The organism is Dyella subtropica (genome assembly GCF_026283965.1).
Taxonomy (GTDB): Bacteria; Pseudomonadota; Gammaproteobacteria; order Xanthomonadales; family Rhodanobacteraceae; genus Dyella_D; species Dyella_D subtropica.
In genome coordinates this window covers 1-115343 of sequence record NZ_JAPDPD010000004.1, presented here as the reverse complement: position 1 = coordinate 115343, position 115343 = coordinate 1, and the positions used below count along the sequence as shown (strand labels likewise).

Annotated in this window: 59 protein-coding genes (1 of these 59 running past the window's edge); 42 read left to right on the top strand and 17 right to left on the bottom strand. The window is 62.9% G+C overall.

Annotation, left to right across the window (positions count from 1 at the left end; translation table 11 throughout):
* Positions 1-810, top strand: the 3' portion of a protein-coding gene (locus OUZ45_RS05100; RefSeq protein WP_266168853.1) for an efflux RND transporter periplasmic adaptor subunit. Its footprint begins 60 nt before the window's first position; 810 of the gene's 870 nt are visible here — the last part of the coding sequence; the start codon falls outside the window, past its left edge; it ends in the stop codon at positions 808-810.
* 145 nt (positions 811-955) lie between these two features.
* Positions 956-38566: a tandem-95 repeat protein gene (locus tag OUZ45_RS05095; protein ID WP_266168852.1), complete on the top strand. Its 37611-nt coding sequence runs from the start codon at positions 956-958 to the stop codon at positions 38564-38566.
* Positions 38567-38835: 269 nt separating this feature from the next.
* Here the strand turns inward: OUZ45_RS05095 and OUZ45_RS05090 are convergent, their stop codons facing one another.
* A complete protein-coding gene (locus OUZ45_RS05090; protein ID WP_266168851.1) occupies positions 38836-40212 on the bottom strand; it encodes a hypothetical protein in 1377 nt (458 codons plus the stop codon).
* Between the two features lie 27 nt (positions 40213-40239).
* Positions 40240-40554 (bottom strand): outer membrane protein assembly factor BamE domain-containing protein, encoded by a 315-nt coding sequence (gene bamE / locus OUZ45_RS05085; RefSeq protein ID WP_266168850.1) that lies wholly within the window; start codon positions 40552-40554, stop codon positions 40240-40242.
* Positions 40555-40942: 388 nt separating this feature from the next.
* Here bamE and OUZ45_RS05080 point away from each other — a divergent pair, with 388 nt between their 5' ends.
* The 5 genes from OUZ45_RS05080 to OUZ45_RS05060 all read left to right on the top strand — a co-directional run bounded on the left by OUZ45_RS05080 (position 40943) and on the right by OUZ45_RS05060 (position 49297).
* A complete protein-coding gene (locus tag OUZ45_RS05080) occupies positions 40943-42358 on the top strand; it encodes a TolC family outer membrane protein (RefSeq protein WP_266168849.1) in 1416 nt (471 codons plus the stop codon).
* Positions 42355-44253, top strand: coding sequence for a GAF domain-containing protein (locus tag OUZ45_RS05075; protein WP_266168848.1), 1899 nt, complete (start codon positions 42355-42357; stop codon positions 44251-44253). Before OUZ45_RS05080 ends, OUZ45_RS05075 begins: the two co-directional genes overlap by 4 nt.
* A 75-nt stretch (positions 44254-44328) precedes the next feature.
* Positions 44329-46473 carry a hypothetical protein gene (locus OUZ45_RS05070; RefSeq protein ID WP_266168847.1) on the top strand — a complete coding sequence of 715 codons (2145 nt, stop codon included), beginning with the start codon at positions 44329-44331 and terminating at the stop codon, positions 46471-46473.
* A complete protein-coding gene (locus OUZ45_RS05065) occupies positions 46466-48454 on the top strand; it encodes a preprotein translocase subunit SecA (RefSeq protein ID WP_266168846.1) in 1989 nt (662 codons plus the stop codon). The genes OUZ45_RS05070 and OUZ45_RS05065 overlap by 8 nt, the downstream gene beginning before the upstream one ends.
* 303 nt (positions 48455-48757) lie before the next feature.
* Positions 48758-49297: a hypothetical protein gene (locus OUZ45_RS05060; RefSeq protein WP_266168845.1), complete on the top strand. Its 540-nt coding sequence runs from the start codon at positions 48758-48760 to the stop codon at positions 49295-49297.
* Between the two features lie 783 nt (positions 49298-50080).
* On the opposite strand, the gene OUZ45_RS05055 is transcribed toward OUZ45_RS05060, so the two are convergent.
* Both OUZ45_RS05055 and OUZ45_RS05050 read right to left on the bottom strand, forming a co-directional pair.
* The gene (locus OUZ45_RS05055) at positions 50081-50857 is read right to left on the bottom strand and encodes a ferredoxin--NADP reductase (RefSeq protein ID WP_266168844.1); all 777 of its coding nucleotides are present in this window, start codon (positions 50855-50857) and stop codon (positions 50081-50083) included.
* 135 nt (positions 50858-50992) lie between these two features.
* Positions 50993-51568 (bottom strand): TetR/AcrR family transcriptional regulator, encoded by a 576-nt coding sequence (locus OUZ45_RS05050; protein ID WP_266168843.1) that lies wholly within the window; start codon positions 51566-51568, stop codon positions 50993-50995.
* A 238-nt stretch (positions 51569-51806) separates the two neighbouring features.
* Here OUZ45_RS05050 and OUZ45_RS05045 point away from each other — a divergent pair, with 238 nt between their 5' ends.
* The 7 genes from OUZ45_RS05045 to OUZ45_RS05015 all read left to right on the top strand — a co-directional run bounded on the left by OUZ45_RS05045 (position 51807) and on the right by OUZ45_RS05015 (position 66065).
* Positions 51807-60074 (top strand): type I polyketide synthase, encoded by an 8268-nt coding sequence (locus tag OUZ45_RS05045; RefSeq protein ID WP_266168842.1) that lies wholly within the window; start codon positions 51807-51809, stop codon positions 60072-60074.
* Positions 60075-60103: 29 nt separating this feature from the next.
* Positions 60104-60637, top strand: coding sequence for a DUF4188 domain-containing protein (locus OUZ45_RS05040; RefSeq protein ID WP_266168841.1), 534 nt, complete (start codon positions 60104-60106; stop codon positions 60635-60637).
* Positions 60600-62024 (top strand): NAD(P)/FAD-dependent oxidoreductase, encoded by a 1425-nt coding sequence (locus OUZ45_RS05035; RefSeq protein ID WP_266168840.1) that lies wholly within the window; start codon positions 60600-60602, stop codon positions 62022-62024. The genes OUZ45_RS05040 and OUZ45_RS05035 overlap by 38 nt, the downstream gene beginning before the upstream one ends.
* 64 nt (positions 62025-62088) lie before the next feature.
* Entirely contained in the window at positions 62089-63207 is a 1119-nt protein-coding gene (locus OUZ45_RS05030; RefSeq protein ID WP_266168839.1) for a nuclear transport factor 2 family protein, read from the top strand.
* A gap of 24 nt (positions 63208-63231) precedes the next feature.
* Positions 63232-64407, top strand: coding sequence for a DUF4331 family protein (locus OUZ45_RS05025; protein WP_266168838.1), 1176 nt, complete (start codon positions 63232-63234; stop codon positions 64405-64407).
* 124 nt (positions 64408-64531) lie between these two features.
* The gene (locus OUZ45_RS05020) at positions 64532-65587 is read left to right on the top strand and encodes a DUF4331 family protein (protein WP_266168837.1); all 1056 of its coding nucleotides are present in this window, start codon (positions 64532-64534) and stop codon (positions 65585-65587) included.
* 127 nt (positions 65588-65714) lie between these two features.
* On the top strand, positions 65715-66065 hold the full coding sequence (locus tag OUZ45_RS05015) for a TfoX/Sxy family protein (protein WP_266168836.1): 351 nt from the start codon (positions 65715-65717) through the stop codon (positions 66063-66065).
* A 120-nt stretch (positions 66066-66185) separates the two neighbouring features.
* On the opposite strand, the gene OUZ45_RS05010 is transcribed toward OUZ45_RS05015, so the two are convergent.
* From OUZ45_RS05010 to OUZ45_RS04965, 10 genes are all read right to left on the bottom strand, one after another.
* A complete protein-coding gene (locus tag OUZ45_RS05010) occupies positions 66186-67394 on the bottom strand; it encodes a hypothetical protein (protein WP_266168835.1) in 1209 nt (402 codons plus the stop codon).
* A 174-nt stretch (positions 67395-67568) separates the two neighbouring features.
* Complete coding sequence (locus tag OUZ45_RS05005; RefSeq protein ID WP_323137523.1) at positions 67569-68270, bottom strand: MIP/aquaporin family protein; 702 nt, start codon at positions 68268-68270, stop codon at positions 67569-67571.
* On the bottom strand, positions 68270-68653 hold the full coding sequence (locus OUZ45_RS05000) for an arsenate reductase ArsC (RefSeq protein WP_266168834.1): 384 nt from the start codon (positions 68651-68653) through the stop codon (positions 68270-68272). The genes OUZ45_RS05005 and OUZ45_RS05000 overlap by 1 nt, the downstream gene beginning before the upstream one ends.
* 16 nt (positions 68654-68669) lie before the next feature.
* Entirely contained in the window at positions 68670-69155 is a 486-nt protein-coding gene (locus OUZ45_RS04995; RefSeq protein WP_266168833.1) for an arsenate reductase ArsC, read from the bottom strand.
* A complete protein-coding gene (locus OUZ45_RS04990) occupies positions 69152-69493 on the bottom strand; it encodes an ArsR/SmtB family transcription factor (RefSeq protein WP_266168832.1) in 342 nt (113 codons plus the stop codon). The genes OUZ45_RS04995 and OUZ45_RS04990 overlap by 4 nt, the downstream gene beginning before the upstream one ends.
* 66 nt (positions 69494-69559) lie before the next feature.
* Positions 69560-70717 (bottom strand): MFS transporter, encoded by a 1158-nt coding sequence (locus OUZ45_RS04985; protein ID WP_266168831.1) that lies wholly within the window; start codon positions 70715-70717, stop codon positions 69560-69562.
* Between the two features lie 16 nt (positions 70718-70733).
* Entirely contained in the window at positions 70734-72155 is a 1422-nt protein-coding gene (locus tag OUZ45_RS04980) for an FAD-dependent oxidoreductase (RefSeq protein ID WP_266168830.1), read from the bottom strand.
* 15 nt (positions 72156-72170) lie between these two features.
* The gene (locus OUZ45_RS04975) at positions 72171-72698 is read right to left on the bottom strand and encodes an arsinothricin resistance N-acetyltransferase ArsN1 family A (protein ID WP_266168829.1); all 528 of its coding nucleotides are present in this window, start codon (positions 72696-72698) and stop codon (positions 72171-72173) included.
* A 46-nt stretch (positions 72699-72744) separates the two neighbouring features.
* A complete protein-coding gene (locus OUZ45_RS04970; protein WP_266168828.1) occupies positions 72745-73290 on the bottom strand; it encodes a MarR family winged helix-turn-helix transcriptional regulator in 546 nt (181 codons plus the stop codon).
* A gap of 285 nt (positions 73291-73575) precedes the next feature.
* Positions 73576-73947 (bottom strand): nuclear transport factor 2 family protein, encoded by a 372-nt coding sequence (locus OUZ45_RS04965; protein WP_266168827.1) that lies wholly within the window; start codon positions 73945-73947, stop codon positions 73576-73578.
* Between the two features lie 280 nt (positions 73948-74227).
* On the opposite strand from OUZ45_RS04965, the gene OUZ45_RS04960 reads away from it, so the two are divergent.
* Both OUZ45_RS04960 and OUZ45_RS04955 read left to right on the top strand, forming a co-directional pair.
* Entirely contained in the window at positions 74228-75337 is a 1110-nt protein-coding gene (locus OUZ45_RS04960) for a tetratricopeptide repeat protein (protein ID WP_266168826.1), read from the top strand.
* On the top strand, positions 75324-76475 hold the full coding sequence (locus OUZ45_RS04955; RefSeq protein ID WP_266168825.1) for a HupE/UreJ family protein: 1152 nt from the start codon (positions 75324-75326) through the stop codon (positions 76473-76475). Before OUZ45_RS04960 ends, OUZ45_RS04955 begins: the two co-directional genes overlap by 14 nt.
* A 224-nt stretch (positions 76476-76699) precedes the next feature.
* Here the strand turns inward: OUZ45_RS04955 and OUZ45_RS04950 are convergent, their stop codons facing one another.
* The gene (locus OUZ45_RS04950; RefSeq protein ID WP_266168824.1) at positions 76700-77191 is read right to left on the bottom strand and encodes a hypothetical protein; all 492 of its coding nucleotides are present in this window, start codon (positions 77189-77191) and stop codon (positions 76700-76702) included.
* An 11-nt stretch (positions 77192-77202) separates the two neighbouring features.
* A complete protein-coding gene (locus OUZ45_RS04945) occupies positions 77203-77499 on the bottom strand; it encodes a hypothetical protein (protein WP_266168823.1) in 297 nt (98 codons plus the stop codon).
* Positions 77500-77788: 289 nt separating this feature from the next.
* Between OUZ45_RS04945 and OUZ45_RS04940 the strand changes: the two genes are divergently transcribed.
* The 22 genes from OUZ45_RS04940 to OUZ45_RS04835 all read left to right on the top strand — a co-directional run bounded on the left by OUZ45_RS04940 (position 77789) and on the right by OUZ45_RS04835 (position 108613).
* Positions 77789-78061 (top strand): hypothetical protein, encoded by a 273-nt coding sequence (locus OUZ45_RS04940; RefSeq protein ID WP_266168822.1) that lies wholly within the window; start codon positions 77789-77791, stop codon positions 78059-78061.
* Between the two features lie 64 nt (positions 78062-78125).
* Positions 78126-80384 (top strand): phage tail sheath family protein, encoded by a 2259-nt coding sequence (locus OUZ45_RS04935; RefSeq protein ID WP_266168821.1) that lies wholly within the window; start codon positions 78126-78128, stop codon positions 80382-80384.
* A gap of 66 nt (positions 80385-80450) precedes the next feature.
* On the top strand, positions 80451-80978 hold the full coding sequence (locus OUZ45_RS04930) for a phage tail protein (RefSeq protein ID WP_266168820.1): 528 nt from the start codon (positions 80451-80453) through the stop codon (positions 80976-80978).
* A gap of 44 nt (positions 80979-81022) precedes the next feature.
* Complete coding sequence (locus OUZ45_RS04925) at positions 81023-81745, top strand: T4 family baseplate hub assembly chaperone (RefSeq protein ID WP_266168819.1); 723 nt, start codon at positions 81023-81025, stop codon at positions 81743-81745.
* A complete protein-coding gene (locus tag OUZ45_RS04920) occupies positions 81742-82536 on the top strand; it encodes a hypothetical protein (protein ID WP_266168818.1) in 795 nt (264 codons plus the stop codon). Before OUZ45_RS04925 ends, OUZ45_RS04920 begins: the two co-directional genes overlap by 4 nt.
* Positions 82533-83780 carry a Pvc16 family protein gene (locus OUZ45_RS04915; RefSeq protein WP_266168817.1) on the top strand — a complete coding sequence of 416 codons (1248 nt, stop codon included), beginning with the start codon at positions 82533-82535 and terminating at the stop codon, positions 83778-83780. The genes OUZ45_RS04920 and OUZ45_RS04915 overlap by 4 nt, the downstream gene beginning before the upstream one ends.
* On the top strand, positions 83777-85753 hold the full coding sequence (locus OUZ45_RS04910; RefSeq protein ID WP_266168816.1) for an ATP-binding protein: 1977 nt from the start codon (positions 83777-83779) through the stop codon (positions 85751-85753). Before OUZ45_RS04915 ends, OUZ45_RS04910 begins: the two co-directional genes overlap by 4 nt.
* Before the next feature lie 53 nt (positions 85754-85806).
* Positions 85807-86130, top strand: a complete 324-nt coding sequence (locus tag OUZ45_RS04905; protein ID WP_266168815.1) for a hypothetical protein — start codon at positions 85807-85809, stop codon at positions 86128-86130.
* Entirely contained in the window at positions 86123-86725 is a 603-nt protein-coding gene (locus OUZ45_RS04900; RefSeq protein ID WP_266168814.1) for a hypothetical protein, read from the top strand. Before OUZ45_RS04905 ends, OUZ45_RS04900 begins: the two co-directional genes overlap by 8 nt.
* Before the next feature lie 9 nt (positions 86726-86734).
* Positions 86735-87100 carry a LysM peptidoglycan-binding domain-containing protein gene (locus OUZ45_RS04895; protein WP_266168813.1) on the top strand — a complete coding sequence of 122 codons (366 nt, stop codon included), beginning with the start codon at positions 86735-86737 and terminating at the stop codon, positions 87098-87100.
* Complete coding sequence (locus OUZ45_RS04890) at positions 87093-88229, top strand: hypothetical protein (RefSeq protein WP_266168812.1); 1137 nt, start codon at positions 87093-87095, stop codon at positions 88227-88229. The genes OUZ45_RS04895 and OUZ45_RS04890 overlap by 8 nt, the downstream gene beginning before the upstream one ends.
* A gap of 26 nt (positions 88230-88255) precedes the next feature.
* Entirely contained in the window at positions 88256-88762 is a 507-nt protein-coding gene (locus tag OUZ45_RS04885; RefSeq protein ID WP_266168811.1) for a phage baseplate assembly protein V, read from the top strand.
* Positions 88762-89079 carry a hypothetical protein gene (locus OUZ45_RS04880; RefSeq protein ID WP_266168810.1) on the top strand — a complete coding sequence of 106 codons (318 nt, stop codon included), beginning with the start codon at positions 88762-88764 and terminating at the stop codon, positions 89077-89079. The genes OUZ45_RS04885 and OUZ45_RS04880 overlap by 1 nt, the downstream gene beginning before the upstream one ends.
* A 7-nt stretch (positions 89080-89086) precedes the next feature.
* Positions 89087-89464, top strand: a complete 378-nt coding sequence (locus OUZ45_RS04875; RefSeq protein ID WP_266168809.1) for a GPW/gp25 family protein — start codon at positions 89087-89089, stop codon at positions 89462-89464.
* Positions 89461-91914: a baseplate J/gp47 family protein gene (locus tag OUZ45_RS04870; protein ID WP_266168808.1), complete on the top strand. Its 2454-nt coding sequence runs from the start codon at positions 89461-89463 to the stop codon at positions 91912-91914. The genes OUZ45_RS04875 and OUZ45_RS04870 overlap by 4 nt, the downstream gene beginning before the upstream one ends.
* The gene (locus OUZ45_RS04865; RefSeq protein WP_266168807.1) at positions 91911-94694 is read left to right on the top strand and encodes a putative baseplate assembly protein; all 2784 of its coding nucleotides are present in this window, start codon (positions 91911-91913) and stop codon (positions 94692-94694) included. The genes OUZ45_RS04870 and OUZ45_RS04865 overlap by 4 nt, the downstream gene beginning before the upstream one ends.
* Entirely contained in the window at positions 94691-96985 is a 2295-nt protein-coding gene (locus tag OUZ45_RS04860) for a hypothetical protein (RefSeq protein WP_266168806.1), read from the top strand. The genes OUZ45_RS04865 and OUZ45_RS04860 overlap by 4 nt, the downstream gene beginning before the upstream one ends.
* A gap of 56 nt (positions 96986-97041) precedes the next feature.
* Positions 97042-99462: a DUF6519 domain-containing protein gene (locus OUZ45_RS04855; protein ID WP_266168805.1), complete on the top strand. Its 2421-nt coding sequence runs from the start codon at positions 97042-97044 to the stop codon at positions 99460-99462.
* 10 nt (positions 99463-99472) lie between these two features.
* Positions 99473-100363 carry a DUF6734 family protein gene (locus OUZ45_RS04850; protein WP_266168804.1) on the top strand — a complete coding sequence of 297 codons (891 nt, stop codon included), beginning with the start codon at positions 99473-99475 and terminating at the stop codon, positions 100361-100363.
* Between the two features lie 21 nt (positions 100364-100384).
* Positions 100385-102298, top strand: coding sequence for an eCIS core domain-containing protein (locus OUZ45_RS04845; protein WP_266168803.1), 1914 nt, complete (start codon positions 100385-100387; stop codon positions 102296-102298).
* 122 nt (positions 102299-102420) lie between these two features.
* Complete coding sequence (locus OUZ45_RS04840; RefSeq protein WP_266168802.1) at positions 102421-103338, top strand: eCIS core domain-containing protein; 918 nt, start codon at positions 102421-102423, stop codon at positions 103336-103338.
* 394 nt (positions 103339-103732) lie between these two features.
* Positions 103733-108613, top strand: a complete 4881-nt coding sequence (locus OUZ45_RS04835; protein ID WP_266168801.1) for an eCIS core domain-containing protein — start codon at positions 103733-103735, stop codon at positions 108611-108613.
* Positions 108614-108630: 17 nt separating this feature from the next.
* On the opposite strand, the gene OUZ45_RS04830 is transcribed toward OUZ45_RS04835, so the two are convergent.
* Positions 108631-109902: a sigma-54 interaction domain-containing protein gene (locus OUZ45_RS04830; protein ID WP_266168800.1), complete on the bottom strand. Its 1272-nt coding sequence runs from the start codon at positions 109900-109902 to the stop codon at positions 108631-108633.
* Between the two features lie 723 nt (positions 109903-110625).
* Here OUZ45_RS04830 and OUZ45_RS04825 point away from each other — a divergent pair.
* The 4 genes from OUZ45_RS04825 (at position 110626) to OUZ45_RS04810 (ending at position 115019) form a co-directional block, all read left to right on the top strand.
* Positions 110626-110970, top strand: a complete 345-nt coding sequence (locus tag OUZ45_RS04825; RefSeq protein WP_266168799.1) for a hypothetical protein — start codon at positions 110626-110628, stop codon at positions 110968-110970.
* A gap of 153 nt (positions 110971-111123) precedes the next feature.
* A complete protein-coding gene (locus OUZ45_RS04820) occupies positions 111124-111840 on the top strand; it encodes an HAD family hydrolase (protein WP_266168798.1) in 717 nt (238 codons plus the stop codon).
* 391 nt (positions 111841-112231) lie between these two features.
* Positions 112232-113140 carry a CHAD domain-containing protein gene (locus OUZ45_RS04815; protein WP_266168797.1) on the top strand — a complete coding sequence of 303 codons (909 nt, stop codon included), beginning with the start codon at positions 112232-112234 and terminating at the stop codon, positions 113138-113140.
* Between the two features lie 508 nt (positions 113141-113648).
* Positions 113649-115019: a GH39 family glycosyl hydrolase gene (locus OUZ45_RS04810; RefSeq protein WP_266168796.1), complete on the top strand. Its 1371-nt coding sequence runs from the start codon at positions 113649-113651 to the stop codon at positions 115017-115019.
* The last annotated feature ends 324 nt before the right edge of the window (positions 115020-115343 follow it).

Below are 115343 nucleotides of genomic sequence, written 5' to 3'. Positions count from 1 at the left end.
GCCGCAACTCTCGGTGCCACCTTTTCTCCGCTGCTACTGGCCTCCACCGCGCTTCATGCCGGTGTCGCCTACGACTGCCTGATCGAACCGATGCAGACGGTGGAGCTGGGCGCTCCGGTCAGTGGTGTGCTCGATCATGTGTTGGTCAAACGCGGCGACCGGGTCGGTCGCAACCAGGTGCTCGCCTCGCTGGAGTCGCACGCCGAACAGGCCGCGGCTGACCTTGCTCACTACAAATCGCAGCTCGCCGGACCGACCCAACTGGCCGCGAGCAAGATCGAATTCTCCCAGCGCAAATTCACTCGCCGCCGCGACATGGCGGCCGAGAAGCTGATGTCGCATCAGGACAGCGATGACGCCGAGGCCGAATTCAAACAGGCGCAGGCCGAGCTGGTGGTCGCGAAGGAAAATCGCGAGCAGGCGCGCCTCGAATACGTGCAGCAGTCCAGCCAGCTCAATCTGCGCACCATCCGCAGTCCGTTCGACGGCGTGGTGGTGGATCAGATGATGTGGCCGGGCGAAATCTTCGAGCCCAACGCCACCAAGCACGCTGTATTGAAAGTCGCGCAACTCAATCCGTTGCACGTGCGCGTGGTGATGCCGATGCGCGCCTTTGGCGTGCCCAAGCTCGGCATGGCCGCCACGGTCGTATCCGAGATTCAACCCGAGCAGCCTTACGCCGCGAAGATCACCAGCGTCGACCGCATCGTCGATGCGGCCAGCGGCACCTTTGTCGTTTTCATGGATTTGCCCAACCCGAAGCTTGACCTGCCCTCGGGCGTCAAGTGCAAGGCAACGCTAGGCCCATAAACAAGATGGCAGGGATCGCCTTTCAAGCAACAACGAAGGCGATCCCGCACTGGCCGCAATAACGGCCAGGCACCTTTTCGCATTCACCACATTCTCTATGCCGCACCAATCCGCCCGACCGGCGGACAAACACTGGGAGCAACACATGGAACAGTTGAACGGCAACGTCGACGGCACCACCACCAACGACACGCTCGCGCAGAAGCAGGAGAACCGGCACGAAACATCCACGCCGGCGGTTCGCTTCGAGGCGCTGGAGCCGCGTGTACTGCTGTCCGGCGACGTCAACCCGGCCGCACTGTCCATTACCGGTTCGCTGGATAACCCTGGCCAGGCCAACCATTACCAGTTCACGGTGCAAGGCGAGAAGCGCGTCGTTTTCGACAGCCTGACCAATCGGGGCGATATCAACTGGACCTTGACTGGCCCCAATGGCCAAGTCGCCTCGCACTCGTTCTCCGATGACAGCCAGCCCTTTCTCGACCTGGGTGCAGGCACTTACACGTTGTCAGTCAACGGCCATAACGATGCGACCGGCAGCTACGCCATGCGCATCGTGGATGCCAGCGCTGCAGCCGCACTCACGCCCGGCAACAAGGTTTCCGACACGCTCGTGCAGGGCAACGAAATCAGCGTGTACCGCTTCGATGCCAGCGCGGGGCAGAAATACTTCTTCAGCGCAGGCGGCATTCAATCCACGGCCAATTACCAGAACGTCAGTTGGCGACTGATCGATCCGTACGGGCGTCAGGAAGGCTATACCCACGATCTCAGCGCCAACCAGGGGCCCCTCACTACGCAGTGCAGCGGCGAATACCTGCTATTGGTCGAGGGCGCGCAGGGCAATACGGCGCCAGTCAATTACAGCTTCACGCTCGGCCCGGTCACCGATACGCAGAATGCGTTGACGCTGGACCAGGCCACCACGGCGGCGATCGCGCAGCCTGGTCAGACCGCCAATTACAACTTCACGCTCAACGCGGCCACCTCGGTCATGTTCGACCGGCTGACCAATACCGACTTCGACTGGTCATTGACCGGCCCGAACGGCCAGATCGTCCAGACTCGACACCAGTGGCAGGAACAGCCCGGCGCGCTCAATCTCGTTGCCGGCGCGTACACCTTGTCAGTCAACGTCGATAACGGCGTCACCGGCAGTTTCCCCTTCCGCCTGCTCACTGCCGCGTCGGCCAGCAGCTTGACGCCCAATGCGGCCATCAACGACAGCCTCGATTACGCCAATGGCTCGCGCCTTTACAAGGTGTCGCTCACTCAGGGCCAGAAACTCTATTTGAATGGCCAGGCACCCACCGGCGGCTCGATGACGTGGCATCTGCTCGATCCCTACGGCGTGCAGGTCACCCATGGCACGCTGGGACAGAACATCGATCCGTTTACCGTCAATGCCTCCGGCGACTACTGGCTGGTGATGCAGGGCGCGAGCAATAACGCGCCCACGGCAACGGTGAGCTATGGCTTCCAGCTCAACAGCGTTTCGGACCTTGCCGCGCCACTGACGCTTGGCAGCGCCGTTTCCAGCGCCATCGCGCTGGCTGGCCAGTCGACCGTCTATAGCTTCCATCTTGCCGCTGCCACGCAACTGGCCTTTGATCCGCAGAGTGCGCGCAATGACATCCTGTGGTCGCTGACCGGCCCTAGTGGGCAACTGGTGCAGCAGCGTGCGCTCGGCAGCAGCGACGGCAGCAGCAACTACAGCGTGATCAATGCGCCGGCTGGCGATTACACCCTCACGGTGCAGGGCAACGGCAATGCCACCGGCGCGTACGCGTTCGCTCTGAACGACCTGGCTGCGGCGAGCGCGCTTACCCAGGGCACGCCCGTCAGCGGAACGCTCAGTCCCGGCAACGGCTCGGCCGCTTACCGTTTCACGGCGGTGGCCGGCGACAGCGTCAAGCTGCACAGCGTGAGCGTTACCGGTGGTAGCGCGACTTGGCGCCTCGTTGATGCTTATGGCCATGACGTCGCAGGTGCGAACAATCTCGCCAGCGACAGCAGCCCGATCAGTCTTGCCGCCGGCGGCACCTACACGCTGCTGATCGAAGGTGCGGTGGGCAATACCTCCAACGTCGCCTACCAGGTGGAACTGGACACCACCGGCAATGTCGCACCGTCGCCGCTGCCGGCGGGCGACGCCTTGTCGCTGGGCGCGATGACCGCAGGCGCCCTGGCGACGTGGGATGCCACCAAGACCTACCGTTTCACGCTGAGCAGCGCCGCATCGCTGCTGTTCGATACGCCGACCAGCAACAACGTCCTATGGACCCTGGTCGGCCCACGTGGCACCGAATTCAGCCAGCAGGCGCTCTCGAACCAGGACACGGTGCGGTTGCTGCCGCCTGGCGACTACGCGCTGACGTTGCAAGGCTCGCAATACTCATGGAACTACGCGGGCGGCGGCGCCTATGCTTTCAGCGTCAAGGATATTTCCACCCTGCCCTTGCTGCAGCTGGGCCAGGCCACCACGGTAACGCGCTCGCCTGCCAGCAGTGCCGTGGGTTATCGCGTGCAAGCGAGCGCCGGCAGCAAGCTGGTGCTCAATTCGAATTGGAACTACTACAACAGCTGGCAACTGGTCGATGCCTACGGCAACGTCCTGCCCTCGCTTTCGGACGATACGCCAGGCAGCGTCTTCGCCATTCCCGCCGACGGCGTTTATACCCTGCTTGACCTCGGTTACAAGTACGACGGCACCGCCTCGCGCACCGACACGTTCACACTCAGCAAGCAGGATGTCACCACCGCGCCGCTGAGCTTCAACAACCTCGTCAGCGGCAGCCTTACCGGACGCCAGAGCCTGGCCGAATACAGCTTTACGCTCAACCAGGCCGGCACGCTGCTTTTCGATCCCAGCCAAAGCACCAGCACCCAGACAAACTATCTGCAATGGGTGATCCGCTCCAGCAGCGGTGCTCAATATGGCTGGAACGGCTTCGGCAGCGAACGCCTCTCCCTGCCGGCGGGCAACTACACGCTTATTCTGCGCAATATGCAGGATACGCCGGCTTCCTTCGGCTTCCGCCTGGGCAACCGTGACGCAGCGCAGGCAATCAGCCTCGATACACCCACGCAGGGCACGCTGACCAGCGATCAATCGACCAGCTACCGCTTCAGCGCCAATGCCGGCGATCACTATTACTTCCAGGGCAATTTCAGCGGTGCCGCTTTCAATACGCAGTGGAGCGTGATCGCGCCGAACGGCAACACCATCGCCATCGGCAATTCCAACTACAACAGTTTCCAGCCGGATATAGCGCTGCCCGGCACCGGTGAATACCTGCTGGTGTTTTCGCCCACGTCGGTCAATGGCACTACGGCCACAACGAGCTCCTTCAGCTTTACCCTGGGACATCGCGTCACCACGCCTGCTGCGCTGACGCTGGGCACCGATACCGCCGGCAGCATCACCCAGCCCGGCCAGACCATCCAGTACAGCTTCACGCTGACCGCGCCGGGCACGCTCCTGATGAGCCCGGTGGCGAACAACCGTTTGCAATGGAGCCTCAGCGGCCCGCGCGGCTCGGAGGGCTCGCTGCACAGCTTCAACGGTGCTCCCGCCCCGCTGACCTTGCCTGCCGGCACGTATGTGCTGACGGTGGGCTATAACGATCTATCCACCGGCCCGTTCCATTTCACGCTGGGCGACATCACGGCACAGCCCGTCGTCGCTGTCGATCAGCAGATCGCCGCAACCTTCGCTGCGAACGGCCAATCGCCAGCCTACGTCTTTACCGCCCCGGCGGATGGCGACTATCGCATGGACGTCGCCACCAGCAGCCAGAGCGTGCAGTGGCAGCTTTTGAATATGCAAGGCCAGTACGTGCAGTCCGGCACGCTCAATGGCAACAACAGCAACCCGTTCCATCTCGGTTCGGGCCAGTATGTGCTGACCCTCGCATCGGGCGCGACAACGGCGAATTTCACGCTGCACCAGATCGTTACTGTCACCCAGCCGCTCGCGCTGAGCAGCGCCATCAATGGCAGCATCGCCTCGGTCGCCCAACAGCAGGAATACGATTTCAGCCTCGCGGCACCCACACGCGTGCTGTTCACGAGCCTGAGTGCTCGCACCGACATCATCTGGCGCCTGCTCGGCCCGACCGGAACCGTTGTTTCAGACACCGCGCTGGCAGCGGTCAACGATACGGTGGCGCTCAATGCCATCGGCGCCTACCGGCTGCAACTGGTGCCGATCGGCCAGGCCACCGGCAACTTCGCCTTCAATCTGCTCGACCTTGGCGCGGCTGCGGCCTTGCCCACCGGCACGGCACAGTCGATCAAACTCGTTCCAGGCAATGCGACGGCGGCCTATGCGATCGACGCGCAAGCAGGCGATTACCTCACGCTGCATGTGAGCGGCCTCAGCGGCGGCAAGGCCACGGTTTGGCTGGTGGATGCAGCGGGCAACAAGGTGCTCGCGTCCACGGCGCTCACCGGCGCCGACAACTTCAAACTGGTGCTGCCGCACGCTGGCCGCTATCAGCTGATCGTGGCGGGCGACATCGCCAATACCGCTGAAACCGACATCACCTATGACGCTGCGCAAACCACACCGCAGCGTGGCGTACTGAGCCTGGGCAGCGATATCCAGGGCAAGACCGCCACGATTGGCGTGCCCGACATTTATCGCATCGCCATCGCTGCGCCTACGGCCGTCATCGTCAACGGCCTCAGCGGACTCAACCAGCATTGGACCCTGCGCGCCAGCGACGGCAGCGTCGTGGCACACGGTCAGCTGGGTACGATCACGCCGAGCGTGCTTGCCGCGGATGTCTACACGCTGGAAGTGCAAGCCGACAGCGTCGATGCACTGGGCAGCTACGGCCTGCGCGTGACGGACCTCGCCACCGCTACCAACCTTCCGTTGGCGCAAGCCACGCAAGGCAGCATCGCGGATGGCCATGCGCTGGTCTATCGCGTCAGTGCCACCGCCGATCAATCCGCCTTGCAGCTTCAGATCGATGCATCAGTCAGTGCGGGCGCATCCATCCGCGTATTCGATGCCGCCGGCAACCTGGTTGCTTCAGGTACCAACTCGCTTGCTTCCAGCACCATCGCCAGTGGCATTGCGACCGGCATGGCGCGCTACGTGGTCATCGACGGCGGTACGGCCGCCACTTACACGCTCACTGCGACACAAAGCGCAGCGCCTGCGGCAACGGGGCTCGCGTTGGGCGCTTCGTTCAACGGCACGCTTGCGTCGTCGGGCGACAGCAAGACCTATCGCCTCACGGTCGACTACGGACAGACCTTGCCCATCGCGCAGTTGTTGCGCGACGTGGGCTCCAAGTCGATCCATTGGCGCCTGACCACCGCCGGCGCGAACAGCGTTGCGCCGTGGCAGGACCAGAACGCCGCGTATTACCAGGCCCTCCTCGCGCCAGGCGACTACGACCTGACCATCGCCGCCACCGCCGACAACGCCAGTTACGCGTTGCAAACCATCGACGGCGCGCAGGCGCCGGTAGCTGGCAACGCACCGGTCAACGGCAGCCTCGCCATCGGGCAACAGGCTGTGGCATATCGCTACAGCCAGGACATCCCAGGCGCACTCGCCATCAGCCTGACGGGCGCCGACACCTGGACCGTGTTCGACGCACAAGGCAATCAGCTCGCCACAGGCAGCGCCGGCTCGGCGAGCAATACGCCACAGCTGGACCGTGGCAATTACGTCGTGCTGATCACCCGCGCCACGTCGACGGCCACGGCGGCGTACACGCTCAGCGTGCAGCGTCAGGCCCTGCCGGCCGCCACATTCAGCACGCTGTTCACTGGCGCTCTTGCGGTCAACGGCAACCTGGCGGCCTATCGTTTCGACGTGCCTGTGGGCACGCTGCTGCAGCTGCATAACGCCGGCTCCGATCCAGGATTGCGCGCGAGCATTGCGGCCTTGGGCGACGCACCGAGCTGGAGCAGCCTGGACGGCGGCGACCCGCAAACGCAGTACGTTACCGCAGGCAGCTACGTGCTTTGGATCGCGGGTAACGGCGCGGCGGCGAACTTTGCGCTGCAATTGCTCAACCTCACCAAGGCGACGCCGATCACCAGCACGCCGACGAACGGTACGCTCTCGGGCGGGCACACGGCCGCGGCCTATGCCGTCGTGCTCAACCAGACCTCCGCCCTGCATCTGAATTTCGGCGTCAGCAATGCAGCGAACATCAACTGGCAGCTGCTCGATAGCAACGGCAACCTGGTGATCTCCGGCGCGAACGGCGCCAATGTCGACACCACGCCGCTGGCCAGCGGCACCTATACCCTCATGCTCGACGGCCTGGCCGCCGCAGGTACGTCCGCCGATATTGCCTACGCGGTGAGCGCGACGCCGTTCATTCCTCCCATGGCCAGTCTGGGGCAAACGGTCAGCGGCACACTCGACAGCAATACCATGCAAACCGGCTACCACCTCAGTCTGCCCAGTGGCGGCCAGGTGATGCTGTACAACGCCAACGGCGACAACAGTCTCAGCGCACAGATTTTCCAGTACGGGCAATCCGTCGGCACCGGCAATATCACCAGCCTCGCCCCCGGCGAGTACGACGTCGTCATCAATGGCGCGGCGAATCATCTGCAATACCAATTCGCCTTGCTCGATGCGGGCAGCGCTCCCGCCCTGCCCGCCGGTTCCGCCAGCCCCGCGCAATTGGCGGCGGGACAAGCGGCCACTTTTTACCGCATCACCAGCGATGGTGTGACGCCGTTGCAATTTGGCGCTGCCGCGCAAACCGGCAGCAGCATCGGCTGGACGCTTTACAACACCATCGACGGCGGCATGTGGACCGACAGCAGCCAAGGCAGCCTGGCCGCCAGAGTGCTGCCCGCAGGCGCGTACTACCTGCTGGTCCATCGCACCGATAACAGCAGTGCCGCGCTGCCCTACACCACCACCCTGGCGCCGGTAAGCATCCCTACCACCGCCTTGACCATTGGCAGCACCCAGGCGCTTACGCTCGATCCTGCCTCCGTGTCACTGGCCAACTTCACGTTCACGCTCGCCGCGCCGCATCGCCTGCTGATGGTGGCGCCCAATGCATCCGCGGGCGATGCGCGCTACACCATCGTCGATGCGCGTGGCGTGACCTGCGGCCAGGGTTATCTGAGCAATGCCAACGGCAGCCCGATCTTGCTGCCGGCCGGCAGCTACACCGTCAAGTTCGACGGCAATGGCAACGCCGTCAGCAATCAGTTCCGGCTGATCGATATCGACGCCGGCCCGTCACTCACGGCAGGCACGCCCGCATCGGTGACGCTGGCCTCCAACTCGGATTCGCAGGTGCTGCGCATCGCGGCCAGTGTTGGCGATACGTTGAACATCAGTTGCGCGCTCACCAACAACAACAATGACGGCATAGGCGCGTATTGGAACGTGATCGGCCCGGACGGCAACGCCATCGCCTCCGGCTACGGCAGCCGCTGGACGAATACCGGCACAGTCACGCTCGATCGTGCCGGCAACTACGCCCTGATCGTGTACGGCGCCAACGAGCCACTCACGGCCACGCTCACCGCCACGCTGCAAAGCCACACTAATGTTCCGCCCATTGCCACAGCACCGCTGACGCTCGGCCAGGATACGAAGCTGAGCTTGAATGCGGGCGGCAGCACGGTTTACGCCTTCAGCCTGAGCAGCGCCACGCTGGTCGCGATCAGCGGCACTGCCTCGGTGTCCAGCGCCCAGTGGCAGTTGCGTGACGCCAACGGTCTGATCGTCTCCGACAACTTCAATGCTACGGCCATGGGAACGGTCAGGTTGCTGGCGGCGGGCGACTACACCCTCGCCGTCAACTACGGCAGCCAGAACGCCAGCGCGACCAATATCGACTTCACCCTCACCACCCAGGCGCAGGCCAGCGTGGCCGCGCCGGGGCCGCTCGACCTGAGTGCCAATCCGGGTATTTACGCGATCCCGGTGACCGCCGGACAGGATTATTTCGTCAGCGGCTCGGTAAGCTATGACGTCTACCGCCAGGATCTCAGCCAGGTATTTTCGGGCTACGGCAACACCGTGCAGCCAATGCACGCCGATGCCAGCGGCACCTGGTACGTGGTCGTTCCCAATCACAACTACGGCTCGAGCTATCTGCACGTCACCTCGCCCAGCGCACTCAGCATGGGCCAGTCGGTCAGCGGATCGATCGCCCACGGCGGCACGGACGTCTATTCGCTTTCGTTGAGCGGCGACCAGCTGTTCGCGATCTCGCTGCCACCCGCATCGTCGACCGTTACGTTGCAGATCCAGGGCCAGGGCATGACGCCCTTGATCGTGCACAGCGGCGATGCGCCCATGCTGGTTCACCTGCACCCGGGCAGCTATATCGTCGAGGTCAGCCCCGGCTTCGGCGGCGGTGGCGGCAGTTTCGCGCGAACGAACATGATCATCCCCGGAGGCGGTGGATCGCAGGCCGTCAACTACAGCTTCGTCCTCGAACCGCTCGATGCCACCACGCCGCAACTGGCGCTGGACACAGCCACTACCGTGGCCTTCGACAGCACCGGCGTGGCGACCTTCCATATCAAGGGCACGGCCGGACAGCAGCTGTATTTCGCGCCACAGGACGGCACGGATGGCCGGGCCCGTTGGAGCCTGTGCGACGCCCAAGGCAACATTCTCTTCGGCGATGCTTCCAATGCGAACGACCCGCTGCCGCCGCTGCCCGCCGACGGCGACTACTACCTGCTGTGGAGCATCAATCCGTCCGGCGCTACCAGCGGCTACGGTTTCCGCCTCAACAGCACGCCGGCACAGGCGCTCGCACCGATCACGCTCGGCACACCCGTTACGGTCACCGCAGGCAGCACCGCCACCACGTCGGTGTATAGCTTCACCTTGAATGCGCCGACGCGCGTCCTGCTCAGCGGGACGGGCAGCGGCGTCGCCTTCCGCTGGCAATTGAGCGGATCAGGGCTGGCGATCAACGGCGGCTGGCCTGCAAGCGGCAGCGTGCAACGGCTGATTGAATTGCAGGCCGGCACCTATCAGTTCAGCGTTCGCCCCGGCGGCAATATCAGCGGTTCGCTGTCCTTCCAGTTGGCCGACGCGGCCAGTGCGACAGCCATCGGCATCGATGCGCCGATCAGCGACAGCATCGCCCCGGGCAGCATCCGGGCCTACAGCTTCGACGGCGTCAGCGGGCAATCGCTGCACTTCGCCCCGGGCAACATGGGTTCACTGGCCGGCAACTGGACGCTGCTCAATCCCATCGGTGCCGTCGTCGTCAATGGCGCCATGACCAGCGCCGCTGATTTCACGCTATCGATGAGCGGGCACTACGTCTGGGTTTGGACGGCGAATGCCTCCGCCGATGCGACACCGGTGGCCGTGCAGTTTGCGCTCAACACGCAGACGATGGCTCCAGGTACCTGGATCACTCCGCAAGGCCAGCAGAGTTACAGCTTCAATCTGCCCAATGCCACGCATGTACTGATCGATATCGGGCAGTACGCCTATGGCAATGCACCCTGGTCGATAACCAGCCATGGCCAGGTGGTTGCCAGCGATTCGATCTATTCCCAGCAAAGCAGCGTGATCACGCTGCCCGCGGGCGATTACAAATTCACCATAGCAGCCAGCTGGTTCAGCGCCACATTGCGCCTGCTCGATTTCGCCAGCGCCACCGCCCTGACCTCGGGCTCGCCGGTCAGCGGCAGTGATACCTCGGGCAGCGCCGAGACGTACACCTTCAACGCCAATGCCGGCGATTCGATCAGCCTCGCCAGCAACGACACCAACTTCACCTGGTCGCTGTACAACGAATTCGGCAACCTCGTGCAACTGGTGCAGAACGCAGGCAGCGTGGCCAACTTGCCGCGCACGGGCGTCTATTACCTGGTACGCGATACGGCAGGCAACGGCAGCACCACGGCCGTTCCGTTCGCGTTTACCGCCACGATGTCGCACAGCCTGCCGCCAGCCGCGATCGGCCAGGCCATCACGGCCACGCTATCCAATGGCAGCGTCGGCTACAGCATCACGGTGCAGCAAGGCGCCAAGCTGTGGCTCAACATGCTCAGCAGCAACGCCAGCGTGCGCGCAAACGTGTACGACGCGCAGGGCGTGCTGATCTACACCGCCGATCCGTCCAACGACGGCAAGGCCATCATTTTGCCCGGCGCGGGCACCTATACGCTTCAGCTTACTGATCTCTACGGCAACACTTATTCGCGTTCCATCAGCTTCATGCTCGCCGATCTCGCCGGCGTCACGACGCTGGCCCAGGACACGGCGATCAATGGCAACGTCGATCCCAGCAAGGGCGTAGCAGCGTACCAGTTCAATCTGGCGAAGGCCGGCAGTTTCGCCTTCAACGGGCTGGGCTACATCGGCAACTACTATGGGATGAGCTGGCGACTGGTCTCCGCTTACGGCAAGACCATCGCGTACAACGATATGAACAGCAGTACCGGTGCGCTCAATCTCGACGCCGGCAACTACTACCTGCTGATCGAATCCAGGGTTGGCGCACGGAACTACAGCTTCTCGGTCGATACCGCCGCCACCGCCATCGCGCTGAATACCGTCATCAGCGGCAACCTGCCCACTGGCGGCCTGCCGATGCGTTACACCTTGCACCTCGACAATCAGAGCGTGCTGGCCTTCCACAACCTGGGAACGAACCAATCGACGCAATGGCGGCTCGAGGGCCCCAACGGCACCGTCTTCAACCATCAGATGTACGACACCTACTGGTGGAGCAGCGCTTATAGCGACTTCGGCGGTTTGCTGCCGGCCGGCGACTATGTGCTGACGTTGTGGAGCAACAGCAACACCGCTGACGCGTACAGCTTTACCGCGTTCGATCAGACCACCGCCACACCGCTGACCATCAATACGCCGGTCACCACCAGCGTGACCGATGCCCGCGGCGTGCAGCTGTATACGTTCGACGCCCAGGCCGGCGCGCACTACTTCCTCGATGCACTGCCGGGCGCCCTGAGCGCAGGGTTCAACAGCGTACCCACCTGGATGCTGCTCGATCCGCTGGGCCGCGTCGTGGTGAGCCAGCAATTGATGGGCAATGAGAACTGGCAGGGCAACGGCCAGTACCAGTTCAACGGCTACGGCGGCGTCAACCTCGGCGCATTGGCCGTCGGCGGTCGCTACACGCTCGCGCTGATCAATCCGAACAACAGCACAGGCACGCCGGCAAGCGTCGCGTTCAGTGTGACCCAGGTGCAGGATCCGCCGACTGTCATCCTGAACTCCCTGGTTGCCACGCCTTCGCCCGCACTCGCTGCCAGCGCGGTGAATGTCACGCCGAACACCGGTCTGCAGACCGGCCAGACCATCGACGTGCAATGGGTGGACACTAACAAGGGCACGCTGGCATCCAGCGGCAATTGGAACGACCGCATCATCGTGCGCAATACCGCCACGGGCGCGATCTTGCTCGACCTCACGGTGCCGTACAACGAAAGCGACGCGGGCAATGGCCCGCTCGCCATAAACGATGCGCGCAACCGCCATCAGTCGATCCGCATTCCCGATGGCAACCTCGCCGCCGGCACGCTCAGCGTCACGGTGATCGCGGACTCCGACAACGTCTTCAAGGAAACCGCGAGCACGGCCGCAAGCACCAGTGTCAGCGTTGCGCTGGCACCGTACGCCGACCTGGTGGTGCAGAACTTCACGCTGCAGCCGGCCAGCAATTTCCAGCCGGGCCAGAGCATCACCGCCACGTGGACCACACTCAACCAGGGCACCGCCGCGGTCGCGAACCCGTGGAGCGAAACGCTGGAGGTGCGCAACCTCTCCACCGGCAAGCTGGTCGCCACCGTCACCCTGCGCGATACGCAAGGCGCGCTGGCGATCAGCGGCAATCGTTCGCGCACCGCCAGCTTCACTTGGCCGGACGGCGTCGACGCTTCCGGCAACTTCACGATCAAGGTGATCGCCGACAGCCTCAATGAAGTGCCCGAGGCCAACACGGTCAAGACCGACAACACCGCCGAAATCGATCAGGCGGTGGGACCTGATCTGCAGATGAAGAACCTGCAGGTCGCCAGCACGGCCATTCAGGCCGGTGGCATGGTCACCATCACCTGGGAAGACTGGAACATGGGCGGCAGCGCCACCGGCGCCGCGTTCAGCGATCGCATCCAGGTCACTCGCGCAGACACCGGGCTGTCGCTGATCAACACCAGCCTAGCCTACGATCCCACGGCGATCACCAACGGCCAGGCCAATGGCGCGATCCTGCCGAACGATCATCGCCTGCGCACGTTTACCTTCCGCCTGCCCGATGGCTTGGCCGGTGCCGGCAATCTCGGCATCACCGTCACCGCCAACCGCAATGCGGCGGGCGTGGCCACGCTGTTCGAAACCGACCTGCAGAACGGCAACGACAGCAACAACATCGGCACCGCGTCCATCGTGTCGGCTGTTACGCCGTACGCGGATCTGAAGATCGGCAACGTCAACGTGCCCCCTCAGGGCGTGGGCGGCCAGCCGGTCACCATTAGCTGGACCGTCACCAACAACGGTCAGGCGCCCACCAGCGGCGCCTGGAACGATGTGATCGTGCTCAGTACCCGCTCCACCTTGGGCAGCGTCAGCGACATCATCATCGGCACCGTGCGTCACAACGGCGTGCTCGCCGTTGGCCAGAACTACGCCCAGACGGCCATCGTGAATCTGCCGATGCTGGCCGACGGCACCTATTACATCGCGGTGCGCAGCGACGCCAACAACGAGGTGCTGGAACCGGATACCCGCGCCGACAGCACCAGCGCGACCAGCCCGATCGCGGTGGCCGCGGCGTATTCCGATCTCAACATTACGGCGGTCACGGCACCGGTCACCGCGCAGAGCGGCGACAGCATCAATGTCAGCTGGACGGTGAAGAACACCGGCAACGCGCCGACCAGCACAGCGCTGTGGAACGACCGCATCGTGCTGTCCAAGACCGGCACGCCGTCGGCGGACGACATCGTGCTGGCCGGCTCCATCACGCATGCGGGCATCGTGGCCAATGGCGACAGCTATACCGGCACGGCCACGCTCAGCCTGCCGCGCGATTTCACGGGCGACTATTACATTCTGGTCGAGAGCAACAGCGACAGCGCCGTGATCGAGAACGGCCACACGGCGGACAACGCGCGCGCCAGCAGCCAGCCGCTGCACATCGCACTGTCGCCGGTGGCGAACCTCACCGTGAGCAGCGTGAGCGGACCCGCCACAGTGCGTCCGGGCGATACGGTGGCCGTGACCTACACCGCCAACAACACCGGCAACGCCGCCACCGGCGGCGCGTGGCGCGACCGCATCTATCTCGATGCGGGCAATGGCAACCTGATCGAAGTCGCCAACGCGCTGTACACCGATGGCATCGCCGCGGGCGCCAGCGTGCAGCGCACGGTGAACGTCACCCTGCCCTTCGGCTTTGCCGAAGGCACTTACACCTGGATGGTGCGCGCCAATGCCGACGGCAGCATCTACGAGCGCGGCGGTACCGACCACAACGTCGGCCGCGCCAGCAGCACCATGGCGGTGGCGCGCCCGTATCTCGCCGTCACCAACGTCGGCGGCCCGCCCACCTTGCAGTCGGGCAGCAACCTGCACGTGCAGTGGAGCGTGACCAACAACGGCGCGATCGCCACCGGCAACTGGGTGGATCAGGTGTTCCTGGTGCACAACGGCCAGACCACCAAGATCGCCGACGTTGCGCAAACCGGCCCGCTGGCTTCGGGCGCCAAGTACGACGCCTCGGTCGACTATCAGCTGCCGCTGGGCTCCAGCGGCGAATACGACGTGCTGGTGATCGCCGATGCCACGCATGCGCTGGACGAACATGCGTTCGACAAGAACAGCTCGCAGGCCGTCACCCAAGTCACGATGGCGCCGTACGCGGATCTCGCCGTCAGCGCAGTCACCGCGCCCCCGCAGTTGATCGCCGATCCCGCCAGCATGGACGTGAGCTGGACGGTGACCAACACCGGCACCGGCGCGGGCAACAGCACGCATTGGGTGGATCGCGTGATCCTCACCACCCACGACGCGCCCGGCAACAACGACGACCTCGTGCTCGGCGACGTCGCCCACGACGGCGCGCTCGCGCAGGGTGCCTACTACACCGGCCAGCTGCACGTGATGCTGCCCCCGGGCATGAGCGGTCGCTACAAGCTGTTCGTGATCAGCGATGCGACCCAGCAGGTGTTCCAGAACGGCCTGACCGCCGTCAACACCGCGCAGGCCGCGCACCCGGTCGATGTGATGCCCAAGCCCTATGCCGACCTGCAAGTGCAGTCGGTGACCACGCAAGGCACGGCGACCAGCGGCCAGCCGCTGACAGTGAACTGGAGTGTCATCAATAACGGCATCGGCATTACCGACGGCGCTCAGTGGTCCGATGCCGTCTGGCTGAGCAGCGATGCCGCCGGCAACAACGTGATCGCCCAGTTCGGCAGTGCCGACCATATCGGCCAGCTGCCGGTGGGCGGCACCTATGCGCGCAGCATGACGGTGACCGTGCCCGACGGCATTCAAGGCACGTATTACGTCAACGTGCGCACCGCCGCCTACGGCCTGCCGTACGAGTTCATCTATGGCAGCGACAACGTAGGCCACAGTGCGGCCGTGCCGGTCACGCTGTCGCCCTCTCCCGATCTGTTCGTGCAGACGGCGAGCCTGCCGGCAACGGCGACGGAAGGCTCGTTGATCGACGCCTCATGGACCGTCATCAACCAGGGCCAGGCCGATGCGGTCGGCCCATGGGTGGACGCGCTGAAGCTGGTGCCGGCCGATGGCAACGGCCCATCCATCGATCTGGGTGTCTTCACCTACGATCAGCATCTCGCGCCCGGCATCACTTACACGCATACCAAGCAGGTGCGCCTGCCCACCCGGCTGCAGGGCGTTTACCGCCTGCAGGTGACCACCAATGCCAACCTCGGCGGCTACGGCGACCAGGTCTATGAATACGGCGGCGCTCGCAACAACGACGTCACGCTAAGCACCGGCACCTGCACGGTCTCGCTCACGCCACGTCCGGACCTGATCGTCAGCGCGACCACCGTGCCCGATCATGTCAAGGCCGGCACCAGTGTCGGCATTCAATACACCGTGCAGAACACCGGCAGCGTCGCCGCCACGGGTCACTGGCGCGACAAGGTGTACCTGTCGCTGAGCCCCCAGCTCGATGCCACCTCGCAGCTCGTCGGCACCTACGACAACGGCAGTGCGCTCAACAGCACCGAGAGCTACAGCAACACCAGCGCCACCATTGACGTGCCGATCACCTTCCGCGGCGATTGCTACCTGATCGTGGTGGCGAACGCGGATAGCACGGTCGATACCTATCCGAACCAGGCCAACAACGTCAAAGTCGCGCATTTCTACGTGGATCCGGTGCCGTTCGCGGACCTGTTCACCAGCAATGTCAACGCGCCGGATCAAGCCGTACACGGCGCCAGCATCAACGTCAGCTACAAGGTCACCAACAAGGGCAGCGCCACCACCAGTGGCCTGACCGCCGACGTCAACAGCTGGACCGACACCGTGTGGCTGGCCAAGGACCCGCGTCGCCCGGGCGCCAACAAGGGCGACGTGCTGCTGGGCTCCACTGTGCACACCGGCAATCTCGCGGTGGGCGACAGCTACCTCGGCAATCTGCAAGTCACGATTCCCGACAACACGCTCAGCGGCCAGTACTTCCTCACCGTCTGGACAAACCCCTACGGCACCATCCTGCAGGATGAGCTGGCCAGTAACACGAATACGGACGACCCGACCCAGATCAACAACGACAACTACAAGGCACGCGCGATCAGCGTGCTCGGCATCACGCCGCCCGACCTGGAAGTGACGCAGGTGACCGCGCCGGCGAACGTCGATGCCGGCGGGAATCTCAACTTCAGCTACACCGTGCAGAACCAGGGCGATCTGTATAGCGGCGGCTGGACCGATACCGTCTACGTGGCCGACAACGCCGACCTGAGCAAGGCCACCAAGGTTTGGACCATAGCCAGCTACACGCAAGACCGCGCGCTCAATAACGGCGAGACCTACACCGTCAACCAGACCGTGCAGCTCGCGCCATCGATCACCGGCCGCTACGTGATCGTGCGGACCGATGCACTGGGCCAGGTGCCCGAAGCCGCCAAGCTTCGAATCAATGACGTTGCCAGCGCCGTGACCACGCATCCGGCCAGCCTGCAGGTCACCGCGGTGCAAGTGCCGCCGCAGAACTACTCCGGCGAACTCACACCGATCACCTGGACCGTCACCAACCAGGGTGAAACCGTGTGGCCGGGTACCGCCGGCTGGGTGGATTCGGTGTACATCAGCACCGATCCCACCTTCATCCCCTCTCGTGCCACCGCGCTGGGCGTGTTCACGCACTACAACACGGCTGGTCTCGCCGCAGGCGCAAAATATACCGCCACGGCGAATGTGCAGCTGCCGCCGGGTACCAGCGGGCAGTACTACATCTATGTGATTGCCGACAGCCAGAACAGCGGTGACGGCCTGGCCTCCCCGGGGCCCGACTACCGGCCGCACCGCGACAACATGGGTGGCGGCAGGAACGACTCGGATCTGAACTACTACGGCCAGCATGCCTACGAGGGCGACAACCTCAGCAACCGCATAGGCACCGGCCCGATCGCGATCATCTATCGCGAACCGGATCTACAGATCCAGAACCTGAGCATCTCCAACCCCGCGCCCAATTCGGGCGATCTGGTCACCGTCACCTGGACCGTGCAGAACAACGGCAATCGCGCCACCCGCGTCAGTGGGTGGAACGACGGCCTTTATCTGTCGCGCGATGGCTCGCTGGAAGCGGGCGACTATCCGCTGGTCGAAGGCTCGCTGTACGACAACCCGGCGCGCGTGCAGCACATCAGCATCACCGACGCCAACGGCCTTCCCCGCTTCCTGCAGCCGGGCGAGACCTACACGCAGAGCGCCACGTTCCACATTCCGCAATCGATCGGCGGCCCGTTCTATGTCGTGCTCAAGACCGACACCACCACGGTGAAGGATTGGTACTTCAGCTCGCCCAGTTCGATCCGCGAAGGCCTGGATGTCGTGACCGGCAACCTGCCCGGCGCCGTACCGGCCTATCAGGGCGGCGCCCATCGCGTCACCTCGATCCCGATCAACGTGACCCAGGTGGCGCCGCCGTATCTGCAGGTGGCTAACGTCCACGCACCCACCGCGGTCACGGCCGGACAGAGTTTCACCGTCAACTACCACGTCGACAATAACGGCGGCGCCACGCCGGGCGACCAGAGCCAGTGGTACGACATGGTGTACCTGTCGCGCGATCGCACGCTGGACCTGCAGCACGATCGTTATCTGGGTTACTTGAGCCACACCGGCGGCCTCGCTGCCAATGCGGGTTACGACGGCCAGTTCAATGTCACGGCGCCAAAGGATCTGGACGGCGCGTATTACGTGTTCGTGGTGACCGATCCGGCCAACGTGTTCGGCAGCGGGCCGAACGGCCAGGTGCTGGAATTCCGCCAGAACAAGAACAACGAAACCGCCGCTGCGCAGCCGATGCTGATCAACGCGCCACCGCCGGCGGACCTGGTGGTGGGCAACGTCAGCGCGCCGGCCACGGCGATGGTGGGCGATCCGGTCACCATTACCTACAACGTCACCAACAACTCGACCAACCCCGCCACCGGCAGCTGGACCGATGCGATCTACCTGAGCCAGGACAACACCTGGAACCTGGGCGCCATCTTGCTGGGCAAGGTGGCGCACAACGGGGATGTCGCAGCCAGTGCCGGCTACACCGGCACGCTCACCGCGAAACTGCCGCCGCTCAAGGACGGCAGCTGGCGCGTTATCGTGCGCCCGGACATCTACGAAGAAACCGGTTCGCCGGAGACGTTCACGCCTTCGGCCGCCACCATCAATACGCAGGTGCCGCCGCTGGCCCTGGCCAGCCCGCTGCAGACCACGCTCTCCAACGGGGATGTGCAGCTGTACAAGGTGACGGTGAGCGCCGGCCAGACCTTGCGCCTGCTACTCAACGCGCAGGCCTCCTCCGGCGACAACGAGCTGTACATCCGCTTCGGCGACATACCCACCACGTTTGCCTACGACGCCGCATACACCAATGCCGCATCGGCCAACCAGCAGGCGGTCATCCCCACCACGCAGGCGGGCGACTACTACGTGCTGGTGCGCTCGCGCAGTGGCCAGAACGTGCCCGTCACCCTGCGCGCGGACCTGTTGCCGCTGTCGATCACGCAAGTGACGCCCGACACCGGCGGCGTCAGCGACGATGCGCATCGCTGGGTCACGCTGGACATCTACGGTGCCAGCTTCCAGGCAGGCGCCATCGTCAAGCTCTCGCGTCCCGGCGTGTACGAAGCCGAACCTGCGCGCTGGCAGGTGCTGGACGCCACGCATATCCGCGCGGTGTTCGATACGCGCCAGTTCCCGCTCGGCCTGTACGACGTCACGGTGATCAACCCGAACGGCCAGAGCGTGACCGAGGCCGATCGCTATCTCGTGCAGCGTGGCATCGAGGACGATGTCACCATCGGCGTCGGCGGCCCGCGCAATCTCAATCCCGGCGACAGCGCGACTTATAGTGTTTCGCTGCAAAGCCTCACCAATGTCGATACGCCGTACGTGCGCTTCGACATCGGCGCGGTGGAGATGGGTTACAACCAGTACCTGCTGGATGCACTCAACCTGCCGTATGCGATCTTCGGCGCCAACGTGGGTGGTTCGCCGTACGGCAACATCGACGGTGCGCCGGCCAATACGCAAGGCTACGGTCAGACGCCGAGCACGCAGCCGCGCACGGATATTCCGTGGGCCTCGCTGGACGGCACCGAAAACACCAACGGCTACAACCTCGCGCCCGGCTACGCCTTCGACGTCGCCGCCAAGGGTTTCGTGGGCATGGACTTCCGCCTGCAGACCTATCCGGGTCTCACGGCGTGGCTCAACCATGACTTCGATGGCTTGCGCGACGCGCTGTACGCCACGCATCCGGATTGGAAGGCGCAGGGCTTGCTCGACAGTGGCGTGAACAGCCTGGACAAGATCGCGAAAGGATTGACGGCGACCTTCCTGTCCACCGATGCCGACACGCATTTCACCAAGCTGGAGCGGCTTGCCGAGTCGTTCCAGATGAACGTGGTGGCCTCTGCCACCGCGCTCACGCGTGACGAGTTCGTTGCCGAGCAAACGGCGTACGCGATGCGTCTGCGCGCGGCGATCCTGGCCGATGCCAAGGCACCCAGCAGTCTCGCCGTGCTGGCCACCGATGCCTCGCAATGGGTGAACGGCTGGCTGGCCGCGCTGGAGAAGTCCGGCATGTTGTTGCCGGCCGACCAGGCCCCGCCGATCGCCACGAATCCGCAGGTGGTCAGCCTCAACGCCACGCTGGCGGCTGGCATCCTGATGTCCAACGGCGGTGATACGTATCGCACGCAGGCGGACCTCCTCGGCTTCTTCGCCAAGGTGCGGCAGTGGTACGGCAATACCGCCAGTTTCGCGGGCGATCCGAACGCGGCCAAGGGCGCGATCGATCACATCGAAACGCGCCAGGACGACGAGGGCAACGAGGTCGACATTCCGGTGCCCAAGCTGGCCAATGAGGCCGACTATGACCAACACGCCGGACGCACGCTGCAGTTCGAAAACTTCCAGATTTTCGTCGGCGGTCAGGCCGAGCTGGAATACCTGCGCGCGCAAGGCCTGCTCGATCAGAAGTTCAATCCGCTGCCGGGCAAGAGCCTGAACCTTGCGCAGTACCTGCAGTTGATCGCGCAACAAAAGGGCGCAACGCAAGCCGCGATCAGCGCACAAGGGCCGCAAGGCAATGCGGTCGCAAGCGACGGCAGCGTCTATGTACCAGCAGCGACGCCCCTGCCCTACAGCTTTGCTTTCAATAATCCGGGCACGCAGGGCATCGGGCAGATCCGCATCGTCACGCAGCTCGACGCCAACCTCGACCCGCGCAGCCTGCGCCTGGGCGATCTGAAGATCGGCGACATCAACATCCATGTGCCAGCCGATCACACCAACTTCCAGGGCGACTTCGACTTCACCGCCAGCAAGGGATACATCCTGCGCGTGAGCGCAGGTGTCGACGCGGATGCGCATATCGCCACCTGGCTGATCCAGGCGATCGACCCCAATACCGGCGAAGTGATGCAGAACCTCAGCAAGGCTTTGCTGGCTCCGGCGCAGGACGGCAGCAGCAAGGCCCTGGGTGGCTTTGTGAGCTTTACGGTAGCCGCCAGCGCCACGGCCGCCACCGGCGCAAAGATCAAGGCGCAAGCGCGCATCCTCTTTGACGGCGCTCCGCCGATCGACAGCAATGTCGTCACCACCACACTCGATGCCAAGGCGCCGACCACCACGGTCACGGTGACCTCGTTGGGCAACAACGCCCAAGGTGCGCCCGCGTTCGACGTGAAGTGGAACGCGCAGAGCGATGCCAGCGGCATTCGCTTCGTCACCGTGTACGTCGCCACCGATGGCGGCGACTTCAAGATCTGGCAGCGCCAGGTCGATCCCAGCGTGAGCGAGGCGGTGTTCACCGGCGCCACCGGTCACACGTACGAATTCCTGGCCGTCGCCACCGACAACGCCGGCAACCGCGAAGCGGCCAACGTGACCAACGCCGTACTGCCCGATGACGGCGCCCGCCAGAAGGTGCTCGACGGCCTCGGCGTCACGCCGAGCCTGGATTCGACCGCGCAAACGCCGCAGGCACCGCAGGATCGCACCTACCCGACGAACGCCTTGTTCCAGCAGGCGACGCAGTTGCTGCCGGGCAATGTCGCCACCAACAACGCGGGCGATCTCACCGGCGTGCTCGCCCCGTTCAATGCGCGCGGCTTCGCCGACGGCTTCAGCACCGGCGCCGCCGATATCGGCGCGATGGCTATGGTGCAGTTGCCGGATGGCTCGATCCTGGTCAGCGGCGGTACGGAACGAAACGCTGTCTACCACTACGCCAAGGACGGCGGCCACAACGTCACGCCACTCTTCACACTGGCCGAGCCAGTGCTGGACATGGCCGTCGACGCGCTGGGCCAGCTGTGGGTGATGACCGGCAATGAATTGCTGCAGGTCGATGCGAACAGCGGCGCCGTGCTGCGCCATCTGCAAGGCCCCAGCGGCCAGCCATTGACGCATGCCCTGGCGATCCAGCCGGGCACCGGCGACATCTACGTGTCCGACGGCAGCGGCATCGAGGTGTTCCACCCGAACCAGACCGATGCGACGCAGGCGTGGCAGCACTTCAGCAACACACGGGTCGGTGCGTTGGCGTTCGGCCCGGATGGACGCCTGTGGGGCGTGAAGTGGAGCGGCAGCGACATCACCGCCGCCGATCCCAACGGAACCACCGACATCGTCAGCTTCCCGATGAGCGGCCCGACGCTGGGTCGTGCGGAGTTGGAATACCGCCTCAACGGTGTGGTCGACCACCTCGCCTTCGGCCAGGCCGACTCGCTGCTCGATGGCGTGTTGATCGCCACCGGCGGCCTCAACCAGCACGTCGAGGTCAACGGCGTCGCCGACACCACGCACGGCTCCGCCGTGTGGATGATCGAGCTGCAGTCGCGCCGCGTGCTGCAGGTCGCCAGCGGCGGTACGCAGAGCGAAGGCGTGATCACCACGGCCGACGGCCGCATCCTGGTCGCGCAGACCAACCATGTGGATGAGATTGCCGCGGCGCGCGCGCCCAAGGTGCTCGCCACCAGCGTGCCCGATGGTTCACTGGTGCCGCTGCCGCTCAACCAGATCGCCGTGCAGTTCGATCAGGACATGTGGCTCGGCAGCAATGCGCAAGCCGCGCTCAGCGACGGTTCCAGCGTCTTGAATGCATCCAACTACGTGCTGCAATCCAGCGACACCGGCGCCACGCCGATTTCGCCGAAGAGCGTGCGCTGGGATGCGGCCACGCATACCGCCTATCTGGATGTCAGCGGCCTGCCCGCCGGTCACTACCAGCTCACCATCAGCGGCAATCTGCGCAGTGCGTTCCAGCTGCGCATCGGCCAGGACAGCGTCACCGGCTTTACTGCCTTGCTCGATCTCAGCAGCCGCGTGCAGCTGCATTTCAGCAACACCCGTGCCGATCAAAGCACCGGCGCGGTGAGCTACGACGTCAGCGTCACCAATACCGGCACCGACGATCTGCACGGCCCGCTGATGCTGCTGCTCGATCCGGGCACCTATTTTGGCGACACCATTACCGGCGCCACGCAAGGCAGCGGCGATCAAGCCGGTCTGTGGGTGCTGGATCTCACCAACAGCCTGCCAAACGGCAAGCTCGTTGCGGGAACCACGCTGCAGAACCAGACGATTACCGTGGTGCCCGCCAGTCATTTCGGTGCCGGCAACCTCGCGGATCTGGCCAAGTTCAACCTGGGTCACGGCATCTATGCCGTACCGACGCCGGATCTGCCGCCCGCGATCGCAGCCGTCAATGCCAATACCGACACGTCGTATGCCTTTACGCAGACAGCCACCATCGGCCAGGCATGGACGTCGCAGGTCGAGGCCATCGACAACAACAGCAACGCGATCTATTGGCAGATCGTGCAAGCGCCGGCAGGCTTTACGCTGACGCCGCCGAGCAGTGTCACCGTCGATGCCAACGGTAAACACCACGCGATCGCTACGCTGAGCTGGACACCTGGAACGAACGCCGACGCCGACACCATCGTCGTGCTGCGCATCGTCAATGCCAGCGGCAGTGCCACCTTGCAGACCCTGCATATCGCGGTGACCAACGGCAACCATGCACCGACCATCGCACCACAAAACACGGTGATGATGGTCGAAGGCCAGCCGCTGTCCTTGCCGGTGGTCGCCTCGGATACCGACGGGGATCCGCTGACCATCAGCATCACCAACCTGCCACCCGGCGCATCGTTCGATGCGCGCAGCGGTACGCTCAACTGGACTCCCACGTACGAGCAGGCCGGCACCTACAACGGCGTCACCATCAACGTCAGCGACGGCAGGGTGACAACGCGCGAAAGCTTCGACATCGTGGTCATCCCGGCCTGGCCGCAGCCCGTGCTCGCACCGGTCGCACAGCAGACGCTGCGCGAAGGCGATGCGTTCGGCCTGCAGCTTGCCGGCAGCATGCCGGGTGGTTTGAAGCATGCCGACGGCACTACGGTGAAGTTGAGCTACAGCGCCCCGAACCTCCCCGGCGGCATGTCGATCAATGGCGATACGGGCTGGTTGAGCTGGACGCCGGACTATGCGCAGGAAGGGAATGTCTCGGTGCTGGTGAACCTCACGGCCACCTTCACCCTGCCGAACGGCGATGTCAAAACCAGCAGGGTGCAGCAAACGCTGCAGCTCACCGTGTTGCACGCCAATGGCGCCCTGCAATTCGACGGCGATCTGAGCAAGCCATGGACCACGCTGGAAGGTCAGCCGCTGAATATCAGCGTGTTCGCCTTCGATCCGAATAATCCGCAGTTCGAACCCAAGCTGCGCCCGGTGCCTGGTGGGCAGGCGGGTGATCCGAACGAAGGCAACGTCAGCGCTACGGTCAGCTATCAAGTCACTGGCCTGCCGCAAGGCGCCACCTTCGACCCGGATACCTTGCAGATCAATTGGACGCCCGGCTACAACCAGGCCGGCCAGTACAACGTCACGGTGGTCGCCAGCAAGGCCGGCGATACGGCCAGCACGCCGATCACCAGTACGGTGGTGATTCCCATCACCGTGGTGAATGTGAATCTCGCCCCCACCATTGCGCCGATCGCAAGCGCAAGCGTGGACAAGGGCAGCACCCTGGATATTCCGGTCGATGTCGCGGCCAATATCGGCGATGCGGTGACAGTCACCATCGACGGCCTGCCGCGCTTTGCCACCTTCACGCAAAGCGCGCCCGATGCGAATGGACACATCAAGGGCACCCTGCATTTCGCACCAGGCGACAACGATCGCGGCGATTACACGATCACGCTCACCGCACAGAACACCGCCACCGGCATGGCGGCATCGCAGCGCTTCGTGCTGACCGCGAAGAGCTTCACCGAACCGCCGGTGTTCACACTGCCGCAGCAGTTCGTGGCGATTGCCGGTCAAGCACTGAGCCTGCCCATCAGCATTACCGATGCCGATCAGGATGCATTGCACCTGTCCAGCAATGGTTTGCCGATCGGCGCACAGCTGACCATGCAGACGCAGTACGGCCAGGCGCTGCTGACGTGGACACCGACCACCGACGACCTCGGTCCGCACGACATCACCATCACCGTGACCGACAGCGGCCTGCCGCCGCAGAACCAGGGTTATGTCAATCCGGCCAATCCGGTGCCGAACGTCACCACCCATACGATCCATGTGATCGTGGTGGCCGCCGATACGCCGCCGCAGCTACTCGCACTGCAAGTCAACGGCACGGCCGTCAACGACACGGGCAACGCGAGCACACCGGTGGTGATCAACACCAGCGAAGGCGCACCGCTGACGCTGAACCTCTTTGGCACCGACCCGGCCGCGCACCTGATCAACTGGACCGCCGCCGGCCTGCCGCAAGGCATGGCGCTCAACGTGCCGAGCGGCGCGAACGGCAACCAGGCCACGCTGAGTTGGACGCCGAACCTGTTCGCGTCGACGGGTGGCGATAACGGTGTTTATCGCTTCACTGTCACCGGCAGCGATGGCGCCATGAGCTTCATGCGGAGCTTCGAGGTACACGTCGCGCACATCGCGCAGGCACCGAAGATCGTGCCGCTGCCGATGCAGCTGGTCGACGAAGGCAGCACCCTGTCCTTCAGCCTGAACAGCGTCGATCTCGACAACAAGCCGGTGCACCTGAGCGTGCTCTACGACGCCAATACACCACAGGGCATCAACTTCGACGGCACCACCGGCTACTTCGAATGGACGCCGGGTTTCGACGTCGTCGACAAGTCCAAGATGGAGAGCAAGGACTTTACCTTCACCTTCCAGGCCACGGACGGCGCACTCACCAGCACGCAGACAGTGCAAGTGCGCGTTCTGGGTGTGCATCGCACACCGGTGCTCGATGTGAGCAGCCACGCCGTGGTGGTCGGCCAGTCGCTAAGCCTGCCCGTGCAGCTCGGCGGCACCGACACGCGGCAAGGCATCTACGCCAACGACCCGGATGGCGACGCGATCACGCAGGCCATGGCGGTGAGCTTTACCAACCTGCCGCAAGGCGCCAGCTACGACGCCGCCAACAAGCGTCTGAACTGGACGCCGGGTCCGGGCCAGGTAGGCGATTTCGTGATCACCGCCAACGTGGATGACAACCACGGCAATACCGTGCAGCGGACTTTCACGGTTCGCGTGGTGGCCGACGCATCGGCGAATGCACCCAGCATTCTCATCGATAGCGTTCCAAGCATGCCTGCCCTGCCCGGCCAGTCCGTGCAGGTGACCGTGCGCGCGAGCAGTTTCAGCCCCATTGCGAGCATGACGGTGCAAGTACGCGGTACCGGTCTGGGCACCGCTCAGTGGCAGACCGTCGCGCTCGACAGCAGCGGCCGCTTCCAGCTGCAGGCGACTCAACCGGGCACCATCGATGTGCGTGTCACCGCCATCGATGCGGATGGCTTCAGCGACACCACGGACGGCCAGGTGTTGGTCAAGGATCCGTCCGCGGTGGCTCCCGCACCGGCGTGGAGCGGCGCACTGGCCGGTGCAACGCTGGACAGCCAGCCACTGACGATCCATGCGCTCACCGCGCTGCAAGCCAATCTGCAGGAACTGCAGTTGATGGGCTATCGCCTGCAGATCGCGGCCAACGGCAGCGACAACTGGCAGACGCTGGGCGAACAGAGCTACGACGCCAGCAATATCAACCAGGCGATCGCGCTGGCGAACCTCGATCCCGCGCAGTTCCGCAATGGCGTGTATCAGCTGCGCCTCACCGCATGGGATCTGCAAGCCCGTGTTGCGGAAATCGATGCGCGCGTGATCATCGATTCGGCGCAGAAGAGCTTCGGCGGCAACAACGTAGCGGATGTCACCTATCAGCTCGGCGGCCACGCGTTCACGGTGAACCGCAGCTTTGCGGGTAACAGCGGCCATGCCTTCGGTAACTGGGCGATCGCCGGATTCGATACGGGCCTGACGACGGATCAGGCGGCGTCGACCGCCAGCGGTGCCATCGCCGCGTGGACGATGGGCAGCCATATCTGGCTGTCGATGCCGAGCAACCTCGGCGACGTCAATGCGCCGATGCAGAACCTGAGCTTCATGCTCGATGCCAGCGGCACCGCAATGCAGGGTGGCGCGAACGCGCCCATGGTCTACAACGCCAGCTTCGGCAGCAGCCAGGGCTGGACCCTGCAAGCCGCCAATGGCGGCAATCTGCAGCGCATGGGCCTTCATCTCTACGATGAAACCACCGGCCTGCCGTGGGCGCCCAATGGCTACGTGCTGACCGCACCGGACGGCACACAGTATCGACTCGACGCCGCCGGCAAGGTCACCCGCGTCGACTTCAGCGATGGCAAACAGTGGATGGTTTCCGACGCCGGGCTTGCCCTGGTCGGCAGCACCGATCGCATCGATATCCTGCGCAATGCGCAAGGCAACATCGTGCGCATCACCGGTCCGCTCGATACGAACGGCACCAGCCGCAGCGTGGTCTACGCGTATGACACGCAGAACCGGCTGGTGCTTTCGCGTGCGCTCGACAGCAACGGCATGGGCACGCCGTACGGCTACGACGCAAGCGGCCAGTTGCTCACCGATACGCTCACCGCCAACCTCGGCACGGCGGCCATGTGGCTCGGCAATGGCACCGCCAACCAGTGGAACGGCACGCTGCAAGCCGGTCAAACCACCAGCCTCGCCTTCGCGATTCGCGACAGCGAACTGGCATCCACCATTAAGGTGCCCGGCGCGAACGGTGCCTTGATCGTGGCCATCAGCGTCACCTTCAGCGATGCCACGTCGACGCTGCAAGTAGTCGGCGGCGATGTGCTCGGCGACACCGTCTTCAACGGCGCGCACACCATCCTGGTGCGCGTAACCCAAGCGGGCATGAAGCTGCTGCGCCTTACCGGCACCGGTTCGGCGAAGATCAGTGTGTCGATGGCCGGTGACCTCAGCCACCACGGCAAGGTCGACGGCAGCGATAGCGCGGCCTTCGAGCAGGATCTCGCCACCAAGAATCTCGCGGGCGACATCAATGGCGACGGTGTGGTCGACCAGACCGATCGGCAGATCCTCTACGCCAACTATGGCTTCCAGGCCGCCTTGCCGCCGTTACCGGCCGCGAACATACCGACCACGCTGACCCATGTGGGCCTGGGCACTACGATCCCGCTGGATCAGCTGGCGACCGATTACGCGGGCGAAGCCATCTATTGGCGCGTGGTGAGCAGCAGCAACGGCAGTGCCACGCTGAGCACCGACGGCAAATCGGTGGTCTTTGTTCCGGCTGCCGGTTTCAGCGGCACCGCAAGCTTCACGCTGTTGGCCGATGACGGCTTCAGTGCGTCGGCGCCGATTGTGGTCAATATCAATGTCAGCAACGCGCCGCTGATCCGAATCGCCCCGGCGACACTGGGGTTCATGGCGCCGGGCACCAGCATGCCATTGCCGCTGGTCGGTGATTTCGCCGACCAGACGGGCGTCGCGCTGCCTGCGAGCTACCTGCAATTCAGCTCCAGCAATACAAGCGTAGCCACGGTCGACGCCAACGGTGTCTTGTATGTGCACGGTGGCGGCACGGCCGTGATCTCGGCCAGCGGTGGCGGGCTTACCGCGTCCATGGCGTTGACCTCGTCGGCGTCCAGCACCGACAGCGACGTCTATCAGATGAAGATGGACCAGGGCTACACCGTGTACCCGGGCAGCGTCAGTCTGGTCGAGAACCAGGGCACGCGTCAGATCCGCATCAACGCCACCGTCGACGGCGACCAGTCCGCTGCCAGCTACGGCGTGATCTACCGTGTGCAGAACCCGAACATCGTTTCGGTCACGGCCGACGGCTTGATCATGGCCAAGCAGGCCGGCTTCACCATCGTCAGCGTGATTACCGGCGGCTTGCAGAGGGACATCGAAGTTCGTGTCGTCGCCTTGCCTGCAGTCGCACCGCAGACCATCGATCCGGCCATCGGCGGTGTCGTCAACGGCGGCAATGGATTGGTCGCGCAAATCGCGCCGGATTCACTGAGCGCCAGCACCACCGTTTCGATCACGGCGGTCAATCCCACGGATCTCCCGATACCGCCGCCGACCTTGCCGCCGTCCGACTTTGAATTCGCGGGCGCCTTCAACCTGCAAGTCGGCAGCAAGGCACTGACGGTTCCCGTGCAGCTCTCGCTGAAAGCCCCGGCAGATGCCACGGCGGGCATGAAAGTCTATTTCTACAAGTACACCACCTTCCTCAACGAGAAGGGCGTAAGCCAGCCCGTGTGGCTCGCGGTGGAATCCGGTGTCGTGGGCAGCGACGGCTTCATTCATACCAGCTCGCCGCCCTACGCTGGCGTCGACGGCACGGGTTATTACGTGGCGCAGGTGAAGCACAACCCCGACGACGGCAGCCGCCAGGTGGCACTGGGTGTGAGGCCGGACATGCTGTTCAACCCGGCCGGCATGGTCGGCATGATGGCCGGCGGCCTCGTAGGAGCGAGCATTGCGCTCGACTGCATCGGCATCATGGCGGCTCAGGCGATAGCCTGCTATTCGTTCCGCTCCGGCGCGACCTACGTGACCCAGGCCACGATCCCGCCTCATGCACCGAGCACGCCGCCCGTCAGCCTCGACAACATCTTCCCGGACGTGCCCGATGAACTTAAGGCAAAGCAACCGGCGATCACCGACATCAGCTTCGATGTGCAGTCCGGCCAGCTCACCATCACCGGCAACAACTTCGGCGCCGATCAGCCGGGCGTGCTTTACGGGCCGCTGAAGATACGATTCACGTCGCCCGCAGGCGGCTCAATCGACATTGATCCTCCGGCCGGCTATTCGGCCAACCAGATCATCATGAATGCGCCCGCGCACATTCCGCTGGCAAAAATGTCGATCAGCGTGGTGCGGACCATTTGGCTGCAAACGATGACGCCAAGCGGTGATTCCGACGTGCAGAAAAACGAGCTGGCCAGCAATTCAGGGCAGATTGCGTCGCGCGACAACCTCACCTTTGTTTCCCAGGCACATCAGATTCTCGTGCTCGAGAACAATCAGCTCATCAAGACCATTACTGACGATCAAACCGGCAGCCCAGTAAATATGTACGGCTGGCACGTCGATGCGGTGGCGTTCTCGGCCGACAACTCGCGCGCCTACATTGCCGGCTATGCCGGACGCGTCTATGCGATCGATACCGCAAGCCTGCAAGTCTTCGACAGCTATCAGGTCTCGACAGCGACGGCGTCGACGGACATCACCTCGATCGCCGTGGCTGATGACAAGCTGTACGTGGCGCTGGGTGACCGCTACCAGTCGAATTCGAGAGGGCTGTATCAAATCGAGATCAACCCTGCCTCGACGAATTACGACAAACCTTCAGGCACGATAAAGATTCAGACCGATGCGCTGACGCAAGCGCCGTATGGCTTTTACGGCCTCGCCGTCGGCGGTGAGGGCAGGTATCTGCTCGCGACCGTCGCCAACCAACCCTACGTGCTCTTCCCGCATGGCGGAGACAGGTCACCGGGCAAGGTGCTCATCATCGATCTGAAATCGATCGACGAAAACGCCAAGGTGAAATCCAGTCTGGTGCTCGACCAGAGTGGTGGTTTCCAGGGCATCACGCCACTGTTCATCAAGGGCACCTCGGATCCCAACAAGTTCATCGTCTCCAATTCCCGCAGCTACGACCGCGGCATTCTGACGCTGACTGTCACCACGGATCCGAAAACGGGCGACTTGAAGGATGCGAAAGCGGCTCCGCTGATCGATCTCAAGCCTTCCTACCTCACCTCTCGCATTTACTGGCAGAACATTTACGAGTCGCAAGGCATTGTTGTCACGCCGGATCTCAAATATGCATTTGTCGCCGACTACAACCTTGAGCGTCAGATGCTGGAGGGCATGGACCTCTCCGACACCATCGCACTGGATTTCATCGGCGGCAAGATCGGCGTGATCAAGGACCCGTTCGGTACTCCAGTCTTCCTGGGGGCTACCAGCCCCATCTACGGCGGTGCGATGAACGGCCTGACCGTGACGCCGGACGGCACGACGCTGTATGCGCAGCTGTTCAATATCGACACGCCACCCGGCCTGATGAAGTACGACGTGGCCACTCTGATCGCGGACGCGGAAGCGGCTTATAAAGGCGGTTACTGGGACAAGCGGCCGATCGATTACGTCGCACCCAATTCCCAGCAGAAACCTGCAGGTACCCTGCTACCCATCGGCTTTACGCAGGCCATCGGCAGCCAGCCGTTCAAGCCTGAGTTGACCGACCATAAGGTGGACGGCATCGACAGCTATACGGATCCGAAGAAGCTGATCCAGCCCACCTTCTCCTGGTCTGTCTATGACAAGGACTATCAGGAGGGCCAGCCGATCCACTCGACGCTCTACATCAGCGTGTTCGATGCCGACCACGGCTTGTTCCCGGATCCGAGCGACCCCTGGGGCGATCTCAAGAACACCCAGCTGCCTACCAGCATCACGTCCAATCTGCCGATGGTGGGTAACGATCCGAATCATCTCGACAGCCGTGCCGGCCGTACGCTGCAGATCGACGTCGAGGGACATTATGTCGATGGCAAGCTGGTGTTTAAGCTGGACACCAGCACACTCGATCATTTCGGGCTGACGGCTTCGCAAGACTACTACTGGGGTATCCAGTACAAGTCGCAGCTGAATGGCGATATCGCCGTCCAGAACTCCTACAAGTTCACGACGCCGTCCTACCGCGCGCCGGCGGGTCAATACGCCTCGATCACCCTGATCACTCACGGCTATCAGCCCGCCATTGAACAGGGCATGGCTCAGGCGACCATGAGCTACAACACCGGCAGGGAGCTTGCAGAACGCACGGGCGGCGGCCTGTTCATGTACGACCCCGCGACCGGTATCTGGATGGAGTACGACGCAAGCCAGGCGAACATCTATCACGCGCACCCGCTGCATTACACCGCTGGCGACCAGGCGGCCACGGCAGCGGCCAACATGGCGGCGTTGCAGTCGTACAAGGCGGCGGGCAAGCCGATCTTCCTGATTTCGGACTGGTATTCCCAGTCCGGCATGACGACCACCGGCTTTACCGAAGCCGCAGCCGACGCGATTTTTGCCAGCCTGCTGGAAATCGGCGTGGACGATCTCAAGAACTGCCCCTTGCAGTTGATGGCGCACAGCCGCGGCACGGTGGTCAATGGCTTGATCGCACAGCGTCTGGGCCAATGGGGCATTCATCCGACCGATCTGCAGATGACCGATCTGGACGTGCATGACTTCGCCCAGCCCTCGCTGAGCACGGGTCATTTGAACAACACGGACTTCAGCGATCCCAATGTGCTGGATTGGAAGAACATCAACTTCCTCGACAACTACTACGAACGGGAAGCCAACGAGCTGGCGCTCGTGCACATCAACCCGAACGGAAGAGCCTTGTCCAACGATCAGGCCCAGCCGCAGCTACGCAACGACAGCAGCAATGTCAGTTATGAGGGCTGGCTGCAAGGTGGTGCGAAGAAGATCGTCAGCGATGCCAACATCGACTTCGACCTCACGGGTCTGCCTGGCTTCACGGGTATCCAGAACGGCCTCCTTCAGGGCCTCAAGGCCTTTACTGCCGGCCCGCACGGGATGGTGCAGAACTGGTACCTCGGTACCGGTGCGCTCGACCTGAATGCGCCCAGGCTGTCGCAAGCGAACGGGGATGTCAGCGATGGCGTGCCCTTCTGGCGGCAGTTCTCCAACTCGACGGCCTTCAACGACGGGTACGTTTTGAACCCGGCGGTCCTGGACGCTATATCGCCAACCTTGGCAAACCTGTACGCGGCGTCGGGCATGAGCCCCAATTTCCTGCCCTGGTACATCTCCCAGCGGCAGAACATTGCGCTGCAAGACAATCAACCAGTGATGTACGGCACCCAGCAGGTCATGGCCTATGACCAAAACCAGCGCGACCAGTCGTATACCGATGTGTCATGGGAAGGCGGCGGCGAAGGCTGGTTCTATTCCATCATCGGTGGCGGCTCCTCACTGCGGCCGCCGCTGATTTCCTCGGGAACAGGCCAGGTCGACAACAACTACAACAATTCGGAGCGGCCGATCGTCACCCTGCTGCACAGCGGAAGCGGCTCGAACTTGCAGGACTTTGAAAGCGGCAACCAGACCGTCAACAATGGCCTGCAAATCTTCAACGGCACCTTCGAGCAGAGCCGCAATGGCTTCGATGGACGCTTCCTGCAGTCGTACGACGTACCCGGCTGGAGCCTGGACAATGGCGAGGCTCTTGGCGGCAACTACGCCGGCAGCCATGACGATCGCGCGAGCCGTACGCAATTCCTCGATCTGCGCACAAACTGGAATCTCAACGACTTTGTCTTCAAATTCAGCAAGGCTTTCGGCAACACCGGCGACAGCAAGGTCAACGACGCCATCACCAAGCTGTTCAACCTGATTGCCCAGCAGGTTTCTCCGCAGCTCAACGCGGGTATTGCCAGCAATTACGCAAGCATTGTTGCCGATATCAACAGCAACCCCATTAACCGAGGCGTTAACCTGGGGGCGCTGAGCTTCATCAGCAGTGGCACTACGGTCTATCCGTCCATCGCGGCGACCATCGCCAATATTGTCAATGCCATCGCGTCCTCTGGCCTGGAAAGCCAGCTGAGCGCCATCGTCAGCCATCTCGGCATGTCCTTGTCCGATATTCGCGACCGGCTTGGCATCGACTTGACGGGTAATAACGACACGTGGTTGTCCTTCACGGGAGCCGTGGGAGACGCCTACGCGAAATTGGTCAGCAATCCCATCACGGCCAGCCTTGTTCACTCGTTGTTTGCGTTGAATTCATGCGGCGACTGGGACCTCAGCTATGTGCTTGGCCAAGGCAACAATTACTCGGTCACGCACGATCGCATGGCGATTCCGCCAACAGCCACGTCGCTGTCGTTCGAAATCTCTACACGCGCAACGGACGCCAACTCCGTCCTGCAGGTCTTCTGGATTCCCCAGGACAACGGCGGCGATGGCACCGGTGCCGGCATTGACATCAGCAACGGTGGCATAGCGCTGAAGAATTATGCCGACGGCAATTTCCATAACATCGTTCTGTCTGGCATCAGCGGCCTGCATGCACAGGGACGCCTGAAGTTTGTCGTGAAGCCTGGCAGCGGCGAATCCGCGGGTGTATTGGGCGATATCGTTCACCTGGACAATCTGCAGTTCCTCGGCACCGCCGCGCTGCAGACGCAAGGCGCTGCGGCCTCGTCTACCACCAGCACGCTCACCCAGGCCGATATCAACCAGCTCCTGCCTTCGGTTCGCGCCGCCTGGCTTGCTGCCGGTGCCGATCCGAATGTGCTCGCCGATGTGACGGTATCGGTGGGCAACCTGCAGGGCGTGGATGTCGGCGACACCACAGGCCACCAGATCGTGCTGGATGCAAGCGGTGGCGGTCGCGGCTGGTTCGTCGATCCCACGCCGACGGACAATTTCGCATTCGACGGCGCCCATACCGGCAATCAATGGACCTGCTCCAGCCTGTCTCCCGCTTACGGGAAGCTGGATCTGTTCACCGCGATGCTGCATGAATTCGGTCATGCACTGGGCCTGGGACATAGCAGCGACCCGCTGGATGTGATGTATGCATCGCTGGATCCGGGCGTGCGCCGTCTGCCGTCGCTTACCGATCTGTTTGGCACTACCACGGTTGCAGCCAATGCCGTCACCGGCAACACGGCGGGCCATGTCGTCCTGTCGGCTGGCCTCACCCAGGCGCTGTCAACGCCCACGGGTACCGGCATGCAGGCACCGGCCTTCAGCACGGCAGGCTTTATCGGCGATTTTTCCAATACCCAAGCCTGGAGCACGCAAGGTGCGGTTGCTGTCGCCGGCACCACAGCGACCTTGAGCGAGTCGGCCACCAGCCAGACCCGGATCAGCCAGCAATTCCAACTGGGCGCCCTGGACAAATTCCTGCGCTTCACGGTCAGCAACGTCGGCCTGCAAAATCCCGGCGACATGCCCGAAGACGCGTTCGAAGTGGCACTGCTCGACGCCAAGACCGGCGCATCGCTCGGCGGTACGTTCGACCTCAATCACACCGACGCCCTGCTCAACCTGCAAGGCGATGGCAGTGCGCACCTGGGTTCTAACGTCACCTTCGTCACCAACGCCGACGGCAGCCGCACGTACATCATCGATATGCACAACGTGCCCACCGGTACCGCGGTGAACCTGTCGTTCGACCTGATCGGCTTCGGCCCCGCGGGCAGCCACGTCACGATCAGCGACATGGCGACCTACGCCGTACCGCATGCCAACGATGCAGCATTCACCGGCTACGAGGATGGCACCGTCACCGGCAACGTGCTGGCCAACGACACCAACGTGTTCGGCGCGCTGCCGAAGATCGTCTCGGGTCCCGCGCACGGCACGCTCACGCTCAACCCGGACGGCAGCTTCGTCTACACACCGGGGTATCTCTACTACGGCAAGGACAGCTTCACCTACCTGCTCGACAACGGCCTCGCGCAGTCCAACACCGCCACGGTGAACCTCACCGTGATCCATGTGAACCACGCGCCGACCGCCAAAGATCAGTCGCTCAACCTGCTCGAGGATGGCAACGTCGGCGTCAACCTGCGTACCTCATCCAACGATGTGGACGGTGACCCGCTGACCTTCCGCATCGTGAGCCAACCGCAACACGGCACACTGACGCAGAACGCCGACGGTACACTCACCTACACGCCGGGCTACCTGTTCTACGGCAACGACAGCTTCACTTACGTCGCCAACGACGGGCAGCTAGATTCGAATGCGGCGACGGTGAACTTCGCCGTGGCGCATGTGAACCATGCGCCGACGACCAAGGATCAGTCGCTCAATCTGCTTGAGGACGGCAACGTCGGCGTCAACCTGAAAGCGTCCTCGAACGACGTAGACGGTGACCCGCTGACGTTCCGCATCGTGAGCCAGCCGCAACACGGCACGCTGACGCAGAACGCCGACGGTACGCTCACCTACACGCCGGGCTACTTGTTCTACGGCAACGACAGCTTCACTTACGTCGCCAACGACGGACAGCTGGACTCGAATGTGGCGACGGTGAACCTCGCCGTGGCACATGTGAACCATGCGCCGACGACCAAGGATCAGTCGCTCAATCTGCTTGAGGACGGCAACGTCGGCGTCAACCTGCGTAGCTCGTCCAACGATGTGGACGGTGACCCGCTGACGTTCCGCATCGTGAGCCAGCCGCAACACGGCACGCTGACGCAGAACGCCGACGGTACGCTCACCTACACCCCGGGCTACTTGTTCTACGGCAACGACAGCTTCACTTACGTGGCCAACGACGGACAGCTGGACTCGAACGCGGCGACGGTGAACCTTGCCGTGGCACATGTGAACCATGCGCCGACGACCAAGGATCAGTCGCTCAACCTGCTCGAGGACGGCAACGTTGGCGTCAACCTGAAGACGTCCTCGAACGACGTGGACAATGACCCGCTGACCTTCCGCATCGTGAGCCAGCCGCAGCACGGTACGCTGACAAAGAACGCCGACGGCACGCTCACCTACACCCCGGGCTACCTGTTCTACGGCAACGACAGCTTCACTTACGTCGCCAACGACGGGCAGCTCGATTCGAACGTGGCGACGGTGAGCCTGGCCGTGGCGCATGTGAACCATGCGCCGACGGCGACCAATCTTGCGCTGAACCTGGCCGAGGATGGCAACGTCGGCGTCAATTTGCGTACGTCGTCCAACGATGTGGACAACGACCCACTGAAGTTCCGCATCGTCAAGGGGCCGCAGCATGGCACCGTGACGCAGAACGCCGACGGCACGTACACCTATACGCCGACGACCTTCTTCTACGGCAGCGACAGCTTCAGCTGGGTCGCGAACGACGGCCAACTCGATTCGAACGTGGCGACGGCGAGCTTCACGGTCGCCCTGGTGCCGCCGGTGGCGAAGGACTTCAGCTTCTGGCTGCACAACAACCAGACCCGCACGTTGGACCTGCGTACCGACGCCAGCACGATTCCGGGTGGCACGCTCAGCGTGCGCATCGTCACACCGCCGCAGCACGGTCAGCTCGTCCTCAACGCCGACGGCACCTACACCTATGTGCCGACCAAGAACTACATCGGCGCGGACAGCTTCACGTTCATCGCGAATAACGGTCAGGCCGATTCGAACCTCGCCACTGCAACGATCGACGTGAGGGCGCGCAACCGGCCGCCGCATGCGCACGACGATGAGGTCTTCGTCGCCGAGAACGAGACGAAGACGATCAATCTGCTCAGCGATGCCTCCGACCCGGACGCCGATTCGCTGACCACGCGGATCGTACGCGGGCCACGCCATGGCACCCTGGTGTCGAATGCCGACGGCACGTACACCTATACACCGGACGCCAACTGGCTCGGCGATGACAGTTTCGTGTTCGTCGCCAACGACGGCCAGTACGACTCCAACAAGGCGGTGATCCACCTCGACGTCGACAAGCGTCCGGAGGCGAAGGACGAGGGCTTCACCGTGCGTGCCGGCAAACCGACCACGCTCGACCTGGTACCGCGCCACGATGAAGACGACGAGGATGACGAGTGCGATGAGGACCAAGCCGAGCTGCACGCCAAGATCCTGACCCAGCCGCTGCACGGCACGCTGACGCAGGACGAGGACGGCCGCTGGATCTACACAGCCGATCCGCGCTATGTCGGCACCGACACGTTCACCTACGTCACGGCGACCGACGAGCTCGACTCCAAGCCTGCCACCGTGACGCTGACTGTGCTGCCGCCGAAGCGTCCGCCGGTCGCCAAGGATGCCGATATCAGCGTGCCGTCGGAAACGCCGTCGCGCATCGATGTGCTGGCCAACGCCAGCGATCCGGATGGCGAGGTGCTAAACGTGCGTATCATCGATGGCCCGCATCATGGTTGTCTGCACCGCAATGATGACGGCAGCTTCGCCTATGTACCGGACGACGAGTGGTTCGGCGGCGACAGCATCAGCTACTACGTCAGCGATAGTGAGGCCATATCCAATGTCGCTACTGTGCACATCACCGTGGTGGCGATGCCGACCGCCAACGATGCAGTCTTTAAGCTGGAACAGAACGGCAAGGTCCACATCGACCTGCGCTCTCTGGTCGACGATCCGGATGAGGACGCCGAAGATCGCCTCACGCTCAGCGTCGGCAAGCCGGCTCACGGCCAGCTCGTGCAGAGGGACGACGGCAGCTATCTGTACAAGCCTGAGAATGGCTTTGTCGGCGCCGACACGTTCACCTATACGGTGAGCGACGGCATCCACAGCGCTACCGCCACGATCACCTTGAACGTGGGCCGCAACGAGGATGAAGACGACGATGACGGCGAGTGCAGCCGCAGCCAGACCGTATTCGTCACGGCTAGTGCCGGTCACCAGTACGACGAGCGCAGCTACGGCTACATCATCGTCAATCAGGGCTTGGGCATTGATCCGACCAACCAGCAGCGCCGACCGTCGCTGGATTGGGTCAACACCTATCCGACTGACATGGGTAGTTCGGAGAACATCGGCAGCGCCTGGTGGAATGCGTTGGTCGAGCAGCCGTTGCTGAGTTCGGCGGATTTGGCTCAGCGCAGTGGATTGGTGGTGAAGCGGTCGAACTAAGAGGCTGACGTTTCCTCGAACCGAACGGCGCCTATTTGGGCACATCTCCTCCATTTACCCATGGGTGAATGGAGGAGAGGTCCGGGCGGCGAATTCAACGACGTTGCCGCGCAAGATCATCGCCCGCGGGGTGGGCTCCTACAGAGGCGTTGCTAGCCCGTAGGAGCGCACCGTGTGCGCGATGCCATCTTGCGAGACCGTTGCCAGTCCGGTCGCCCAAAGGGTGGGCTCCTACAGGTGTGCAGCTACCGGATTCTCCTGCCTTCCCTCTACCGCCTCTTCGGCAAACGGCTGAACAGCGCCATCAACCCCAAATAGGACAGGTTGACCAGAACAAAGAACCACTGAAGCGCGAAGTCGTGACTGTTCAAGTCACGCAGGGCCGCGTAGGGCGCTGCACCGTCCAGCAAATGCTTGAAATAGCTCCAGGGCATGGACAGCAGGCCCACCGCGAGGCTGCTGAAGAGTCCGGCGTAGTATCTGCTCGGCATCGCGCTGGCCGGCGGATCGATCAGGCTCAATGCGGCGGCCAGCGTCACCAGAAGAAAGTAGATTATGAAAAGGTAGAAGAAAACGCGGCCACGTCCTCCCGTGCCATGCCATTGGCGGCTTACCGTCCAGACCATGAAAAGGGTCGTCACCGCCAGGCCCCATGCGCCTGAGTTCGTCGCGTACCCCTCAAACACGCCGCCGCAAGTGCCAAGCTTTCGGCAACCCGCACCGGCAATGATGTGCTGCGCTGCGGTTCTTGCGTCAGCACCAAACCGCTCTGCAGGATTGGCCGACTGCGCGACCGTTTGGTTAGTGACCCGAAAGGGAAAAGCATCCGGCCTGAAGCCGTACGAGCTTGCATCGTTGATCGGGCCGCCGCTCAGCATACGGATGAGCGTCGCGATGATGCGTTCCTTGTCTTGCGGAACGCTGACCATATCCACCAGGCAATAAACCTGCCCCGTCCCTCCGGGGGCCACACTGCCGAACTTGCATCTCATCGGCATTCGCCCGCCAACAGGAATGCCCAACTCAAATTGGCCCGATTCAACGGTCTTATTTCGAATGAGCGCCGATACAAAGAGAAAATAGGCGTCACCGATCGAATGACCGGTTGAATGCGTGACCCTTGCATCAAACGCGCCCCAAAGTCCGGGCTGCAAAGACACTATCTCGACACCGGCCGTTCCCCGCCCGAGATCGGCCATGCGGCGATCCGGGCCTTGCTTGTCTTCCGCGGTACTCGCTTGAATCGAGTAGCCCTCGTGCATGAAATCGGTGCGCAATTGATCCAGGGAAACCGGAGCCGTTGCTTCCTGCTTCAACGCTTCTCGCACGGTCGCTGCCGGCGTGTAGGGTCGATTGAGCAAGTGGAGAAAGGCGGTGCGCTCGCCATAGGATTCAAGCCGCCGCGCATCCTCGGCGAACCCGAGTTCGAACATCGTCGCTGCGGCGGTATGCAGGGCAAATGCTTCTGCGGGCACCGGGCCATCCAGGATTTCTCGCACGAGCGGCGCGCTCTCCTCCCTTGGTGAGGAGGGTGGAGAGGCGATCGCGTTGCCGATACATACCAGCAAGAAGAGCACGCCCCATATCGATCGCAATGGCCGGTCGCGCATAGAGACCCCTTTTCCACGGTCGAGTTGAATGGGCATGCCTACGCAGAACTCATCAGAGCATCCCTAAGACTCTGGCTGCTCGATCACCATGCTATGCACGCCCTCGCGCCGCGCAAGGCCGGGCCCGTACTGCACAACCTGACCATCCTTGAGAATCACCGTGTAATCGGTATGGACAACGGATAGCCGTGTGCGCTTACGCGCGAGATAGGTGTAGACCTCGAATTCACCCACGGTGCGCATGGCATCGGGGCGCCCCAATGCCGCAACGACCTGTTCGCGCGTGCTGCCCGGATCGAGTTTGGTGATTTTCTGGCCGGTGGTGTGGCAGCCGGCCAGGACGACCGCCAGTACGGCCGCTCCCATGATGCGCTTCATGACTCCCCCTGAGACTGGAAAACAGTACGCCAAGCGCTGGCGAATGAGCGCGCATGGTAGCGCATGTCGATGTCAATCAACCTGTGCCAAGCCAGTCTCGCGTAAGTCTTTGCACTGCCATACGTGCGATGCCAAAATGCCCAGGCTTCAGGGGGATTTACCGGATTGACGAGGGTTTGCCGCCACGCACTTCGTGGCGACTGCCCGGCCGTCGCGGCCTATGACTGGCCAGCCTCTCCCTCCGGGCACTGCGAAGGGATTTGAGGTGCGACGCAATCGTTTTCATGCCAACGGAACACGCTCAACCAGAGCAGGCTCAACCAGAGCACGCCCAACCAGAGCGGGTTCGGCCAGTGCAGGTTCGACGGCTGTCGTCGCAGGCGCCAAGGTGAAGCGCACGCCTTTGTCCATGGCGATCTGTTCTATGGCGATAGGTTGCTTCGGCCTGATGGGCAGCCATCTCGCTATCGCAAGTTCAAACGTCACTTCGCTCGGCGAGCTGTTCGCCATTGCCCACGACAGCGAGCCCGGTTACCGCGCTGCAAAGGCGAATCTCGAGGCTTCGAAGGCGCGCGCACGACAAGCCTATGGCGCCATGCTGCCGCAGATCACCGGAACCGCCACCAGCAACGGCAATCGACGTCGCTACGAAACGCTGGACAAGAACAAGCCGCTGCACGACCGCTATCACAGCCTCACCAATCAGCTGAGCCTTACCCAGCCGATCTGGCACCCGGCCAATATCGCCACGCTCGATCAAGCGCACGACACGACCCAGCAGGCCGAGTACCAGCTCAAGGACACGGAGCAGCAGCTCTACCAGAAGCTGGCTACGGCCTGGTTCGATCTGATGGAAACGCGCGACGAAGTGGCGTTCACCACCGCGCAGCGCGATGCCTTGCATGCGCAATGGGACATCGCGCGCCGTGGCGCCGAGCTCGGCACGCAGGGCGAACCGCAGGCCGACGATGCACGCGCCAAGTATGAGGAAGCCGCGGCGGACGAGACGTCGGCCGAGATGGATCAGGCGGCCAAACTCGCCGCACTGGAGCAATGGGTGGGTTCGGCCAATGGCCTCGAACAGCCATTCCTGCGCGACGATGTGGATTTGCCCGAACTGGTCGGTAGCGACTTGGATCAATGGCTCGGACAGATCGACGCGCATAGCCCGGCCCTGCGCGCCGCGACACGTGCGCTGGCCGCCGCCGAAGACGAGATAAGCAAACAACGCGCCGGCCACCAACCCACCCTCGACATGGTGGCCAGCTACGGCAACAACGATCAGGCCGTGGGCAACTTTCCGGGCCAGACGGGTTACCACATCCGCACGCTTACGGTGGGCTTGCAGTTGAATGTACCGCTCTACTCCGGCGGCACCCAGTCAGCCAAGGTGGCCGAGGCGATCGCCTTGCGCGACAAGGCGCGCGACGATCTGGAGGCCGCGCGACGCCAGGCCATCCTCAACGTGAAGAATGCTTTTCTCGGTTGGCGCGGAGGCACGGCCAAGGCCAAGGCGGCGGGCATGGCCCTGGCATCGGGCCAGCGCGCGCTGGCGGTTGCCGAGCGCGGCACCGCGCGCGGCGTAAAGACCGAGGCGGATGTGCTCACTGCGAAGCAACAGATCGCCGCGGCGCGTCGCGACATGCGCAAAGGGCGCTACCAGCAGCTCACTTCGTACATCAAGCTGCGGGCCACGCTGGGCGACCTGACGGCCATGGATATCGACGAGCTGGATCAATGCTTCGACGCCCATGAGGAAAGCACTCTCCACCTCGCCAGCCACGTGCAGGAGAAGGAACGATGAGCGCCCTGCCCTCACCGCCCGATTCGACCGAGCCCGGTTCGATCGAGCCCGATTCGATCGAGCCCGGCTCGACCGAAGTCGCGCCCTCCGACATGGCGCCCCCATGGCAACGCTTCGTCGGCGCGCGCCATTCCGCTGAATTCTGCGATGCCTGGCTTGCGCTACTGCGCGAGAAGTTTCCGGTCATTGCGCAGGCGGCCGTGCTGGTCGAATCCACCGATGGACAAAACTTCGTACCGATTGCGGTGTGGCCGGCGGCGAATGGCGATATGTCGCGCATGGGCGACGCGGTGCAGCGCGCGCTGGTCGAACGCCGTGTCGCCATACAACCCCTCGCGGAAACGCCCGGTACATGGCACATCGCTGCGCCCATCGCGGTGAGCGAACATATCGCCGGGGCCGTGGTGCTGGAAACACCCATGCCGGACGGCATGCTGCCCGTACTGTTGCGGGAGCTGCACTGGAGCAGCGCCTGGCTCACCAATCTGCTCGGCAAGCGCGAGCATGACGCGGCGGTGGAATCCAGCACGCGCTCGCTGGGTGTGTTGGAAACTATCGCTACTTCGTTGCGTCACGAACGCTTCCAGCAAGCCTTGTTCGACCTGTCCAACGAATTGCGCCGGCGTTTTGACTGCACGCGGGTCGCCATCGGCCTGGTGCGCGAAGCGCAGGTGCGTTTGGCGGCGCTGTCCGAAGCCGCCACGTTCGAGAAGTCCTCGCCGCTGGTGCAAGCCTATATCGCCGCCATGGGCGAAACCTGCGATCTGGCGCAGCCGATCGAAGTGGCGCAACCGGACAGTGAGGCGCCCGCCGAAAGCTATCGCGCCCACGCCGCGCTGCTGCAACGTACCGGCGCCGGCAGACTGCTGTCGCTTCCGGTGTCGCAGCAAGCACGCTGCATGGCTGTACTGACGCTGGAGCGCGGGCCGGAACAGGCGTTCACCGAGGTGGAGCGCAAATGGCTGGAGACGTTCGCCGCCTTGCTTGCACCGGTGGTGGCTCAGCGCCGCGATGCCGAGCGCAACTCCCTGCAACGATTCGGCGATGAGGCGAAGCGCTTCCTCGGCGCCTTGCTTGGTCCGCGCTATCTGCTCTGGAAGCTCGGCGCAGCGCTGGCGGTTTTGGCGATCGCCATACTGGTATTCCTGCCGGTGTCGTATCGCGTTTCGGCCAAGACCGTCACCGAAGGCGAAATCCAGCGCGTTGCGGCAGCCCCGTTCGAAGGCTTTCTCGCCGCCGGCTTCGTGCGTGCCGGCGACACGGTGGTGAAAGGCCAGCCGCTAGCGCAGCTGGATGATCATGACTTGCGGGTGGAGCGCGCGAAGTGGTCCAGCGAGCGTGATCAGTACGACAACAAGCTGCGCGAGGCGATGGCCGGCCACGACTTGACCGCGATCCAGGTAGTCAGCGCGCAATTGAACGAAGCGCAGGCGCAGCTTGATTTGCTGGATGACAAATTGGCGCGCGTGAAGGTGCTGGCGCCATACGACGGCGTGATTGTCAGCGGTGATCTCAGCCAGCAGGTGGGTACGCCGTTGGAAGCAGGCAAGAAGCTGTTCGAGATTGCACCGCTGCATAGTTACCGGATCATTCTGCAGGTCGACGAGCGCGATGTCAGCCAGGTGCAGACCGGGCAGCAAGGCGAGCTGGTGATGAGTGGACTCGCTGGCGATCCGATGCCGTTTACGGTGGCCAGAATCATGCCGGTGGCGACCGCGCAGGACGGCAAGAATTTCTACCGGGTAGAGGCGCGCCTGCGGCACGAATCGCCGCTGCTGCTGCCCGGCATGGAGGGTGTGGGCAAGATCGGCGTGGGGCGTCGCAAACTCGGCTGGGTGTTGCTGCACGGCTTGCTCGATTGGGTGCGGTTGAGCTTATGGAATTGGGGGCTTTAGGCGTGAGGGGCGTCCTCGCGAGATGGCATCGCGCACAGGGTGCGCTCCTACCGGTGGGTTGCATGGGGTGGCGTCATGGCGCGTAGCCCCTTCAGCCCCTCCTGGCACAGCGTCGCCCAGCTCCGCCCGCGACTGATGCCCTATGCCGTTGTACAGCGCGTCGTATTCCGCGGCCGTCCCTGGTACGTGGTGCAGGACCAGACCGGCGGGCGCGTCTATCGCCTCTCCACCGCCGCCTACGCATTGATCGCCGGCATGGACGGTCGACACACCGTGCAGTCGCTGTGGGAACGCGCCAACGCTTCTGAGTCGCGCGATGCCTGTACGCAACCGGAAGTGGTGGATCTGCTGGTGCAACTGCACGCGGCCGATCTGTTGCAGACCGATGTGGCGCCCGACTCCGCCGACGCATTGGATCGCCATCGACGCAAGCGTTCGGAAACGCTGCGCCAGTGGCTGCTCAATCCGATGAGCCTGAAGCTACCGCTGTTCAACCCGGATCGCCTGCTGACCCGCCTGTCGCCTTATGTCGGTTGGTGCTTTGGTCCGCTCGGCGCGCTGCTGTGGCTTGCGGTGATGCTGCCTGCCTTGGCGCTCGCCGCGCAGCATTGGGGCGAGTTGACCCACAACTTGTCGGATCGCGTGCTGTCCTCCAGCAACCTGTGGGTGATGCTGGCGGTGTATCCGGTGGTGAAGCTGTTGCACGAACTCGGCCACGGCTTTGCGGTAAAGCGCTGGGGCGGCGCCGTGCGAGAGCTGGGGTTGATGTTCCTGATCTTCGCGCCGGTGCCTTATGTGGAAGCCTCGTCGTCGGCGGCTTTTCCGTCCAAGTACCGTCGCGCACTGGTCGCCGCGGCGGGCATGCTGGTGGAGCTGTTCCTGGCGGCGCTGGCTTTGCATGTTTGGCTGCTCGCCGAGCCCGGCGTGCTGCGCGCGGTGGCATTCAACACGATGGTGATCGGCGGCGTGTCGACCCTGGTAGTGAACGGCAACCCGCTGTTGCGCTACGACGGCTACTACATTCTTTCCGACCTGATCGAGATGCCCAACCTGGCGCAGCGCGGCCAGGCCTGGTGGACGTATCTGCTCGATCGCTATGCGTTCGGTGCCACCGACGCCGTCAAACCCGACGAGACGCCGGCAGAGCAACGCTGGCTGTTCTTCTACACCCCGCTGGCGTGGTGCTATCGCACGTTTGTCACGGTGTCGGTGATCTTTCTGGTGGCCGGCAAGTTCTTCATCGTCGGCGTCATCATGGCCTGCTGGAGCGCGATCAGCCTGATCGGCATGCCGGTGCGCAAAGGCTGGAAGCATCTTCGCGAAAGCCCTGCGCTGCAACGTTGCCGCAGTCGCGCGGTGCGCCGCACGCTGGTAACGCTCGGCGTGCTGTGCGGACTGCTGCTGTTCGCGCCGGTGCCGTTGCGCTCGCATGCGCAAGGCGTGGTGTGGCTGCCCAACCACGCCATGCTGCACGCGCAGGAGAATGGCTTCTTCGCGCAGTGGCTCGTGCAGCCGGGACAAGCCGTGTCTCGCGGTCAGCCGGTTTACACACTCGCCAATCCGCAGTTGCAGGCCGAGCTGGCGGTGAACAAGGCCAAGTTCGAACAGGCGCAGGCGCGCTATGACGCCGAGCAGTTCACCGATCCAGTGAAGGCCGGTGTTTCCGGGCGTCAGTTGCAGGAAGCACGCGAAGTCATGGAGCGCGCACAGGCGCGGGCGGCACGTCTGGTCGGCGGCGCAAACGACGACGGCCAGCTGATCGTTGCTACGGCGCAGGACATGCCCGGGCACTACTACAAAAAGGGTGAACTGCTGGGCTACGTACTGGCGCCGCGCGAGTTGCTGGTGCGCGTGGTCGTGCAGCAGGACGACATCGATCTCGTGCACGAGCGACTCAACGGCGTCACCCTGCGTCTGTCCGATTCGCTGGGTGACGTGCATGACTCGCACGTGGTGCGCAGCTTTCCCGGTGCGGTCGACGAGCTGCCCACGGCGGCGCTGGGTTTGAACGGCGGCGGTGTCATCCCGACCAACCCGAACGACACCAACGGGCTGAAGACGCTGCAGCGCGTGTTCATCGTCGACCTTGCTTTGCCGCCTGATGCAGCGCCGGCCTTCGGCGAGCGCGTGCATGTGCGTTTCGATCACGGTAGCGAGCCGTTGGCCAAACAGATGCTGCGGCGCCTGCGCCAAGTGTTCCTGAGTCATTTCAGTGTCTGACGTACGTGCATTGCTGGCTCGTCGCGAACTGCGACTTGGCGATGGCCCTTATCTGGAGCGGCTCGACCCCAAGCGCTCGGCCTGGGAAGACAGGCTACGCGCCTGGCTGGGCAAGCTTCCCCGTTTCGACGGTCGCCGCGCACGCGCTTTTTTGCAGGCCACGGCCGCGCTCGAAGGCGCAGCCGCTGCTTGTGACGACCTAGGCCTGCGCCATCGCTTGCACGAGGTTTCCCGCGAAACCCATCGGCAGGGTTTTACCGACGAGCAACTCGCAGCGTCGTTCGCGCTTATCCGCGAAGCCTCGCGTCGCACGCTGGGCATGCGCCATCACGACGTACAGCTGCTTGCCGGCCGCGCGCTGCTGCAAGGCCGACTGGCGGAGATGTCCACCGGCGAAGGCAAGACGCTTGCCGCCACGCTGGCCGCCTGTACCGCCGCGGTCACCGGCGCCGCGGTGCACGTGGTTACCGTGAACGACTATCTGGCCGAGCGCGATGCCGAACACAACCGACCGCTGTTCGATTTTCTCGGCCTCAGCATCGGCGTGGTGCTGCAGGACATGCCGGTGGCGCAGCGACGCGAGGCGTATGCGTGCGACATCACCTATGTCTCCAACAAAGAACTGACCTTCGATTATTTGAAGGACTGCATCGCGCTGGGCGAAGCCTCGCTGACCCAGCAGCGCCTGCGTGAGCTGGCCGGCGCACGGCGTGGCGAACCGCCCATCCTGCGCGGCCTGCATGTGGCGATCATCGACGAGGCAGACAGCGTGCTGATCGACGAGGCGAGCACGCCGCTGATCATCTCCGAGACCTTGCCCGACGACCTGGATCCGGCGATCTACTCTCAATCGATTGCACTGGCCCAGTCGCTGCAACCCGGCATCGATTACATCAAGGGCACTCACCGCGATATCTGGTTGACCCCGCAAGGCAAGCAGCAGGTGCGCGACGTCACTGCCGCCTATGACGGCCTGTGGCGGTCGCCGCTGTGGCGCGACGAATTCGTGCAAAAGGCGTTGTCCGCGGTGCACTGCTTCCAGCGCGACCAGCACTACATCCTCGCCGAGGGCAAGGTGCAGATCGTCGACGAATCGACCGGGCGCGTGATGCCCGACCGCACCTGGGAGCGCGGCCTGCACCAGATGATCGAATCCAAGGAAGGCTGCGAAGTCACCGGCCAGCGTCGCACGCTGGCACAGATCACCTATCAGCGCTTCTTCGGGCGCTATCTCCTGCTTTGCGGCATGACCGGCACCGCGCAGGAAGTCGCGACGGAAGTAAAGCAGACCTACGGCCTGCCAGTGACGCGCATCCCCACCCACAAACCGAGCCGGCGGGCACGCCTGGCCGATCGCATCTGCGCCGACGCGACCCAGCGCTGGCAGGAGGTCGCGCGCCGCGCCACCGAAGTCGCCGCCAGCGGCCGCGCCGTGCTGATCGGCACCCGCTCGGTCGAGGCATCCGAAGTACTCAGCCAATGCCTGGAACGCGACGGCATCGTCCACACCATGCTCAACGCAAGACAGGACAAGAGCGAAGCCGAGGCAGTCGCCCAGGCCGGGCAGCCAGGCCGGATCACGGTGGCGACGAACATGGCCGGCCGCGGCACCGATATCAAGCTGACGCCGGAAGTCGAACAGGCCGGTGGCCTGCACGTGATACTTACCGAGTTCCACGAGACGGCGCGCGTCGATCGTCAGCTGTTCGGCCGCTGCGCACGCCAGGGCGACCCCGGTAGCGCGGAGGCTATCGTCAGCGTGGACGATGAGCTGTTCCTGCGCTTCGCCCCCAAGCCGGGCCGCTGGCTAATGAAATGGCTGGTGCCGGATCGCCGGCAAAGTCGCCGATGGTTGCGCCGCTGGGTCACCCATGTGCAGGACCGCGCCGAAAGTCACTACCGAAAGCAGCGGGTTCAGACTTTGGCCCGGGATACGCAGTGGATGAAGGCGCTGGGGTTTGTCGGCAAGACGCGGCGGTAAGAGGCATCTCTTTCGAGGTGTTCGCCCTCTGCGTCCTCTCCCTGGTTACCGATTTGTGCACGAAGAGAAGCTGTAGCTTCCTCTCCCCTCGGGGGAGAGGATTGAGGTGAGGGGCGGGTGCTCGCGATGACCTCTCAATCTCGTCACCCCGGCGCAGGCCGGGGTCCAGTGGCGTTCGCATCGCGCGTGCTTCAGCGCGTGGTTCGTCGCTGCAGCCCGGAATCCAGGCTCTCTGGATGACCATTTCAATTTCATCCGCCGAAGGCGTCTAAGGCTACAGGGTCACCTGACGAGCGCCTTGCCTTGAATGTGAAATCGATCGACTTCAAGCTCTTTTCTGCCCTGACCGGCTTACATCCTCGCGCATGGGATCGCGACGACTTCGCTGCGGCCGATCCATTCGGCGTCCGCGTCGGCGTACTCACGACCAAGAATGTGCGGATCAAACAGGCCTGCCTCACCATTGAGCTGCAGCCCAGATCGTCACTGAACCGGGTAGCGCATTTCTTCATTTCACTGACGCCAGCCTTCTCCAACCGGACCATCTGGAGCATGCGCCACAGGCCAAGCTATTGGCGCATCGATCCCGCCGACATTCCCAACTTTCGCCGGCTGCAAGCCCTGATGAGCCTTCCGGATTTCGACGAACGGTTCCAGGAAGCAAACCTGTGCGCCTACACGCGGCGCGTACGTGCACCCCAGGCGACATCCCGCACAACCATGACATCGCTTTACCTTCAACTGGCACCGAACAGACCCTTCGCCCTGCTATCCAGGGATGCTTATCAGCCCAGCTCGCTGTTGTTCAATGCAACCGCTTGGCCACAGGCGCGCGCGGTATAGCCGCGAAGGTTCGGTAGGAGCGCACCCTGTGCGCGAAAGCCCTGCGAAGCGGGGCTGCTTTCCAAGCGCGCCTCATCGGACGCGTTTCGCGCACAGGGTGCGCTCCTACGGTGACGCGTGCTGCTTGCTCATGTACCCGAGCGCCTGACACTGGAAGAGACGCGAGCCCGAAGCACGACGCCTGCTCTCAGACCATTTCTCTTTGGTTACTTTCTCTTTACTCCGGGCATCCATTCCCTCCGCCCTTCGGGCCAGCTGCGCTGTTCGCACCCGCTCCTGAGGGTGCGTGGGTCAGCAAAGAGAAAGTGACCTGGGCGCCGGCAGGCGTCCGGAATGCCCGCTGCATAAGCGGCCAGGTCGCGATAACCCAACGATTGTCGCGAATACAGAACACATCCCTCAGCACCGCTCCATATAGGCATCTCTTTTGGCAAATTTCCTCTGGCCAAACAGAAAAAAGTGACCCGGGCCGCAGCAGCGGTTCGAAAGCCCGCGGCAGGCGAGCCCGTGCACGCAGACGCGACAACCGAGCGATAAGGCACTGGATTCCGGCCTACGCCGGAATGACGAGGGAGAGGAGGTATCGCGAGCACCTGCCCCTCACCTCAATTCTCTCCCCGAAGGGGAGAGGAGGCCAACGCAAAGAGTCACGCTCACGCGAGCACCCTCCCCTCACCCCAACCCTCTCCCCCGTGCACAAATCGGTGAACGAGGGAGAGGGAGTTCAAGCATGCTCACGCACAAGGTGAGATGTGCACAAGAGACAGGCTCAACGCCAAGTCATCATTTCTCCACGAAAGCGCGTTCGATCACATAGTCGCCCGGCTCGCGCGTCCGTGGCGAAGCACGAAAGCCGCGACCATCGAGCAGAGTGCAAATGTCGTCCAGCATGGCCGGGCTGCCGCACAACATGACGCGGTCGATGTCCGGGTTCAGCGGCGGCAGGCCAATGGCGTCGCTCATCAAGCCATCGGCAATGGCGTCGGTGATGCGGCCGCGGTTGCGGAACGGATCGCGGGTCACGCTGGGGTAGTAGATCAACTTCTCGCGCACCAGCTCACCCAAATACGGATGCTGTGGCAGTTCCCGTTCCAGATACTCGGCATAGGCAAGGTCGCTGATATGCCGCACACCATGAGCCAGCACGACCTTGTCGAAACGCTCATAGGTCTCCGGGTCGCGCACGATGCTGAGAAAGGGAGCCAGGCCGGTGCCGGTACCGAGCAGGTACAAGTGCTTGCCAGGCTTCAAATCATTGAGCACCAGGGTTCCAGTCGGCTTGCGACTGACCATGACCGAATCGCCTGGCTTGAGGTGCTGCAAGCGCGACGTGAGAGGGCCGTGGGCCACTTTGATGCTGAAGAACTCCAAGTGCTCTTCGTAGTTGGCGCTGGCGATGGAATACGCGCGCATCAGCGGCCGGCCATCGACCTCCAGACCGACCATCACGAAATGCCCGCTATCGAAACGAAAGCCGGGATCGCGCGTGGTGCGGAAGCTGAAAAGGCTGTCATTCCAATGGCGCACATCGATCACACGCTCAGTCTCCAGTACGGCCATGGTCGCTTCCTCTGATGTTGAACGATGGGTGCATGCAAGCGGTCGACGCGACAGCGGCATTCACAATCTTTGTACGGATCGATTGCGACGATTGGATGTCCAATCAAACATCGCGTGACTTTCTTGGTCAATTACTCAAGTAAGCGAATCCAATATGCTGTCGGTGTACTCGTCAAGCACCTTCTTTGTCGCGACCACCTTCACCAAAACCAACATGCCCTGGTAGCTGACGCAAAGTTGACGCGCAAGCTTTTGCGGATCTTTGGTGGACGGAATCTTGCCGGCCGCCTGGCCACGCTTGACCAGCTCCAAGAACTCGCGCTCGAACATGCGAATGCCGGCGATCACCTTGGTATGCGTCGGCTTATCGTGCATGCCGATCTCGATCGCGGTGTTCGTGAGCAGGCATCCGCGCTCCTTGCCGAGCGCCGCGTGATAGGTCGTCGTAAACAGCGCACGTATGCATTCCATGGGGTCGTCGCCATGTAGATGCTCATCGATGCGTCGCTTGACGACATTCGCCAAATAGAAGTCCAGCGACGAAAGAAATACATCCTGCTTGCCGCCGAATGCGTTGTAGAGGCTACCGGACAGCAAACCGGTAACGGCCTCCAGATCCTTCATTGATGTTGCCCGGTATCCGCTGCGTCGAAAGAGCTGCGTCATCTCACGACGAGCAACGACGACATCGAAATCTTTCTCTCTTGTCATGGCACATGCCCCATGTTATCTATTATTTGGTTGACCGATCAAAAATGTCGACAACGCTTCATTTTAGCGCAACAAACTTGAGTTAGCCTGCTCGACGCTTGGGGACATTGAAGTTCCTTCGACGGCCGCCGGTCTCGCTGGCGGCCTCTCTCTCCAAGTCATCCACGCCGCCGCTCTCAGCGGTGGTGAATCGCCATGGGGTTTTGCAGCGCAGTAACGCCAAGGGTGGAATACGTATATGGACGCACGTTCAGTCAGCACGATCGTTGATGCCGGGTCCGTTGCAGTTGACGCGGCTGTTGGTATCGAGAAAAAAGTCGCCGTCGTTGGATTGGGTTGTTATTACCCAGGTGCGAAATCGCCCGCAGAGTTATGGCAGAACATCCTTGCCAGGCGGCAGCAGTTTCGCCCGATGCCGGATGGCCGCCTGCCGCTGGCCGATTACTACGACGCCGACCGGCGCACGCCGGACAAGACCTATGGTCATCGCGCCGCCGTGCTCGATGGCTATGCGTTTGATTGGGCTGCGCGGCGAATTCCAAAAAGTACGACCGAAGCGACCGATATCGCTCATTGGCTGGCTCTGGATACGGCGCTGCAGATGCTCGACGACGCGGGCTACGACGCCACGCGCCTGCCGCGTCATACCACCCAGGTGATCGTCGGCAATACGCTTACCGGCGAGTTCACCCGCTCCAACACCATGCGCTTGCGCTGGCCCTATGTCCTCAAATGCCTGCGCGCCTCGGCGGCGGCGGCGGGTTTGTCGGGCGATGCATTGCAAGCGCTCGAACAAAGCATGGAGCTGTCATTCAAGTCGCCCTTCGCTCCGGTCAACGAGGACACGCTCGCCGGCGGGCTGGCCAACACGATTGCCGGGCGCATCTGCAATTACTTGAACGTCAATGGCGGCGGTTACACCGTCGACGGCGCCTGCTGCTCCTCGCTGATTGCGGTGTATACCGGTGCCATGAGCCTGGTCGCAGGCCACAGCGATTTTGTGATTGCCGGCGGCGTAGACATCAGTCTCGACCCCTTCGAGTTGATCGGCTTCGCCAAAACCGGAGCGCTGACGTCGACCGAAATGCGTGTTTACGATGCGCGCGGCGATGGCTTCATTCCTGGCGAAGGCTGTGGCTTTGTCGGCCTGAAACGTCTCGCCGACGCCCAGCGTGATGGCGACAAGATCTATGCCGTCATGGATGGCTGGGGCATGTCCTCGGACGGCCGCGGCGGCATCACGGCACCGAGTGTCGAGGGCCAGCATCTGGCGATCGCGCGCGCCTATCAGCAAGCTCGTGTCCAGCCGGACGTGCTCGATTTCATCGAGGGGCATGGCACCGGCACCACGCTGGGAGACAAAACCGAATTGCTGGCGATCGCCAAAACGCTGGGTCTCGCGGCCAAGCCGCAACAGTGCGGCGTAACGTCATTCAAATCCATCGTCGGGCATACCAAAGCCGCGGCAGGCATCGGCGCGTTCATCAAAGGCGTGATGGCCGTCAATCAGCGCGTGCTTCCGCCCACGGCGGGTTGCGAGCAGGCGCATTCGGTCTTTGCCGGCGAAGGACGTGCGATCTATCCGTTGATCCGCGGCGAGAAGCGCTCGCCGCAGGCCAGGCTGCGTGGCGGCGTGTCCGCCATGGGGTTCGGTGGCATCAACGTCCATGTCACGCTGACGTCGCCGGATGAGGCGCCCATGCCGTCGCTGCAGGGCGGATTCGACGAGCGTGCCAGCATGGCGTCATGGCAAGCGGCCGAAGTGTTTCCATTTGCCGCTGAAACACCTGCCCAGTTACGCGAGCTGATTACGCAGACGCGCCGTGATGCCAAAGGCATCAACACCGCTGAACTGGCCGACCTCGCCGCTGATCTTGCGTCCAGGATCAGCACCTCGGGTCATCATCGGGCGGCCATCGTCGCCGAGACACCCGATCAGCTCCGCGAAAAACTCGATGCCTTGTTGGTCATGTTGCAAGACGCGCCGGTGCCGGGCCATGCGCGCATGGACCAGCCGCGCGGTATCGCCATGGGCAGCGGGCTGTCGGTACCGCGCCTGGGCTTTCTCTTCCCCGGCCAGGGATCCCAACAACTGGGCATGGCGCGCATGCTCATCGAACGCTATGAGTGGGCGCGTGAACTGGCGCAACACGCGGAGCAGTGGGCAGCCGAGGTCGGCACGCCATCACTGCTGCCATCCGTGTTTCCGAACCTCGATCGGATGCCGCACAGCGGGGATCGCGAACCCTCGATACTGGCGCTTCGCCAGACCGAAATAGCACAGCCGGCGATTGCCCTGGCGTCCTTGCTGTGGCTGCAATTCGTCGAGCGGCTTGGCCTGAAGCCCGACTGCGTGCTCGGTCACAGCCTGGGTGAGCTGACCGCATTTCATGCGGCAGGCGCATTCGGCGCTCGGGAGCTGATCCAGCTGGCCACGTTGCGCGGGCAGCAGATGGCGGCGCGCGGTGAACCGGCCGGCGCCATGCTCAGCCTGGCCTGCACACAGGTTCGCGCCAGGGCCCTCCTGGAGGAAGCCAGCCATGCCGGTTACGCCGTGCTGGCCAATATCAATAGCGAAGAACAGATGATTATCTCTGGCGAGTTCGGCGCGATCGAAGCGATCGCCCAACTGGCCGAAAGCGCGGGCGTGCGGATTCACCGCTTGCCTGTAAGCAACGCCTTCCATTCCGCGTTGGTCGCGGACGCCGCCGGCTATTTGCTCGAACATGCACCGATTCCCGCCGTCTGCGAAGCCTTGCGTTGCACGCTGCTGTCCAGCGTGGATGGCAGGCGCGTGGATGCCGCCAAGGATTTGCACCGCCACTTCTCCGAACAGATCCTGCTGCCGGTCGATTTCGTCGCAGCGGCCAAAGCGATGACCCAGGAAGCCGACCTGCTGATCGAGGTAGGCCCAGGGCGGGTTTTGACCCAGCTGATCGGCAACATGCCCGCCGACTACCGCATGAGCAGCTTTCCGCTGGAGGCCAAGGCCGAAAGCACGCACGACCTCAACTGGTTGCTGGCATGTGTGCATACGCTGGGTGTCGCGATCGAATGGAAGATGCTGTATGCCACGCGCGTCATCAAGCCTTTCGTCCCTGCCGCGCAGCGCAGCTTTATCGTCAATCCCTGCGAACGGCCGATTGCACAAGCGGAGCCGGCAGCCCTCCAGATGACGGCCGCGACGCCGGCCCATCGGCTATCCGGCTCACCCGAAAGCTATGTCGATGAAGCGTTGGAACGTCTGCTCGGCTACTTAAAGCACCGCGGTGAGTTCGTCGCCGATGTGATCAAGGCCGACGTGCGCGCCACGGCCCGCAGCGAAGGCGGTCACGTCAACCGCCTGGAGCCCGCCAAGGCCCTCATCGCGCCGGCCACCCGTGAGCCAATCGCCTTGGCGGCCAAGCCGGTGTCGGCACCTCTGCCTCGGATGGCGCCGCAAGGCGCACGTGAAACCGTTTTGGATCTGGTGGCCCAATTCACCGGATTCGCGCGCTCGTCGTTGTCGCTGGCCATGACGATGGGTGACGATTTGAATCTGGATTCGATCAAGGCAACGGAAATCGTCTCGCTGGTGGCTCAGCGATTCCATCTTCAGGCACACATCGACCCCGCTGATTTCACCCAGCGTTCGCTCGCCGACTTGGTCACCGCCGTCGATACGTTCACCGCAGATACCGCTGCAGCCGTCGTGTCGTCGCGACCTGCGGCTACCGAAACGGCGCAGCTGTCCGCCGCCGCCATGCTCAAACAGCTCGTTGCCCGCGCCACCGGATTTGCCGAATCCAGCATCGAACTGTCGATGAAGCTCGGCGACGATTTGAATATGGACTCGATCAAAGCCGGCGACTTGATTGCTCAGGCAGCCACGGCGCTCGGCCTTGCCGGCGGACAGCTGGATGCGGCGGAACTATCGGCGGCATCGCTCGGCGACATCGCTGAACGCATGGAGGCTCTTGCGCCAGCGCGCAGCCATCCAATCATGGCCTCCCACCCACGCGACGCAGCAGCCGTGCTGTTCGACGCGGTCGCTCGCTTGACCGGTTTCGAGCGCGACCGCCTGTCAGCGGACATGCGGATGATCGATGACCTGAACCTCGATTCCATCAAGGTGGGCGCGGTGCTGGCGGAGGTCATCGACCTTGTCGGCTTGAGCGGCAAGCTCGATCCGGCGGAACTGGCCGGCGAAACGCTGGGCGCTATCGCCAACAGACTGGCGGCTTTGCGCGGCATGAATGAACTACCGCCAGCCAATCAAGCAAGCCCATCGCCTATCGCACCGGCTACCGACCCCGCCCTGCCCGACTGGGTTCGCGCTTACGAACTGGTGCTGGTGCAAGACGCCGACGAGGTGGCTCTGCACGCAACGTCGTTCGCCGGTGCGCGATGCTTTCTGCAAGCGCCCGATAGCGATGACAACAGCGCCATGCTTATCGCCGACGCACTCAGTCTCGAAGGGGCGCAGATCACCGCCGACCAGACGATTGCCGGTGATGCCAAGCTCGAGCATTTCATCGCCGTCTTGCCCAGAACGACGTCGTTGGAAGCCGTGCCGTCATCCAAGGTCGTCGCATCCCTGATCGAGCCCTTGCATCAGGCGGCGCAGAACGCGCTGCGATTCGGCTGTAAGACGCTGACCTTCGTGCAGTTCGGCCTGGCCGAAACGCTGCGCGCCCCGTCCATGCAGCGAACATCGGAGCAGGCCGCAACGGAGCAGGCCGCAGCCCTCGATACCTCCTGTGCGCAAGCCTTTGCCGCAAGTGTGCATCTCGAACACCCCGAGCTGAAAGTGCGAGTGCTGGACTTTTCCGCCACAGCCGCCAACGAACTCATTGCGCAAAAAATCATCCGTGAACTGGGGCATGACGCCGCCTATCGCTTTTCGCTCTACCACCAGGATGGGCAGCGCGAACGCGTGGTTCCGCGGATGCTGGAAACGGCACTGTTGAAGCCGCGCGAACTGAGCTGGTCAGGCGAGGACGTGGTGTTGATCACCGGCGGTGGCAAAGGCATTACCGCCGAGCTGGCCCTGGCCTTCGCCAAGCGCACCGGCGCCCGAGTCGCCCTGGTCGGCCGCACGGCACTCGATCCAGTTGATGCGGCAAGCAGCGAAGTACGCGCCACCCTGCAACGCTTCAACGCGGAGCACCTGGTCGCCGAGTATTTCTCTTGCGACATCGCCGAGCCCGCCGCGGTCACGGCCTTGATCGGTCAGGTCAGCCAGCGCCTGGGGCCGGTCACCGCCCTGATTCACGGCGCCGGCACGAACAAGCCAAGACGTGTGGAGCAGGTCACGTCCGCGCAAGCCTTACAGGAAATCAGCCCGAAACTTTGCGGCATGCTGGCGCTCTGCGAGGCGCTGGATGCGCAGCCGCTGAAGCTGGTGGTCGGCCTGGGTTCGATCATTGGCGTCACCGGCATGCCGGGCAACGCCTGGTATGCGTTCTCGAATCAGGCCATGGATGTCGCCCTGGCGAATTTCCGCCTCCGCCATCCATCGACGACGACGCTGACGCTTGCTTACAGCGTGTGGGCCGAGGTGGGCATGGGCGCACGTATGGGCAGCGCCAAACGACTGGCTCAACAAGGCATCAGCGCCATCCCGCCCGACGCTGGCGTCAGCACCTTCCTCGACCTGATCGATGGCCATTCCCCGGCACAGCAAGTGGTCGTCGCCGGGCGTTTGGGCGGGCTCGATACCTGGCAACCGGATCGCTCCGCTCTCGCCCGCCCGGGACGCTTCGTCGAAACGGTGGTGGCGTATCAGCCCGGTGTCGAACTGGTCACGCGCGTACACCTCTCCGTGCAAAGCGATCCGTATCTCAAGGACCACTACTACCGCGGCGTCTATCTGTTCCCCACCGTGTTTGGCCTGGAGGCCATGGCACAGCAGGCTTTTCTGCTCTCGGGCGACACGCTCACTGGAGACCGTCCACGCTTGAGCTTCAGCGCGGAGCAAGTTCGGCTTGAGCGACCGATCGTGGTCGATGGCAACAAGGGCACCACGATCGAACTGAGAGCGACCGTGCGTGCTCGACGCGATGCCGCCGAACCGTTGCGAGTGGATGTCGGCATCTACACTGAACAGACCGGCTATCGTCGCGATCACTTCGCCGCCACGATGGTATGCGCCGAGCTTTCGCCGGCACACGACAGCGCCTTGCCGTTGCCAGCGGCACCGATCGAACAACTCGACCCCCTGGTGGATCTCTATGGCGGCCTGCTGTTTCAGGGCACGGCCTTCCAGCGCATGCGCGCCGTGCACGAGATGAGCCGGGCCGGATCGCTTACCTCGATCGAGCGCAGTAACGACACGGACTATTTCAACAGCACAGGCTCGGCCGATCGTTTGTCACCTTACCTGTTCGCTGGCGACCCGTTCTTCCGCGACGGTCTCCTGCAAACGGCGCAGCTCTCGGAACAGGGACAGTTTCTGCCGGTCGGCATTGAGAGCGTCGAGGTCTACGACATGGCGCAAAGCACCAGCGCCCAGGTATTCGCACAGAACCTATCCGTACAAAACCGGATCACCTCGCGCCACGGCGACGAGCTGGTTTGCGATGTCACGGCGTATGCCGGCGATGGCCGCATCATCGAACGTCTGCGTGGATACCGCTTGAAACGGGTGTCGATGGATCCCACCGCAGCCACTCCAGAAGACTGGGTCGATCCGTCCCGCCGCGATCAGCAACTGCTGGAAGCCGCACTGGACAAGGCATGCGCCACACTGGGCCTCAACCAGCCGAACTTTGTACTTGCCCATGCGCCACAGCTGGCGCAAATGGAGCGCACCCGGCGCCGATTGAGCGAGCTGCCGCTATTCAGCGACGTTGTCGAACGCGCGCTTTCCATCGAAGGACGCGCGCTCGACGGCGACATTGAAATCCGCTGGGATAGCACCGGCAAGCCGACCCTCGCCGGCGGTGCCAAACAGCCGCTGGGTATATCGCTGTCTCACGACCGATCGCACTGCTTGTGTGTCTGTGGCGTCGATCCGCAAGGCTGCGATATCGAAGCGGTGGAGCCGCGGTCGATCGAAGCATGGCAGGCACTGCTAACCCCGCAACGCGCACCGCTACTGCAACAGTTGCAACAAAGCGGCGATACGCGAGATGAGGCCGGCACGCGCATCTGGTGCGCGGTCGAAGCCGCCAAAAAAGCTCTGGGCCTGGGTGGCAGCATTGAATTGAGCGTGACTCGTCGCGAGGGCCACGCCGTGACCTTCGCGGCCCATCAGGGCGATGCCCATGCAAGCCTCACGCTTCTGACGTTGCCGATCACGCTGACTCGGCCGCGCCCAAAGATGCTCGCGTTTGCGGTATCGGCGATGACTACTAAGCGCATCGGTCCGGCAAGTACAAGCGACACCCGCACCATGGATGGAACATCCCTGACCAAGGCAGCGCTGGCCGAGGCGGCGGTGACAAGCAAGGGGGCTATCGGTCTTTACGATCTGCGCGGGCCCCATGGTGAAACCACGACCTGCTGGCGTTTCCGTGTTCCCTTCAAGGAGATCACCACGCGACGGCACGGCCTGAACTATTCGGTGGTGGCCGACTGGATGGGCAATATCCGCGAGCTGAGCATTGTCAGAATCGCCGCCGAACTGGTGCCGGACTTCTCCTCCGGTCGCTGGGGCATGGTCACCAATCGCTCCGATATCACCATTGTCGGCAACGTGAACTGCCTTGATCTGGTCGAGGGGCGCTTGTGGATCAGCAAGGTCTACGGCGCGCTCGACTCCTCGGTCGACATGCACTTCGATTGGGTGCGCATCGATCCCGATGGCCATGAATCGCGCATTGCCTATAGCAATATGACGACCACGTGGGTGGCCATCAAAGGGCACGGTGTCGTCGAGCTGGCCCCCTTCCCGAAGTATCTGCAGGATTTCACCAAAGCCTACCTGCCCACTTCAGCGTTGTCAGAGGACCCATTCCAGGCACGGCGACCGATTCCGGGAAGGGCCGGTGCGCCGACATCGCCACGCATCGCCATGGAAGGGCGCGCGCTGTATGTCGCACCGGCGGCGCCGAAAATCGAACCGATCCTGCACAGCCACGTATTCGATACCTCGCTGGCGGAATCCAATCTGGTCGGCAATATCTATTTCGCCAACTACTACCGCTGGCAAAGCACGATCATCGATCAATACCTGTTCGGCCTGGCGCCCAAGTACTTCCGCGACGCGCAAGTCAGCGGCGAGCTGCATTGCCATCAGAGCACCATCCAGCATCTGCGCGAGGCCATGCCATTCGACGAGATCGAGGTCGTCATGGCATTGAAAGAGCTATACGCGAACGGCTTCAAGCTGCAGTTCGACTACTTCCATGTCTCACCCTCACGGCAACGAACCAAGCTTGCCGTAGGCCATGCCGACTGCTGCTGGGTGAGCGGGAGCGCAGAGGGCGCAGTGCGTGCCGCCGGCCTGCCCGAAGAGATACTGCAAGGTCTGCTGAGAGCGTGCGGATCTGCCGAAGCCCGCCGCAAAGATGTGCTGGTGTAACCACAGCCGAAGCCACGGGAGGCATGGTGTTGAAACCGATCATCAAGCAACGCGTCACCGTCGATGTCGAGGATGAATTTGTCGTACTTCTGATCGGCATGCGCATCAATTATTTGTGGAAGATCCACAAGTGGCTGCCCGTCGCCCTGGCCATGCGCAAGATGGTGATGCAGCTTGGCAAGATGCCCGATTCCGCCACCGGCTACCTCGGTGGCGAATACCGGACGGCGGGGAATCCGATCATTTTTGTGCAGTACTGGCGCTCCTACGAGGCGCTGGAAAAATACGCATCCAATGCTGCGCTGGCCCATGTCTCGGCATGGGGTCGGTTCTTCAAAAAGATCGCGCTCGGCGGCGATGTGGGCATCTATCACGAGGCTTACCGCATCGCACCAGGCAATTACGAATGCGTCTATCTGAACATGCCTGAATTCGGGCTTGGCCGGATTTTCCCGCTGGTTCCCGCCGAGCGCGGGCTAAAGACGTCACGCGGGCGCATGAATAAAAAGGAAGCGGCGGAGAGACATGTCGCCGAAGCGAAGCAAGCCGAAGAAAGCGCCTAGCCAGCAGATCGATATTCGTCCGCCAACCATCGATACGGAACACGCATCCATGAAAGCGAGTGTTGCGATGTTGCATCAGAAAACCCATCAATCCAGCGTCAATCGCAGCGGTGCGCATCAGAAAAGCGCCCCCAAGACCCAGGTCGTCGTGGTGGGGGCCAGCGTGTCGGGGTGCGCGGCCGCCATGCTGTTTGCCCGGCAAGGCATCCCCGTGACCGTGATTGAAAAACGCCACCCAAAAGACTTCTACAAGCCGATCTGCACGCACTACATCCAGCCTTGCAGCCTCAACGCCTGGCGCGAGCTGGACTTGTACGAGCCCCTGCTGGAGGCCGGTGCCGTCAAGAATACGATCGGCATCTGGACCAAGTGGGGTTGGATTCCCAAGGCTGATCTGGGCGACGTGCATGCGATGAATATGCGTCGCGTCACGCTGGACCCGCTCCTGCGCGCCAAAATGATCAACACGCCCGGCGTCACCTACCTCGATGGCGCGCGTTGCTCGGCCGTGCAATTCGATTCATCGGGTGCCGTCGTTGGCGTCACCGTGGAATCGGGCACCCTGGGAAGCTTCGAGCTGCCATGCACCCTGCTGGTAGGCGCCGACGGCCGGGAGTCGGCGGTTGCGGAATTGGCGGGCGTGCCTACCGAGGAATCGCCGAATCAGCGTTTCTCTTGCTTCACGTTCTTCCGCAACATTCCCAATGAGTCGCGAAGCACATCGCGCATGTGGATGCTGGAACCCTACATCGCCTACCAGTTTCCCAATGACGATGGCACCACCCTGATTGCGCTGATGCCGACCAAGGATCGCATTGCGGATTTCAAAGCCGATCGCGCCGCGTGTTTCCGCCAGATCGTCAAAGCTTTACCGGATGCCCCGGATATCGACGGCGCCGAACAGATCGCGGACTACCTGATGAACACCAAGAACTCGATGCTGCTGCGGCGGAAGCTGCCGCGCGGCCTGGCCCTGGTCGGCGATGCGTTCATGACGACCGACCCGCTCCACGGCTTCGGTATTTCGTGGGGCATCATCTCCGCCTCGGAACTGGTGCGCCGTGCGGCGCCCGGCCTGCTGGCCGGGCATCGGCCGGATCGCGAAGTGGCTGCCTATCACCAGGCGCGCTACGCCGAGGTCAAGGGTCACTTCAAGATCATGGCCGATATGGCGCTCGCCAAGCCGATGCCCGTCATGCAGCAAATGCTGTTCAGCGCAGCAACGCGTGACCCCGAGATGAGCGCCATTGTGCAGCGCTTCCTCGCCGGCACCAGCGGTACCAGCGAGTTGCTTTCGCTGCGCACCCTGCTGCGCGCGTTCACCACCACCGTTCGCCATTCGCTCCGCCGGCCGCCGCTGATGGCATCGGAAAGCAGTAACGCTTGAGCGCGGGCAGAACGTGATGCCCGCCTAGTCACCCACTCGCACGCAGCATAAGGATGGAGATCTCATGAAAGTACTCATGGTAGTCACAAGCCACTCGCGGTTTGGTGATAGCGACAACCCGACCGGCCTCTACCTTTCCGAACTCAGCCACCCCTACGAAGTGTTCGTAAAGCACGGCCTGCAAGTCGATATCGCCTCGCCCGCCGGCGGCAAAGCGCCGATTGACCCATCCAGCATCAGCGACGCATCGATCGGCTGGGGCATCCCACTGGTCGGGCACACCTTGAAGCTGGGCGACATCGACGCGGGCGAATACGCCGCACTGTTTATCGTCGGTGGGCATGGCGCGATCTACGACCTGCCGCACGATGCCGATCTGCAGCGGCTGCTGAAACAGTTCGCCGCGGAAGACAAAGCGATCTCCGCGGTCTGCCACGGCCAGGCCGGCTTACTGGAAGCGACCTTGGCCGATGGTGCGCACCTCTTGGCCGGCAAGTCCGTCACCGGCTTCAGCAATGCGGAAGAAACCATCATCGGCCTGGAAAAAGTGGTGCCGTTCCTGCTCGAAGACGAACTCGTCAAGCGCGGCGCGCACTTCAAGTCAGCCGCGGCGTGGGAGAGCCACGTGGTCACCCATGGCGCGTTGATGACCGGGCAGAACCCGGCCTCGGCAGCCGCCTTGGCCGAGGCGGTTTGTGCGCATCTGGAGCAACGTCACGGCCGCCTGCATGGGGATGGAAGCGCCCAGGCCATCGCCTTGGCCAAGCGCTACGGCGAAGCCTGGAACAACCGGGACTTTGCGTTATTCGGGCAGATATTCGCCGATGACGTTACCTACTTCGATCCGTTCGTGGGCGAAACGCCGATCCAGATCAAGGCGATGGGCGATTACGTCGGCCAGTTGATCGCGGCCTTCCCCGACCTGCGTTTCGAAGTGCTGTCGCTGCGCGGCGGCAACGACTACGCCGTATTCGAATGGATCATGCACGGCACCAACACCGGCGAGTCGGAGCTGCATGCCGCCACCAGCCACACGATCGCCTTGAAAGGCATCGACTATCTCGAAATCAAGGGCGGCCGGATCCAGGCGATCCGCGCCTATTTCGATCGCCATGAATACCTCGACTCGCTGGGTCTCGGTGCCGCCAGCGCATCGAGTGAAACACCCTCCTACGCGCGCTGAAATTCTCCATGCCACGCCTTTCTCTTGGGGAAGGCGTGGCATAGCGAACGACAGCACGCGCAGGAGCCACTAAATCGAAGCCACACAGGAACGATCGACATGAAGGGCATAACTGCTTGGGTTGCGATAGTTGTTTTGTTGTGCACGAGCATGGTCCAGGCATCGGACCATAGAGAATCGCCGGCGATAGCAGGCAATCCGGCGGCAGACATCAGTGACTTTTACGCCTTCTTGAATCCCGACGACCCTAGCCGTCTGGTGCTTGTCATGGGCGTAAGTCCGCTTAGCGTTCCGCAGATTTCTCGTACTTATCAGTTCTCGCAAAAAATTCGCTATTTGTTCAAGATCGACAGCAATGGCGACTACCTGGCCGACCGGGTCATCGATGTACGGTTCTCCAAGCCCGAGTTTCCCAAGGTATCGAGCACGGGCGCGCTGATCCCCGGCCAGCATTTTCGTGCGGACTTCGGGTTTGGCCTGCCAGAGCTACGTGGCGCAGTGACCCCCTTGAACCAGGCTTCCATTACGCCGCCAGAGCCGCTGATCTTTCACAATGAGCTTGGCATCAAGATGTTTGCGGGTCCCCGCGACGATCCCTTCTTCTTCGACTCCACCGACTCATTTCGCGTCCTGAACAAGCAACAGCCGAAGTTCGATTCAGGCATCGATCGCAACGCGGGCCTCAATATCAACGCCATCGTCATCGAGATGCCGCTCGCCCTGGTTTATCGCGGCGTGCCGCTGCATATGTGGATCACCACCGAGGAACAGGTGGCCGATGCCTCGGGCAAACTGCAGTGGAAGCAGATTGAGCGCGACGGCAATCCCGCGGTCAAGGCCGTCTATATCCCACCGGAGTATCTGGATGCCTACAACGCTTCCGAACCGGTCGACGACAAGAAGAACTTCGCAGCCATCATCAGCGGTTCGGCCAAGTACCTCTTTCAGATCAGCGATCAGGATCTGGCCAAATATCTCAGCATCGTGAGCCCGGATGAAATGACGCTGGACCCGACCAAGCCGATCAAGATGCCCAACGGCCGTACGCTGGAAGACGATATCGACCTGATGTTCTGGTTCAACCTGTACAAGCCGCTTGCCTATGCTCCAGGCGATCTGGACGGCGTTCACGCCAACGACGTGCCCAACCTCAAGCACTTCCCCTATCTGGCGCCGCCACACACCGTGCCGAAACCGTGAGCACGCACGTGAGCACGCAGGGATCCCCAGAAAACGGCAACGACCTCGCAACCCATAGCGGAGCATCATCATGACTGCAGTTGGCAAACATTCATGGCGTGGATTTCTACTTGGCATAGGCATCGTGCTGTCCACGCTCGGCACCCAGGTCGCCATGGCAAGCGACCATCGTGAAGCCCCCGGCATCGCCGACAAGCCGATGCTCGACATCGCGGATTTCTATGCCTTTCTGAGCCCGACAAGCTCGAACCGGCTGGTTCTGGTGATGACGGTTAACGGCTACTCGCTCCCGCCAGCGGCGAAGACATACATGTTTTCCGACAAGGCGCGGTACAAGTTCTACATTGACAACGACAGCGATAACCGGCCGGATCAAAGCATCGTAGTGACCTTTTCCAAGCCACAGTTCGCCCACTTCAGCGACCCGGACCACTTCAGCGGGCAGACGTTCTCCGCCTCCTTCGGAAAAGGCATGCCAACGCTGAATGGTCCGGTCACAGCCGCAACTCAGGTATATCTCGTGCCCTCGGCCCCGGTGATCGTAGAGGGCGCCAACGGCGTTCGCATGTTCGCCGGCCTGCGCGACGACCCGTTCTTCTTCGACAACGTCGATTCCGATCGAGTGTTTGCCGGGTTGCAGCCGAAATTCACGTCGACCAAGGATCGCTTCGCCGGCTTCAATGTCTCGGCCATCGTGATCGAACTTCCACTGTCCAGCGTCTACCGGGGGAAGCCGCTCGCGCTATGGGCGACCACCGAAGAGCTGACCCCACGCGGTGAATGGAAACAGGTGCAGCGCGTCGGACACCCTGCGATCAAAGGCGTCTATGTGCCCGACGAAATGGCGGAGCTGTTCAACTCCACCCAGCCGATCGACGACGTCAAGAACTTCAAAGAGCCGATCACCGAAAGCGCGCAGCGGCTGTTTCATCTCAGCGGCGACAACTTGACGACCCTGGTAAACCTGATCGTTCCAGACACGCTCAAACTCGACCCGACCAAGCCGATCAAAATGCCGAACGGGCGTACCCTGGACGATCCTCTGGGCAACATGTTCTGGTTCAACCTCTACACCCCGATTGCTTACGCACCAGGCGATCTGGATGGCGTGCACGGCAACGATGTGCCCAACAGCAAATATTTCCCCTACCTGGCTGCGCCGCATACCGTTCCGCGCTGAGCCGGATTCGCAACAACCGCGAATGCTTCAAAACCCCTCTCCCATGTCGGGAGAGGGGTTGGCTATCATGTGACCCATAGGCTCTCCGAAGCATCATCCCAACCACCCTTTCAGCGAGTCATCAGGCATGACCCAAGGACGCGCTTCAAAAACCAACCTGGCCAGCGAATATGTCGCCTACATCGCCGACCAGCTATCCGCGCACCGCGAGGTTCAGGTAAAGCGCTTCTTCGGCGGCGTCGCCTTGCTGGCGAACAACATTCAATTCGCCATCATCATGAAAGACACGCTGTATTTCTGCGTTCACCCGGATAACCGCCAGCATTATCTGGATCGCGGCATGGGGCCTTTCACCTATCAGACCGCCAAGGGAACGGTGTCCGTGCAGCGCTATTACGAAGTTCCCGCCGACATACTCGAAGACAGCGAAATACTGGCCAGCTGGATGGACATCGCCATGGTCGATGCCAGGCAATGACCCGCAGTGAATAGCCGGCCGAATTCGTCGAGGACGAAGAGCCATTTCATGATCTCCGCGCGGCCCGCGCCGGGATCCTGCCAATGGCGTTTCTACCCAACGGTGCAGCTGCATCGCACGCTACCCTGCTGACGTAAGCACTGGCGCAAAGCCCCCGCCCGGTGTCCTGAAATTGGTGGTCTGCCCCTGATACAGCCGCGCTGCGTACAGCAGCGGCAGCCCTTGGTAGGCATAAACCCGGATATCGGACTTCATTGGCCCGTTGTCACCACGGGTATGCCGCTCGCTGGGTCGCACCAGCTCCTGGGCGATATACGCACTTCCGCCCATGTCTTCCCACACGCGCCGGGTCAGTTTGTCGCCGCGGTAGCTTGCCTTGCTGCCGAAGCCCGCGGCTGGTTTGAAAAACAGTCCGCGGCGCCGGCTCCAAAGTTCGTCGCGGTTCTCGGCCGTCATCAGCGTGGTCGTGGGCACAGCGGAAGCCAGCGTATCGATGACGTCGGTGGTGGCGCCGGCATGGATCAGGAATTCCCGGTTGCCCAGCAGGGCGAGATTTCGTTTGTCGGCATACAGCGCGTGTGCGCGTGGATGTGGCGTAACTACCACTTCGCCGGCCAGGTAGCTCTTGCGAATCGTTTCGTGCGCGGGCGCCGTCAAGGGGAAATCAGTCAGCCGGTTGTAGATCATGTCCACCACCTTGCCGTGGACCCATAGGTGGCCATGTCGATGCTCAAGCTCCGCCGGGTCGCAGATCGTGGCATCTATGCCGTGGCGAATGAAAAGCTCACGGAACAGCAGGAACTCGGGATAGAGATACTGGGCCGCAGGGGCCTCATCGACGATCGCGATCGAGACGAGCGGCCGGTTACCGGCCTGACGCGTCCATTCCTGCCGCATGACCTGCAGAACGTGTTGCTCAGCCTCTGCCATGTCGGTGGGGGCGGTAACGATATCGGGCATGCATGAGTGCAGCGCCTGACCGACCAGAGCGTTCAACAGTGCGCCACCCGGATTGGTGTTGATCTCGATCAACCGAGGACCTTCGGGCGTGATGTGGAAGTCGAGTCCAAGCATGCCACCGGGCGTTCCAGGGTCGTACTGCGCGATCTCCGGTGCCCAGGCCAACACCGCGGCCAGGTAGTCAGGCAGCGCTACCACCTCTTGCACCGCAGCGGCGACGCGATCCAGCTCTGTCAAATGCTCCCGCGATACATAGACGGGCAACGCAGCAAACAGGTTCGGGTGCGAATCCGTAAAAGTGCCTGGCAGTCCATGGGCGCCGACGGCCGACGCCAATGCCTCATGCATCGCTTCGGGTGCCACAGCCACGCAGTGGCAGTCCCGATTGAGCGCCTCCATGGAGCGCGGATTCGCGCACATGGCGTCGCAAGCAAGGGTCTGTAGAGGCGGCGGGTCGACGATCATAGTGGCTGGAAGATACGGCTAGTCTCGCTCCGCGCTGCCTGCACCACCCCACCGAAGGACCGGATGCGATGCATCACGTCAGGTGGATTCTTCGGTCGGGCTGCGCTGCGAGACCAACGTCATAGTGGGCGTTGACGCGAGCAATTTCCCAGCGGCGAAACCAAGCAAGGCACCCACGACCTGAGCCGCGACAAACCCGGCGACATCTTCCATCCGAATGCCCGCAAAGGTCTGGGTCAGCGAACGCGCGAGCGTCACGGCCGGATTGGCGAATGACGTGCTCGCCGTGAACCAATACGCGGCGAAGATGTAGCTGGCCACCAGCGCGGGAATGGCTGACGGCCGGTGCCGCAGTCCGAGCAGGATGGTGAGGAGCAGCCCGAACGTAGCCACGCCCTCGCTGATCCATTGCGCGACGCCGGTCCTCGCATGGGTACCCGGTTGCAGCAGCGGCAGGTCGAACATCACGTGGGCGAGGAGCACGCCGAGGATGGCCGCCATGACCTGTACCACCACATACGCGGCGGCATCCCGACTGCTGATCTCCCCACGTAAGCGCATGACCAGCGTCACCGCCGGGTTGAAGTGGGCGCCGGAAATGGGGCCAAACAGCACGATGAGGACGTAGAGAGCACCGGCCGTGGCACCCGCATTGGCCAGTAGCGCAATGGCGTTGTTTCCGTTGGCCAGAGCAACGCCCATGATGCCGGAGCCGACCACGGTCGCTAGCAGCAAGCCCGTACCCAGGAACTCGGCAAGCAATTTACGCGAGAGGTCCATCACAGCTCCGTCAACAACGTTTTGACTCGCGAAGCAATGTCGTCGCGCACGGCACGGTAGCCGGCATCGTCCATGTGCTTGGGATCGGGCAGGCCCCAGTCCTCCCGCCGCTTGGCCGGCACCCACGGACAGTTGTCGCCGCAGCCCATCGTGATGACCGCATCGAAATCGCCAGTGATGTCGTCCAGCGACTTGGAGGCGTGTGCGGTGAGGTCGTAGCCGAGCTCGCCCATGAACCGGATGGCCTTGGGGTTGATCACGCCGGAGGGCTTGGACCCAGCGCTGAGGGCTTCGACGCCGTCGCCGCCGTAGATGTGCGCAAAGGCTTCCGCCATCTGGCTGCGGTTGGAGTTTTCGACGCAAACAAAGAGAACACGCTTCATGGTGGTCATCGGGTCGTCAGGATTCGTGGGCGATCTTGCGAAGCTGCTGTTCCTGGGCCAGGCGATCCAGCTTCTCCAGCGGGAGCGCAAGCAACAGGTCGACGCGGCGACGCAGGGTCAGCCAGGCACTTTTGAACGCAGTGGGATCGTCGGGGGTCTGTGCGGGATCGGGAACACCCCAGTGCGTGAGGATGGGCTGCCCCGGCCATACCGGGCAGACCTCGCCGGCAGCGTTGTCACAGACCGTGATCACGAAATCCATCGCGGGTGATTCCGGGGTGCTGAACTCGTCCCAGCTCTTACTACGCAGGCGAGCGGTGGGGTATCCAAAGTCACCGATCAACTTCAGCGCGAGCGGTTGGACGTAGCCCGAAGGACGGCTCCCGGCGCTGTAGGCCTGTATGCGTCCCTGGCTGAGGACGTTTGTCAGCGCTTCGGCCATTTGGCTGTGCGCGGAATTGCCTGTGCAAAGAAACAGGGCTCGGTAGGTACGCTCGGTCATCGAGTGCCTCGGCGTGTATGCGGGACGCAGACGGGAGCCGGCTCGCACTGGCGAGCGTCGGCGCAACAGTTTTCGGTGAGGTAGGCCAGCAACGCGTTCATTTGGTCGAAATTGGCGGTAACCCTAATGACCCGCCCCTCGCGCTGGTCCTGCACCAAATCGGCAACGCGCAGCACATTCAGATGCGCTGTCAGGGTGGCAGGCGGCACATCCAGCTCCTCACGCAGTTCGCCGACAGACATGCCGTCGGGACCGGCCTTCACGAGCCGGCGGTAAGCCGCCAATCGCGTTTCGTGGCTCAGAGCGTTGAGCGCGGAAAGTGCACCGTCCATCTTCATGTTTCTACTATTCCAGAATTACGGAATAGTGTCAAAAGCCGTGCTCCCTTGGTGCAGGCCGTATCGCTACGCCGTGGGTAACATGGGAAGGCGACGTGCGAGTGGCAGGGTAAGGATCAGTAGTCCTCCCATGCCTGCCAGCACCATGGGCGTGCTGCTCCACCCGGCGGTCGCTGCGACGGCGATCGGTCCGGTAGCGCGCGCATAACCTTGAATCCGAGCCAGTTCACCGTTCCATCGCCCGGCATCCGAAACACCATAAAGGGCCTGGACGAGCCAGGGTCGTACCAAGGTCTGCAGTCCCCAGCCCAGCCCAAAGATCGCGACACCTATGGAGACCACCCAGAAGGACGGCGCAAGAGCGACGCTGAGCAACCCGATGGCCTGCAGGGACAAGGGAGCCAATACAAACGCGCGCCCCTGCAAGCGAAGCCCTCCGTGTAGGAGCCAAATCCGACCTGGCAACTGAGCCACTCCCAAAGCGGCAAGCACCGTCGCCGCCAACGCCGGTGTTGCACCGCGCGCTTGAAGCAACGGGATCAGCAGTGTGGTCAGGGCCATGCTAGCTAACGTCGCCAGCCCATTCGTGGTCACCAGCAAGGCAAAGTGCGCTGGCCATCGTGTGTTGATCCCACGTTGACGTGGCGCGCCCATCGCGGTCGTTCTCGCTAGGCACGGAAAGACGTGACGCTCCATCACCCATCCGGCCAACAGAACGGCCACGGCACAACCCTGCGCCGTCGATCGCCACCCGACGTGCTCCACCGCCAAGGCGACCGTGGGAAGAAAGATCGTGCTGGCCAACCCACCCATGACGGTCACCGCCGCCAGGGCTTTCAAGCGGTGAACGGGATCGATCACGGTCCGAATGATCAAGGCGAATGCCGACTCGTAGAGCAGCGCCGCCATGGCCAACCCCAGCAGCAGCCATCCCGTGTAAAGCATAGCGATGCCGTGAGCCTGGGACACGACGAGCAGCCCAAACACCGCTAGGCCCACTCCGCCCAGGATGAGCGAACGCGCATGCCCGCGGTCCAGCCAGCGCCCAATCAGCGGTGCGCTGCTCGCCATCGCAAGCAGACCTAACGAAAACGCACCGGCAACGAGCGTTTGCGATAGCCCCAGGGCGTGTTCGATCGGCACCAGAAACACCGCAAAGCTGTAATACAGCACGCCCCAAAGCACGCACTGACCCAAGCCAAGCAGCCAGACGGCACGACGCATCGAAGCCGCCATGGAGTCAGTTGCAACAGGAAGTGGTGGAGACTTTGGGGGCGACGGCCGATGTGCTACAGCCGCACCCCGCTTGGCCTGTGGCTTTGCTCTCTGCATCTTTCAAGCAGCAGGCCGCCACCTCGGCCGGCGCCGGTCCGCCACAACAAGAGGCATCCGTCGTGGTCGTCTCCGTGATGTCCTCGTCGGCAAACTGGGTGATACATACCCCGGTCTCGGGCAGGACCAGCTCCACCCGACGCGCAGCCTCCCAATCACCTGCGATCGCGGCGACGACGGAGCGCACCTGCTCGTACCCCGTCATCAGCAGGAAGGTCGGTGCGCGACCGTAACTCTTCATCCCAGCAATGTAGATGTTGGTGTCCGGGTGCTTGAGTTCTTCGGCGCCGTGTGGACGCACGCTACCGCAGCTGTGCAGGTTCGGATCGATCAGCGGTGCCAGGGCAACTGGGGCCTGGGTGCCCATATCCAAAGCTGTGCGCAGCTCTGACAACACGCTCAGATCCGGGCGGAATCCAGTGGCGCCCACAATCTCATCAACCGGGGCAATCGCCTTGCCAACGCCGTGCGCCACGATGCCGTTCGGTGTCTGCTCCAGGCGTTCCAGATGAAAGCCGGGCGTGACCGTCAGCGCGCCTTCGTCGACCAGGCGGCCAATCGTCAGGCCAAGGCGCCCGCGCTCTTTCAGCTGATCGTGCTCCCCACCGCCCAACACGCGATGTAGCGACGGGCGACGAATGACCCATTGGATTTGCATGCCGGGTACTTGGCGGGACAGCCGGGCGAGATCACTCAGTACGTTGAAGGCCGAATGGCCACTGCCAACCACCAAGACGCGCTTGCCGGCGTAGCGTTCGCGATGCCGACCCAGGACATCCGGCATGCCGTAGAAGATGTGCTGCTGCAGGCCCAATTCACCAAGTGCAGGGATGCCGGAGGCACCCAACGGGTTCGGTGTCTCGATCGTTCCCGAGGCGTCGATGACGGCTTGGGCGAGGACTTCGTGTTCACCGACGCCATCCGTAAACCGCACCACGAAGGGCGCGTCCTCGCGCTGCGTGTCCTTCATGCGATCACGGCGCTGCTTAGTGACTGCTATGACGCGGGTGCCGGTCCGTAGGTGCGGCTGGATTTCCGGCAATTCGGCGAGAGGTCGCAGATAACGGTCGACGACCTCACCGCCGGTTGGGAAGCCTGCGAGGTCCGGCGTCTGCCAGCCGTGCTGCTGCAACAACGCCAAGGCGGCTTTATCCACCGCGTATTCCCAGGGGGAAAACATCCGCACGTGCGCCCAGCGTCGCATGCCGGCCCCCACCTCGGCGCCGGCTTCCAGGACAAGAGGTGTCAGGCCGCGGCCTAGCAAATGGGCAGCTGCGGCCAGGCCCACTGGACCGGCTCCGATCACGACGACAGGCAAAGACGAGTTCATGGCGATCTCCTTGGATTAGAGTGCGGCGGCGCTGGCCGCGGGGGCGAGGTTTTCCGGGATGAGGTGCTCGACGATGACCACATCGAGCCAACGGCCCTCCAGCTGGCCGTGCTTCTCGTAGATACCGACTTCGCGGAATCCGCAGGCACGGCACAGCGCACGACTGGCGTTGTTGAAGAGGAAGATGCGCGAGAGCAGCTTCCAGTAGCCGCGCAAGCGAGCGGTCTCGATCAGGGCCTGCAGCAGCAGGCGTCCGACACCTCGCCCGCGCGCATCCGCCGCGAGATAGACAGAGAATTCGCCAATGCCTGCGTAGCAATCGCGCGGACGGTAGCCGCTGAGCCCCGCCCAGCCGATGACGGTGTTTGACGCGTCCACTGCCACCAGCAACGGGTATCGATCCACATCGGCGATGCGCTGACGGATATCGTCCAGGTGACGCGGCTCGGTTTCGAAGGTGGCCGAACGCTCGGCGATACCTTGGTTGTAGATCGCCATGATGGAGAGGGCATCGTCAGCTTTGGCGGGGCGAATATGCGTCATGGGCACTCCTTTAAGTTGGCAGTAACAACTATTTGAGCAAAAAAAATCAACCGCACTTCGGGTCTGGCTTCGCATCCGTGCCGCAGCTCGGTGCGCAACCGCCGACGCTGACGCCGACGGTGAAACGAGCCTGGGCTGCTTTGGCCAGACGCCGAAGGATCTCTGTCGCGCCAGCGCGCACGTCGGGCTCTAGATCGCGCAACAGGGCGACCTGCTGCTCGATCAGTTCCGCGTTGATCTGTTCGTAGAGCTTCCGTCCCGCCGGCGTGACCTCCAGGGACACCGCCCGTGCATCGACGGGATCGGGAAGGCGCGCCGCATAGCCTTTGCGCACCAGCGCATCGACCACGCGCGTCGTGGTGCTCTTGTCGAGCATCAGCACCTCAGCAAGTGCCTGGCTGCGGCACGGGCCGCGCTCGACGAGTGCCTCCAGCGCATAGCACTGGGTGACTGAGATGTCGTAGCAGCAGATCTTGTCCCGATCACGAAACTGATACACCCGCACCAGATCGGACACTGCGGCGTGCAGCGCTTCGGCGTCCCGCTGAAGGGACGGCTGCTGGTTCGAGGGTTTGTTCCGGCTCTTGGACATAGCGGCTCATATCGTTGCTACTAGCAACTATATGGATGGACCACATGGCCGTCAAGCAGCGGGCCTTACACCACCAAGGCTGGAGAGCGCCTTAGCGCGGGTTCGGTGTCGGCAGTTGCGCCAGGAAGGTCAAAAGCCGCCGGCGGGGTGCAGCGGGCAACCGATGGAACGTAGTGATCAACTCGGCGAAATCATCATCAGATGCCGCCATTTAGGACTGGCTTTCAAAGCCTATTCAAAATTTCTGCGTCGCCCTCGCAGAGATTTTGAACCAACTCCTATCTGCTAAGCGCCAACCGGCTCACCGAAGAAACCGGTGACGCGGACAAGCCGCCCCTCATCCGCAAACTGCATGAAACTGGTTCCGACATGCAGGGTGGTCTTGGCGGCGTCGAGCAGTTTCCAGCTCACTCGGAAGAAATTGTGGTGGCCGTCGGGCTTGGTCGTGTAAACAAAGTGCCCTCCCGGCACGTTGCCCTGGAACCCGTGCATGTAGTCCGCCAGGGCCTGATGGCCGATGACCTCGACATGCGGGTCGTAGTACGTCCCGTCACTGACCCAGGTGGCCTCGAGCATCTTCAGGCGTTTGGCTGAATCTGGTTCGGACCAGGCGGCGGCGTAAGTGTTCAATAGCGGAAGTGCGGTTTCTGCGTCCATAAAACCTCTAGTGATTTAGTCCAATTTCACGACGAATTCACGCTGCATGATATTGCCGACTGCGCAACAACTCAGTGTCACAAACATACTTGAGTATATGATCAAATATGGGTCCGATACGTGACATGGGAGGTTTTCGGTGAGGAAAGCTGTCACTGTTTTTCGCAGTCGAATTCCTGGATTAATCCCGCGTGTTGGTGGCTATCTGATATGGGCAACACTCGCGCTGGCAACGCCAGCCATCGCCCTGCCCCATCGGCCCACGGATGACCAAGAGGTTTTGCTCAGGCTTCCGCAGACCCGTGTTTTTGTCGATGCAAAGATCCGTCGCCTGAACGATGCACTGACGCGCAAGCCCGACAGTTTGCCGGTGGCCACCGAACTGGCCCAGCTCTATCTGGATGTAGCCGGACGCACCCGTGACGCGCGCTACTACGGCTACGCACAATCCGTACTGACACCCTGGATGACGCAGGCGGATGTACCGGCCCGAACGTATCGAGCCCGAATCGCGCTGCATCAATACTTTCATCGCTACACCGAGGCCAGAGCCGATCTCGGCGTGTTGCTCAAGCTCGCTCCCGACGATGCGCATGCCTGGTTCGATCTCGCTTTGCTGCAGGTAGCCAACGACGATGCGGCGGCGGCCTTGCGCTCATGCGCGTCCCTGCAAGAGCTTGACCCCACGGCAGCGAAGCTTTGCGAGGGCTACGTGAAAATAACCGGACCCGATATCGCCGGCGGCTATGCCCTGCTCGTTGCCGCTCTGCAGGATCTACCCGCCGATGATCCCGGCCAGCGTCGCTGGACGCTGACCGCCCTGGCCGATGCCGCCTGGCGCATGCAGAAGTTCGATCAAGCCGAGGCTTATTTTCGGCAAGCCCATCAGCTGGATGCCAACGCGACCGACGTGCTCACTGGCTACACCGATTTTCTGCTGGAGCGTGGCCGACCGCAGGATGCGCTTGCGGCGATCGATAACGCTCCGGACACGATCATCGTGCTAATGCGGCGCTGCCTTGCTTATGCCGCGCTCTCGGATGCTCGCTACGCCGACGCCGTTACCGACCTTTCGCAACGCATCGAGCAACGCGAGTTGCTTGGCGATCAACCCTATTACGCCGAAGAGATTCGTGCGCAGTTGTATCTCTTGAAGAATGTACCTCGCGGGTTGGCCCTGGCGAGTGAAAACTGGCGCCAAATGAAAACGCCCCTCACCGCCCGGTTACTCATGGAGGCCGCGCTGGCTGCGCATAACCCGGCGGCCGTCGCCGATGTGCGGCGCTGGCTTGCGGAAAATCCCGGCGTCTATCCCGCTTTGAATACCATGGCATCGGCCAAAGCGGCAGCGGGTGCCATCACGCAGGGAGGCGCTCATGCGGCGCGCTAATCGAATACTGTTCTTTCTACTCACGCTTTTTGCATGCCAGGCCGGTCTGGCTCACACCACCAGCCTCAGCTATCTGGATGTCACGCCGCACGATGAAAAGCTCGCAGTGCAATGGTCGATCAGCCTGGCCGATCTGAATGAAGAGATTCCACTGGATGCCAACAACGACCTGGTCATCACCTGGGGTGAGCTTCGTCAACGACAGCCGGCACTCAAGAATCTCTTTGGCAAAGCATTGCAATTCGACCGGGGGTCACGTACGTGTTCGCCTGATGCAAACGTCGATCTGCAAGTGGAAACCCGTCAGTCCGAACCCTTTGCCGTTTTGATCGGCAGCTTCGACTGCCATGGCGCCAGCGGTGAAACCAATGTGCGCTATACCTTTCTGGCGCAACGCAATCGGCAACATCGCGTCATTGTCACCACGCATCGCATCAAGGCCGAGGCGGAGACGCTGGTGGCCGCACCCACCGGTGAGCCGGTACACCTGCCCTTGAAGGGAGACGATTCACTGCACTCCTTCCTGGGCTTCGTCAACCATGGCTTTCACCACATTCTGAATGGGTGGGATCACATTCTGTTCGTGCTCACGCTGATCCTGTCGGCGATGGTCCCCCTCCATGCCGCGGTCGCCGCCGAGCCGCTCCGTCAGCGATTGCTGACCCTGCTCAAGCTGGTATCGATCTTTACCTTGGCGCACTCGCTGACCTTGGCATTGTCGAGCATGAAGATAGTCACCTTGCCCGCCATCATCGTCGAGCCGGGCATTGCCTTGTCGATCGTATTCACCGCCGTGAACAATATCTGGCCGGTGCTGGGAAGGCATCGGGAGGGTTATCTGGTTTTTGTGTTTGGACTGCTGCATGGCATGGGCTTCGCCTCCATGCTCAACGACCTCATGCTATCGACCTCGCATCGGGTGCTGGCGTTGGCCGGTTTCAATATCGGGGTTGAACTGGGGCAGTTACTCATCGTGTTGATGGCCATGCCCGTATTGCTTATGCCCGTACTGACAGCACGGGGTCGCAACGGCCTGGCCTGGGCGATGTCACTTGTCATCGCCTGCGTTGGCTCCTACTGGTTTGTGAGCCGGATCTTCCCAGAGGTCACGCTCGCCGCGCTGCTTTCGCTGAGATAGCGGTCACGTCAGCCTTCAGAACCCCATCCTACGGAACTCCCCCCTCACACATTTCGTACGGGATATTTCGAGAGCACGACCCTCTCGGCAACGCCATGCGGTCAACGTCTGGCACTGGAAAAAGTGGTGCCACGACAGCGAAACGGGGTCGGGTTCACTTATCTCGCACAGAAAGCGAACCTGACCCCGATTTCACCCCGATTTCCCCACGACTAATTTCGACATCATGCATTTGCGCGGATTACATTAACTGAAGCCATCAGCGACCCTACGTTGTCAGCACTGTTGACATCCCAGAAAAATAAGCTAATTCCGGCTGGTGCTGCAGCGGAGTCACCGCTACCTAAATAGACCATACTAAAGTTGGTACCGACTGCAAAGAATGTTGATCCTCCGTCCAATGACCCAACGAGAACGCCAACGCCAAAACCATAATTTGCGGCATTCGGGTACGTTGGTACCTCGTGAGCATTCGGCTGACATGGAACAAATGATGAATAGTCAATGGGAGGTATATTGTTTGGATTTACGGCAAAACCGGATGCATTTGTACCTGCAATTGATCCACCAGAATTCCAAATAGCCAATGGTTCAACACTTATTGTTATAGTATCACCTGGTTTTAAAGGACCACCTAAAAATGCCTTGAATGACGCAACTCCACTTCCTGCTACAGAGTTTGCGTTCGAGTCGACAGGTACAGGGTATAGCGACATGATTATATCCCCTAATGTTTATTCATGGAATTGAGTTGCGCCCTGTGCATCGTGCGGTCTTGCAGATCGCGATCCTTACAGCGCTGCGCGGTCGCCTCCGAGCGGTAGGCTGAGCCGCCGTAGCGCGGCCATCCTTTCTGCGTGATGTTGAGCGACACGTCGATCCGTTGTGAGTCGTGCACCGAGGCCGGTGTCACCGTGAATGTACGAATGAAGTTGTGTGCGGCGTCGGCATTGACATGGTTCTTGCAGCCGAAGTGGCGGCCCTGCGTATCCTGCTCGAACAATCCAAGCGATCGATGCGACATCACGACTCCCCCCCGGGCAGTACCCCACCCTATGGGATCGGCGGGGTTATGCAAACTAGACAAAGAAGCGCAGGAAGCCGGACAAATTTGTCCACCCGGAAGATCCGCTCGCTCCGCCATCCGCGGCGGATGCATTTGCGCCATGCAGACGAAAATGTCCCATCCAGGCTCAGCGTCGAATGCGCTGCCTCATCGGAACAATGACTTACGCCCGATACCACTTGGCATCAGGCTTGCACCTTCCCCTGCCATGAACGGCGGCGATCCAGCGAGAGGCGATCCGGCGTCAGTGCCTGAGATCGTGCGGCGCTTGGCTCTTTATGTGCGCATGAATCCGCTGGCGGGAGATACCAAGGAGGGCATTACGCAGTGGTGGCTGAATCTCGACCCCTCGTTTATCGAACCGGTGGCGTCCGCTTTGGCTCGGCTGCAAGCAGCGGAGCTGATCGATGCGGTCGGCGCGGTGGACGGGCGCGTGCGCTACCGGCGACGCGCGCCGGGCTCAGCGACCGACGCACTCCTGGATCGACTGATTGCGGGTTTCACCGTTCCAAACGAATAACCGGGGATTCGATGCCCCGCTGCCGTCTGATGCTTCGTTCCCAACGTTAGCAAGGTGACCAAACATGGCGACGTCCTACAGTTACCCCGGGGTCTATGTGCAGGAGCTGCAGAGTTCCTCCCACCCCATTACCGGCGTTCAGACCTCCATCGCCGCGTTTGTCGGCTACACCGTCAGCGGCATCGACAACCGTGCGCAGGAGATTTTCAGTTTCTCCGATTACGAGCGCCTGTATGGCGGCCTCTCGGCCACCAGCGAACTCAGCTACGCCGTGCAGCAGTTTTTCCAGAATGGCGGTTCGCAGGCGTTCGTGGTGCGAACGCCTGCCACGTCATTGAGTGAGACCGCGGCCACCGTCGTTTTCCAGAACTTCCCCTTCAGAGCGCTCGGCAGCGGCACGGCGGCCAATGGCAATCTGCTGATCGACATCGACTACATCCATCTGACGCCTGGCGGCGCGGGGGGCGATCCCAAGACGTTCAATCTCACCATCACCGATCTCGCCGGCGGCACCCGGGAGTTCTTTCCCTCGGTCTCGTATGACAACGGCAAGAGCAACTGGGTACAGACCGTAGTCAACGATCCGGATAGCGGGTCGAGGCTGGTCATGATGGATACCCCCACCGCTGCGCAGCTCACGGGCATCAAGGCGCTTGGCAGCATCGCGCAGACGGGCCTGGTCGGCACGGCCGTTACGCCCTACTCCATTGCCAGCGTGATCGGCGGCACGACGACGATCACGGGAACGGTGGCGGTCACGGCCGGCAGCGCCAACGTGATCGGCACCGGCACGGCGTTTACCACCGAACTCAAATTCGGCCAGTGGATCATGTTCGCCGCGGATGTCACCAAGACGCCTTACCGCATCCTTGCCATCAACTCCGCCACGAGTCTGACGCTGACGCAGAACTACAGCGGCGCTGCAGAGGCCGCTTCGAACGTGGCGGTCGCCAACTCCGCGGTGACGAAGGACTATGGCCTGGTGTTGAACACCTCGCTGCCCGCAACGCCGCCGGTGGGCTTTCCGCTGACGGTGAAGGTGATCGCAAACAACAGCCAGTTGCCGATGACGCTGGACGGCCTCGCCACCCAGCTTCAACAAGCCATCAATGCGGCGCTGGCGGTCCAGATGCCAGGGGCCACCGTGCAGGTCTCGGTGACGCAGTTGGCCAGCACACCACCCACCCAGGCGTTGCGTATCAACGCACTGTTGCCCGGTTACCCCGACGCGGTGATCACCATCGGCGACCCGTCGGGCGCGTCGGGCTTGAACGCGAGTGCGGCCACGCTTGGCCTCAACACCACAGCCAACGTCGCGCACTATGCGCTGGGCACCGGCAACACCAATACGCAACAGACCGCTTCCGTGAAGGGCTCCAGTGGTACCGGCCTGCCCGCCACGGCCGACATCATCGGCGACCAGGCCGCGTTCACCGGTATCTATGCGCTGCAGAAAGTCGATCTATTCAACCTGCTGTGTATCCCGGATGCCACGCGTGCGCTGGCCAGCGACCCAACATCGCTCGACCCCAGCATCAACACGAACGCGATCTATGGTGCCTCTATCGCCCTGTGCAACCAGCGGCGAGCGTTCCTGCTGATCGACTCGCCGCCGAACGTGACCACGGTGGCTGGCGCCGTGGACTGGAAGAGCAGCCAACTGGCGGTAGTCGACCCGAATGGCGCGGCGTTCTTCCCACGGCTGCGCCTGCCCGATCCCTTGAACAAATATCAGCTGCGCACCTTTGCGCCCTGCGGTGTGGTGGCTGGCGTATATGCCACCACCGATGGCAGCCGCGGCGTATGGAAGGCACCGGCCGGCACCAAGGCGACGCTGGGTGGCGTGCAGAGCATGACCTACAAGTTGAGCGACCCGGAGAACGGGGTGCTCAATCCACTGGGGCTCAATTGCTTCCGCAATTTTCCTGTCTACGGCTCGGTGCTATGGGGTGCGCGCACCCTGGTCGGCGCCGACGCGCAAGCCAGCGAGTGGAAGTACGTTCCGGTGCGCCGTACGGCGCTGTTTATCGAGGAAAGCCTCTATCGCGGCACGAAGTGGGCGGTGTTCGAGCCCAACGATGAGCCGCTATGGGCCTCGATACGCTTGAACGTCGGCGCGTTCATGCAAAACCTTTTCCTGAAGGGCGCCTTCCAAGGCAGCACGCCCAAGCAGGCGTACTTCGTCAAATGCGACAGCGAAACCACCACGCAGAACGACATCGACCTGGGCATCGTCAACATCCTGGTCGGCTTTGCGCCGCTCAAGCCCGCCGAATTCGTAGTGATCCAGATCGAGCAGATCGCAGCACAGGCGCAGGCCTGAGCACCAGGTTCGTCAGCGACAGGTTCGTTGCCCCAGACACCATGCCCACTGCGGCGGAGATGACCCATGGCCGAGTTCACCGTCAATCCACAACGTTTCGATCCATACAAGAACTTCAAGTTTCGCTTGAAGTGGGATGGTCGCTACGTTGCCGGCATCAGTAAGGTTTCCTCGCTCAAGCGCACCACCGAAGTGGTCAAGCATCGCGAAGGCGGCGATCCGAGCACCAGCCGCAAATCGCCTGGACGCACCGAGTTCGAGGCGCTGACCCTGGATCGTGGCGTGACCCATGACACCGAGTTCGAAGCATGGGCCGCGAAGGTCTGGCAGTTCGGCTCCACCCTGGGCAGCGAGGTATCGCTGAAGGATTTCCGCAAGGACGTCATCCTCGATTTCTACAACGAGGCGGGCCAGTTGGCGATCAGCTACAAGATTTACCGCGCATGGGTGTCCGAATACCAGGCCATGCCCGATCTGGACGCCAACGCCAATGCCGTCGCCATCCAGCACATCAAGCTGGAGAACGAGGGATGGGAGCGCGATACGTCGGTCACCGAGCCGAACGAGCTCAGCTACAACTCCAACAGCGCATGAATCCGCCAGTCCACTGACGTCCGCCCCTTTGGAGGAAATCATTCATGCAGGCACTCTCCGGCGAGCGACTGCTGGCAGCTTGGGATCGCGCGCACGACACGCACGTCCTGCTGCGTGCCGTCGACCTGCTGGGCGAAGTGTTGCCCGGCGTCGAACGCGAGCAGCTGCTGCAGCTCCCGCTGGGCGAGCTCAACCGCCTGCTGTTGCAGCTGCGCCAGAGCAGCTTCGGACCGGTGCTGGAGGGCTACGCGGACTGCCGTCGATGCGGCACGGCGATGGAGTTCAGTCTTCCGGTGGCGTCGGCGCTGGCCGCGCTGGACGCACAGGCGGCCCCCGATCATCTGGAGTGGCAACAGGAAGGACAGCATCTGCGGATGCGACAGGCCACCGCCGCCGATCTGTTGGCATGCGCGCAGACCACCGACGTTGACGCCGCGGAAGAGCGGCTTTTGGCACGCTGTATCGAGGTCGACGGCGCGACGATCGAACCGTCGGAGCTCGCCGGCAACGCCATGGTCCGGCAACGGTTCGACCACTTGCATGCGGGCGCCGAGCTTCGCTGTGCGCTGAGCTGTCCGCAGTGCAAGCATGAGGACAACTGGGAGTTCGACATCGCGCATTTCGTCTGGCTGGAAGCGCGCAACGCCGCGCAACGCTTGCTCGCCGACATCCATGCGCTGGCCTGCCATTACGGCTGGAGCGAACACGCTATCGCCAGCATGAGCCCGCATCGCCGCAACGCCTACCTGGAGCTGCTGAGCGCATGAGCAGCCTGCTGCGACGACTGATGTTGCGTGTACGCGATCCCGCGACCACGCATGTGCCGCGGATCGAGCCCCTGCTCACGCCACGCTATGCCGCCATCGGCGATCGGCCCGCGTTCGATGCGCAGACCGACATCAACGAGAAGGCGGTCGTATCCGAGGTGTCCGACGTTGTGGCGGCAACGCCATCGCTACAGCCCCTGCCTCGGTCGGTGCCGGATGATCGAGCAGCGGCACCGGGCATCAACACACACGTCAACGACAGGCACGTCAACAACAAGCGCCTCGGCGATCCCACGACTCTTGCGCCGGCATGGTCAGAGACCGAACGCGTCGAGCCTTTACCGCTCGCGTCAGCGCATGCAGGTGCGCCGATACGCACCAAATCTTCGCCACTCGCGCCAGCGCATGCAGACGCGCCGAAGCTGGACCCGCTGGCCACGTCGGCGGTGCAGACGTGGACGTCTGCGTCTGTCGCCCCAGTGCTGGCTCCCGCTGAGCGCACCCACATCGATAAGGCGCCCTCGCAGCGGCTCTTGCAGCCCTTGGTGCACCCTGCGCAAACCCTGCCCGCCACGATGACCGCAACGCACCGCGCGACACCAGGCAACGCACAGCGATCCCGCGAGGCAGAGGGCCCTCCTGCTCCGTCCGCCGCGCCCACGGTCACCATCTCCATCGGCCATATCGAGGTGGGCAGCACCCCGGTCGCGGCAGCACCCCGGCCGGCACCGTTCCGGCCAAGCGTCAGCTTGAGTGACTTCCTCGGCCGGCAAGGAGGCCATCGGTCATGAGCAGCTATCTCGCGGTCGGCGGCGTCAGCGCGGTGCTGCGCTCATTGCTTACCAATGCGCTGACCAATGGCGGTCCGAGCGACATTCTCAACAGCCCGCTGGGCATCACCGCGACATCGCCCGACCTGGTGCCGGTTGGGCCGGACGAACAGCCGCGCGTGAACATCTTCATGTACTACGCGAGCCTCAACCCGGCGTTGCGCAACCAGGGGCTGCCATCGCGAAACGCGCAAGGCACGCAGATCAGCAATCCGCCGCTGGCGTTGAACCTGCATTACCTGGTGACCGCCTACGGAAGCACCCAGTTCGATCCGGAGATTCTGCTCGCCTGGGCCATGAAGGTGTTGCACGACACACCGGTGGTGCCGCGCGCGACCATCGAGAGCGCGCTCGACGACTTGAAGAACGGCAACCAGGAAGGAAAGCTGATCTCCGGCAGCATGCTGGCCAATCAGATCGAGCACATCCGCATCACGCCGGAGACCTTGACCACCGAAGAGATTTACCGGCTTTGGACGGCCTTTCAAACCCACTATCGGCCGACCACTTCGTACCAGGTATCGGTGGTAGTGATCCAGGACACGCAGACCTATGCCTCGAACCTGCCGGTGCAGACGCGTTCGGTGATGGTGCTGCCGATGCAGTCGCCAGTGATCGACAACCTCACGCCGACGCCGGTCACGACCGGTGGCACGCTGACCATCCAGGGCCGCCACTTTATCGGCGGCAACGGCGACACCCTGGTTTCCTTCGACGGTGCGCCGGGGATCGCGCCGGCCACGTTGCAAGGCAACTGCCTGCGCGTGGTACTGCCCGCCAGTCTGCAGGCGGGTACGCGCTCGCTGCGTGTGCTGCGCACGGTGGTCTATTCGACATCGGCCCAACCGCACGCCGGTTTCAGCTCCAGCCCGATGCCGTTCCAACTGGCGCCGGCCATCGCACCCGCCACACCAAAGACGGTGAAACAGGGACACGGCTTGACGGTCACCTTGTCTCCCGCCGTGGGCAGCATGCAACAAGCCACTCTGTACATCGGCGATCACGCGATCCCGATCGATCAACGGCCGGTCACTGGACCCGCCACGTCCACTACGCTGGACTTTCCCGTGCCGGCCAGCTTCCCGACAGGCACGTTTCCGCTGCGCGTGGAAATCGACGGCGCGCAAAGCAAGCTCACGCTGGATAGCACGATCGGCAGCCCCACCTACGGGCAGCTACTGCCGCAGTTGCAGGTGACGCCATGAGCGCGATGGCACAGCACGGGACATCCGCAGCCGAGTCGTTGTCCGCGGCGCTGGAGCGCGTCTATCGCAAACTGGTCCAGGCCGCGGCGTCCGCATCGCCGGCTCAGGCAGAACCACCGGCAACGACCGACGCCAGTCCATGGCAAGGCGCCGACCAACCGTGCCTGGCGCTGCAACGGTTGAAGACGTTGTTCGGACTGAGCGCGTTCGAACAGGACGTGTTGCTACTTTGCCTCGGCGCCAGCGTCGAAGCGCGATTTCTTCCCGCCTGCGCGGCGATTCACGGCAGCCAGCAGACACCCTGGCCGACCTTCGGCCTTGCCCTGTCCGTGCTGGACGACGCGCATTGGAGCGCCATCAGCCGCACGCGACCGCTGCGCTATTGGCGCCTCATCGAGGTGGCCAGCAGCAGTGCGAGCAACGGCTCCCTGCTACACGCGCCCTTGCAACTCGACGAGCGCATCCTGCAGCTGCTGCTCGGCGTGCCCGCCATGGACGAGCGTCTCGAAGCGGTCGTGCGGCCCTTGCCGGAACCGCCGGAGCGGGGACGTCACCGATTGTCCGGGCCCTTGGATCGTGTGCTGGACGCCGGCATGCGGCATTGGACGCAAACCACCCACTTCAACAAGCCGATCCTGCTATGCGGCGATGGCGAGGCTACCCGCGAGGCGGCGTTTGCCGAACTGTGCCACCGCACCACACTTCAGCCGTATCTGTTCAACACGGCGGATCTCCCGGGCACGCCCGAAGATCGCGAGCGCCTGGCTCGCCTGTGGACACGCGAGGCGGCATTGCAACAGGCGGCGCTCTACGTCCGCTGCACCGATAGCGACAGCGTGACGCAGCTTTCCTCCTGGTTGGCGTCGATCCAGGCGCCGATAGCGGTCGACGTGCCCTCCGGCTCGCCGGCCGAGCGGATCGATGGCCTACGCCTGGACGTGCCCGGCTTGTCGGCGACGGAACGCAAAACAGCTTGGCTGGAACAACTGGGCGATGCCGCGCCGCGGCTCAACGGCACGCTGGACCGCATCGTCGAATACTTCCATTTCGACGCACCGGCCATCCGCTTCGCCGCGACCACGACCTTGCAAACGCCGGTACCTGGCGACGAGGACCTGGGTGGCGTGGCCTGGCGCGTCTGCCGGCAACACGGCCGGCGTTCGCTGGACAACCTGGCGCGGCGGATCGAGTCGCGTGCGTCCTGGTCGCAACTGGTGCTGCCTGAAGCGCAAATCGAGACCCTGCGGCAAATAGCCATCCATATGCGCCAGCGCGCGGTGGTGAATCACCAATGGGGGTTCTCCGAACGCTACAGCCGCGGTCATGGCCTCAGCGCCCTGTTTGCAGGGCCCAGTGGCACCGGCAAGACCATGGCGGCCGAGATTCTTGCGCGTGAGCTGGATCTGGACCTCTACCAGATCGACCTCGCGTCGCTGGTCAGCAAATACATCGGCGAAACCGAGAAGAACCTGCGCCGCATTTTCGACGTCGCCGAGGAAAGCGGCGCGGTCTTGCTGTTCGACGAGGCCGACGCGCTGTTCGGCAAACGCAGCGAAGTGCGCGACAGTCACGACCGCTACGCCAATCTGGAGGTCAGCTACCTGTTGCAGCGCATGGACAGCTACCGAGGCGTGGCCATACTCACCACCAACATGCGCCATGCATTGGATTCGGCCTTCCTACGCCGTATCCGCTTCATCGTGTCCTTCCCGTTTCCGGACGCGCCGTCGCGCGCGCGCATCTGGCAGGACATTTTCCCCGGCGCCGCACCCGTCGGCGCGCTCGATTTCGAGCTGCTGTCGCAGCTCAACGTGCCCGGCGGCGTGATCCGAAACATCGCCACCCACGCCGCCTTCCTCGCCGCCGAGCAGGCCACCGCCATCGAACCGCAGCATGTGCTGGCCGCCGCGCGCATCGAGTACTCGAAGATGGACAAACCCTTGACCGCGTCGGAAACCAGAGGGTGGTCGTGAACCTATCGAAGCCATCCGCCCCACACGCATCCCGGCCACCCGCAGCCGGCGCGATGTCGCGACCGGCGGCACCGCGCACGCCGGACGCACCGGCGCAACAGGCCGCGGCGGGCAATGTGCATCTCGAACTTCAGCGCCTGACCTTGAACGGTTACACGCCGGGCCAACAGCAACGCTTTCTGGCCACGCTGCAAGCCTCGCTGGAGCGGCTCGCCGCCGATCACACCGGATGGCCGGCGGATGCGTCGTTGCAGATCGCACACCTCGACGCCGGGGCGCTGGCATCGGGTGCTACGCCCGAGAGCGCTGCGCGACAAGTTGCGCAACAACTGTTTGCCCAATGCGGCGCCCATCTCAGGAAGCGCAGCCATGTCTAACCTGTCACCGCGGTTGAGCAAAGGCGCCATTCTGATGCTGGACCCCACGCTGGGCATCCCGCTGGGCAGCATCATGCTGCAGTACAACCCCGATTCGATCACCCGCACGCTCAAGCCGCAGAGCGCTGGCGAGCAGGCCGATCGCAGCGAGATCTTCCGCTTGAAGGGGCCGCCGATCGAGACCATCAAGTGCGACATCGAGATCGACGCCACCGATCAATTGGCCAGCGCCGATCCCACGGCGGTGTCGCTGGGCATCCAGCCGCAACTGTCGGTGCTGGAGATGCTGCTTTGCCCGTCCAGCGGCGTGCTGATCGCCAACGAGATCCTGTCGCTGGTGGGCACTATCGAAATCCTGCCGATGGAATCGGCGCTGACGGTGTTCGTGTGGAGCAACCAGCGGATAACGCCCGTACGCATTACCGACATGTCGATTACCGAGGAGGCCTTTGATCCACAGCTCAATCCGATTCGCGCCAAGGTCTCGCTGGGCCTGCGCGTGCTCAGCGTCAGCGATGTCGGCTTCCTGACCCCCGCCGGTGCGCTCTACCTGGTCTACCAGACCAGCAAAGAAGCCATGGCGCAGATGGCTTAGGGACCACTCATGGACAAAGCACTGGCATCTCTGATCACTTCCGGCGCGGGCAACGGCGCGCCGACGCTGCCGTCCAGCCGGTACCAGGGCTCGGCGAACTTGCCGTGGACGCTGCCTGACGGCACCGAAGTGATGTACTTGGCGCGACGCATCCTGCCGCGTTCGAGCATCTATCAAGCCTTGCAGAGTTACGTGGTCGTCGAAGGCGACCGGCTGGACAACCTGGCCGCACGCTTCCTCGGCGATCCGCTGTTGTTCTGGATGATCTGCGACGCCAACAACGCCAGCGATCCCGATGCGCTCACCGCGCAGGTCGGACGCAGCATTCTCATTCCGCAGTCGTCCGGCATACCGCCGGGGGCGCGTTATGGGTAGCCCGCTGTTTTTGACGCTGCTGGCCGGCACCGGCGTTGCCGTACCCGTGCCCAAGCCATTGATCGATGCGCTGACCTCGGCGGAGGTGACCGAATCGGCTACCGGCCGCAGTGGGTTCCAGCTCACCTTCACGCTGGCCAACAATTCGATTCTGCAGACGTTCTTCCTGCTCGCCGCAAGCTCGCCGATTCCGCTGCTGCGGGTCGTGCTGATGGCCACCTTCGGCGGTCTGCCGCAGATCATCGTCGACGGCATCGTGCTGCACCACGAAGTGGTGCCGGATGCCATGAAAGGCTCATCCAAACTGGTGGTAACCGGTGAGGATCTGTCGGCACTGATGAACCTGGTGGACTTCTCCGGCCTGCCCTACCCCGGCATGAGCCCGGATATGCGCGTGCTCATGATCCTCGGCAAGTACGCCGGCTTCGGCATCGTGCCGGAAGTGATTCCGGTGGCGATACCGGATATCGAAGTGCCACTGGTGAAGATGCCGTCGCAAAAGAGCACCGACCTCACCTATGTGCAGCAACTGGCGAAGGAAAACGGCTACGTCTTCTACATGACACCCGGCCCCCTGCCCGGCACCAGCCAAGCCTATTGGGGGCCGCAGGTACGCATCGGCATACCGCAGCAATGCCTCAACGTGAACCTGGATGCATGGACCAATGTCGAGAGCCTGAATTTCCGCTACCAGCCGCAAAACTCGGTGCTGCCCATCGTCTTTATCCAGGACCCGCTCAGCAAGATGGTGATACCGATCCCGATCCCGCCGGTGACGCCGTTCAATCCACCGCTGGGACTGGTGGTGCCGATCCCGCAAAAAATCGAACCGTTGAACGACACCGCGAAACTGCAACCCGGCCAGGCCTTGATGCAGGGCATGGCGCGTGCCGTGGAGAGCGCCGACGTGATCACTGGCGAGGGCACGCTCGATGTCCTGCGTTACGGCCAGGTGCTGCGCGCGCGCAGCCTGGTCGGCATGCGCGGTGCGGGCATCGCGTTCGACGGCCTCTACTACGTCGACAGCACCACGCATCGGCTGAAGCCGGGCGAGTACAAGCAGAGCTTCGTGCTCAAGCGCAACGCACTGATCGCCAACACACCGGTGGTTCCATCGTTTCCCTTCTGACATGAGCGTTACCTCGGGGAAGAAAGGTGAGCACGCATTACGGAAAATATCGCGGCACCGTCCTCAACAACATCGACCCGCTGAACATGGGGCGGTTGATGGTGCAGATACCGGACGTCTCCAGCGTCATCCCCTCGACGTGGGCCATGCCGTGCCTGCCGTTCGGCGGCATCCAGTCCGGCATGTTCGTGACACCGGCGATCGGTTCCGGTGTGTGGATCGAGTTCGAGCAAGGCAACACGGACTACCCGATATGGGTGGGTTGCTTCTGGGGTTCGGCGGCCGAGGTGCCCGCACTCGCACTGGCCGCGCCACCCGGCCTGCAGCAGGTGGTGATGCAAACCACGCTGCAGAACACGCTGATGATCAGCGACGCACCCGGCCCCACCGGCGGCATCCTGCTCAAGACCACGGCAGGCGCAATGATTTCGATCTCCGAAATCGGCATCACGATCAGCAATGGGCAAGGCGCAAGCATCGTCATGACCGGGCCCGCGGTCACCATCAACGCGGGCGCTCTGGAGGTGATCTGATGGCCGGCATGCTGATCCAGCAAGGCGCGACGGTACTGTGCACGCACGGTGCCCCGGCGATGCCGACGGCGCCGAATCCGGCGGTGATGCTTTCGGGCATGCCCAGTTGCGTGGTGACCGCGCCCTGGTCCGTGGCCGGCTGCCCTGCGGCGGCGGCGATGATGCCGCCGTGCGTCACCGCGCAATGGCTGCTCGGCACCATGCGCGTCACTTCGAACGGGCAGCCGCTGGTGGTGCAGAGCGGCACCGCGATCTGCACGCCCAGCGGCACGCCGCTGTTGCCGGTGCTCACCCAACTGCGCGTCAGTGCGATGTGAGGCGGCGATGAATCTGGCCTTCCCCTACGGCTTCGACGTCACCGGATATACGGCGCAAACCGATGCGCTGCATCACATCGCCGAGATGATCGAGCAGATCCTGTTCACCTCGCCCGGCGAACGGGTCAATCGCCCGACCTTCGGCAGCGGCACCGCGCAATTGGTCTTCGCGCCGAACAGCGACGTGCTGGCGGCGGCGCAGCAGAACGTGATTCAGGCCAGCCTGCAGATGTGGTTGTCGGACTTGATCCGCGTGCAGTCGGTGACGGTTGCCGCGGAGGACGCCACGCTGCGCATCACGGTGGTCTATGTGGTGCTGCAGACCCAGCAACAACAGTCGCAGCAGTGGATTTATGGCGGCGCGGGTGCGGGAGTGGCGCCATGATCTATTTCTGCGCACAGAAGAAACGCCGGGATCAGGTGCTGCGCAGCGCCACGCTCAACGGCATCGATTATCTGGAAGTGATCGGGCCGCACACCGGCTGTGGCAAACAACTTGCCGTCACCTTTCTCAAGGATGCGCGCGCGCTCGCGCTGAGTCTGGACAACGTGCAGATCGTGGGCGACACCGCATTGCACGCGGTGACCATCGACGCGGCCACCGCGGACAACCCGAATCTGATCACCATCACCTTGAACGACAATGGGGACTTCTCCGACTACACCATGACGCTGGTCGCCGGGCTCGGCCTGGCCGACCCACTCGATGGTCTGGACCCGCCGCTTTCGAGCATCGCGTTTTCGTTCAAGGCCGCCTGCCCTTCACCCGCCGACTGCCGCACGGACACCTGCTGCCCTTCACCCCTGAAGCCGCCGCCGGACATCAACTACCTGGCCAAGGACTACACCGGCTTCCTGCAAGTGATGCGCGACCGCATGGCCGTGCTCGCGCCTGGCTGGACAGAGACGCACGCGGCGGACCTCGGCGTGGCCATGACCGAAGCGCTGGCCTACGCGGCGGATCACCTGAGCTACCAGCAGGACGCCGTCAGCACCGAGGCTTACCTGGGCACGGCGCGCAGCCGCATTTCGCTGCGCCGGCATGCGCGGCTGGTCGACTACCGCATCGGCGAAGGCTGCAACGCGCGTGCCTGGGTCTACCTCGAAGCACTCAAAGATCATGTGCTGGTGCCAATGCACACGGCGTTCTATGTCCGCACCTTCAGCCTGCCGGCCGTGGTCGACCCGAACGATCCCCGCGCGCGCGAACTGCGCAACAGCACGCAACCGGTGTTCGAGAGCATGCAGGATGCCCAGCTGTTTACCGAGCAGAACAGCATGGCGTTCTACACCTGGGGCGACGCCGACTGCTGTCTGCCTGCCGGCGCCACCCAGGCCACCCTGTCCCAGAACCTCACCACACTGCAGGTAGGCAGCGTGCTGATGTTCGAGGAGGTGACCGGCCCCCTTACCGGCAATCCGGCCGACGCCGATCCTAACCATCGCTGGGCGGTACGACTGACGGCGGTGAGCTGGCTCGACTATCGCGGGCAGCCACTGATCGACCCGCTGAATGGATGGCCGATCACACGCATCGCCTGGTCCACCGACGACGCCCTGCCTTTTCCACTCTGCCTCTCTTCCAGCGTGGCCGGCTCCTCCGGCTCGACATCGGTGCCGCAGGTCAGCCTTGCGCGCGGCAATTTGGTTCCGGTCGACCATGGCATCTGGTACGACGACGAGGTGCTTGGCACAGTTCCGCCGTTGTCGCCCCAGGCAGACATGCATGCGGGCTGCGATTGCAGTACGCAGACCATCGCCATCGCTACCCAGCCGGCGTTCGCACGCTTCCATCCGGAACTGGGCAAGACACCACTGACCTTCGCCCGCGCATTTGACGCGCAGGCGGCGGCAAGCACGTTCGCCGTGGGCAGCGACGCTACGCCGGCCGCGCAGATTCGTCTGCGCAGCGATGATGGCCACGATTGGGATCCATCCGAGGACTTGCTGGCGACGCCGACCCTGGACCGGCTGTTCATTCCTGAGATCGAGTACGACGGCAACACCTTCCTCCGCTTCGGCGACGGTCAGTATGGCAAGGCACCCGACAGCGGCTTGCATTTCACCGCGAGCTACCGGGTCGGCAACGGCAGCGTCGGCAATGTGGGGCGCGACAGCATCACCCATCTGATCTTCAACCCGGCGCTGGTTCGCCTCGTGCGCAATCCGCTGGCTGCGGCCGGTGGCACCGATCCGGAAGGCATGGAGCACATACGGCAATACGCGCCGTTTGCGTTCCAGACGCAGCAGCGCTGCGTGACGGAAGACGACTACGGCGTGATGGCCGCGCAAGATCCCGCTGTGCGGCTCGCCCGCGGCACGCTGCGCTGGACCGGCAGTTGGTATACCGCCTTCGTGTCGGTGGAACCCGCGAAAGCCTTGGACAAAACGCTGATCCAGCGGACCACCGATCGCCTCAACCGACTGCGCATGCTCGGTACCGATCTGGCCGTCGAAGCGGCGGTGATGGTCGGCCTGAAGATCGAGCTGAACATCTGCGTCGACCCCGAACATTTCCGTGGCGATGTTTTCGCCGCGCTGATGCAGCGCTTCATCACCGGCGACCAGTGCGACGGCCAGCCGGGCCTGCTCAACGCATCGAACTTCACGTTCGGCCAGACCCTCTTCGCCAGCCCCCTGATCGCCGCCGCGCAAGCGGTCGAAGGCGTGCGCACGGCCACGCTCACCACCTTCACCCGCATGGACAACCCGTGGGTGGACGGCGTTGCGCAGGGATACATCCACCTCGGGCGACTCGAAATCGCCCGCTGCGACAACGACCCCAATCACCTGGATCGCGGCCTGTTCTCGCTGCGACTGGACGGTGGCAAATGAAAGCCTGCGAATCGCCCGAGGAGACGCTGTGCGGCTGTTGCACAGGCACGACCCAGGAAACGCCGGAGCGCATTTTCAATCGTCCGGCGCTGCCCGCGATCGCCTATCGCGCAGGACGCTACGCCACCTTCAACGCCAGCATGCAGGCATCGCTGACGTCATCGGATCGTTTGCCGCTGGCCTTGCTGCGCACGCGCGATCCGGCCGACTTCACCCTCGCGCTGATCGACAGCTGGTCGGTGGTGCTGGATATCCTCACCTTCTATCAGGAGCGCTTCGCCAACGAAGCCTTTCTGCGCACCGCGGTGGATCGGCGCTCGGTGTTCGAGTTGGCAAGATTGATCGGCTACGTGCCATCTCCCGGCGTCGCCGCATCGACGGTGCTGGCATTCACGCTGTCGGATGCGACCGGCTCGCCAGACAACGTGCGCATCACAGCGGGCACACGGGTACAAAGTGTGCCCGGACCGGGGCAGATGCCACAGGTGTTCGAGACCGCCACCGACATCACTGCGCGCATCGGCTACAACGCACTGCCGGCGCGCACCTCGCAGCCATGGAAACTGGCCGACGGCGGCAGCTATACGTGGATACAAGGCACGGCCAACAACATCAATGTCGGCGACGCCTTGCTGTTCGTTACGGCCAGCGACGGCCAGCCCGCCGAAAAGGGACCGGGCAACGTGCGCTACGTGACCCAGGTTGTCCTGGACGCCAAGGCGGGCACGACCATGATCCGCTGGGACGTTGCCTTGCCGGTCGGATTCAACGCGGACACGAGTGCGCAGATGTGCATGTATGTGTTTCGCAAGAAGGCTGCGCTGTATGGGGCGCAGGCGCCCAATCCGATGACTTTGCCAAACAAAGGGGGCGGCATTCCCGGCGCACCGAGTGGCAACGCGACCGATTGGAACTACGACCAATACGTAACAGGCTCCGGCCACGTCAATCTCGATCAATCCATCGCCGGTCTGGGGCCATCCGGAACATCGCAGCAATGGATCGTGCTCACCGGACTCGGCTACACCTCGTTCTTCCGCATTACGGCAGCGGCCGAGTCCAACCCCAACCTCTACACGCTGACCGCCAAGACGACTCAACTGACGCTGGCGCCGGGACAGATCCTAACCGGCAATACGCATCTGGGCCTGGACGATGTCCTCAAAGACTTCACCAAAGAGACGCGTGACATCACGGCCTACGTGCAAAGCACGCAGCTGCAACCGGCCGGTCTTCCGCTGACCCAGTGGGATGGCAGCTCCAACTTCACCTTGCAGGACGGCATGCTGGCACCGGTCGGCGGCGGCAGCATCGACGTGATGGGCGGACAACAGGTGGCCGTGGGCCAACCGATCGGCGTGTCCGGCAAGCGCGTTCGCCTGCAGGTGAAGCCCAGTGCGAATGCGACCTTCATACCGGCGCACTCGTCCAACGCGCTGAAAGTCGCGGACAACCAGATCTTCCTGGTGAACGCGTTTCCACCCGGCAAGGACAGTGCCAGCGGTTCGCCGGCTTGGAGCGTCGACTCGCTCAGCGGCATCACGGGCACCTTGCTGCTCAAGGACAGCAGCGTGTTGCTGCTGCCCTCCGACAAAGGCGACGACACCGTCAGCGAAGCCAGCGCGGTCAGCACGACGGCTGTCAATGGCGACGTCACCACCCTGGGCCTGGGCGGCACGCTTTCGCGCCTGTACGACGCGGCCACGGTCAAGGTCAACGCCAACGCGGTGCAAGCGACGCACGGCGAAACGATGCAGGAGATTCTCGGCTCGGGCGACGCCAGCAACGACAGCCTGCAGTTCACGCTCAAGCAATCGCCACTGACCTACGTCTCGGCAACGACCGGCAACGGCACGCAATCGACGCTGCAAGTGTGGGTCAACAATCTGCAATGGCACGAAGCGCCGAACCTGCTGTCCTCCGGGCCGGCCGACCGGGCGTTTGTCAGTCGCGCCAATGCCAGCGGCCAAACCATCGTGCAGTTCGGCAACGGCATCGACGGCGCGCGTCCGCCGACCGGGCAGATGAACATCCGGGCGATTTACCGCAAGGGCATCGGCAGTGCCGGCATGGTCGCCGCTGGCCAACTCTCGCAGCCGCTGGATCGCCCGCAAGGGCTCACCGCGGTAACCAATCCCAGCGCCGCCTCGGGTGGCGCCGACCCGGCCAGCGCAGACGACGCGCGCATCAGGGCGCCGCTGCCCACCTTGACCTTGGATCGCGTGGTGTCGCTGGAGGACTACCAGAACTTCGCGCTCAACTTCGGCGGTATCGCCAAGGCGGTCGCTACCTGGGTTCGCTTTGGCGGCACGCGCGGTGTGTTCTTGACGGTGGCCGGTGCCGATGGCGCCACCTTTGCGCCGACGGACCCGGTGGTGACGCATTTGATCGACGCGTTGCGCGCGCATGGCAACCCGTTCATTCCACTGCAGGTCGCCTCCTACGTGCCGGTGCTGTTCGAACTGTCGGCCAGCATCGCCATCGACCAAGACAACTATGACGCCACCCAGGTGCTCGCCGCTGTGTGGCAAAACCTCAGCAACGCCTTCGCCTTCGCGCAGCGGCAGATCGGCCAGAGCGTGGCCGCGGCAGAGGTGATCGAAATCATCCAGCAGACCCCGGGCGTGGTGGCCGTGCGCCTGCAGGTGCTGGCTCCCAGCGGCAGCTCCGCCACCTCGGTGCCGACGCAACTGTGTGCAGCCAGTGCCATGCCGCCGCTGGGCGCGCAGATGCTGCTGCTTGATCCGGCCAGCCGCAACAGCATCGGAGTGTGGTCATGAGCCTGGATGCGGCAAGCCTGTTTGCCCTGCTTCCCGCGGTCTATCGCACCCGCGACGCGGCCAGCGGCGGTGCGCTGCAGGCGCTGTTCGAGGTGCTCGCCGCGCAATCGGGGATCGTCGAAGACAACATCCAGCAGCTTTACGACGACCAGTTCATCGAGACCTGCGCGCCCTGGGTGATTCCCTACATCGGCGACCTGATCGGCTATCACTCGATCTACCAGACCAACATCGGCACGGATAGCCGCGCGGAAATCGCCAACACCATCGGCTACCGGCGGCGCAAAGGCACACCGGTGGCCTTGCAGCAGGTGGTGACGGATGTGTCCGGCCGACCGGCGGTGATCGTCGAGGAATTCAAGCGGCTGATCACCACTGAGAGCATGCGACACCCGCGGCTTCGCCATGCGGCGACGCTGGATCTGCGCAGCAGCAAAGTGGTGGACTGGCTCAACGACACCGCATTCGACCACAGCAACCGCACCATCGACGTACGCCGCATCGCCCCACGCATCCGCACCGTCACCACACCGGACACCACGCCGCTGAACGTCGCGTTGCATGGGCCGGGGCGATTCAACATTCCCGACGTTGCCGTGCACCTGTGGCGTTGGCGTGACTTCCAGGTCACGCAATCACCCGCCAGCGTGGTCGACCCCTACCGCTATCGATTCAACCCGATCGGCCTGGATATTCCGCTGTTCCTGAAACGGGAGACCGCCACGGAGCCCTTCCAGCGCATGAACACGCGCATGGATGTGACGCGGCCGATCCACCGCCGTGAATTCGCGCGCCACCCGGAAGCGTTCTACGGCCCCAGCCTGATGTTGTTCGCGGACGATGTCGCGGTCGATGTGTCGCAGATATGCGTGGTCAACCTGGACGATCGGCCCGGTGGCCAGTGGTGCAAGGTACCGGCCGGCAAGATCGCCATCGATCCCGAACTCGGCCGCATCCAGTTCGCGGCCGACCTGACCCCTCCCCAGTCTTTGCGGGTGAGTTATCACCATGGGTTCCCGGCCGACATCGGCGGTGGCGGCTACGACCGTTCCGCCAGCCTGGCGGACGATGCGCCGACCCGTAATCCCGCGCAGGCGGACTTCTTCGCGCTAGTGGGCACGCCCGCTTATCCCGACTTGGAAACCGCGGTCGCCCAATGGAATCTGCAAGCGCCCGGCGCCACCGGGCTGATCGTGCTGCCCGGCTTCGAGCGCTATGCGATCGCGCTCGAAGGCAGCCAAGCCATCACACTGGCACCGGGCTCGCGTCTGGCGCTGGTTGCCGGTACGCCGCAAACCGGCGGGGCAGCCTTCGACGTCGTGTGGAGTGACGCGTGCGTCACCCTGGTGGGCAACCTGCAAGTCACTGGCCTGCCGCCCGCACCGGCATCGGCCGATCCGCCCCCTCCCGGCCAATTGTTGCTCAGCGGCCTGCTGCTCGATGGGCAGCTGACGATCGATGGCAGCGCTGTCGCGGTGCAGTTGGCCGACTGCACCCTGGTGCCGGGATTCGGTGTGGCGCATCCCGGTCTGGCGCCGTGCGAGCCGAATATCGTGGTGCGCAACGAAGCCAGCCTGTGCATGGTCCGCTGCATCTGCGGTCCGCTGGCCGTCAGCGCCGCCGGCAGCGTACGCATCACCAGCAGCATCGTCGATGCCACCTCGCCCTGCTGCGTGGCCTATGCGGGCGTCGACGAGTGGTCTGCCGGCGCCGACCTGCATGTCGAGGACAGCACCATCGTCGGAAAGCTGCGTACGCGTACCCTGCTGCTGGCCTCGAACACGTTGTTCTTTGCACGCCGCGGCGCGCACGACCCATGGCCGGCAGCGCTCTGGTGCAGCCGCACGCAGGTCGGCTGTGTGCGCTTCTGCTCGCTGCCGGGCGACGCCATCACACCGCGACGCTATGAGTGCCTGCCGCCCACGCCGGAACAGGCCGCCGCCTTCGAGCCGCGCTTCGTCGCCTTGCGCTACGGCCACCCCTCGTACGCGCTGCTCAGTGGCGACGTGCCGCTCGCGGTATGGCGCGGCGCCGACAACGGCTCGCAAATCGGCGCCTATTTGCAGATCGAGGAAACCGAGGCGGTGAGCAACGCGCAGATACGCACGCCGGAATACCTGCCGGTGGCGCTGGAGAGCGGCGTGTTTCTGCATCCGTCCAGGCCACCGCCGCGACCGGTCTTGCCGCCGCTGGTCTATGGCATGCAGCGGCCAACGGCGGGCTGCTGCGGCGACGACGACGATGACGACGGATTGCAGGGCTTCCACGGTATCGGCGTGGATCTCCTTTAACGCGACCACTTTCTCCCACTCACAACACAACGATTCCACGAAAACAGGTGCAGGCCATGAAAGGTGATTTCAGTCGGATCCGCTTCGAGCCAGCCAAGCACTACACCGACGTGCTCTCGCAGCAGGGCCGCGTCGCATTGGATGCGGATGCCAACGAACAACGCTGGATCGACGACCATCGGCTGATGACCGAGACGATCGATGTCATCGGCCCGTTTGGGGCGCCGATGCACGACCCGGGCTTTGCGATCAAAGTCGTCGGCGGCTCGATGCTCATCGGCCCAGGCCGTTACTACGTCGGTGGCCTGTTGTGCGACAACGCCAAGCCGCTGGAGTACGACGAACAGCCTTATCTGATCCCGTCCACCGCATCGGACACCAGCCACCTTCTGCTCGACGAACTGCTCAAGAGTTCGCCGGGCACCTGCCTGCGCGTGTATCTGGAAGTCTGGCAGCGTCTGGTGACGGCGCTGGACGATCCCTGCCTGGGCGAACCGGCCCTGGGCCAGGCCGACACGACGGCGCGCACGCAGACGGTCTGGCGCGTCGTTGCGCAACTGGCCACCGCCGATACCAACGCGGTACAGCCCTACTCGTACACCACATCGCTAGGCAAAGAGCCCAGCTGCTGCCCGGCGATGTATCGCGCCTCCGAACTGTCGCACACCGGCCTGCTCAGCGCGCAGACGGCCGACGGCGGGGGCGACTGTGGCTGCCAGCCTATTCCCGCCGCCGGCTACGTCGGCTTGGAGAACCAGCTCTATCGCGTCGAGATCCACCAGTCGGGCGATATCGATACCGCCACCTTCAAATGGTCGCGCGAGAACGCGTCGGTCGTCGTGGCGATTCTTTCCATGTCGGGCAGCAAGGTGACGGTCAGCAGTCTCGGCATGGACGCGAACCTCGGCTTTCGCGAAGACCAGTGGGTCGAGATCAGCGACGACACGAATCTCTTCGGCGAAACGCCCAACCAGCCGGGAGCGCTGTACCAGATCCAGCATGTCGACCAAGCCACGGCGACGCTGACCATGACCACCACGGTGAATCCCGTCGACCTCACGCGCAACCCGCGACTGCGGCGCTGGGAACAGACGGATACCACGGCAACGGCCAGCGGCGTGGCGCTTTCGGAAGACTGGCTGTCGCTGGAGAACGGCATCCAGGTGTGCTTTGCCAAAGGGCACTACGTATCCGGCGATGCCTGGACCATTCCGGCGCGCAGTGCCACGGGGCAGATCGACTGGCCGCCCTGCGGCGGCGACGGCAATCCTTACCAGCCGGCACATCACGCCAAGATCCATCGCGCACCGCTGGCCTGCATCCATCTCAACAGCGAGGAATACGACGCCAACGGCGCGCTGCGTAAAGGCAGCTCGATCAAGCACGCCTACATGAAGCAGTACGGCAAGTTTCAGGTCGAGGATTGCCGCCGGCTGTTTCCTTCCCTGACCGATCTCGGCGGCCTCGTCAGCGCCAAGGCCCTGCACATCACCGGCATCAACTGGGACAACGACGATGTGATGACGGCAGACCAGCTGATGAAGCAAGGGCTGGCGGTCACCTTCGATCACCCGCCCACGGGCCCGGTGACCCCGGCGAACTTCACCGTACTGGTGGAAGCCCCCTATTACTACGGCTACAGCAAGAGCGCCTATCACGGCACGGTAGTCGAGCAGGCGCCGGCCGCCGACAGCAAGAACAACACCGTCGACACCGAACAGATCCACCTGTACGCCTTGATGAAAAGCTATGCGACCCCCAAGCGCGTCGCTGTGGCACGCGAAGAAGTGATCGTCGAAGCGGCCATCACGACGGCAGGCAACACCCTGACCTGGAAACTCGACGAAGTCCCCTATCTGCTGAAATATCTGCTCGACAGCGGCAGCACGCTTGGGCTGCGTGTCCGCGTCAAACTCAGCGGCCGGATGCTGTACGCCTCGCCGCTGGGCGGCGGGCAGATCTATCTCGACGGCCAGGCCTTCGGGGTCACGGCGGACAGCTCGCAGGGCAATGCCACGCCGCGCATCGATCTGCGCTTTCCGACCGGCAACCAGGACAAGGCCAGCGATTTCGAAAGCTGGTTCATGCTCTACCCCGAGCTGCTCATCACCAACGTCGAGCTGGCCTATACCGAGCTCGACGTGACCCCGAGCGGCGCCGGAGTCACGGTCACCGCCCACGGTGGCGGAGTGTCCGTGAAGCAACAAGCGACCATCACGTTGAACTACCACGCGGTGGAGGCGACCACGATCAACCTGAGCCTTGGCGGTGACCCCAGCGTCGCCACCGTCGCATCGAGCGTGCCGGTGAATATCGGCGACAACAGCGTGACGGTGCCCATCCAGATCGTTGGTCTTCCCGCGTCAGGTCAATCCACGGTCATCACGCTCACCGCATCGATCACCAACGCGCTTGGCCAGGCCTCCAGCCAACAAGCGACGTTTACCGTTTACCCGCAACAGCCACCGCCGGGTTGAAGGAGGCCGTATGCGAGCCGTCTGGTCGTTCTGGAGCAAACCGTTCTTCGCGCACAAAGGAAGGATCTGGCGCGAACCCCGGCATCACCTGCTGGCCTGGGGCCTTTCGCTGCGGCTGGCACGCAGGCATTACCCCGAAACCATGTTGGTCACCGACAAGGCAGGCAAAGCCTTGCTGGTCGATCGCCTCGGGCTGGATTTCGATGAAGTATCTATCGAGCTGGAAGCACTGCGCGATGCCGACCTTGGCTGGTGGGCGCTGGGCAAGCTGTATGCCTACAGCATGCAGGATCGCCCCTTCATCCACCTCGACACCGATGTCTTCCTGTGGAAGCCCTTGCCCGCCTCCGTGGCCTCTGCACCGGTCTTTGCCCAGTGTCCCGAAGACCACCCACTGAATGACTGGTGCGGCCCGCAAGACATCGAGGCGGCATTTGCGAAACATCGACTGCCACTGCCGCAAGAGTGGGAGTGGATGCGCTCGCAACCCAGCACCGGCTTTCGCGAAGAGAACTGCGGCATCCTCGGCGGCCATCACGTCGACTTTATCCGCTACTACGCCCAGCTCGGCATGGACCTTGCGGTGAATCCCGCCTTTGCGCAGGCCTGGGCGGAGCTGCCGAACAAGTCCGGCTACAACATGATGATCGAGCAATTCCTGCTCTCCGCCTGCCTGGACTATCACCGGGCGCACCCGGAGTCGCCCTACCAGGGCATTCGCATCAAGCATCTGTTTCCGAGCTTCGGCGACGCCTTCAATCCGCGGCTGACGGCACAGGCCGGCTATACGCATTTGTTGGGTAATGCCAAGAGCCATGCGGGAGTGATGCAACGCCTAGAGCAGCGGATGCAGCAGGAGGATCGGAGTTTCTATAACCGCTGCCTTCGGATGGAGATCTAGCCCTCGCCGCACGGAAACACCATGTCGACCACGGCCATCCATGTGCAGAAATCCGCGCCTGCGGCACCGACAAGGGGGCGCAGTACGACATCGCTGCGCCCGCCTTCGCCCGAGCAGCATCGGGCAACGCTGCCCTGGAGCTTGCAGCGCAAGGCGACGGTGAGTTCGCCTGGCGATTCTTTTGAAACCGAAGCGGACGCCATCGCCGACAAGGTCATGAACATGGCACTGCCTGGCCCGATCGGAGCCGCGCCCGTCGCTGTCCAGCGCAAATGCAAGAAGTGCGAGGATGAAGACGAACCGCCGGTTCAAACAAAACCGTCAAGTTCGCGGCAAGAAGATGCCGCGCTTGATCCGGGCCTTGCAGTGCATGCGGCCAAACAAGGCGGAAAACCGCTGCCCGAAAGTCTTCGCGCTTACTTCGAGCCCCGCTTTGGCTATGACTTCAGCCGGGTACGCATACATGCCGATGGCGCGTCGGCGGATGCCGCGCGTGCGGTGCAGGCGCGCGCTTATACGGTCGGTAGCGACATTGTGTTTGGATCGGGCGCATTTGCCCCGTCGACCGGACAGGGTATGCACCTGTTGGCGCATGAGCTCGTGCATGTCGTTCAACAATCGGGCGCGGCGATGCATCAAGCACCGTCCATCCAGCGCAGTGCGATGGCAACGGAGAGCCCAGTTGCCGATCCCCCGGTCGAAGAATCCCATGCCGCCGGAAGCGGTGGTACCGCCCCGCCCCCCGCGGCGCACGCCGGACCCTCCCCGATTCCGCGTCCGGAGACTTGTCCGCCGCCAGCGGATCTCAGCTGCGCGCCTGGAACCACATCGCCAGGCGCTGTAACCCACCGCTTCGGCTTTCCCCAGGATCAAGCGCTGCTCACACCCATGCAAAGGGCCGAGATCGACGCCGCCGCGGCGGCCTGGCATAGCGCCGGCGCAGGCGTCACCGTGCGGATCGATGGCTACGCCAGCGCCGAAGGCGCGTGCGATTACAACTGGTACTTGTCGTGCCGGCGCGCCATGGCGGTGGCCAATGAACTGGAGCATCCGGGCGATGGTTCCACCGGCGTTCCGTCCGCGAACGTCGAGACCTTCGCCCATGGCGAAACCGACGAATGGGACCATGCGCTCGCGCCGAATCGACTGACCACCATCAGCATGCCGGTGCCGCCCCCACCACCCGCGCCAACCTGTCCGCCATGTACGTATCCGCTGTTGCTCGGCACCGGCCGCACGGGCTGCGGCCACGGTAGTGACTTTACACACTTCGACTTTCCACACATCTCATTCGCCTCCGAAGCCAAGCTCGCGGCGTGGGCGACGCTACAGAATTTGCCGTCGATCATCCCCAACCCGGACCGCACCCTGGTGCCGAATGTTCAGTGCGAACTCGAGATGGCCGGCGTACTGAGCACACTGGCTGGCGGTGCCGGTCTTGCCGCCTACCACCGGTTTGCGGCCGGCACTGGCGGCACCGAAACGCTGGGGCCAGGAACCACACTGGGAAGCCTGGCGCTGGTATCGCCGGAGTTCACCAGGACCGTCGCGGCGGTCAGGCGCGACATCGAATCGAAGCTCGCCGCCCAGGCAGCGAGTGGCTGTCTCGCCCCTTGCGCGTTCTCGCCAGTGATCCCGCCAGCGACGCATTTCGGCATGGCAGGCCGCTTTTCACCCGGCCCGTTGAAAACCGTTATCGGCGGCACGCACGGCGAAAAGCTCTTCTGCAACGGGTTCACCGGCAACCTTGCCGCGCGCACCTACACGATCGATCTGCGTTTCCTTATCTGCGACAACTTTGGCGTCGATGAAGCCGACCTCTATGCGCCTGGTCTGTTTGGCTTCTGGGTGCTGCAGCACGAACGCAGCCCAACCCTATATGCACCTTTTATCAACGAGCTGGATCTGCCCGTCACATTGAGCGGAACGTTTTGAGCCAGTGAACCTCGAACGCGCAAAGGAGATACGCCATGGCCATCGCACAGATGCAGATGCAGAGATCCGCCAAGGCGGTACCGCCACACGCACACGATGCCGCGAGCAAAAGGCCACCTCCGATGCATGCTTATGTCCCAGCCGAGTCACTGGGAATCCAACGGAAATCGACGGTCAGCTCACCCGGCGATCCGTACGAACTCGAGGCCGATGCCACCGCGGATCGGGTGATGCGCATGGCGCTACCCACTGCCGTCGGTTCGGCACCACTCGCGATCCAGCGCAAATGCGCGCAATGCGAAGAAGAGGAAGACCACGCCATCCAGGCCAAGCACGCCAGCCACGCGTCAGCCGAAACATCGCTGGATGCGCGAGCGGCGATCGACGCGGCCAGGCAGGCCGGCGCGCCACTTCCGGCGCACCTGCGCTCGTTCTTTGAGCCTCGTTTCGGCTACGACTTCAGTCGCGTCCGCGTGCATACGGATGCTGGAGCGGCGGCCGGCGCACGTGCCGTGCAGGCGCGCGCATTCACCGCTGGGCACGACATCGTATTCAATGCCGGCGAGTACGTTCCCGACACCCATGCCGGCCTCCACCTGCTGGCGCATGAACTGACCCACGTCGTTCAGCAGTCCACGAATCGCACATCTGCGGCACCCGCCGTGATGCGCAAGGACGACAAGACCTGCAGCATCCGCCAGCCGCTCTACGGCTGGGACAACATCAGAAACATTTCCAGGGAGCGCCTGCGTGCCGCCGGCTTCGTGTTCTGCGGGCCCGACAGGGACTTCGGCGACCCCGACCTTTGGGAAAAATGGGTGCACCCGACCAAGGGGGTTCTGCACTTCCAGGTGAAGTGGAAGGAAGATCCGCCGCCCCAGGATCCCCCGGCCGACGATCGCCAAAAGCGATGCGCAGATCCATGCATGGATAAGTCGGACGATGAGGACTCCTGCAAGCAATGCTGCGAAGACACGATTCCCGCCGATGACGCCGCGTGCCGCAGAACGTGCAACGTCGCTTGTTCGACCAAACTCTAGGCTGCTGGCGAATCACCGGCCGGCGCGGGAGGCTTCTTTCAATTGTTCACATCGCACGAAACCGTTCTGATGGGGAGAAAAGAATGCCGGGACAGGAGAAGCCATAGCGATGGGAACGCAGACCTCGACGCCGCCTACCCACGCTCCTGCTGCGACCAGGCAAGGATCGATGTCATCGGCTCGTGCCGTGGAGCGTCCGTCGCCATCGCGGCATGAGCCCCCGTCACCCGAAGGAACCGCTACACCAGCGTCCTGTTCGAGCATCCCGGTACTGGCCCCCGGCGAAGGGGCGGCGGACGCTCCCCCTGATCGCAATCGTTCCGCACGGCGAGCACCCGGAATGACGACGTTGCGCGCCGCATACGCCATAGACGCATCCACGGCGTCCATGCCCATGCCGGATAGCGTCCGCGAGACCTTGTCCAGCCCTGGACGTCCACTCGACCACGCCACGCGCCTGTCCATGCAGTCGCATTTCTTCCATCAGTTCGGCGCACTCAGGCGCGCGACTACCGCGCAGATTCAGACCTTGCCGAACCGGGTTTACCTGAGCATGCCGGGAGATGCGGTCGAGAACGAGGCGGAAGCTCTATCGCTAGGCGCAGGCAATCGAGCCACGCACGCCACGCTAGATTCGCCGGATGCCGGACCCGATTTCGGAGGCATCCGTTTGCATACCGACGCATTGGCTGCGCGTTCGGCACACGCCCTTGGTACGCACGCTTATGCATTCGGCCAACATGTCGTGATCGACGGCAGCCGCTATGCACCTGGTACGTCGAGCGGTGCGCGCCTGCTCGCCCACGAGCTTGCACACACTTTGCAAACCGCCCCCGCTGGGGCGTTGATGCTGATGCGCGATAAGCCAACGGGGCCGCAACCGACCACAAGCAACGCGCCTCAAGGCAGCGTTTCGATGAGCGTGTCCATGGATGGCCTGCGCTTTGAATTTCCCGGTTCCGTCTTTCAACAGGGATCGTCTCGCCAACAAATCATGGCGATGATCTTGCGCCGACTCGTAGGCGAGCAATACAAAGCCGGCCTGGAAGACAAAGTGCTCGCGGCGCTGGACAAGACCACCGCTGTCTTCAAAGGCGCTCTTTCAAGGGACAGCAAGGTAAAGAGTGGCGATGCCATGGGTGTGGCGACCGTCGACCTGGGCGCCACGGTTACCCTTGTCAAGACCATTGTCGATCTCCAGATGCGACATACCCTCACCAGTGCGCAGGTCGATCTGCTCTACAACGGCTTCGCCGCCCACGCAGCCTGGGATCAACTCCACGATGAATTCCCCAGCTGGTACACCGAATGGATATTCAAGCGTGAAATGGCGCAGCACGGTGAACTTCTCGCCGACTGGAGGGCCGCCTGGCAGAACAAGCCGGGAGCGGATGGTGTGCTGGCCATCAACAAGATCGAAGGCGTTCTGCTAACCGGCGCGATGCTGGTCGATACCATTCGAGAAGACGTGGCGCTCGCCAACGAAACGCTCAAGCCGACCAACGACATCGTCGAAAAAAGAAATCGCGAGAGTGCGGCTGCCGCTTACGCCATCATGTTCAATCTCACGTTATCGACGACGCCGATCACGAAGATACCCGTGGATGTCGATGAGGCCATGGCGGCGAATTTTCTTCGGTACATCCACTCACAGGAAAAGCTGGCAGCCCAAGCGAGCGCCGACGGACCCGATGGGCATGACGCGCGCACCAAGCTGCTTGGCCGCTTCGGGCGCTTCTGGGTCCGCGGACAGTCGAGCGGTACGGACGAAAAGATTCTCAGAGAACCCGCACGCGCAAATACCCCGCCATGGAAAGCCGAGCTGAGCAGTACACCACCCGCCGCGCCACCGCTGTACGAGGCGGCATTGGAAACCGATCATGCCTTCACCATGCAACTTCAGTGGACGCACTTCACGGATGCCATGGTTCGCTACAGCTATCTGTGGGACTTCATCCGCGTGCCGGATTCGATGCTCGGCGATCCGGCCGCCGATCCGCTGCAGGCGGCCGGCGAGAAGCCCAGTTTCGGCAAGGTCCTGAACACGCGGCTGGCGCGGGCCAGACGCTACAACGCCGCCGATCTGGACCGCATTCATCAGCGTCTTGGAGGGACGCCATTTGGTCAGGCGGCGGAAGATCTCGTGCAGGCCAATGCCGCGTTGCGCTACGTCGGTACGATCATCCACACGCTACTCGACAAGATAACCGAGCCAAGCTACGTCACTCGCTATGTCTTCCCTGGCGCCGGCATGTACATCGTGCGTTGCCGCGCACTTCCCGTCCTCGACGGCGAGGAGGAAACGGTACGCCTGCCCAGCATCGCCTTCGTACCGATCGTTGCGCGCGATGCGGACGAAATGGCAGTCGGTCAAGTCAAGGATGCGACACGCACCCAGTTTCAGGCACGATTGCGCATGGCGGAGATCCAGTCGCTGCTCGCCTCTCCGTTCCCACCCGAGAACGCGACGGCGCTGCGCGAAGAGCTGCAGGATCTGCAAGCGATGCTGCTCGATCCCAAAGAGGCCCTGGAGCACCGCAAAGAAGCCCTCGACAAGCAAATTTCCTTACTCCAGAGCCGGCTCGATCTACGCAAACGCATCGCCGCGATCATGGATCAGCCCGAAGCGCAACGAGACGCCGCTGCGCTGGCCAAACTGCAAAGCGACCTGATGGCGGCGGGCGGCGAAAGTGGCAATGCCTGGGATGAGGAGCGCACGCTGAGCTCACTCACCGCACAGCGTGATTCAGCGCAAGACATGCTCACGATGCATGCCGAGCGCACGAAGGACGAACGCGGGATTCGCTTCGCGCCCCTCGTCACCTTTGTCTCCGACCTGGGACAAAGCTTGCAGCTGTCCATTGAGATGTTTGACCGTGGCGAAGGCGATGGGGTCTATCAGGTTTTCATGTCCGACCTGACCACCCCTGACAGCGGCAAGATGCTCGGCACGGCGCCGATGACGGGAAAGAATCCACGCGTCGATGCCATCAAGGACGGACTGAAGCGATTGCTGGAAGAAAGCAGCGATTACGGTCGCGGCCGGGTCGCGGTGCAGATCGACGGACAGGTCCATCTCGTTTCCATCCAGGCCGGCACCGGACGCATGCTCACCGAAGCGGCGGAAAGCGCGGCCATGGTGGCATCACTGGCCGCCATCGTGGCTGCACCGATCACGGACGGCGCAAGTCTGTTCCTGCTGCTGCCGTTGGGCGCTGCGGGCGCCGTCACTTCCGCCTATCGTCTGTATCAACGCTACGACGAAAACCGGTTGCGCCTGGACTTTGCCGCCGTGATGGACGTGGTGAACATCGTCGGCGGCGTACTCGGCCTGGCCCAGGTAGCGACACCGTTGCGCGCCGTACGCCTGGGCAAAGTGTTGATGGTGATGGGGATCGGCGTCGACGGCGCCGGCATCATGATGATGGGCGCCGGTGTGATGGTGCAGCTCGATGCATTGAGTTCGCTTCCCGAACATGAGCGCGCCGCGCGCATGCTGGAAATTCTCGGTCAGGCGATGCTGCAGATCGGCATTCAGGCCGGTGGCGCGGTGATGCATGCCCGGTACCAGTCGCACCGCGGTGCGACGGGGGGCCATGAAATCGAACCTGGCAGCACCCAGCATGACGAACCCGGCTTTCATTCGCCGCCCCCTGACGAACTGGCCAAATCATCCACGCAGACGACGAATCCAGCCGATCGCAGCATGACCGGAAGCGGTGGCTCCGCTTCGGATGGCAAGCCCCCCAGTTCACCGCCGCCTGGGACCACCACGACAAGCGCAACGCCAAAAGGGCGAGGATCGCCCGAGCATCTATTCGACCGTCTGGAGAAAGGTGTCGATCGCTCGTTGCCGCCGCCGCTACCTGCCGAAGCCATCAAGAATCCGCCTAAGGCTGGTGAATTCCAACGTGGATTGACGACGGCAGATGCCGCGTACGCCGCGTATAACAAGGCGCTCGCCGTTTCGGGTGGGCGGGAGGTGGCGATTTATCACAACCCCGAAACGGGTGAATATCGAATCATGATGGGCAGCGAAACCGGCGTGCGCGCGCCGGAACCCTTCGGCTGGAACGCATTGCTGCATTACCACCCGAATGAAGGAAATGTGCTGAATTTCCGACTTCCCGCACCACAGGACTTCGCGGGCTTGATGATGCGTTACTTGTCCGGAGGTGTCGCGGTACGTGAATTCGTCGAGTTCAATATTCCGGGCGTCGGTCGTGGGCGTACCGAATATGGCATGGAGCCGGGCAATCCCGAGCCGTTCTATGTGCGCATCAATCAAGCCGACGGCACTAGTCGCACCGTGCGTTTCGCCAACGACGGGCATTACTCCGCCTACTGGGGCGAAAGAACTATCGCGGTACCGGAAGGTTCACCGGTTTACGACGCGATGATCCGCGACATCCAGGACTATATTCGCTCCATCCGCGGCTCGGAGCCGCAGCGTTTCGGCCCGGATGAGAAGACGTCTTCCGGTAGCACGACGGAAACCAAGCCCCCCACGGAGACAACGACCGGCCCCGCCGATAAGACCATGGCGAAAAAGACCACCGGGACAAGCGCGGACCCGCTGCAGTCCGGCGTTGGCGATCTCACCGACCGTGGCGTGGCATTCCTTCGACGCAAGTTCAGAACGGTGCGCAACAGCGAGGGTAAATCCGTGGAGCTTGCCACGCTTACCGACGCTCAGATCAAGGAGCAGTACGCAAATCAGGCCCATTGGGTCGAGGCCGTTGTGCTGGCTGAAGTACGTGGCTCGTGGCTCGGCCGTGAGACCACCACCGACTTCGTCATGTCCGACCCGAAACAGACCTTGGATGACGTCGCCAAGAAATTGGGCGATGCCGCCATGGCGGGTAAGACCGGGCATTCGTTGAATACGGCCATTCTTGGGTGGAGCGTGATGGACTTTGTGGGCGAAATGCTGCGGCAGGCCGACCCTACGCTCACCCCCGCCTACAACGCCTGCGAGAACAGCACGAATCCGAACGTAAAGCGGCAGTGGAAGGAGTTCAAAACGTCAGCGGCAGCCGGCGATATGTCCGGCTTCTTTCTCGGAAGGGTGGGCAGCAAACGTCCCGACGTCGTCGAAGTCATGCTCAGCCAGAACGAGATTCATATTACCGACGCAACGCTGGCGTACGAGAATCTCATCCATAACTTCAAGAGCGCTTTCTACAAGACCGTGATAGAACGTCTCATCAATGTGGGGACGGTAACCTCCACGGATTATCGCGCACCACTCAAACAGACACCGATTGGGCCCTAGCCAGGATCCCTCACTGTTCAAATCGCACGAAACCGTTCCGGCACGATCGCGTGCTTCTGCATCAGCGCAAAGAACGCCCGCCGGTTCTTCTTGGCCGCCGAGGCCGCGCGGGTGATGTTGCCGGCGTTTTCGGTCAGCAGGCGCTCGATGTAACTGCGCTCGAACGCATCCACGGTGCGTGCCTTCGCAACACGAAACGATTCGATGCCAGTGTCGCTTGCGTCGTTGCGCGGAAGCTCAAGGTAGTCGGTGCCAATGACCGGCCCCTGGCAAAACAGCACGGCGCGCTCGATCACGTTGTGCAGCTCGCGCACATTGCCGGGCCAGTCATAGCCCGTCAGTTTGCGCAGGGCCTGCGAGGTCAGGCTGAGCACCGGCCGGCGGGATGTCCGGCAGCACTGTTCGGTGAAGTGTATGGCGAGTGCCGGGATGTCTTCGCGGCGATCACGCAACGCGGGCAACGGCATGTTGAGCACGTTGAGCCTGAAATAGAGATCGCGCCGGAACGCGCCGCGCTCGGTCAGGCCGGCCAGGTCATGATTGCTGGCGGCAATCACCCTGACGTCCGCATGGCATATGCCTGCCCCGCCGATCGGCCGGTATTCCTTTTCCTGCAGGAAGCGCAGCAGTTTGGTCTGCGCACCCAGCGGCAGCGAATCGATTTCGTCCAGGAACAGCGTGCCACCCTCGGCTTCACGTACCAGTCCGCTGCGCGCGGCATGCGCGGAGGTAAACGCGCCGCGCATGCAGCCAAATAATTCACTCTCCACCAGTTCAGTGGGGATGGCCCCACAGTTGACGGCGACCAGCGGGCGCGAGGAGCGAGGCGACATGTAATGGATCGCTCGCGCAAAGACTTCCTTGCCTGTCCCCGTTTCGCCCAGGATCAGCACGCTTGCGTCGCAGCCAGCGATGACCGGTAGCGATGCGAGTTGCTTCATGAAGCTGGGATGAGAGCCCACCAGATCATGGGCACGTGCAATCTTGACGGTCGCCGCCGCGTCAAGGCGGTGCCGCGGCAGCAAACCCGCCGCACGCTGCAGGCGCGTATGCAACTCTCTTGGGGCATAGGGGACGGAAACAAAATCAAAGGCGCCAGCCGTGAGCAGCGTGCCGATCTGATCCATCTCCAAGCCGTCACAAATCACAATGACGCCGCAGGCAAGGGACCTGCCACGCAGGCTCGCCACCTGCGCGATGGCGGCCTCGAGAGTCGCCGACTGCACGGGCATCAGCAACAGATCGCAGCCCTCTTGCTGGGCCAGTGTGGGCTGCCACAGCAGCCTCATCCGATCCAACGCCTCGCTCCGCAATGCATCGTAGTCTCGACGATCCGACGAACAGGGATCACCGACTGACACAAAACCGCAACTCACCATATCCATGGATTGCGCCTTGACGAAAACCCAATCAACTTCGGGCAACGCTTTGACAGTCCAGCTGCACAGATTCGATGCCGTGAATTGGGCGGACTCGACCGTGGCATCCGAGGTTAGACAGCACGATCAAGAAGATCGAGTGACCCCCCAACGTGCACGAGCCCGCATCGGCATGCATCGCAAGTCCGCAAGCCTCGCATGCCGCGCGCTATTTCGTTGTGAAGGCGCCCGCTTTATAGCAGGCGGCTGGCGTCCGATGCTTACACGACGCTTACAGGGGGCGTGCCGGGAACGGCATGGCCGGGCAGCGGGTCATCGCGCCCAGGAATGACCCGCCTCTGTAGGAGCCCGCCCTATGGGCGACAAACGGCAGGACGGCTGGTTTGTCGCCCACAGGGTGGGCTCCTACTCCACCGTCCCGACCCAAAAATACCCTCCATTACCTGCCGCCTGGCGATATCGATTGGCCTGAGGCTGGCAATGGGAAAATCGATCTTCAGCCACACATCTCACACGCTGATTTCACAGGGCGTCGGTAATTATTTTCGGCCGCCCTGTAATGCGCCACGTCCGCCATCGTTATTGAACGCGTGGCGAGGTCGGTCTCTCACCCAAACTAAGGAGAAAGTGACAATGGCTATGAATGTACCGACAAACGCCAACGGTCCTGACAAATTTCCGTCTGGAAACTGGACGTATGGTCCGTTGAAGATAAATTGGGACATCAAGGACTTGGATGCTGTCGATGTCGATGTGTCAGTCTTTGGATTTGATATTGACAAGCTCTCCGGCACTCTCAAGGCCGGCGATGCGGAACTCGAAGAAGGCCTGGACATCGCGGGCTTGGCGAATGGCGACATTAAGCTTCAGGCAAAATGGGACCAGACGCCTGCCGATAATGGCTTGTGGATTTACGGAGAGATACAGGCGGGGCCATGGAAGTCAGGCGATATGAAGCACCGCTTGGTTGCCTGGTAATAAAACGGCCTGGACTCAAGTTGCAAACGCAACACTCCGCTTGAGGCGGAGTGTTGCGATCCGCGAAATTCACATGCTCAGCATCCAAGCTGCGTCGCAGCAATGGCACCTGGGTTATCGTGTGCGCTCTCGTTTGCAGGGTTGGACGTTTAAGTGATTGAGCTCGTAGGTTTTGATGGCGACGACACGCTGTGGCATAGCGAGGGTTATTACCAGGAGGCGCACGCCGAGTTCGAGCAGATCGTCGGCCGCTATGTCGACCTGGGCAATCTGCGGCTGCACGACCGCTTGCTGGCGACGGAGCGGCGCAATATCAAACTGTTCGGCTATGGCGCCAAGGGCATGACGTTGTCGTTGCTGGAGGCGGCGATCGAGATCACCGGTTCGCGTATCAGCGCCGCCGATCTGCATCGCATCATCGGTATCGGCAAGCGGGTGCTGTCCCATCCGGTGGTGCTGTTGGCGGGCATTCGCGAAGCGATCGAGGCGGTGGCCGCCCATCGCAAGATCGTGTTGATCACCAAGGGCGACCTGTTTCACCAGGAACAGAAAGTGGCCAGCTGCGGGCTGGCGGATCTGTTCCATCGCATTGAAATCGTGTCGGAGAAGGACGAGCGCGCTTATCGCCGCGTATTGGGCGAGTTTGGCGTTGGGGCCGATCGGTTTGCCATGATCGGCAATTCGCTGCGCTCGGATATCGCGCCGGTGGTGGAACTGGGCGGCTGGGGCGTGTACATGCCCTATCACGTGACCTGGGCGCATGAGGCGGATACGGATTTCGCAGCGACATCCCCACGCGTGGTGCAGGTACAGGGTGCCGGCGGTATCGCGGCCGCGATCGACGAACTGGGCCTTCGCGCTGCAGCCTGAGAGCCTGTTCAATATCTCTGCATGCCCCGTTGCAGGAGCCCACTCTGTGGGCGACCGCCTTCGCGACAGAGCCTCATCAATGATGTGGTGCATCAATGGGGCCCTCTCGGGCTGTGCAAACCGGCAGACCTGCCGGTTTGTCGCGCGCAGAGCCTGCCCCGGACTCGATCCGGGGGTGCGCTCCTACAAATGCTTTGTACGGCGCGTCAAGCTCAAAGAGCGTCCAGGGGTGCACCCGGGACGCAGGGCCGCTCCCCCCCCTGTAAATCGAGCAGCCAGTCGCTGCCGCCCTAGCCCTCCCTAGCTGAACGACCGACTCGCGGAGTCACTGCTTTTGTTGCAGAGTAGGGGATGCTCTGAACCAGTCTAAGCAGCTGTCCGAGTCGAATCTATGATTGCGACACCGCAAGGTCCGTCCACCCCACTCCCCGTTCCGCCCAAGGAACAGGGATCTTCCGGCGGCGCCTTTGAAGAGGTGTGTCGCACCTACGAAACCTATTTGACCAAGGCCACCAAGGCGCGAGCCGAACTGCTCCGGCATTACCAGCCCAAGGCGTTGCATGCCTGGCGCGTCAACCTGCGCCGCATCACCGCCACGCTGGACCGTGTCGCGCATGCGCTGCAGGGCGAGGAGCCACTGGCGCTGTTTGAGCAGTTAAGAGCCTTTCGCAATGCCACCGGCGTAGCTCGTGACATCGACATTCTTCTGGATGAAACCTTGCCCGCCTTCATGGCGGAGGATCATCAAGGCGCTGTGTTCGATCCCGCGTTGCTTCAAGCACTGGAAGCCCGCCGCGCGCAGTTACATCAAGAGGCCATCGATGGCCTGAAGAAGGCCCGGCTGACCTCCTCCATGCACCATTTCCATGCCTGGAGCGAGGCGCATCTTGCCGTGTCGGATGAACAGCTCCGCCATGTGGCGGCCGAGCTCATCGAGTCGCGCTTTCATCAACTGCACAAGCGTGCCGTGCGGATGGGCGACGGGCGCCGCCACCTGCACCGCCTGCGCACGACGACCAAAAAAATGCGCTACATCATGGAATTGTTTCAGCCGTTGTTCCCGCGACATGCCGCCCGTCACTGGCTGGATCAGCTGGCCGATCTACAGACGCACCTGGGCGAAGCGCATGACCGCATCACTGCCCGCGTGCTTTGCCGCGAGCTGTTGCCAGAGTCGAGGAAGCACGCCGGCATCAAGGCCTTCCGTCGCTGGGCGAAGCAGACGGCGGCAACGTCATCGACCAAGGCCGAGGCGTCATTGGAGCAGCTCCGGCAGCTTGGTCATTACTGGCGGCTCTAGACGAATAGGTGCGCTATCGCGACCTGGCCGCTTATGCAGCGGGCATTCCGGACACCGGCCCATGCGGCGCGCTTCGGGCTTGCGTCTCTTCCAGCGTCAGACGATCGGGTACATGAGCAAGCAACACGCGTCACCGTAGGAGCGCACCCTGTGCGCTCCTACCGATGCTCACATCGACGCCTCGACATACACAGGGCCCGATGACCCACGCCGTGTGTGGTACTGCACAAATCAGGGAACTCATGACTTTTCGGGGCGGCGCCGGTACGCGATGAGCCTCTAAGCTCGGCCGTCATTCGACGTCGGCGCTGCGCAAGCTGGGTAGCCCCACACAAGTGGCGGCCGACGCGGAGATGTTGTCATGGGTCAAGGTGCCGGGCGATTCCGATGGCCCCTGTGGCACGGCGCCACTAACACCCGCCGGTCAGTTCAGCCCGGACCTGGCGATTCATTTGATCAACAGTAACTGATGCATGCCCCCTCCCCCACTGAGCATCGAGACCACGCCATGAAGGCACCCCATCTCACACTAGCTTCCCGGTTGTTCGCGGCTGCATCGCTTGTCCTGACCAGCGCAGGCGCGGTCGCGTCGACGGCATTCGACAACACCAGCCCAAACACCTTTGTCGATTTCGGCACGCCGACATCGCAAGCCATGGCTTACTCACCCTTCGCTGGCGCCATCTCCACGTATGGCGAGGGTGGCGGGTCGATCGTCAACAACGCCAAGCAAGGTTCGAATCTCGGCAGCCTTGGCCTTGGGCTGTATCGCATTCCGTTGCAGTGGAACGGCGGCAACATCATCTCCGGTGCGGGAGGCGGGCCAACCAATGTCTCCGGCGACAACTGGATCAACGCGATCAAGGGCTTCGGCGGCGAGCCGATGATCGTGGTGGCCGGCACCAGCAACAACAACTTCACGCCGGATGATGCAGCCGCCCTGGTGCAGCATTTCAATCCAAGCAATCGTGTCACGTACTGGGTGATCGGCAATGAGCCCAACAACGGCGGCATGAGCATGAGCAGCTACTGCACGCTATTCAACGCGACCGTGGACCGCATGAAGGCCATCGATCCGACCATCAAGGTCGTTGGCCCAGCCTGGTCGTCTTATAGCCAGGGTGATTTGCAGACGTTCCTCAATTGCGCAGGCAGCAAGGTCGATGTGGTCGACTACCACCATTACGCGATGGGCGGGTCCTATCTGGACAACGCAACCGCACTGTCGAAGACGCCGGATTGGGAGAATGAGGTCACTCAGATCCGCCAGATGATCAATGCCACGGTGCCTGACCGCGCGTCCTCGATCGACATCCAGGTGGGTGAGTACAACTGGTCCTGGCGCTCGGGCGACGGCTATCCCGGATGGAACGGCGACGATCGTTTCTATCAAGGCGTGGCCACCGTGTGGGCGGCGTCTGTTGCCGGCCACATCATGCGCGCGGGCGGTCGTGGCCATCAGTATTCCGATCAGAACGGCGCACTCGGCATCACATTCGAGAAGCTGAGCGATGCCACGCATTTCGGCCAGCAGATCGATGATCCCATGCCGATCTACCACGGGCTGCGTATGTTCAGCGGTGGCTCGCTGTTCCGTGCGTTCGGCAGCACGTCGGTGCAGGCATCGACGACGTTGACCAACGTCGAGGTCTTCGCCTCCACGAATGGCCAAAACGTGGTGATGATCAATAAGGATCCCAGCGCCATCCAGACCGCGGTGATGCAGACGACAGCGCTCGCCGCCACATCCGTCGATGTGTGGCAGACCAACAATAACGCACCGTTCCAGGCGCCTGTCCTGCAGGCGACATTGGCCGTCAACGGCAATATCACCTACACGCTGCCGCCCTATTCGGTAACGACCTTCGTGTTCCATTGAGACAGGCCCCGCCCGTCCCCTTTCGCGGTTTCTTGCTTTGATGTTGGGGTATCGCGACCTGGTCGCTTATGCAGCGGGCATTCCGGAATGCCTGTCGCAGGTGAGCCAGAGCGCGCAGACGCGACAACCGAGCGACAAGGCACTGGACCCCGGCCTCCGCCGGGGTGACGAAGTAGGAGTGTTATCGCGAGCACCCGCCCCTTGTAAGTTTGCTTTACCCCCGCCAGACCGTTGCCCCTCGGATCACGAGATCGTAGGTGAGCCTGGGTCGGCGGGGACTTTTCCTCACAACCCGAACAGTTGCCTGGGCTTCAAGCCCGTTTC

Excerpts from the sequence above, each read along its gene's own strand:
- OUZ45_RS04995 (WP_266168833.1), bottom strand. The coding sequence starts at position 69,155 with ATGACCGAGCGTACCTACCGAGCCCTGTTTCTTTGCACAGGCAATTCC.
- OUZ45_RS05050 (WP_266168843.1), bottom strand. The coding sequence starts at position 51,568 with ATGACAAGAGAGAAAGATTTCGATGTCGTCGTTGCTCGTCGTGAGATG.
- OUZ45_RS04935 (WP_266168821.1), top strand. The coding sequence starts at position 78,126 with ATGGCGACGTCCTACAGTTACCCCGGGGTCTATGTGCAGGAGCTGCAG.
- OUZ45_RS04850 (WP_266168804.1), top strand. The coding sequence starts at position 99,473 with ATGCGAGCCGTCTGGTCGTTCTGGAGCAAACCGTTCTTCGCGCACAAA.
- OUZ45_RS04875 (WP_266168809.1), top strand. The coding sequence starts at position 89,087 with ATGAATCTGGCCTTCCCCTACGGCTTCGACGTCACCGGATATACGGCG.
- OUZ45_RS04965 (WP_266168827.1), bottom strand. The coding sequence starts at position 73,947 with ATGGACGCAGAAACCGCACTTCCGCTATTGAACACTTACGCCGCCGCC.
- OUZ45_RS04840 (WP_266168802.1), top strand. The coding sequence starts at position 102,421 with ATGCATGCTTATGTCCCAGCCGAGTCACTGGGAATCCAACGGAAATCG.
- OUZ45_RS05055 (WP_266168844.1), bottom strand. The coding sequence starts at position 50,857 with ATGGCCGTACTGGAGACTGAGCGTGTGATCGATGTGCGCCATTGGAAT.
- OUZ45_RS05070 (WP_266168847.1), top strand. The coding sequence starts at position 44,329 with ATGGCGCGTAGCCCCTTCAGCCCCTCCTGGCACAGCGTCGCCCAGCTC.
- OUZ45_RS04860 (WP_266168806.1), top strand. The coding sequence starts at position 94,691 with ATGAGCCTGGATGCGGCAAGCCTGTTTGCCCTGCTTCCCGCGGTCTAT.
- OUZ45_RS05035 (WP_266168840.1), top strand. The coding sequence starts at position 60,600 with ATGTCGCCGAAGCGAAGCAAGCCGAAGAAAGCGCCTAGCCAGCAGATC.
- OUZ45_RS04930 (WP_266168820.1), top strand. The coding sequence starts at position 80,451 with ATGGCCGAGTTCACCGTCAATCCACAACGTTTCGATCCATACAAGAAC.
- OUZ45_RS05015 (WP_266168836.1), top strand. The coding sequence starts at position 65,715 with ATGACCCAAGGACGCGCTTCAAAAACCAACCTGGCCAGCGAATATGTC.
- OUZ45_RS04890 (WP_266168812.1), top strand. The coding sequence starts at position 87,093 with ATGGGTAGCCCGCTGTTTTTGACGCTGCTGGCCGGCACCGGCGTTGCC.
- OUZ45_RS04825 (WP_266168799.1), top strand. The coding sequence starts at position 110,626 with ATGGCTATGAATGTACCGACAAACGCCAACGGTCCTGACAAATTTCCG.
- OUZ45_RS04845 (WP_266168803.1), top strand. The coding sequence starts at position 100,385 with ATGTCGACCACGGCCATCCATGTGCAGAAATCCGCGCCTGCGGCACCG.
- OUZ45_RS05000 (WP_266168834.1), bottom strand. The coding sequence starts at position 68,653 with ATGAAGCGTGTTCTCTTTGTTTGCGTCGAAAACTCCAACCGCAGCCAG.
- OUZ45_RS04865 (WP_266168807.1), top strand. The coding sequence starts at position 91,911 with ATGAAAGCCTGCGAATCGCCCGAGGAGACGCTGTGCGGCTGTTGCACA.
- OUZ45_RS04880 (WP_266168810.1), top strand. The coding sequence starts at position 88,762 with ATGGCCGGCATGCTGATCCAGCAAGGCGCGACGGTACTGTGCACGCAC.
- OUZ45_RS05090 (WP_266168851.1), bottom strand. The coding sequence starts at position 40,212 with ATGCCCATTCAACTCGACCGTGGAAAAGGGGTCTCTATGCGCGACCGG.
- OUZ45_RS04855 (WP_266168805.1), top strand. The coding sequence starts at position 97,042 with ATGAAAGGTGATTTCAGTCGGATCCGCTTCGAGCCAGCCAAGCACTAC.
- OUZ45_RS04895 (WP_266168813.1), top strand. The coding sequence starts at position 86,735 with ATGGACAAAGCACTGGCATCTCTGATCACTTCCGGCGCGGGCAACGGC.
- OUZ45_RS05095 (WP_266168852.1), top strand. The coding sequence starts at position 956 with ATGGAACAGTTGAACGGCAACGTCGACGGCACCACCACCAACGACACG.
- OUZ45_RS04955 (WP_266168825.1), top strand. The coding sequence starts at position 75,324 with ATGCGGCGCGCTAATCGAATACTGTTCTTTCTACTCACGCTTTTTGCA.
- OUZ45_RS04920 (WP_266168818.1), top strand. The coding sequence starts at position 81,742 with ATGAGCAGCCTGCTGCGACGACTGATGTTGCGTGTACGCGATCCCGCG.
- bamE (WP_266168850.1), bottom strand. The coding sequence starts at position 40,554 with ATGAAGCGCATCATGGGAGCGGCCGTACTGGCGGTCGTCCTGGCCGGC.
- OUZ45_RS04905 (WP_266168815.1), top strand. The coding sequence starts at position 85,807 with ATGTCGCGACCGGCGGCACCGCGCACGCCGGACGCACCGGCGCAACAG.
- OUZ45_RS04945 (WP_266168823.1), bottom strand. The coding sequence starts at position 77,499 with ATGTCGCATCGATCGCTTGGATTGTTCGAGCAGGATACGCAGGGCCGC.
- OUZ45_RS04870 (WP_266168808.1), top strand. The coding sequence starts at position 89,461 with ATGATCTATTTCTGCGCACAGAAGAAACGCCGGGATCAGGTGCTGCGC.
- OUZ45_RS04990 (WP_266168832.1), bottom strand. The coding sequence starts at position 69,493 with ATGAAGATGGACGGTGCACTTTCCGCGCTCAACGCTCTGAGCCACGAA.
- OUZ45_RS05045 (WP_266168842.1), top strand. The coding sequence starts at position 51,807 with ATGGACGCACGTTCAGTCAGCACGATCGTTGATGCCGGGTCCGTTGCA.
- OUZ45_RS05005 (WP_323137523.1), bottom strand. The coding sequence starts at position 68,270 with ATGGACCTCTCGCGTAAATTGCTTGCCGAGTTCCTGGGTACGGGCTTG.
- OUZ45_RS04835 (WP_266168801.1), top strand. The coding sequence starts at position 103,733 with ATGCCGGATAGCGTCCGCGAGACCTTGTCCAGCCCTGGACGTCCACTC.
- OUZ45_RS04815 (WP_266168797.1), top strand. The coding sequence starts at position 112,232 with ATGATTGCGACACCGCAAGGTCCGTCCACCCCACTCCCCGTTCCGCCC.
- OUZ45_RS04900 (WP_266168814.1), top strand. The coding sequence starts at position 86,123 with ATGTCTAACCTGTCACCGCGGTTGAGCAAAGGCGCCATTCTGATGCTG.
- OUZ45_RS04980 (WP_266168830.1), bottom strand. The coding sequence starts at position 72,155 with ATGAACTCGTCTTTGCCTGTCGTCGTGATCGGAGCCGGTCCAGTGGGC.
- OUZ45_RS04910 (WP_266168816.1), top strand. The coding sequence starts at position 83,777 with ATGAGCGCGATGGCACAGCACGGGACATCCGCAGCCGAGTCGTTGTCC.
- OUZ45_RS04975 (WP_266168829.1), bottom strand. The coding sequence starts at position 72,698 with ATGACGCATATTCGCCCCGCCAAAGCTGACGATGCCCTCTCCATCATG.
- OUZ45_RS04810 (WP_266168796.1), top strand. The coding sequence starts at position 113,649 with ATGAAGGCACCCCATCTCACACTAGCTTCCCGGTTGTTCGCGGCTGCA.
- OUZ45_RS05030 (WP_266168839.1), top strand. The coding sequence starts at position 62,089 with ATGAAAGTACTCATGGTAGTCACAAGCCACTCGCGGTTTGGTGATAGC.
- OUZ45_RS04830 (WP_266168800.1), bottom strand. The coding sequence starts at position 109,902 with ATGAGGCTGCTGTGGCAGCCCACACTGGCCCAGCAAGAGGGCTGCGAT.
- OUZ45_RS05075 (WP_266168848.1), top strand. The coding sequence starts at position 42,355 with ATGAGCGCCCTGCCCTCACCGCCCGATTCGACCGAGCCCGGTTCGATC.
- OUZ45_RS04985 (WP_266168831.1), bottom strand. The coding sequence starts at position 70,717 with ATGCGTCGTGCCGTCTGGCTGCTTGGCTTGGGTCAGTGCGTGCTTTGG.
- OUZ45_RS04970 (WP_266168828.1), bottom strand. The coding sequence starts at position 73,290 with ATGTCCAAGAGCCGGAACAAACCCTCGAACCAGCAGCCGTCCCTTCAG.
- OUZ45_RS04915 (WP_266168817.1), top strand. The coding sequence starts at position 82,533 with ATGAGCAGCTATCTCGCGGTCGGCGGCGTCAGCGCGGTGCTGCGCTCA.
- OUZ45_RS04950 (WP_266168824.1), bottom strand. The coding sequence starts at position 77,191 with ATGTCGCTATACCCTGTACCTGTCGACTCGAACGCAAACTCTGTAGCA.
- OUZ45_RS04925 (WP_266168819.1), top strand. The coding sequence starts at position 81,023 with ATGCAGGCACTCTCCGGCGAGCGACTGCTGGCAGCTTGGGATCGCGCG.